This is a genomic window from Rhodanobacter soli, from assembly GCF_040548735.1.
GTDB lineage: Bacteria > Pseudomonadota > Gammaproteobacteria > Xanthomonadales > Rhodanobacteraceae > Rhodanobacter > Rhodanobacter soli_A.
In genome coordinates this window covers 507,033-620,672 of record NZ_JBEPSD010000001.1, presented here as the reverse complement: position 1 = coordinate 620,672, position 113,640 = coordinate 507,033, and the positions used below count along the sequence as shown (strand labels likewise).

Here is a 113,640-nt window from a genome sequence, read left to right as displayed (position 1 = left end):
CTCGTATCCATCCTTATGCAGAGTGAGTGAGCGATGAGCCAGATGCCTCCACAGCCCGTCGACCTGATGATCGAAGCCCGCTGGGTCGTGCCGGTCGAGCCGCATGCGGTGGTGCTGGAAAACCACGCGGTGGTGGTGCAGGACGAGCGCATCGTGGCGCTGCTGCCGATCGCCGACGCGCGGCTCGCCTATGCGCCGCGCGAGCGCGTCGAACTGGGCGAGCACGCGCTGATCCCCGGCCTGGTCAACAGCCACACGCACAACCCGATGACCCTGCTGCGCGGCCTCGCCGACGACCTGCCGCTGATGGTGTGGCTGCAGCAGCACATCTGGCCGGCCGAGGCGAAGGTGATGGGCGCCGAGTTCGTGCGCGACGGCGTCGAGCTGGCGGTGGCCGAGATGCTGCGCGGCGGTACCACCTGCGCCAACGAGAACTACTTCTTCCCCGACGTGATCGGCGCCACTTATCGCAAGCTGGGTTTCCGCGCGGTGGTCGGCCTGCCGGTGATCGAGTTCCCCACCGCGTGGGCGAAAAGCCAGGACGAATACTTCGAGCGCGCCAGCGAAGTGCATGACAGCTTCCGCAGCGACAACCTGGTCAGCACCGCGTTCGCGCCGCACGCGCCGTACACGGTGTCGGACGAGAGCTTCGAGCGCATCCGCGTGCTGTCCGACCAGCTCGACATCCCGGTGCACCTGCACACCCACGAGACCGCGCACGAGGTCGAGGACGAGAAGGCCAAGAGCGGCCTGCGCCCGTTCCAGCGCCTGCAGAAGCTGGGCCTGGTCAACGACCGCCTGATCGCCGTGCACATGACCCAGCTGACCGACGGCGAGATCGCCGCGTGCGCCGCCGCCGGCGTGTCGGTGGTGCATTGCCCGGAGTCCAACCTGAAGCTGGCCTCCGGCTTCTGCCCGGCGGAGAAGCTGCGCCTGGCCGGCGTCAACGTGGCGCTGGGCACCGACGGCTGCGCTTCGAACAACGACCTGGACATGTTCGGCGAGATGCGCACCGCCGCGCTGCTGGCCAAGGCGGTCGCCGGCGACGCCGCGGCGTTCGACGCCGCGTTCGCGCTGCGCGCGGCCACGCTCAACGGCGCGAAGGCGGTCGGACTGGAAGCGAAGATCGGCTCGATCGAGCTCGGCAAGCAGGCCGACTTCGCCGCCGTGCGATTGAGCGAGCTGGAGACCCAGCCGATGTTCCACGTCATCTCGCAGCTGGTCTACGCTACCGGCCGCCACCAGGTCAGCGACGTGTGGATCGCCGGCCGGCGCAAGCTGGCCGGGCGCGAGCTGGTCGGCATGGATGTCGCTGCGATCCTGGAGCGGACGCACGCCTGGCGCGAACGCATCGCCTCGGCCTGAACCGGAGTCTTCGATGAACCGTTACCTGATCCTGCTGATCCGCCGGCCGCACCTCGACCCGGCGGTAGTGCCGCTGCACCTGGCGTTCCTGGACGGCTTGCGTGAAGAAGGCCGGGTGGAATTGTCCGGCGGCTTCAGCGACAAGTCCGGCGGCGCCTACCTGCTGCGCGCGGCCGACCTCGCCGAGGCGACCGCGATCGTGCAAAACGACCCGGCCCACGTCAGCGGCGGCTGGGATATCACGGTATACGAGTGGCAAGCGTCTTAACTTTTTGTGTTCCTCCATGAACGCAAAGATCAAGAAGCGGCCATCCATGGCCGCACTTTTCAATAAACTCATGTACTCACCATGGACTCGAACATGATCGCCGCCAACGTCAGCCCCGAGGAAATCGCCCGTTTCGACAGCCTGGCGGCGCGCTGGTGGGATCCCGATGGCGAATCGCGCCCGCTGCACGACCTCAACCCGGTGCGCGCCGCCTATATCGCCGCGCGCACCGACCTGCGCGGGGCGAAGGTCGCCGACGTCGGCTGCGGCGGCGGCGTGCTCAGCGAGACGCTGGCGCGCGCCGGGGCGAAGGTTACCGGCATCGACCTGGGCGGCAAGGTGATCGATGTCGCGAAGCTGCACCTGCATGAATCCGGGCTCAGCGTCGACTATCGCGTGCAGTCCTCGGCCGCGTTGGCCGCCGCCGAGCCGGAAAGTTTCGACGCGGTGTGCTGCATGGAGCTGATCGAGCACGTGCCCGACCCGGAGGCGCTGGTGAACGACCTGGCCGCGATGCTGAAGCCGGGTGCGCGGCTGTTCATGTCCACCATCAACCGCACGCCGGCCGCGTTCGGCGCGGCGATCGTGGGCGCTGAATACGTGATGCGCATGCTGCCGCGCGGCACCCATCACTATGCGCAGTTCCTGAAGCCGTCCGAGCTGAGCCGCCTGCTGCGCCACGCCGGGCTGGAGCTGGAGGACGTCTCGGGGCTCGCCTACAACCCGCTCAACCGCAAGGCCTGGCTGAGCCGGATCACCGCGGTCAATTACGTGCTCAGCGCACGCAAGCCGGCATGAAGCCCTTGCCCGAAAACATCCAGGGCGTGCTGTTCGACCTGGACGGCACCTTGCTTGACAGCGCTCCCGATCTGTACGCCGCCTTGCTGGCGCAGTGCGCGGAACAGGGCGTGCCGCCGCCGCCGTACGCGCCGGTGCGCGAGGTAGTTTCGCGCGGCGCGCGTGCCGTGTTGCGCTGCGCGTTTGCCGATCGCGGCGAAGCTGCGCTGGAAGCGCTGGTGCCGCGCTACCTGCAGCTGTACCAGGACGTGATGGCACAGCAGACGCGCGCGTTCGATGGCGTCGACGAGCTGCTGGCGCGGATCGAAGCGCATGGTCTGCGTTGGGGCATCGTCACCAACAAGGCAGGCTTCCTCACCGACGAACTGGTCGCCCGCATCGGTTGGGCGCAGCGCGCCAGCGCGGTGGTTTCCGGCGATACGCTGGCGGTGAAGAAACCCGATCCGGCACCGGTGCTGCTGGCCTGCGAACGCGCCGGCGTGGCGCCCGCGCAAAGCCTGTTCGTCGGCGACGACCGCCGCGACGTACAGGCCGGCGCCGCCGCCGGCCTGTACACGGTGGCGGTGAGTTGGGGCTATCTCGATGGCGGCGATCCGCAGACGTGGGGCGCCGACAAGGTACTGGATCATCCGGCCGAACTGGCCGAACTGCTGCAGCTGCAGCCGGTCACGGCATGATCGAGCTGATCGAACAAAACGCCGCGCTGCAAGGCTTCATCGACAAGTGGCTGGCAGTGCAACCGCAGCAGCGCGTCGCACTGGTGTTCGTCGATGGCCGGCGCTATCCCGGCCACGTCGCGCTGGCCGCGCTGGAGCAGGAATTGCTCGGCGCCGCCTACGGCATCCGCGAACCGCAGGTGGCGGCGGCCAAGCTCAACTGGTGGGCCGAGGAACTGGCCGGTGCGCCGGCCAGCGGCGGCCGCCACCCGCTGACCCAGGTATTGTTCGACGACGAACGCGCGCATGCCATCGCCAGCAACCTGTGGCTGGCCCCGGTGCTGGCGGCCATGGCGCAGTTGGAACAGGGCACCGCCGCGGATTTCGCCGCCCAGATCGAGGCGGCGATGCCGCTGCATGGCGCGCTGGCCGCGCTGGAAACCGCCTGGTGGTATGGCGCCGAGGCGTCACCGGTGCGGGCGTCGCGGGTCGCCGTGCTGAATCACCTGCTGTATGCGCTGCTGCGGCTGGAGCAGGATGCCGAACGCGACCGCCTGCCGCTGCCGATGGCGCGGCTGGCGCGGCATGGCCTGAGCCGCGTGCAATTGCGCAGCCACGGCGCGGCGCGGCAGCAGGCGGTCAAGGCGCAACTGGACGACCTGCTGGCCAGCTGGGCGGAGTCGGCCACGCTGGCCGGGCCGCTCAGCGTGTTTCGCGCGCTGGAATCGCGCCACGCGAACAAGCTGGCGCAACGCGCGGCGCGGGCCGGCGATGCGCTGGCGGTATTGCAGGCCGGCCAGTCGCGCACCGGGCTGGCGACCTCGCTGCAGGCGTGGCAGGCCGCGCGTGCGTGGCGCCGGTACGTGGCGTAAAACGACCCAAGACGCAGTGTTTCCGTCACACCACTATTGCGCGGCGGCCTGCTTGCCCCAAGATTGCTTGCTTCGCGGCGACCTGTTCGCCGATGTCAGGACCCCCACCATGCCGAACCAGGAAAATACCGCCCGCCTGCTGCCCGATGTCGCCGTGCATGCGCAACCGCATCTTGCCGGCGCGCTGGACTGGGTCGGCATGGCCGACATCCAGGTGCCGGTGCTGTTCGATGCCGGCGACGGCCAGGTGCAGCGCGCCAGTGCCCGGGTCGGCGCCTTCGTCAACCTGAACCGGCCGGACAAGCGCGGCATCCACATGTCGCGGCTGTACCTGCAGGTCGAGCAGGCGCTGAGCACGCAGACGCTGAGTGCCGACATGCTGCACGCGCTGCTGCGCGGTTTCCTCGACTCGCACAAGGACCTGTCCGACCGCGCCTGCCTCAGCATCCAGTTCGAGCACCTGGTGCGCCGCCCGGCCCTGAAAAGCGCCAACAGCGGCTGGCGTGCGTACCCGGTATGCATCGAGGCCAGCCTCACCGGCGACGAGTTCCTGCTCGAGTTCGGCACCGAGGTGGTCTACTCCTCGACCTGCCCGGCCTCGGCCGCGCTGTCGCGCCAGTTGATCCAGGACCAGTTCGCCAGCGACTTCGACGCTACCGGGCCGCTCGACCACGCCGCGGTGCTGGCCTGGCTCGGCAGCGAGCGTGGCATCGTCGCTACCCCGCACGCCCAGCGCAGCGTGGCGCGCCTGCGCATCCGCACGGCGACCGGTGCGGGCTTCCACCTGATCGACCTGATCGATCGCGTCGAGCACGCGCTCGGCACGCCGGTGCAGACCGCGGTGAAGCGCGAGGACGAACAGGCCTTCGCGCTGGCCAACGGCGGCAACCTGATGTTCTGCGAGGATGCCGCCCGGCGCATCCAGAAGGCGCTCGACACCGACGCCGCACTGAGCGACTTCCACATCCGCGTCGAGCACCAGGAAAGCCTGCATCCGCATGATGCAGTGGCGTACGCGAGCAAGGGCGTGGAAGGCGGTTACGGTTCCACGCCGTGACGCCCGCTTCGTAGGGTGCGGACATCGTCCGCCACTGCCGTCTGTCGGAAGCCGGCGATCGCCTCGATGCCGTCGTGCTTCACGCGAAGTTGGCGTGGAGGCGAGGACCTTGCGTCGACGAGTTCGGCATTCCCGGACAGTCAGTGGACGTCAGGGGAATCTCCCCGGGAGCGGCAGCGGGAAAAATGGAAGTGCTCGGGCACCGGATCGTGGCCACCCGTGCACAATGGCTGGCAGCGTAGCAGCCGCCAACCGGTCAGCAGGCTGCCGCGCCACGGACCGAAGCGGGTGATCGCAATCCGTGCATAATCGGAGCAAGTGGGGTGGAAGCGGCAACGCGGGCCAAGCAGGGGACTGAGCCAGCGCTTGTACAAACGCAGCATCCACAGTATCAATCGGGTAAGGACATTCACGGTGCCGGAGCGGCTTGCGACAGGTAGTGGTACAAGTATTCCAGAAGCAAGCTTGCTGGTGTAGGACACTTGGGCTATAACACCCGGCCGCCAAGGCCAAAAACGGTGAAGGGATATGGCGAAAACAACGCGTAATTCGACCGCTGCCAAGGCGCAGAAGGGCAAGACTTCGGCTGACGTCAAGGCCGGCAAGTCGAAGACAGCTGGAGGCAAGGCGCGGACCGTGAAGAGCGCCAGCAAGGCACCTGCAAAGACCGGTCGTAGCGCGGCCAGCAAGACTGTGGCGAAGAAAGTCGCGGCCAAGCCGGCCGCTACCAGGAAACCGGTCGCCAAGCCTGCGGTCAAGAAAGTCGCCGCCAAATCGCCAGCGAAGAAGGCCAGCCCGGCGAAGAAGCCTGTCGCGAAGAAGGCGGCCGTGAAGAAAGTGGCGGTCAAGAAGGCCGTTGCGAAAAAGCCGGCGCCGAAAAAGGCCGCCGTCAAGAAGGTCGTCGCCAAGAACACCAAGCCCAAGGCTGCCGCAGCCCGGAAACCGGCAGCGAAACCGGTGAACAAGGTAGTCGCCAGGAAATCGCCGCCGGCCAAACCCGTGGCCAAGCATGCCGCGAAACCGGCGGCCAAGCCGGCCACCAAGCCGACCGCGAAACCCGTCGCCAAGCCGGCACCGGCGGCAGCGGTTGTCAAAAGCGTATCCCCGGCACCCGCCAGCACCCTGTTCAAGGGCAAGGTGGCGAGTGCAACCGCCATGGTGACACCGCGTGCAGCCCCAGCCGCCGCGCATCATGCCTCTTCCCACAAAAATCAGAAAAACTCGTCGTCCTCAATGAATAGACTTGCTTCAAAAAAACTCGATAACGGCATCACCCGCGAAGACGGGCGGTACGCGTTACCTTCCACCAGCAACATCACGTTGCCCAAGGGTTATCACCCCTCGCCGAACGAGGAATACATGAACCCCATGCATCTGGCCTACTTCCGCAACAAGCTGCGCGACTGGCGCGATCAGCTGGTGGAAGAATCGCGCCAGACCATGGACAACCTGCGCGAGGAAGTGCGTGACGTCGGTGACGAAGCCGAGCGTGCCACCCGCGAGACCGAAAACTCGCTGGAGCTTCGTACCCGCGACCGTTACCGCAAGCTGATCTCGAAGATCGACAAGGCGCTGCGCCGGATCGAGGAAGGCAGCTACGGCTTCTGCGAGGAGACCGACGAGGAGATCGGCATCGACCGCCTCGATGCGCGTCCGATTGCGACGCTGTCGCTGGATGCGCAGGAACGCCGCGAGCACCTGCAGAAGCAGATGGGGGATTAAGCCTCCGCTGCCCGCGTCACGAAAAAAAGCCCCGCTCGATGCGGGGCTTTTTTTCAGGAGTGAGGGAAGAGGAGTGAGCAGTGAGAGGAAAGCCGGACCGCAACATGCCGTTGCCTTCTCTCACTGCTCACTCCTCTCCACTCACTCCTCGTTCTTCGTTGCCTGCGCCGCGTAACCCTTCAGCTTCGCCAGCATCGCCGCCAGCCCGTTCGAGCGCGTGGGCGAGAGATGCTTGGCCAGGCCGATCGTGCCGATGAAGGTGGGCTCGGTGGCGACGATCTCCGCGGCCGGACGATCGGAATAGACGCGCAACACCAGGGCGATCAGGCCGGACACGATCGCCGAATCGCTGACCGCCTCGAAGTGCATCTTCGACGCATTGCCGCTGGGCACCAGCCACACCATCGACTGGCAACCGTGCACGCGATGCTCCTCCGTCTTCCACGCCTCGGGGAAGGCAGGCAGCTGCTTGCCGAGATCGATCAGGTACTGGTAGCGCTCGGTCCAGTCGCCGAAGAAGGCGAATTCCTCGGCGATCTCCTGCTGGGCCTGCTCGGCGCTGGTGGCGGCAATGGCGTTCATGCGGACATTATCGCGCGAACAAGCTGAATTCACGAATGTACGCAGGCGTCGCTCAGCCCTTCGCCACACTCCAGCGCGTGCCCTGGGCACTGTCCTCGATCGCGATGTTCATGGCCGCCAGCTCGTCGCGGATCGCGTCGGCACGCGCGAAATCGCGGGCGGCGCGGGCCGCCTGGCGCTGTTGCAGCAGATCCTCGATGTGCGCCGCGTCGACCGTGCTCTCGCCGCGCCTGAACCAGGCTTCCGCATCCTGCTGCAGCAGGCCGAGCAGGGCGCCGCCGCCGAGCAGGGCGGCTTTCGCCCCCGCGCTGCCGGACTGGCGCGCCGCATCGGCCAGCACGGACAGCTCGGCCAGCGCCTGCGGCGTGTTGAGGTCGTCGCACAGGGCCGCCTCGATGCGTTCCGGCACCGGCAGTTCGCCGGCCGGCAGTTTGACCCCGGCCAAGTCGCGCAGCACGCGATACCAGCCATCCAGCGTGCTGGTCGCCTGGGCGATGGCCGCCTCGGACCAGTCCAGCGGCTGCCGGTAGTGGCCGCTCAGCAGGCGCAGGCGCAATGCCTCCGGCGGGTGCAGTTGCAGCAACTCGTGCACCAGCAGCACGTTGCCCAGCGACTTGGACATCTTGCGGCCGTCGAAGGTGAGCATGCCGTTGTGCACCCACCAGCGCGCGAACACCTTGCCGCCGTGCGCGCAGGTGGACTGGGCGATTTCGTTCTCGTGATGCGGGAACAGCAGGTCGACGCCGCCGGCGTGGATGTCGATGGTGTCGCCCAGGTGCGCCGCGCTCATCGCCGAGCATTCGATGTGCCAGCCCGGGCGGCCAAGGCCCCACGGGCTGTCCCAGCCGGGCAGATCGGGCGTGGAGGGTTTCCACAGCACGAAATCGCCGGCGTGGCGCTTGTACGGGGCCACCTCGACGCGGGCGCCGGCGATCAGTTCCTCGGGATCGCGGCCGGACAGCTCGCCGTAGGCCGGGAACGAGCCGACGTCGAACAGCACGTGGCCTTCGGCGGCATAGGCATGGCCGCTGTCCAGCAGGCTCTCGATCATCGCGATGATCGGGCCGATGTGGGTGGTGGCGTGCGGTTCGACGTCCGGCGGCGCCACGCCGAGTCCGGCCATGTCCTCGCGATACGCCTGCGCGAAGCGGTCGGTGATCGTACCGATGGGCACGCCCTGCTGCTGCGCGGCGGTGTTGATCTTGTCGTCGACGTCGGTGATGTTGCGGGCGTACAGCACCTGCGGGTAATGCCGGCGCAGCAGGCGCACCAGCACGTCGAACACCACCGGTCCGCGCGCATTGCCGATATGCACGTAGTTGTAGACGGTGGGGCCGCACAGGTACATCGTCACGCGCTCGGGATCGAGCGGGGTGAATGGCTCGGTGCGGCGGGTCAGGCTGTTGTAGAGCGATATCGGCATCGGTGGAATCCGCAACGTGGGGCCACGCAGGGCGGGGCGCGGCCAGCCCGGCATCTTAACAAGGTGTAAGTAGCCGAGTCGCGCAAGCCCCGCCGGAAGCGGTTCTAAGCGTGTATTCAGCGTGAATTTGCTGGAATGCTGCCAGTACGCGTGCAAACGCGCCTGTGGTTCCGAGATTGGGAGGTCGTGATGACCAAGTTGTGGCTTTCCGCACTGGTACTTGCCGTGATGGCTACCGGCGTCCATGCGCAGGATGCGCGCTACGCCAATGCCGATGACAATGCCCACTACGGCTGGGCCGACGTGCTGCGCGCGGACCCGGTGCAAGGTGTCACCCGCACCGAAGTGCCGCGGCAGGAGTGCTACGAGCAGCCGGTGGTGCGCCGCGAGGGTGGCAACAGCACGGCCGGCACGGTGCTGGGCGCCGTGATCGGCGGCGTGCTGGGCAACACCGTGGGCAAGGGCGACGGGCGCAAGGCGGCGACCGTCGTCGGCGCCGTGGCAGGCGGCGCGGTGGGCAACCGGGCGGCCGGTCGCGGTGGCGAGTACGAAACCACCCAGACCCAGTGTCGCGAGGTCAGCTCGATCAGCGAGCAGCGCCGGATCATCGGCTACGACGTGGAATACCGCTATCGCGGCGAGGTCTACACGTCGCGCCTGAACTACGATCCGGGCGAGCGCCTGCGCGTACGCGTGCGGGTCGATCCCGCCGACTGATTCGCCCGCATGACCGTCGCCGCCACCCGTTGGCGGCGATCTTTTTCCGGGATCCGATTTTTTTGTTGCACGGCAGCGAAATTGCCGCCATCATGCGCACTCGTCACTTGGTATCCGCATGTCCACAGCCGTCTATACCGCCACCGTACTGACCAGCGCCCGCGCGGCTGCTGGCATGACGTCGCGTGCGCGCCGACCGCTGGATGGATATTCGGCCGGGTAGGCAGTCGCACGCGTTTCATGTGTATCGACGACAAAACCCGGCCATTGCGCCGGGTTTTTTGTGTTTTGGATTGGGAGTAGATCATGGCTCTACGGCATTTCATCACCACCCAGGATTACAGCCGCGCCGAGATCGACGCGCTGCTGGAGCAAGCCGCCGCGTTCAAGCGTTCGCCGCGCGGCCAGCAGCTGGCCGGCAAATCCATCGCGCTGCTGTTCTTCAACCCTTCGATGCGCACCCGCACCAGCTTCGAGCTGGGTGCGTTCCAACTGGGTGGCCACGCCATCGTGCTGGCGCCGGGCAAGGACGCGTGGCCGATCGAGTTCGAGGTGGGCAGCGTGATGGACGGCGATACCGAGGAGCACATCGCCGAGGTGGCGCGGGTGCTGTCGCGTTACGTCGACCTGATCGCGGTGCGCGCATTCCCGAAATTCCAGGACTGGGCGGTGGACCGGCAGGACACCGTGATCAAGGCGTTCGCGCAGTACGCCACGGTGCCGGTGATCAACATGGAGACGATCACCCATCCCTGCCAGGAACTGGCCCACGCGCTGGCGCTGAAGGAGCATCTGGGCGATCTGCAGAACAAGAAGTACGTGCTGACCTGGACCTATCACCCGAAGCCGCTGAACACCGCGGTGGCGAACTCCGCGCTGCTGATCGCGACGAAGCTGGGCATGGACGTGACCTTGCTGTGCCCCACGCCCGATTACGTGCTGGACGAGCGCTACATGGCATTTGGCCGTCTGAACGCCGAACAGAACGGCGGCTCGTTGAAGGTCAGCCACGACATCGAGGAGGCCTACGCCGGCGCCGACGTGGTCTACGCCAAGAGCTGGGGCGCGTTGCCGTTCTTCGGCAAGTGGGAGCAGGAGAAGCCGATCCGCGAGGCGCACAAACACTTCATCGTGGACGAGGCCAAGATGGCGTTGACCCATAACGGACTCTTCAGCCACTGCCTGCCGTTGCGCCGGAACATCAAGGCCACCGACGCGGTGATGGATTCGCCCGCGTGCATCGCCATCGACGAGGCCGAGAACCGCCTGCACGTGCAGAAGGCGGTGATGGCGTCGCTGATCGGCCAGGGTTGAGCAGGGTATGTATACGCCGAAGCATTTTGTGGAAACCCGCGTCGAGGCCCTGCACGGGCTGATCCGCGCGTACCCGTTCGCCACGCTGGTGACCCGCGCGGCCGATGGGTTGACGGCCAATCACCTGCCGTTCGAATTGGTCGGCGAGGTGCTGCACGGCCATGTCGCCCGCGGCAACGAGCTGGCGCAACTGGATGGCGCCGAGGTGCTGCTGGTGTTCCAGGGGCCGGATGGCTACATCAGCCCGAACTGGTACCCCAGCAAGCACGAGACCGGGCGCGAGGTGCCGACCTGGAACTACGCGGTGGTGCACGTGCACGGCCGGTTGCGCGTGATCGATGACGCGGCGTGGCTGCGTCGTCTGCTGGAAACCTTGACCGATCACCATGAAGCGGGTCAGCCGCAGCCGTGGAAGATCAGCGATGCGCCGGAAGACCACATCGAGAAGTCGCTGCGCGCGATCGTCGGCCTCGAAGTCGCGGTCGATCGCATCGAGGGCAAGTTCAAGCTGAGCCAGAACCATCCCGCGCGCAACCGCGCCGGCGTAGTCGCCGGGTTGCGCGAGCGCGACGGCGATGGCGACGTAGAACTGGCTGCGTTGATGACTCAACAAGAGGAACCGAAACCGTGAACCATCAGCACCACTATCGCGTCGACGTGGAATGGACCGGCAACCTCGGCAGCGGTACGGATGGCTACCGCAACTACAGCCGCGACCACCTCATCCGCATCGACGGCAAGCCGGCGATCGCCGGTTCCTCCGACCCCACGTTCCGCGGCGATGCTACGAAGCACAACCCCGAGGACATGCTGGTCACTGCCTTGTCGACCTGCCACATGCTGTCCTATCTGCACATGGCCACCGTGGCCGGCGTGGTGGTGACGGCCTATGCCGATGCCGCCGAAGGCACGATGGCCACCGAAGGCGATGGTGGGCGCTTCGTCGACGTGGTGTTGCGCCCCACGGTAACGATCAGCGCCGCGAGCGACCCGGCCAAGGCCAAAGCCGCGCACGAGGCGGCGCACCACGCCTGCTTCATCGCCAATTCCGTGAATTTCCCGGTGCGCTGCGAGCCGCGCATCGTCGTCGAATCCGCCTGACCCTCTCTTCTTTTCAGGATCTGCAAGCCATGAGCAAAGACATCGTCCTCGCCTTTTCCGGCGGCCTCGACACCAGCTTCTGCGTGCCCTATCTGCAGGAGCGCGGCTGGGCCGTGCACACCGTGTTTGCCGATACCGGCGGTGTCGACGCCGAAGAGCGCGCCTTCATCGAGAACCGCGCGAAGGAACTGGGCGTGGCCAGCCATGTCACGGTCGACGGCGGTCCGGCGATCTGGGCGGGCTTCGTCAAGCCGTTCGTGTGGGCCGGCGAAGGCTACCAGGGGCAGTACCCGCTGCTGGTGTCCGACCGCTACCTGATCGTCGAGGCCGCGCTGAAGCGCGCCGCCGAACTGGGCACGAAAGCGATCGCGCATGGCTGCACCGGCATGGGCAACGACCAGGTGCGCTTCGACCTGGCGGTCAAGGCGCTGGGCGACTACGAGATCGTGGCGCCGATCCGCGAGATCCAGAAGGAACACACGCAGACGCGCGCCTACGAGCAGAAGTACCTGGAAGACCGCGGCTTCGGCGTGCGCGCCAAGCAGCAGGCCTACACCATCAACGAGAACCTGCTCGGGCTGACCATGTCCGGCGGCGAGATCGACAAGTGGCAGGCGCCTGGCGCAGGCGCGGTGGGCTGGTGCAAGCCGCGTGCCGAATGGCCGTCCAAACCGCTGCAGGTGAAGATCGGCTTCGCGGGCGGCGAAGCGGTGACGCTGGACGGCGAGAAGATCGCCGGGCACACCATGCTGGCCAAGCTCAACAGCCTGTTCGCGCAGTACGGCGTGGGCCGCGGCCTCTACACCGGCGACACCACGATCGGCCTGAAGGGCCGCATCATTTTCGAGGCGCCGGGCCTGACCGCGCTGCTCGCCGCGCACCGCGCGCTGGAAGAGGCCGTGCTCAGCAAGCAGCAGAATCGCTTCAAGCCGGAAGTGGCGCGCAAGTGGGTGGAGCTGGTCTACGAGGGCTTCTTCCACGACCCGCTGAAGACCGACCTGGAAGCCTTCCTGGCGTCCAGCCAGTCCACTGTCAATGGCACGGTGACGCTGGAGACGAACGGCGGCAGCGTCGGTGCGGTGGCGGTGGAGTCGAAGCACATCCTCAACGCCAAGGGCGCCACCTATGCGCAGTCGGCCGACTGGGGCGTGGAAGAGGCCGAGGGTTTCATCAAGCTGTTCGGCATGAGCAGCACGTTGTGGGCCGAGGTCAATCGCGGATGAGTGCGCTGCTCGATGCCACGTTGAAACATCTGGCGGCGCTGGTCGGCTTCGACACGCGCAATCCGCCGCGCACGATCGATACCGGTGGCATCTTCGACTACCTGCGCGCGCAACTGCCCGGCTTCGCGGTGACGGTGACCGATTTCGGTGCCGGCGCGGTGGCCCTGCACGCGGTGCGCGGCCAACCGAAGGTCCTGTTCAACGTGCACCTGGACACCGTGCCGGACTCGCCGGCGTGGACGGCCGATCCGCACACGCTGCGGGTCACGGCCGATCGCGCAATCGGTCTGGGTGCGTGCGACATCAAGGGTGCGGCGGCGGCGTTGCTGGCGGCGGCGAATGCCAGCGACGGCGATCTGGCCTTGCTGTTCTCCACCGATGAGGAGGCGAACGATGCGCGCTGCATCGCGGGCTTCCTGCAGGCTTTTCCCCCTCTCCCCGCGGGAGAGGGCCGGGGTGAGGGTACGGTCGGAGCCGGATTTCCCGCTTCGGCCGTACCCTCACCCCAACCCCTCTCCCGAGGGGAGAGGGGCTACCAAGCCGTCATCGTGGCCGAACCCACGAAGGGCGAGGCGGTGCTGGCGCATCGCGGCATCCAGTCGGTGCTGATGCGCTTCGCCGGCCACGCCGGGCATGCCTCGGGGGAGCAGAAGCCCAGCGACAGCGCGCTGCACCAGTCGGTGCGCTGGGGTAACGCGGCGCTGGACTTCGTCGCGGCGCAGTCGCACGAGCGCTTCGGCGGGCTGACCGGCCTGCGCTTCAACATCGGCCGCATCGAGGGCGGCATCAAGGCGAACATGATCGCACCGAGTGCCGAGGTTCGCTTCGGCATGCGACCGCTGCCCACGATGGATCCGGACCGCTTGCTGATGCAGTTCAGCACGCTGGTCGAGCCGGCGCCGGTAGAGTTCACGGAGACCTTCCGCGGCGCCTCGCTGCCGGCCGGCGACACGGCGAACGCCGAGGCGAACCGGCTGGTCGCGCGCGACCTTGCCGACGAACTGGGCATTCCGGTCGGCAACGCAGTGGACTTCTGGACCGAGGCCGCGCTGTTCTCCGCCGCCGGTTACACCGCCTTCGTCTACGGCCCCGGCGACATCGCCCAGGCACACAGCGCCGACGAGTGGGTCGCGCTGGAGCAGCTCGAGCGCTATGCGCAAACGGTATGTCGGATCATCGGGAAGTCCGGCCAGGGACGGCCGGTTCTTGACTCTCGCCTTCACGGATGAACGCAAGGAATGAACATGGAAACGCATAAGCACACCAGAAAGACCATCGTGCGCCTGCTTTCGAGCATGGGCAGCGCGAAGGAAATCCAGCAGTACCTCAAGCGCTTCTCCGAACTGGACGCCAAGCGCTTCGCCGTGGTGAAGGTCGGCGGCGCGGTGCTGCGCGACGAGCTGGCCGACCTCGCATCGTCGCTGACCTTCCTGCAGCAGGTGGGGCTGACCCCGATCGTGCTGCACGGCGCCGGCCCGCAGCTGGACGAGGAGCTGGCTGCCGCCGGCATCGAGAAGCAGACCGTAGGCGGCCTGCGCGTGACCTCGCCGAAGGCGCTGGGCATCGTGCGGCGTGTGTTCATGCAGCAGAACCTGAAGCTGGTGGAAGCGCTGCAGTCGATGGACACCCGCGCCACCGCAGTGCCGTCGGGCGTGTTCATGGCCAGTTACCTCGACCGGGACACCTACGGTTTGGTCGGCAAGGTGGAGAACATCAACCTGGCGCCGATCGAGGCCAGCCTGCGCGCCAATTCGATCCCGGTGATCGCCAGCCTGGGCGAAACCGACGAGGGGCAGATCCTCAACGTCAACGCCGACGTCGCCGCCAACGAACTGGTGCGCGTGCTGCAGCCGTACAAGATCGTGTTCCTCACCGGCACCGGCGGCCTGCTCGACGGCGACGGCAAGGTGATCGACTCGATCAACCTCAGCACCGAGTTCGAGCACCTGATGGCGCAGCCGTGGATCAACGGCGGCATGCGCCTGAAGATCGAGCAGATCGCCGACCTGCTGGCCGACCTGCCGCTGACCTCGTCGGTGTCGATCACCCGGCCGGCCGAGCTGGCCAAGGAGCTGTTCACCCACAAGGGTTCCGGCACCCTGGTACGGCGCGGCGAGAAGGTGCTGCGTTTCGACTCCTGGGATGGCGTGGACCGCGCACGCATGCGCGAGCTGATCGAGTCCAGCTTCGGCCGCACTCTGGTGCCGGACTACTTCGAGCGCACCCGGCCGATGCGCATCTACGTCAGCGAGAACTACCGCGCGGCGATGATTCTCACCATCGAAGACGGCCTGCCGTACCTGGACAAGTTTGCCGTACTCGACGACGCGCAGGGCGAAGGCCTGGGCCGCGCGGTGTGGCAGGTGATGCGCGAGGAAAATCCGCGGCTGTTCTGGCGCTCGCGCCACGGCAACCCGGTCAACCCTTTCTACTACGCCGAATCGGACGGCTGCATCAAGCAGCCGCGCTGGAAGGTGTTCTGGTACGGCATCGACGACTTCGACACGATTTCCCGCTGCGTGGCGCATTGCGCGCAACGCCAGCCGACACTGGTGGATTGAAGCAAGACGAGCTCCCTCCCCTGCTTGCAGGGGAGGGCTGGGGTGGGGTGCTCTTGATCTTGAAGATCAAAAAACTTACCCCCTCCCAACCTCCCCCTGCAGGCAGGGGGAGGGGCAAAATACTGCAGGAATGAACAAATGGCACACGACAAAAAAACCATCGGCATCGTCGGCGCGCGCGGCCATACCGGCATGGAACTGATCCGCCTGATCGCGGCGCATCCGGTGCTGCAGCTGGCCTTCGTCTCCTCGCGCGAACTGGATGGTCAACGCGTGGCCGATCACGTCGACGGCTTTGCCGGCGAACTGCGCTATGCCAGCCTGGACCCGGCCGCGGTGGCGGCGCAGGGCGCCGACGTGGTGATCCTGGCGTTGCCGAACGGCAAGGCGACCCCTTATGTGGCGGCGATCGACGCGGCGAAGCCGGACACGCTGATCCTCGATCTTTCCGCCGACTACCGCTTCGATCCATCGTGGTACTACGGTCTGCCGGAACTCACCCGCGGTCAGTGGCGTGGCGAGAAACACATCAGCAATCCCGGCTGCTACGCCACCGCGATGCAGCTTTCCATCGCGCCGCTGAAGGATCTGCTGGCCGCGCCGCCGGTGTGTTTCGGCGTCTCCGGCTATTCCGGCGCCGGCACCACGCCGTCAGACAAGAACGATCCGGACAAGCTGCGCGACAACTTGATGCCGTATGCGCTCACCGGGCACATGCACGAGAAGGAAGCCTCGTTCCGGCTCGGCGTGCAGGTGGAGTTCATGCCGCACGTGGCGCCGCACTTCCGCGGACTCACCGTCACCAGCAACCTGTATCTCACCCGCCCGCTGAAGCGTGAGGAAGTGCTGCAGCGTTTCCATGCCGCGTACGACAGCGAGAAGCTGGCCGTCGTGACCGACGAGGCGCCCTGGGTCAGCCGCATCGCGCACCGCCACCACGCCGAGGTCGGCGGCTTCGCGGTGTCGGCCGACGGCAAGCGCGTGGTGATCGTGGCCACGCTGGACAACCTGCTCAAGGGCGCCGCCACCCAGGCGATGCAGAACATCAACCGCGCGATCGGCGTGGACGAATACACCGCGATTCCGCTCTAGCCGATTCAGGACACCACCATGACCCAACCCCTCTGGCAAAAATCCGGCATCCAGATCGACGCGAAGATCATGCAGTTCCTCGCCGGCGACGACGTGCTGCTGGATCGCGAGTTCTTCCTGCACGACGTCACCGCCAGCAAGGCGCACGTGGAAGGGCTGGCCAACATCGGCGTGGTCAGCGCCGACGAAGCCGCCGCGTTGAAGCGCGAGCTGGATGCGTTGGCCGACGATTTCCGCAGCGGCGCGTTCGTGCTGGACGAGCGCTACGAGGACGGCCACTCGGCGATCGAGGCGCGGCTCACCGAGCGCCTCGGCGACGCCGGCCGCCGCGTGCATACCGGGCGCAGCCGCAACGACCAGATCCTGGTCGCCACCCGACTATGGCTGAAGGACAAGCTGGCCGCACTGGAAGCGCATTGCTGCGCCATCGCCGGGGTCTGCCTCGATCGCGCCGCGCAGCCGTCCGTGCCGATGCCGGGCTATACCCATCTGCAGCGCGCGGTGGTCTCGTCCACCGCGATGTGGTTCGCCGGTTTCGCCGAGGGTTTCATCGACAGTGCGCTGCGCGCGCGGCAGACGATGACGCTGATCGACGCGAACCCGCTCGGCACCGCTGCCGGCTACGGCGTGAACATGAAACTCGATCGCGAGCACACCACCAAGGCGCTCGGTTTCGCGCGCATGCAGGTATCGCCGATCTACGCGCAGCTGTCGCGCGGCAAGTTCGAGATGGCCGTGCTGGAGGCGATAGGCGGTGCGCTGCTCGACCTGCGAAGGATGGCGTGGGACCTGTCGCTGTTCACCACCGCCGAATTCAACTTCGTCAAACTGCCGCCCGAATACACCACCGGCAGCTCGATCATGCCGAACAAGCGCAACCCCGACGTGATCGAACTGCTGCGCGCCAGCTATGCCAGCGTGGCCGCCGCGCGTACCGAGATCGAACAGCTGCTGTCGCTGCCGTCCGGCTACCAGCGCGACCTGCAGTTCTCCAAGGGCTCGATCTTCCATGGCGTGCGCCATGGCCTGATGGCGCTGGAACTGGTACCCGACCTGCTGGCGCGGTTTGAGTGGAATGAAGCCGCGATGCGTGCCGCGATCGAGCCGGCGATGTACGCCACCGACGTGGCGATGGAGCAGGCCGCCGCCGGCGTGCCGTTCCGCGACGCGTATCGCGCGGCGGCGGAAACCGCGGCATCCGCAGGGCAGGGGCGCACGCCGGAAAGCAGCCTCGCCGCGCGCGTCTCGCCGGGTGCCGGCAACGACCTGCGGCTGGATGAATTGCGGGCACGACTGGATCAACTCGATCGTTGAAGAGGGTGCGACATGGCGGCGGTCAGCACGGCGAACGCGCAGCACTACCACTGGGGTGACGCTTGCGACGGCTGGCACCTGCTGGCCGGCGACGACCTCAGCGTGATCGAGGAGCGCATGCCGCCGGGTACTGTCGAGCAGCGGCATCGGCATGCGCGGGCGCGCCAGTTCTTCTACGTGCTGGAAGGCATGGCCACGCTGGAAGTGGAAGGCGTGGCGCATCCGTTGCGGCGCGGCGAGGGCTTGCACGTGCCGCCCGGTGCCGCGCACCAGATGCGCAACGACAGTACGGCGGACGTCCGCTTTCTCGTGGTCTCCGCGCCGAAGAGCCACGGCGATCGCACTCCTGCACCGCGGGTGGACGGTGCCGCATGAACACGTTGCCCGGACAGGCCTTGCCGCGCTGGCGCCGCGCCGTGCTCAAGGTGGGCAGCAACCTGCTCGCCGCCGATGGCGGCGGCCTCACCCCGCGCCATGCCGAGGCGCTGGCCGCGTTCATCGCCGCCAGCCATGCGGAAGGCCGCGAGGTGGTGCTGGTGTCCTCCGGCGCGGTGGCGGCGGGGCGCGCGCTGCTGCGCCAGCATGCGAGCGACGGCGGCGGCCTCGCCGCGCGGCAGGCGCTGGCCGCGCTGGGCCAGGCGCCGATGATCGCGCTGTGGCAATCGCTGTCCGCGCGGCCGGTGGCGCAGGTGCTGCTGACCCACGACGACCTGCGCAACCGCCGCCGCTACCTCAACGCACGCGCCACCTTGCGCGAGTTGCTGCAGCTCGGCGTGCTGCCGGTGATCAACGAGAACGACACCGTCTCGGTGGATGAATTGAAGCTCGGCGACAACGACAACCTTGCCGCCATCGTGGCCGCACTGGTCGACGCCGACCTGCTGCTGATCGCCTCCGACGTCGATGCGCTGTACAGCGCCGACCCGCGGCGCGATCCCGCGGCCGTGCCGATCGCGCAGGTGGCCGCGCTCACCCCCGAGATCGTCGCGATGGCCGGCGACAGCGGCAGCGCGGCCGGCACCGGCGGCATGCGCACCAAGCTGCAGGCGGCGGCGAAGGCCGCCGCGGCCGGCATCCCCACGGCCTTGTTCAGCGGCCGCGAGGCGGCCACCGTGCAGGCGCTGCAACACGGGCAACTGCGCGGTACCCTGATCGCCGCGGGCTCCACGCGCCTGCAAGCACGCAAGTACTGGCTGCGCCACGCACCCGCCGCGCCGGGCCGCATCCGCATCGACGCCGGTGCGGCGAAGGCGCTGGCCGGCGGGCGCGTCTCGCTGCTGCCGGGCGGTGTACTCGGCGCCGACGGCGAGTTCCACCGCGGCGACCTGGTGGAGATCGTCGACGCGGATGGCGCTGCCGTCGCACGCGGGCTCAGCCAGTACGGCGCCGCCGAAGTGCGCCGTCTGGCCGGCCGGCACAGCCGCGAGATCGACGGCACGCTCGGCTACAGCTACGGCGACGAGGTGGTGCATCGCGACGACCTCGTCAGCATGAATCGCCCGGTCGCATCCGGGCAGGAGATCAGCACATGAGCACGATCCGCGAACAGGCACTGGCTTGCCGCGACGCCGCGCGGGTCGTGGCGGCGCTGGGCAGCGAGGCGAAGCGCGCGCTGCTGCGCGACATGGCCGCGGCACTCGAAGCGCAGTCCGCCGCGGTGCTGGCCGCCAACGCTGAAGACATGCGCCAGGCCGCGGCGAAAGGTGTGCAGGGCGCCATGCTCGACCGCCTGCGCCTGGACCAGTCCCGCGTGGCCGGCATCGCCAATGCGCTGCGCGAGGTAGCCGAACTGCCCGATCCGGTCGGCGTGACGACCCGCCGCGAGACGCGGCCGAACGGCCTGTCGGTGGAACGCGTGCGCATCCCGCTCGGCGTCATCGCGATGATCTACGAGGCGCGTCCCAACGTCACCGCCGACGCCGCGGCGCTGTGCCTGATGGCCGGCAACGCGGTGATCCTGCGCGGCGGCTCCGAGGCGATCCATTCCAACACCGCGATCGCCGCGGCGCTGAAGTTGGCACTGGAGGCGCACGGCGTGCCGACCGCCGCCGTGACCCTCGTCGAAGACCTGCGCCGCGAGACGATGGTCGAACTGCTGCAGCTCGTCGATATCGTCGACCTGGCCATCCCGCGCGGCGGCGAAGGCCTGATCCGTTTCGTCGCCGAACACGCGCGTGTGCCGGTGATCAAGCACTACAAGGGCGTCTGCCACCTGTACGTGGACCGCGCTGCCGATCCCGCGCTCGCCCTGGACCTGCTGATCGACGGCAAGACCTCGCGCCCCGGCGTGTGCAACGCGCTGGAGACGTTGCTGGTACATCGCGACGTGGCCGAAGCGTTCCTGCCGCAGGCGGCGCAGGCACTGCGCGAGCGCGGCGTCGAGCTGCGCGGCGACGAACGCAGCCGCGCCCTGGTGCCCGACATGCGCGCGGCGACCGACGACGACTACGCCGCCGAATTCCTCGACCTGATCCTCGCCGTGCACGTGGTCGACGACTTCGACGCCGCCATCGCCCACATCCACCGCTACGGCTCCGACCACACCGAAGTCATCGCCACCACCGACGAAGCCGCCGCGCAACGCTTCGTGCAGGCGATCCGCTCCGCCGTGGTGATGGTCAATGCCTCCTCCCGCTTCAGCGACGGCGGCGAACTCGGCCTCGGCGCCGAGATCGGCATCTCCACCACGCGGCTACACGCCTACGGCCCGATGGGCGCCGAAGCGCTCACGGTGGAGCGCTTTGTGGTGCGCGGGGAAGGGCAGGTGCGGCAGCCACAGAGCCGGGTGTGATGTCGGGCGTCTGCTCTCGGCCAGAAGCAGACGTTCAACGCCTGCGTTACGCCGCGCCACGAATTGGCGTCGACTTGAATGAATTGTTAGGTGTCTTCTCTGGGCACCTTCATGGGAACGATAACAATGTTTGGCCCGCCTGGGTGCGGCGATTTGAAGACAAGGTGTCCGGCCTTGGCATGGCGAAGTTCCTCTAGCTTTCCGGAATGTTCGTCTAGCTTTGCCCGATTATTCTTGAATAGAGTTCGGTAGCTCTTTTCATACGTCGCATCCAGCAGATCGAGCATGAACTCACAATGCCCCTTCACGCCTTCTCGGAGGTTATATGACGCGGACCCGTCGCCTCTATTTTCCGTGACCGTGCAATTGAAGCCGCCTAAGTCAATCCGTACCGGCACAAATGCGGATACAGAGTTGGTAGAAAAATCCCTGCAGTCGAGACTGTGGGACGCGAGTTGGTGCCGCAGAATGCGAATAGCAAGCTGATCTGCCCGTCGCTTGAAGTCTTTCTGCTTGGCGCCGTTCATCAGGTTATGAAGCTTGAGCGCGGCCTGCTGCTGAATGTATGCGGCGCTCAGGAGGCCGTAGAGTCTTAGATATTTTTCGCCCGTATCGTCGTACTTAGTGGGGCCGTCGATGCCAAACTCTAGGAAGTTGTGCAGCGCCAGCGATGCGTCACCGAGTATGTCCATGGCCACGCAGACGAAGCTCCAATCCTCGTCAGTGTTCAACCGCAACTTTCGCGCAGGCTCGCCCTTCCAGCTGACTCGGTCGTTCACTAAGTCGCGAAGGGCGTCAGAGTAGGACTCCACCGCACTTAATCTCGGGTCGCGTGAACGCATCGAAAGACACCTAACGCTGGAGTTAGGCGGCGCCGGAGGCGTCCGCCTTGAACGAAATGTTAGACCGCTGCCTAGCAACTACGCATGCAGGGGCCATTGCTTGAGGAGCTCGCTGATAACGGAAGGCACCATACGGCCCTTTAAGGACCATGGTATCCGCCTGTAACGAAACTTGGTCTATGCCCCAAATTTGCCGCCAGTGGATTGAGCTGGGTGCAACAACGATTCCCGTTGATGCATAAACAGTTCCATCGACAGCGACGCGGCATTGATAGGCCGACCCATCTTGGTCAATTTGAACCCAAACCGTGTTCCCTTCGAACTGCCATAACCCGGCAGCCGAAGCCAGCGCCGAGGGCGTCCGCGTATAGCCGAGGATCGAGAAGAAACCAAATATGAGAGCTAGCAGTGTGCGCATAGGTCTAACGCTGGAGTTAAGCGGCGGCGCAGCCGTCCGCCTTGAACGAACTGTTAGGCCTCATTTTGTGAGGCGGCAACGATCGAGCTCTGTGTTTCTGGGCCGACATTGCACCAAGAGGTATGTGGCGTGAGCTGCAGGTGGTAGCCGTACTCGTCCTGGACGGCCGCTAAGATCTGGCGAAACCAGTCACCGTACGACCATGCCCTTGGCACTGGAGAATGCAATGTGCCAGTTGCTTCACTCCACTGAACCTCCATAGCTGCGCGCCACACATAAGGGAACAACTCCGAGGCAGGGCGCACATGCAGGCGACCTGAAGTGTCGATTGATACCTCGGCTATCGAGTCTCGTTTCATTAGGCCTAACTACCTAATAGATCGACCTGGGTCGGGTTATACATCTCGCATCAAGCGATACCCGCAGGCGCCATCCCCTTGCACCACTTGACGTTGCCGACCCTGCGTCCGGTTATACATCCATCGCAAACCCCGATGAGGATCGTCCCACAATGAGCCTCATCGCGTCTTCGTGACCGGCAGCTTCGGGTCGAAAGCGGACATAAGCAGTCAGGGTATCGAATCGGTCAGCCGTGGCTCCATTCCCGCACCGCTTCCGCAAACGCCAGGCAATCCGCAAACCGGTTGTAGAGCGGTGCCGGCGAGATGCGGATCACGTCGGGTTCGCGCCAGTCGCCGATGATGCCGTGGGCCATCAGGTGTTCGAACAGGGCGCGGCCGCGTTCGCGGCCGCCGGTCACGCGGATCGACAGCTGGGCGCCGCGGCGTGTGGGTTCGGCGGGAGTCACTACCTGCAGCACGTCGGACAGTTGGGTCTGCACCAGCCATTCCAGGTAGCCGGTGAGCTGCAGCGATTTTTCGCGCAGGCGATCCATGCCGGCGCGGCGGAAAATCTGCAGCGACACGCGCAGCGGGGCGAGCGCCAGGATCGGCGGGTTGGACAGTTGCCAGCCGTCGGCGCCGGGGGTGGGCACGAACTCCGGACCCATCTGGAAGCGGGTGGTTTTGTCGTGGCCCCACCAGCCGGCAAAGCGCGGCAGCACGGCCTTGGCATGGCGCTCGTGCACGAACGCGCCGCCGACCGCGCCGGGGCCGCTGTTCAGGTATTTGTAGCTGCACCAGATCGCGAAGTCGGCGCCGCTGTCGTGCAGCTGCAGCGGCAGGTTGCCGACCGCATGGGCGAGGTCGAAGCCGACCGTGCAGCATTGCCTGTGTGCGAGCGCGGTGATGGCCTTGAGGTCGAACGCCTGGCCGGTGCGATATTGCACGCCGGGCAGCATCACCAGCGAGATGCGCTCGCCATGCTCGGTCAGCACGCGCTCGATCGCGGCGACGGAAACAAGGCCGTTCGGTTCGTCGGGTTGCAGTTCGATCAGCGATGTGGCCGGATCGAAACCATGGAAGCGGATTTGCGATTCCACCGCGTAGCGATCGGTGGGAAATGCGCCGGCCTCGATCAGGATGGCGTGCCGTTTTTTCGTCGGGCGGTAGAAGCTCACCATCATCAGGTGCAGGTTCACACCCAGGGTGTTCATCGCCACCACTTCAGAGGGAAGCGCACCGACCACGGCGGCGAGGTCGTCGCGCACGAACTCGTGGTAGTCCATCCACGGCAGGCGGCCCTTGAAGTGGCCTTCGACGCCCAGTTCACCCCAGTAATCCAGTTCCGCATTGACTGCTTCGCGCACCGCGCGCGGCTGCAGGCCGAGCGAGTTGCCGCAGAAGTACGTACTGTCGCGGCCTTCGTGCGGCGGGATCAGGAACTCGTCGCGGAACGCGCGCAGCGGGTCGGCAGCGTCCCGGGCGTTGGCCCAGTCGAGGGTGTCTTCATATGTTGCGTGCATCGTTCGATCCCTGAGAGCGGCTCCTCCCCCTGAATTCAGGGGGAGGTTGGGAGGGGGGTTGCCCGAGGGTGCGGGAAGATCAAGAGCGAACCCCTCCCCAACCCTCCCCTGCAAGCAGGGGAGGGAGCCAGGTGACTTACTTCAGTTGCGCAGCAATCGCTTCGCAGCCCTTGTCGAAGGCGGCCTTCCACTCGGCGCCGGCTTCGGTCTGGCTGGGGCGCACGCAGCGCAGCTGGATCGCGTGGCCGTTCTTGAACCAGTAGTGCTCGGTGTAGTTGAAGCCGGTGGCGTTTTCCTGCGCGGTATAGATGTTGCTGTTCGGGCTCGGCGGCACCGCGGCGGCCTTGTAGCCGGGCAGCGCCATGGCCTTCGCGGTGGCTTCGCTGCGGTACTGGTTGAAGCCGTTGACGTCGGCCACCTGCTTCACCGTGACGGTGACGCGGGCGAGGCTGTTCTTGCCGGTGGGCGAGGGATCAGGCACCTGGAACACGCGGGCTTCGGGGTCGCCCTGGGTTTCCATGATGCCGAGCCAGTTGTCCGGCGTGCTGAAGTGGACGCTGCCGTCGGCCATGCTGACGTCGGCGGCATGCGCGCCGCCGGCCAGCAGGGCGGTGGCGAAGGCGATCGCGAGGGTGGTGGTGCGCAGGAAGCTCATGCGGGTTCCTTCGGAAGGGGATCGGGGGCGAAGCGGTGGCGGGGCAGGCCCAGCCATTCCAGCGCCGTGCCGTGGAACAGCCGTGCGCGGTCGGCTTCGTCAAGGCCCAGCGCCTCGATGCCGCTGCCGGGTTCCTGCTCCCCCAGCGGGAAAGGATAGTCGGTGCCGAGCATCACCTGGTGGGCGCCCGTCACATCCAGCAGATAGCGCAGCGCCTGGTCGTCGTGCACGCAGGAGTCGAAGTAGAAGCGCTTGAGGTACTCGCGCGGGTTGCGCGGGTTATCGGTGGCGACCAGGTCCGGCCGCATGCGGAAGCCGTGTTCGATGCGGCCGATCGTCGAGGGGAAGCTGCCGCCGCCGTGCGCCAGCATCACGCGCAGCTTCGGCAGCCGCTCCATCACGCCGCCGAATACCAGGCAGCAGGCGGCGCGCGACTGTTCGGCGGGCATGCCGACCAGCCACGGCATCCAGTACTTCGGCATGCTGGCCATGCCCATCATGTCCCACGGGTGCACCAGCACCGCGGCGCCGAGATCGGCGGCGGCTTCGAAGAACGGGAACAGTTCCGGCGCATCCAGGTTCCAGTCGCCGCAGTGCGAGCCGATCTGCACGCCCTGCAGGCCCAGCTCGTCGATGCAGCGTTCCAGTTCGCGCACGGCCAGCTGCGGCGCCTGCAGCGGCACCGTACCGATGCCGGCGTAGTGGCGCGGGAAGTCGCGGCAGATGCCGGCCATGTGGTCGTTCAGATGGCGATGCAGCTCCAGTGCCTGGTGGCCCGGCGCCCAGTACGAGAACAGCACCGGCACGGTGGAGATCACCTGCACGTCGACGCCGAAGCGGGCGTAGTCGTCGATGCGCGTCTGCGGGTCGAACGCCGAATCCCACACTTCGCGGAAGAACCGGCTGTCCTTGTAGATGCGGTGGCGCCCGTCGGTATGGGTCATCACCGGGAAGCGGTCGTCGCCGTACTTGGCCGCCAGGTTCGGCCAGTCGCGGGGCAGGATGTGCGCGTGGGTATCGATCTTGAGCATCCGTGCAGTGTAAAACCTCCGCACGGTGGCGTCGCGTTGCGCCCGCACATGGTGCGGCGCGGCTTACGCCGGCGGCGGTTCCGCGGCGGCGGGCTCCGACAGGCCGCGTTTCGTCACGTGGGCCAGCGTGTCGACGTTGTCGACCAGCCGGTCGCTGATGCGTGCCAGCAGCTCGAGTGCGGCGCGGTCGCCGACCTCCTGCATCGAGGTGACCAGCTCGCGCTGCATGGCGCGCAGCTCGGGCAGGGCGCCCAGCGGCTGCCGTTCGCGCAACGCCGTGGCGATGGCCTGCACGGCGTCGGCGTTGTGCTCGACGAAACGGCCGATGGCGTCCGCCGCGGGCAGCGTGGCGAGATCGTCGAGGGTGGCTTCCAGGGCCATCGCGGTGCGCGCCAGGCGGTTGCCGTTGGCGAACAGCGCGCGGGCCAGCGCCAGCAGTTCCGGCGGCGTGGCCGGCTCGGTGCGCATGCGGTCGATCGAGGCTTGCGCATTGGTGCGGGCGGTGCGCGCCGCGGTGCGGGTGTCGTTGCGGTTGCCGCCTCGGTCGGGTTGCGCCAGGGCGCGCAGGTAACTGGCGTAGGCATCCAGCATCACCGCCAGTGCGGCGCGGGCGCGGCCGCGCTCCCAGGTCGGCCAGGCCACGTAGGCGAGCAGGGCCATGCCGCAGCCGAGCGCGGTGTTGAGCACCCGGTCCGACACCGCCAGGCCGGGGCTGACGCCTTCGAACGACAGCAGGATCACCACGGTGCCGGTCAGCGTCGCCACCGCGATGCCGTAATGCGCACCGGCCAGGTAGCGGAACGCCATGCACAGCACCGCCATCAGCGCCAGGTGCGCCCACGGTTCGTCCGGCGTGATGTGCAGCAGCACCGTGGTGAGCACCAGCCCCAGCACCGTGCCGAGCACGCGCAGCAGGCCGAAGTTGAAGGTGGCGGCGAAGTCCGGGCGCAGCACGATCGCCGCGGTCATCGGCAGCCAGTAGCCGTGCGGCAGGTGCAGCAGGCGCGAGATCCACAGCGCCGCGCTGAGGCAGACCGCCATGCGCACGGCGTGACGGAACGCCACCGAACGCGGCGTGAGGTTGGCGCGCAGGGTGGCCCAGGTGGAGCTGCTGCGCAGTGACGTCGGCAGCCGGGTTTCCGCCGCGCTGGCGCGCAGTTCGCCGCGGCTGCCGGCCCAGTCGGCGTTGCGCACCGCAGCGGCCAGCTGGCCGGCCAGCGCATGGATGTGCGCGGCCAGGCCGTCGGCGTCGCCGCCGCCGTCGAGCAGGGCGCGCTCGCTGGCGCGCAGGGTCTGCAGCGCGCGGTCGGCCCGCTCGGGCGGGTCGCCCTGCTGCAGTGCCTCGGCGATCGCCGCCAGCACGCGCGCGGCGTCGTCGCGGAACATCGCGTGGATGGCGGGGTTGGCATGCAGCTCGGTCATCGCGGTGAGCTCCAGCCTAATCCGCTCGGCCAGCTCCAGCAGTACGCCGAAGGCTTCCATCGCGCGGCCGTGCGCGCGATGGCGGCCCAGCAAGGTGCGCTGCAGGCTGGTCATCGCCTCGGTCAGCGCCGGCACCTCGGCATCGTCATGCGCCTGTTCGCGGGCCAGTGCGGCCAGCCCGGCGTACACCCGCGCCAGCTCGATGCGCTCCGGCCAGTAGCGCTGCAGCGGCCACGCCGCCAGCGAAAACGCGGTGAGCAGCATGCCGCCGGCGAAGATCAGCGCGGCGCCGCCGAGCGCATGGCCCAGCGACGTCGGCGTCGACGCGGTGATCACCAGCAGGATCATGCTGGTCATGCCGACCCGCGCGGTATCCGCGCCGAATACCACCAGCATGCCGCCGAAGAAACCGCAGGCGGCGGTAGCGAGAAGGATCGGCAGCAACTGGCCGCCGATCAGAAAACCCACCAGCGCGGCGAGACCGGCCGCCAGCGACGCCAGCAGCAGTTGCCGCATGCGCTGGCGATACGGCCCGGGCTGGTCGGAGAACATCGTGTCCAGCGCACCGGCCGCCACGCCCAGGCCGATCTGCGGATGGCCGGTCGCCATGCCCACGGCCAGCGGCAGGATCACCGCCGCGGTATTGCGCAGCACCACCCGCAGCGGCACGTCCGGCCGCTTGATGTCGGTCAGGCTCTCGATCGCATGGGCGCGTAGCGAATAACCGCTGGGGGGCATGGGGCTGGAAGTTGGTGTCGAGGAGTGAGAGTCGAGTATGACAAAACCACTCGTTTCTCACGCCTCTTCACTCACTCCTGCTCTCAGGCTCTGCCAGCGAACTCGCCGGTGAGCGTGTTCACCCACACCTTCTCGTCGTTGCTGATGTACTCGGGCACCTGGATTTCGATGCCGGTATCGAGCTTGGCCGGCTTGGTGCGCTTGGTGGCGCTGGAGCCCTTCATTTCCGGCGCGGTGTCGACCACCGTCAGCACCACGCTGGTCGGCACCTGCAGGCCGACCGGCGCGTCGTCGATCAGCTGCACGTAGTAGCCCTCGACGCCTTCGACGATGTAGCCGGCGTTGTCGCCCACCAGTTCCGGCGACAGCGGGTACTGGGTGTAATCCTCGGCGTCCATGAACACGAACGCGCCGTCGTCCATGTAGGAGAAGTTGGCGGCACGGCGCACCAGGTCCATCTCGCGCAGCTCGTCTTCGGCACGCAGGCTGAGGTCATACTTGCGCCCGCCGGGGATCGTGTACAGGGTGAAGCGGAAGGTGACGTTGCCGCCACGCGCACTCGGCGAACTGCGCTCGATGTCGCGTACCTGGTAGACGGTGCCGTCGTGCTCGACCACGTTGCCTTTCTTGACGTCGGAAGCTTTCATGCGATGGATTCGTATGGAGTGGGGTTGGAAACGGGAAGATTACTTCGGCTGCAGCCGCACCGCGCCGTCGAGGCGGATCGTCTCGCCGTTGATGTAGCGGTTGCCGAGGATGAAGGCGACCGTCGCGGCGAACTCGGCCGGCTGGCCCAGCCGCGAGGGGAACGGGATCGAGGCGCTCAGCGACTGCTGCACGGCCTCGGACATGCTGTCGACCATCGGAGTCCAGAAGATGCCCGGCGCGATCGTCGCCACGCGGATGCCGAAGCGTGCCAGCTCGCGCGCCATCGGCAGGGTCATGCCGACCACGCCGCCCTTGGAGGCGGAATACGCGGCCTGGCCGATCTGCCCTTCGTAGGCCGCGACGCTGGCGGTGTTGATGATCACGCCGCGCTCGCCGTCCTCGCCCGCCTCGTTGCCCTGCATCAGCGCCGCGCCGGCCTTGGCCACGTTGAAGCTGCCGACCAGGTTCACCATCACCGTGGTGGCGAAGTTGCCCAGCGGCATCGGGCCTTCCTTGCCCAGCACGCGGCCGGCGCCGAGGATGCCGGCGCAGTTCATCACCACGTTCAGGCCGCCCATCGCATGGTGTGCGGCGGCGACATTGGTGGCCACGCCTTCCTCGGAGGTGACGTCGGTGCGGAAGAAACGCGCGGCGTCGCCCAGTTCCTTCGCGGCGGCCTGGCCCTTGTCCTCGTTGACGTCGAACAGCGCGACCTGGCCGCCGTGGGCGACGATGTGCTGCGCCACCGCGTGGCCGAGACCGGAAGCGCCGCCGGTGACGATTGCCTTGACCTGATCGAGCTGCATGGGGAATCCTTGATAGCCAGTGCCGAAAAGCCGCCATGGTAGCCGACCGGCGCGCACGGCTGCAGGCTGAACGCGAAACCTGCCATGGCAGCGAATTCACGCCGCGTTGTGGTAACGGCGGCCATCGTGGCCTCGAACCGCCGGCGCGAGCCGGTCAGTACCGGGAGTGGCCCGGCGGAACCAATCCATCAACAGTGGGGAGCAATGCATGAAGAAGCTACTGAGTCTGTCTGCCGTGTTGGGTGCGATGCTGATGCTGGCCAGTGGCTCCGTGCTGGCGCAGGGCAACGGTCACGGCCGTGGACACGGTCACGACGACAAGGGGTATGGGCAGGACGACGGCGACCGTGGCAATGGCCATGACCGCGACCGCGACCGGCACCAGCGTGACGATGGTTACCGTGATGACCGCGGCCGCCGCTATGTGCGCGACGATGGTCCCCCGGGCCATGCCTATGGCCGCTACAAGAGCTGGCACGATCGCGGCCGTCACGAGGGCTGGTACAAGCGCGGCGGTTACCTGCCGGTGGAATACCGCACCCGCTACGTGGTGACCGACTGGCGCCGCGACCGCCTGCGCGAACCGCCACGTGGCTATCACTGGGTACGCAGCGACAACGGCGACTTCCTGCTGGTGGCGATCGCCACCGGCGTGATCGTCGACCTGCTGCTCAACCAGTAGCCGGCTGGCGCTTGATGCATGAAGGCGTGCCCGCAACAGCGGGCACGCCTTTTTTTTGCAAGGCAATCCGCCGCGTCCCTGGTAGGAGCGCGTAGGGCGGGCAGTGCCCGCCGCTCTTCGTTTCGACGCCGAAGAACCAGAGCCGGCGGGCAGTGCCCGCCCTACGCGCTCCGGTGTTTTTCCAGCAATTCCTGCAACGGCGCCGACGGCAAGTGCGGGAACGGCGTGACGGCCATGGGCGGATTCGCCGCAGCCTGCAGCTCCTTCTGCCACACCCCCACGTCCCACCATTGCCCCAATTTGTAGCCGCACTGGCGCCATACGCCGGCGGAAGTGAAGCCCATCGCCTCGTGCATCGCCACGCTGGCGCTGCCGGGCAGGGTGATCACGCCAACCGCTTGGGTGAGGCCTTGCAGCCGCATCACGTCCAGCAGCACACCGTAGAGCCGGCGCGCGATGCCGCGGCGCTGCGCATCGGCGTGCACATAGATCGAGGTTTCGGCGATCCAGTCGTACGCGGCGCGCTCGCGGAAGCGCCCGGCGTAGGCGTAGGCCAGCACCTCGCCGGCGTCTTCCCACACCAGCCACGGGTAGTGCTGCAGGCGCGTGTGGATGCGTCCGCGCATCGCGTCCACGCCGGGCAGTTCGGTCTCGAAGGTGGCCACGCCGGTGCTGACCGAGGGGGCGTAGATCGCATGGATGGCGGCGGCGTCTTCGTCGCGGGCGGTGCGGATCATGAACGGGCTCTCAGCATTTCTCGTACTTCCAGTTGCGCCGCTTGCCTTCGGCCAGCCATTCCAGGGTGGTGGCGAGGCGCTTCTGGCGGGTGGCGTCGGTTTTCGCCTCGGCGATCCACTCGACGTACTCGCGTTGTGCACCAGGTGGGAAGCTCTCCCATGCCTTGCGTGCGGCGGCATGTTTCTTCTGCGCGAGCAGGGCGGCCAGATCGTCCGGCAGCGTCGGTGCGGGTTTCGCGACGGCCTTCGGGCGCGCCTTCTTCACGCCGGCCTCGTTCAGCGCCATCGCCTTCTTCAGGTGGGCAGCCAGCTGCCTGTCCGGGGGCAGGTCCTTCAGCGAGGCGAGTTTGCCGAACTGCCCCATGCCATCCTCGTCACTGCCGCCGGTGACTTCCTTCGACAACCAGAAGCCGAAGCTGCAGTGCTGCTTGAACGCGGCCATCATGCACATCGGCGCGCCCTTGTAGCTGAAGAACGGCATGCCCCACTTCAGGCTTTCGTCCACCGTGGGGCAGGCCTCGTGCACCAGCGCGCGCAGGTGTTCCAGGATCGGCCGGGCGAAGCTGGCGGATTTCACGATGTAGGCGTCGACGCGGGGATCGTGGTTCGCCATCGCCTCACCTCACAGCTCGCGGATGAAGTAGCGGTCGCAGCCGTGGTGGCCGGTGCCGCCCATCGCGCTGCACAGCGCGGTGAAACCGCTGCGCTTGTACAGCGCCTGCGCCGCATCCATGCCGGTCAGCGTTTCCAGGTAGCAGCGCTTGAAGCCGTGTGCGCGCGCCGCGTCGAGGCAGCGCTGCATCATCGCCGTGCCGGCGCCGATGCCGCGCGCCGTGGGCAGGAAGTACATCTTGCGCAGCTCGCACACCTCCGGTTCGCCGCCTTCCAGCGGCGCGATGCCGCCGCCGCCGATCACCACGCCGTCGCGCTCGACCACGAAATAGCTGCAACGCGGTTGCGCGTAGGCCTGGTACATCGTGTCGACTTCGGTGTCGTGGATCGCGAAGCCGGGACCGTCGGCGCCGAACTCGGGCATCACGCTGCGGATGATCGCGGCCATGGCCGCGTTGTCGGATGGCTCGATCGGGCGGATAAGGAACGTATCGGTCATGGGGTCATGTCGGGAGTGCGATAGGGAACGCCGTCCTTCATCACGAAGACCGGTTTCTCCAGGGCGTCGATCTGCGTGCTGGGATCGCCGCTGAACGCGGCGAGGTCGGCCGCCATGCCGGGCGCGATGCGGCCGAAGTGTTGCGACTGGCGCAGGATCTTCGCCGCCACGTCGGTGGCCGCGTGCAGCGCCTGCGCCGGGGTCATGCCGTCGCGTACCATCGCCGCGGGCTCGCGCCAGTTGGTGCCGTGCGCGAACACGCCCACGTCGCTGCCGTTGCCGATGGTGACGCCGACTTTCAGCGCGGTGCGGAACGCGCGCTCGGCTTCCTTCATGGCAGGCGTGGGTTCGGACTTGCCCGGCACGTAGTGCTGGAAATACTCCGAGGTGGCGTCGACCGCGGTGAGCGTGGGTTCATAGGCCACACCCTTCTGCTTGAGCAGACGGAAGGTCGCCTCGCTGGCGCCGTAGCCGTGTTCGATGGTGTCCACGCCGGCCTCGACCGCCATCCGCACGCCGGCATCGCTGGCCGCGTGCGCTGCGACCGGGCGGCCGATCTGGTGCGCCGTGTCGACGATCGCCTTCAGTTCCGCCGGGTTGAGGGTGGGCGCGGTTTCGCCACCTGGGCCCACCCGATAGTCCGCGTACAGCTTGATCCAGTCGGCGCCGCGGGCGGCTTGCTCGCGCACGGCGGCGATGGCCGCATCCACGCCGCTGACCGGCTGCGCGCCTTGCGGCAGATCGAGATCCGGACGGAAGCCGCGCGGCCCCGGTCCATAGCTGGCGGTGGCGACGATGGCGCGCGTGGCGACGAACATCCGCGGTCCCGGGATCAACCCTTCGTTGATCGCACGCTGGATCGACACGTCGGCAAAGCCCGCACCCTCGGTGCCGAGGTCGCGCAGGGCGGTGAAGCCGGCCATCAGCGTGGCCTTCGCGTGGGCGGCGGCTTCCAGCGTGCGGTAATCCTGCGGCTCGGTCAGCACCTGGTCGTTCCACAACGTTTCGTTATACGGATGCAGGAACAGGTGCGAGTGCAGGTCGATCAGGCCGGGGGTGAGCGTGGCGCCGGGCAGCTCGACGCGCTGCGCGCCGGGCGGCGCCTGGATCGACGCGGCGGGGCCCACCGCGGCGATCGCACCGTCGTGCACCAGCACCGCCCAGCCGCTGTGCGCAGCGTCGCCGTTGCCGGTCCACACGCGCTCGGGCAGCAACAGCCAGTCGCCCTTCGGCGTGGCCGCGCTTGCGCTCAGGGCGCACAGCAGGAGCAGCAGGATCGCCGCCGTTTGCCACCAGGTCGTCAGGCTTGCGCGCATCGCTTCGTCCGGTCAGAGCTTGTGAAGAAAATCACTTCCTGTGATTTTCTTCTGTCGCGAGTCCGGCGCATGTCCGGACTCGCTCACGCGGATCAGGCACTGACGTGCCTGATCCGCGTCCGGCCGTCCATGGCCGGGCCTCGAGGTTGAAAAATTCACAACCTCGAGGTCGAAGCGCCGATGATAGCGAGCTTTCAGGCTGCGGCGGTACGCGCGCGGGTGACCCGGCTGGCGGTTTCCTTGTGCAGCTGCGCGGCCAGCCAGGCGCCGGTGGCGACGAGCAGATCGAGGTCGATGCCGGTCTCGATGCCCATGCCGTGCAGCATGTAGACCACGTCCTCGCTGGCCACGTTGCCGGTGGCGCCCTTCGCGTACGGGCAGCCGCCCGTGCCGGAGACGGCGCTGTCGACCACGCGTACGCCTTCCTCCAGGCAGGCCAGGATGTTCGCCAGCGCCTGGCCGTAGGTGTCGTGGAAGTGCACCGCCAGGGCGTCCATCGGCACTTCCTGCGCCACCGCGTGCAGCATCGCGCGCGCCTTCGCCGGCGTGCCCACGCCGATGGTGTCGCCCAGCGAGATCTCGTGACAGCCCAGTTCGTACATCCGGCGTGCCACGCGTACCACGTCACTGACCGGCACCTCGCCCTGGTACGGACAGCCGAGCACCGTGGAGACATAGCCACGCACCCGCGCGCCGTCGGCCCGGGCCTGTTCCATCACCGGGATGAAGCGTTCGATCGACTCGTCGATCGAGGCATTGATGTTCTTGCGGTTGAACGCTTCCGATGCGGCGGTGAACACCGCGATGTCCGTGGCGCCGACCTCGCGTGCGCGCTGGTAGCCCTGCAGGTTCGGCACCAGCACCGGGTAACCCACGCCGGGTACCTTGCGGATGCCGCGGAACACCTCGGCCGCGTCGGCCAGTTGCGGCACCCACTTCGGGCTGACGAAGCTGGTCGCCTCGATCGTCTTGAGGCCGGTGGAGGAGAGCCGGTCGATCAGCGCGATCTTCACTTCGGCCGGCAGCAGGGTCTTCTCGTTCTGCAGGCCGTCGCGGGCGCCGACTTCGACGATGCGGACGTGGTTGGAGGGATTCATGTCGTGCTCCGGTCAGTCGGCGAAACGCACCAGCACGGCGTCCGCTTCGACGAACTCGCCTTGCGTGGCGTTCATGCTTTCGATGGTGCCGGCGCGCGGCGCCTTCAAGGCCAGTTCCATCTTCATCGCCTCCATCACCAGCAGTTCCTGGCCCTGTTCGACCACGTCGCCGGCCTTTGTCTTGACCAGCACGATGCGGCCGGGCATCGGCGCGATGACCTGGTTGCCGCCGACGGCGTCCTTCGATTCCCAGGCGAACGCCGCGGCGCGGCTGAAGTTGTGGCGCTGGCCATGCGCGTCGTGCAGCAGCACGCGTTGGGCGTCGGCGCGCAGCGGCACGCGCAGCGATTCGCCGTCGAAGCGGGCGCTGAGGCTGTTGTCGGCCACGCGCGCGCCGCGCACTTCGCAGTGGGTCTCGCCGTGGCGCAGCCGGTAGTCGCCGCCGTGGCCGTGCGCCTCGACTTCGAAACGCCGTTCGCGGGAGGTCAGCGCCACGATGCGCTTGCCGGCGTGGCCGATGCGCCAGGCGTCGGCGCGCGCCCAGGGCGAATGCGGATCGGCCGGAGCGCTCTGGACGTGCAGCTCGTCATGCAGCAGCGCGGCGGTGGCGGCGGCGAACAGGGTGCCGTCGGAAGGCGTGACATCGCCGACCAGGAACTCGTCCAGATGGCGATCCAGGTAGCCGGTGTCGATGCGCCCCTCGACCACCGCCGGGTGCCGCGCCAGCCGTTCCAAGAAGCCGATGTTCGATTTCGGGCCGACGATCTCGCTGGCCGCCAGCGCCTCGCGCAGCCGCTGCAGGGCCTGCGGCCGGTCCTCGTCCCACACGATCAGCTTGGCGATCATGGGGTCGTAGAAGATCGTCACGCTGTCGCCTTCGATCACGCCGCCGTCGAGGCGCACGTGGCGTGATGGCGCAGGCAGGCGCAGGGTCTGCAGCTTGCCGGAGCCGGGCAGGAAGTTCTGGTCCGGGTCTTCCGCGTACAGGCGCACCTCGATCGCATGGCCGCGCGCATGCACGTCCTCCTGCTGCAACGGCAGTGGCTCGCCGGCGGCCACGCGCAACTGCCATTCGACCAGGTCCAGGCCCAACGTCATCTCGGTGACCGGGTGCTCGACCTGCAGCCGCGTGTTCATCTCCATGAAGAAGAATTCGCCGCTCTGCGCCACGATGAATTCCACCGTGCCGGCGCCGACGTAGTTCACCGCCCTGGCCGCGGCGACGGCGGCTGCGCCCATCGCCTGGCGGCGCGCGTCGTCGAGGAAAGGCGAGGGGGTTTCCTCCAGCACTTTCTGGTAACGGCGCTGGGCCGAGCATTCGCGCTCGTTGAGGTGGATCACGTTGCCGTGGGTGTCGCCGAACACCTGGAACTCGATGTGCCGCGGATGCTCGACGTAGCGCTCCAGGATCATCCGCGCATCACCGAACGAACTGGCCGCCTCGCGCTGCGCCGAAGCGAGGGCGTCGGCGAACTCGGCCGCGTCGCGCACGATGCGCATGCCCTTGCCGCCGCCGCCGGCCGCCGGCTTGATCATCAGCGGGAAGCCGGTCCTGGCGGCCTGTTCGGCGAGGTGGGCGGCGTCCTGGTTGGCGCCGTGGTAGCCCGGCACCAGCGGCACCGCGTGCTGTTCCATCAGCGCCTTGGCGGCGGCCTTGGAACCCATCGCGTCGATGCTTTCCGGGCGTGGCCCGATGAAGGCGATGCCGGCGTCGGTGCAGATGCGGGCGAAGTCGGTGTTCTCCGAGAGGAAGCCATAGCCGGGATGGATGGCCTGCGCGCCGGTCCGCTTCGCCACGTCGAGGATGGCATCGCCGCGCAGGTACGAATCCGCCGGACGCGGCCCGCCGATCGGCCACGCCTCGTCGGCCAGCCGCACGTGCTGCGCGTCGCGGTCGGCTTCCGAATACACCGCGATGGTGTGGATGCCGAGGCGGCGGCAGGTGCGGATCACGCGGCAGGCGATCTCGCCGCGGTTGGCTATCAGTACGCGTTCGAACATGCAGGATCCTGGAGCCGTTGGCTGTCGATGCAAATCGTCTAAAGCTAGCAGATAGCCCGGGTGCGCTCCTACGGCTGCCCGACCCACGCCGGTGCGCGCTTGTCGAGGAAGGCGCCCAGGCCGTGCTGGCCTTCCGGCGACACGCGGAGGCGGGCGATCAGTTCGGCGTTGGCGCTGTCGATGCGCTCGGCCTGCACCGGGTCGGCGCCGCCGATGCGCAAGGCCAGCTGTTTCGCTTCGCGCTGGGCCAGCGGGCCGGCCTTGGCCAGCAGGTACAACTGACGCTCGATCGCTTCGTCCAGCTCGCTGGCGGATACCACCGCATGCAGCAGGCCGATGCGTGCCGAGGTGGCGGCATCGAACACCTCGCCGGTGATGAACAACCGGCGCGCCTCGCGCAGCCCGATCGCGGCGATCACGTACGGCGAGATCACCGCCGGCACCAGGCCCAGCTTCACTTCCGACAGCGCGAACTTGGCGGTGTCCACGCCGATCGCGATGTCGCAGCAGGCGACCAGGCCCACGCCGCCACCATAGGCCGCGCCGTTGACCCGCGCGATGGTCGGCTTGGACAGGAACTGCAGGCTGCGCATCAGCCGCGCCAGGCGCAGCGAGTCCTCGCGGTTTTCCTGCTCGCTGGCGCCGGCCATGCCGCGCATCCAGTTGAGGTCGGCGCCGGCCGAGAAGCAGCTGCCGTTGCCGCTCAGCACCACGGCGCGCACGGCCGGGTCGGCGTCGGCGGCCGCCAGCGCGTCGGTGAGCGCGGCGATCAGCGCGTCGTCGAACGCGTTGTGGATCTGCGGACGGTTCAGGGTGAGCCAGGCGACCGTGCCGCGGCGCTCGCTCAGGATGGAATCGGTCATCGGTCGTCCCTGTGGCAAATAACGCGATGATAAACCGGGCGTGGTGCAGCGGGCCGAGTGTAGGTCTATAATGCGAACTATTCTTATTTGAGAATCCAGCCTGTGCGTCTGTCCGATTTGCCCAAGGGTGCCCCTGCCGTGGTCGACCGCGTCGACGATGCGCACGCGGCCGACCCGATCGCGCAGCGCCTGCGCGACCTGGGCTTCGTCGATGGCGAACCGGTGCGCGTGGTGGCGGTGGGGCCGATGGGCGGCGATCCGTTGCTGATCCAGATCGGTTTCACCCGCTTTGCCCTGCGTCGCGCCGAGGCGGCCCGGATCAGCGTGCGTACCGAGGTGGCGGCATGAGCGCTTCGACCCTGCGCATCGCCCTGGTGGGCAACCCGAACTGCGGCAAGACGGCGCTGTTCAACCTGCTCACCGGCGGCCGGCAGAAGGTGGCGAACTACGCCGGCGTCACAGTGGAGCGCAAGGAGGGCCGTTTCACCGCGCCGTCCGGCCGCGTACTGCAGATCCTCGACTTGCCGGGTGCCTACAGCCTCGACGCGAACAGCCCGGATGAACAGATCACCCACGATGTCTGTGCCGGCAACTACCCGGGCGAGGCGCCGCCGGACTTGATCGTCTGCGTCGCCGACGCGACCAACCTGCGCCTGCACCTGCGCTTCGTGCTGGAAGTGAAGCGGCTGGGCCGGCCGGTGGTGCTGGCGCTGAACATGATGGACACCGCGCGCCAGCGCGGCATCGTCATCGACGTGCCGGAGCTGCAACGGCGACTGGGCCTGCCGGTGGTGGAAACCGTTGCGGTGAAACGCGGCGGTGCGCGTGGCCTGATCGAGCGGGTCGACGGCGAAGTGCCGCCGGCGGCGCCGGCGCAGGTGGGCGACGCGGCCGGCCGCGCCGACCTGCATGCACAGGTGCGTGAATTGCTGACGGCGACGGTGACGATGCCGCGCGCCACCGCGGAACTCGACGATGCGCTGGATCGCTGGACCCTGCATCCGGTGTTCGGCCTGCTGATTCTCGCGGTGGTGATGTTCCTGGTATTCCAGGCGGTGTACTCGATCGGCAAGCCGATGACCGACGCGATCGGCGACGGTTTCGGCTGGCTGGGCGGGCACGTCGCCGCGTGGATGCCGGCCGGGCCGTTGCAGAGCCTGGTCAACGACGGCCTGTTCGGCGGCCTCGGCACGGTGCTGGGCTTCCTGCCGGAAATCCTGGTGCTGTTCCTGTTCATCATCGTGCTGGAGGAGTCGGGCTACCTGCCGCGCGCGGCGTTCCTGCTCGATCGGCTGATGCTGTCGGTGGGGCTGACCGGGCGCTCGTTCATCCCGCTGCTGTCGAGTTTCGCCTGTGCGATTCCCGGCATCATGGGCACGCGCAGCATCACCGACCCGCGCGACCGGCTGACCACGATCCTGATCGCGCCGTTGATGACCTGCTCGGCGCGGCTGCCGGTGTATGCGCTGCTGATCGGTGCCTTCATTCCGATCCGCTACGTGTTCGGCGTGTTCAACCTGCAGGGCGTGGTGCTGTTCGCGCTGTATCTGGCCGGCATCCTCGGCGCGATGCTGGTGGGCTGGGTGATGAAACACATCCGCCGCGACAAGAGCGAGCACGCGCTGATGATGGAGTTGCCGTCGTACCGCATGCCCAAGCCGCGCGATGTGGCGATCGGCCTGTACGAGCGCGGCATGATCTTCCTGAAGCGGCTGACCGGCGTGATCCTCGGCCTGACCGTGCTGATGTGGTTCCTCTCCACCTTCCCGGGCGCACCGGAGGGCGCGACCCAGCCGGCGATCGAGTACAGCTTCGCCGGCTACATTGGCCGGGCGCTGCAGTATGTCTTCGCGCCGATCGGCTTCAACTGGCAGATCAGCCTGGCGCTGATCCCGGCGTTTGCCGCGCGCGAGACCGCCGTGGCCGCACTGGCCACCGTCTATCTGGTCGGTGGCGAAGCGGCCGGTGGCCTGGGCCATGCGCTGGTCGGGCAGATCCCGCTGGCCAGCGCGTTGTCGCTGCTGGTGTGGTTTGCGTACGCGCCGCAATGCATGTCCACCCTGGCGATCATCAAGCGCGAGACCGATTCCTGGCGCAACGTGGCGATCTCGTTCGGCTACATGTTCGTGATGGCCTACGCCGCGTCGTTCCTCGTCTACCAGGTGACGAGGGCGCTGACATGAGTACCGGCCTGCTGGTGCAGTACGTGGTGGTCGGCCTGATCGTGCTGATCAGTGTGCTGATCGTGTTCCGCAAGCTCGCGCCGAAACTCACCAACCGCTGGCTGGCGGCCACATCGATACGCTACAGCCGCCCCGGGCGTGCCGCGTGGGTGCGCGCGCTGGGGCGCCGCCTGCAGCCGAAAGAGGCGACCGGCGACTGCAGCGACGGCTGCAGCACCTGCGGCGCCTGCGGCCCGAAACCGCCGGCCGCGGCGCGGCAGGGCGAGCCGATGCCGCTGGAATTCCGCCCGCGGAGGTGACGCCCTCGTTTGGCTCCTCCCCTGCGAGCAGGGGAGGGAGCGAAGCTGAAGACACGAAAAAGCCGGCTTGCGCCGGCTTTTTCATGCAACCCGAATCGCGCCCCGGCTTACGCCAGTTCGCGGATCTTCGCGTTGAGGCGGCTCTTGTGGCGGGCGGCCTTGTTCTTGTGGATCAGGCCGCGGGCGGCGTAACGATCCATCACCGGCTGGGCGGCGGTGAACGCGGCGACGGCGGCAGCCTTGTCCTTGGCCTCGATGGCCTTGACGACCTTCTTCAGGGCGGTGCGGACCATGGAGCGGGCGCTGATGTTGCGCAGACGGCGCTGTTCGGACTGGCGCGCGCGCTTCTTCGCGGACTTGATGTTGGCCAAGGTAGAACTCCGGAATGCAGGGTTGAGGGTGGAAAAAGACGCCAATTATGCGGTCGATTCGCCGGTGCGTCAATCATTTAGGCGGCCGCGCCGAGGGCCGGCATGGGCGCGCGGCCGTGATCGTGCCGGTATTCTGCCATATCCGCGCTGTCATCCTGCCCGCGCGGACTGTCAAACTACGCGTCCCGCGTGATCGACGCCGAAGGTAACGAACAGCCACATGAAGTCCCCCAGCATGCTCCGCGGGCTGCTCTCGTTCAGCAGCATGACGATGGTTTCGCGGGTGCTCGGCCTGGTGCGCGACATGTCGATCAACGCCGCGTTCGGCGCCAACGGCGCCACCGACGCGTTCTGGGTGGCGTTCCGCATTCCCAACTTCATGCGCCGGCTGTTTGCCGAGGGCTCGTTCTCCACCGCCTTCGTGCCGGTTTTCACGGAAGTGAAGGAGAAGGGCACGCATGCGCAGCTGAAGGACCTGATGTCGCGGGTGTCGGGCACGCTGGGTGGCGTGCTGCTGCTGATCACCGCGCTGGGAATCATCTTCGCGCCGCAGGTGACCGTGCTGTTCTCGCCCGGCGCGATCGACGAGCCGCACAAGTTCGAACTGACCGTCGAGCTGCTGCGGCTGACCTTTCCGTTCCTGCTGTTCGTGTCGCTGACCGCGCTGTCCGGCGGTGCGCTGAACAGTTTCCATCGTTTCGGCTTGCCGGCGCTGACCCCGGTGATCCTCAACCTGTGCATGATCGCCGGCGCGCTGTGGCTGTCGAAGCGGCTGCAGACGCCGATCATGGCGATGGGCTGGGCGATCCTGGCGGCCGGCATCCTGCAACTGCTGTTCCAGCTGCCGGCGCTGCGCGGGCTCGACCTGCTGACCCTGCCGCGCTGGGGCTGGAGTCACCCGGAGGTGCGCCGGATCATGCGGCTGATGGTGCCGACCCTGTTCGGTTCGTCGGTGGCGCAGATCAACCTGCTGTTCGACACGGTGATCGCCTCGCTGCTGGTGGTCGGTTCGCAGAGCTGGCTGTCGCAGGCGGACCGTTTCCTGGAACTGCCGCTGGGCGTGTTCGGCGTGGCGCTGGGCACGGTAATCCTGCCGTCGCTGTCGCGCCACCACGTCACCACCGACAAGGCCGGCTTTTCGCGCGCGCTGGACTGGGGCCTGCGCGTCACCCTGCTGATCGCGGTGCCGGCGATGTTCGCCTTGATGCTGCTGGCCGGGCCGCTGGTAGCCACGCTGTTCCAGCACGGTCACTGGACCGCGCACGACACCGCCATGGCGACGCTGTCGATCACCGCGCTGAGCTTCGGCCTGCCCGCATTCGCGCTGGTGAAGGTGTTGCTGCCGGCGTTCTACGCGCGCCAGGACACGCGCACGCCGGTGCGTGCGGCGGTGGCTTCGCTGCTCACCAACATGCTGTTGAACGTGGTGTTCCTGGCGCTGCTGTTCGAACTGTGGGCGCCGGCCGAGCTGAAGCAGCTGGCGTGGCTGGACGGCCTGGCCCGGTTGCCCGGCCTGCACATGGCGCTGGGCATGGCCAGCGCGGTGGCCGCTTACGTGAACCTGTGGCTGCTGTGGCACTGGCTGAAGAAGGCCGGTGTCTACCAGCGCCAGCCGGGCTGGTCGCGGCATCTGCTGCGGCTGGCTGCGGCCTGCGCGGTGATGCTGGCGGTGCTGTTGCTGGGCCGCTGGCTGTGGCCGAACTGGACCCACGGGGTGCCGGTGCTGACCCGGCTGTGGCATCTGACCGTGCTGGTGCTGGCCGGCGGGGCCAGTTATGTCGCCGTGCTGTTTGCCGGCGGCTTCCGTCTGCGCGACCTGCGCGGTGCGTGAACCCGCCCGAGGCTCTTATCGCGGGCAGCCGGGCCGTTATACTCACGCGATGATGAGACTTTCCAGGGATGTCGCAGGCCCCTGCCTGGCGCCGCGCGGCAGCGTTATCGCGGTCGGCGCGTTCGACGGCCTGCACCGCGGCCACCAGGCCTTGCTGGCCCAGGTGCGCGAGCGCGCGCAGGCGCTCGGCTGCAGCCCGGTGGTGGTGAGCTTCGAGCCGCTGCCGCGCGCGTTCTTCTCGCCCGAGCCGGTGCCGCGGCTGTCCAGCGTGCGCGAGAAGCTGCGCGGTTTCGCCGCCGCCGGCATGGAACACACCTTGCTGCTGCGCTTCAACCGGGCGCTGACCGCGATGTCGGCCGAGGCGTTCGTGCAGCGCGTGCTGGTCGAACGGCTGGCCGCGCGCGAAGTGTGGGTGGGCGGCGATTTCCGCTTCGGCCACAAGCGCGGCGGCGACATGGCGCTGCTGGAGCGGATGGGCGCGCAGCTCGGCTTCACCGCCTGCAGCATGCCGATGGTGCAGCTTGACGGCACCCGCGTCTCGGCCAGCCGGGTGAGGGCCCTGCTCGCGGCGGGCGAGTTCGCCGGGGCCGAGTCGCTGCTGGGCCGGCCGTTCGTGATCGAAGGCAAGGTGGAGTACGGCAACCAGCTCGGCCGCACGCTGGGCTATCCCACCGCCAACATCCACCTGTCGCAGCGGGTCAGCCCGATCCAGGGCATCTTCGCGGTGCGCGTGGGACTGGGCGAGGGCGAGTGCAGCTGGCCGGGCGTGGCCAGCCTCGGCGTGCGCCCCACCGTGAACGAGGTCGCCGAACCGCTGCTGGAAGTGCACCTGTTCGATTTCGAGGGCGACCTGTACGGCCAGCGCATGGCGGTGCAGTTCGTCGCCAAGCTGCGCGACGAGCAGAAATTCGACGGGCTGGAACCGCTCAAGGCGCAGATGGCGCTGGACTCGCGCCGGGCGCGCGAGCTGCTGGGCATGAACCCGCGACTGGCCGAGGCGTGAGGACGCGGCATTACGGCACGGGTCGAAATCGACTAACTTTCCTTTCTTTGCCTGCCATCTGGCGGGCGGCAACACCTCAGTGACGGCATCCACGCAATGACCCACGATTACAAAAGCACGATCAACCTGCCGCAGACGGCGTTCCCCATGCGCGGCGACTTGCCGAAGCGCGAGCCGGGCTGGCTGGCGGAGTGGGAGCGGGTCGATCGCTATGCGCAGATCCAGCAGAAGACCGCCGATCGCGACAGCGTGTTCGTGCTGCACGACGGCCCGCCGTACGCGAACGGCCCGATCCACATCGGCCACGCGGTCAACAAGATCCTCAAGGACATGGTGGTCAAGTCCAAGCTGCTGGCCGGCTACCGCGCGCCGTACGTGCCGGGCTGGGATTGCCACGGCCTGCCGATCGAGATCGCGGTGGAGAAGAAGTTCGGCAAGCCGGGCGACAAGCTCGACGCCGCCGCGTTCCGGCAGAAGTGCCGCGAGTACGCGACCGAGCAGGTCGATACCCAGCGCGCCGACTTCAAGCGGCTCGGCGTGCTCGGCGACTGGGACCACCCGTATCGCTCGATGGATTTCCGCTTCGAGGCCGACATGCTGCGCGCACTGGCGCGCATCGTTTCCAACGGCCACGTGGTGCGCGGCGCCAAGCCGGTGTACTGGTGCTTCGACTGCGCCTCGGCGCTGGCCGAGGCGGAGATCGAGTACGGCGACAAGGTTTCGCCGGCGGTCGACGTGGCGTATGACGCGGTCGAGCCGAAAGCGCTGCTGGCGAAGTTCGGCGTCGATGCCGGCGATGCCATCGCCGCCATCCCGATCTGGACCACCACGCCGTGGACCTTGCCGGAAAGCCAGGCGGTGTCGCTCGGCGCCGGGCTGGAATACGCGCTGATCGAAGGCCCGTCGCGCGACGGCAAGCGCGTGCTGCTGGTCGTCGCCAGCGCGCTGGCCGACAAGGCGGCGCAGCGTTACGGCATCGGGCAGGCGACCGTGTTGGGTCATGCCGAGGGCAAGGCGCTGGAAGGCCTGCAACTGCACCATCCGTTCTACCCGCGCGAGGTGCCGGTGATCCTCGGCGAGCACGTCAGCGCCGAGGACGGCACCGGCGCGGTGCACACCTCGCCCGATCACGGTGTCGAGGATTTCGTGGTGGCGCGCGAGTACGGCATCGGCCTGCTCAACTACATCGAGCCGCGCGGCACCTATCGCATCGACACCCCCGCTGCCGACGGCCTCGGCCTCGGCGGCATGCATATCTGGAAGGCCAACGACGCCATCGTCGACCTGCTGCGCCAGCGCGGCGTGCTGCTGGCGTTCGCGAAGATCGAGCACAGCTACCCGAACTGCTGGCGGCACAAGACGCCGGTGATCTACCGCACCACGCCGCAGTGGTTCATCTCGATGGAGCAGGCGCAGCTGCGCGAGACCGCGCTGACCTCGATCAAGAACGTGCGCTGGGTGCCGGGCTGGGGTGAGGAACGCATCGCCGGCATGGTCGCCGGACGCCCGGACTGGTGCATCTCGCGCCAGCGCACTTGGGGCGTGCCGATCGCGCTGTTCGTGCACAAGGCCACGCAGGAGCCGCACCCGGATTCCGTGGCGCTGCTGGAGCAGGTCGCGAAAAAGGTGGAGCAGGGCGGCATCGACGCGTGGTTCACGCTGGATGCGGCCGAGCTGCTCGGCGCCGACGCGAACGACTACGAGAAAGTCACCGACGTGCTCGACGTCTGGTTCGATTCCGGCGTGACGCATTTCGCGGTGATCGGCCAGCGCCCGGAACTGCAGCAGGGCACGGCGTCGCATTACAAGGTGATGTACCTGGAAGGCTCCGACCAGCATCGCGGCTGGTTCCAGTCGTCGCTGCTGACCTCGTCGGCGATCCACGGCCGCGCGCCCTACGACGAAGTGCTCACCCACGGTTTCGCGGTGGACGCGAACGGCCGCAAGATGTCCAAATCGCTGGGCAACGTGGTGGCGCCGCAGAAGGTGATGGATACGCTGGGCGCGGACGTGCTGCGGTTGTGGGTGGCCTCGGCCGACTACCGCAACGAGATGACCGTCTCCGACGAGATCCTCAAGCGCGTCTCCGACACTTACCGGCGCATCCGCAATACCGCGAAGTTCCTGCTCGGCAACCTGGACGGCTTCGATCCGGCAAAACATCTGATCCCGGTGGAAGACAGCCTGCTGCTGGACCAGTGGGCCGTGCAGCAGGCGTACGACGTGCAGCAGGCGGTCACCGCCGCGTACGAGCGTTACGACTATCCCGAAGTGGTGGCGCGCATCCAGAACTTCTGCACCAACGAACTGGGCGCGCTGTACCTGGACATCACCAAGGACCGGCTCTACACCATGCCGACCGACAGCCGCGGCCGGCGCAGCGCGCAGGGTGCGATGTACCGCATCACCGAGGCGCTGGTGCGCTGGCTGGCGCCGATCCTCAGCTTCACCGCCGAGGAAATCTGGCAGGCCATGCCGGGCGGGCGTGGCGACAGCGTGCTGTTCGAAACCTGGTACGACGGCCTGGCCGCCACCCAGAACTCGCCGGAACAGCGGCGCTACTGGGCCGATCTGCTGACGATCCGCGACAGCGCTTCGCGCGTGCTCGAAGGCATGCGCAAGGCCGAGCGGATCGGCGCGGCGCTGGAAGCGAAGCTGGTGGTCCATGCCGACGCCGCGCTCCAGTCGCGCTACGCCGATGTCGCCGACGAGCTGCGCTTCTTCTTCATCACCTCCGACTTCACCCTGGCGCCGTCGACGCCGCGCGCGGAAGACGCGGTGAAGGTGGAACTGGACGGCGCCGAAGCCTGGGTTTCCGCCGACGTCAGCAGCGCCGCCAAGTGCGTGCGTTGCTGGCACCGCCGCGACGACGTGGGCAGCCACGCCGAGCATCCCGAGCTGTGCAGCCGCTGCGTCAGCAACGTCGAAGGTCCCGGCGAGGACCGCCGCTGGTTCTGACCCGCGAAGCCCCGCTTGTCTCCCTCCCCTGCAAAGCAGGGGAGGGCTGGGGAGGGGTAGGCTCTTGATCTGATCTCTCAAGATCAAAAGCGACCCTCGCCCGACCGCCCCCTCCGTTGCAGGAGGAGGAATCAAAACCTGCCACGACCGAGTCCCGCACTCCATGACGCCGAAACCCAACGCACTCCCCTGGCTCTGGCTCTCCGCCGCCGTCATCGTGCTCGACCAGCTCAGCAAGTGGTGGGCGGTGCATGCGCTGCAGCCGATGGGCGTGCCGCATCCGGTGATCCCCGGTTTCCTGAACTGGACGCTGGCGTTCAACAGTGGCGCCGCGTTCAGTTTCCTGGCCAGCGGTGCCGGCTGGCAGCGCTGGTTCTTCGTGCTGCTGGCGCTGGCGATCAGCGCGGTGCTGGTGACGTGGCTGGCGCGCACACCACGGCGCGACTGGCGCACCAGCCTGCCGCTGGCATTGATCGTGGGCGGCGCGATCGGCAACCTGATCGACCGCCTGCACGCGGCCCAGGTTACCGATTTCATCCACGTGTACTTCCGCCAGTGGAACTACCCGGTGTTCAACATCGCCGACTGCGGCATCACCGTCGGCGCCGTGATGCTGATCGTGTTCGGCCTGTTCGCCGGCAAGCCCGGGGATGGCGTGCGATAATCGGGAATGAGAAAAGTAGGGAGTGAAGAACGAGTGGCTGCCTTTGCTCATTTCTCACTCCTCTCCACGCACTCCTGAGACGTCAATGGACATCCTGCTCGCCAACCCCCGAGGCTTCTGCGCCGGCGTCGATCGCGCCATCGCCATCGTCGAGCGTGCGCTGGAATCGTGGGGCGCGCCGATCTACGTGCGGCACGAGGTGGTGCACAACCGCTACGTGGTCGACAAGCTGCGTGCCGACGGCGCGGTGTTCGTCGAGGAACTGCACGAGGTGCCCGATGGCGCCACCGTGATCTTCAGCGCCCACGGCGTGTCGCAGGCGGTGCGCGAGGAAGCCGAGCAGCGTCATCTCAAGGTCTTCGACGCCACCTGTCCGCTGGTCACCAAGGTGCATATGGAAGTGGCACGGCTGGGCCGCATCGGCCGCAGCGTGGTGTTGATCGGCCACGCCGGCCATCCGGAAGTCGAGGGCACGATGGGGCAGTGGAATCCGGCCAACAGTGGCGAGATCCTGCTGGTCGAATCGCTGGAGGACGTCGCCACGCTGGCACCGGCTTTCCCGCACGAGCTGTCCTACGTCACCCAGACCACGCTGTCGGTGGATGACACCAAGGCGATCATCGAGGCGTTGCGCGTGAAGTTCCCCGACATCGAGGGGCCGCGCAAGGACGACATCTGCTACGCCACGCAGAACCGCCAGGACGCCGTGCGCCGGCTCGCCGGTGCGGTGGACCTGATGCTGGTGGTCGGCTCGGTCAACAGCTCCAACTCCAACCGCCTGCGCGAACTGGCCGAGAAGCAGGGCGTGCGCTCGTTCCTGATCGACAGTGCCGAACACATCGAGCGCAGCTGGCTCGATGGCGTCAACCGCATCGGCCTCACCGCCGGCGCCTCCGCGCCGGAGAAACTGGTACGCGACGTGATCGCCCGCCTGCAGTCATGGGGTGCCGGCAACGTGCGCGAACTGGACGGCGAACCGGAAAACATCACCTTCGCCCTGCCGAAGGAACTGCGCGTGGTCGGCGGCAGCAGCTCCGCCAGTCTGTAACCTGATTCATCGGGCAGACAGTGCCCGCCCTGCGAAGCTGCGTCATCGGCGCAGCAAAAAGCCCCGGAGAGCATGGCATTCCGGGGCTTCGGGTCTTGCATGAACTGGTGCCGGAAATAGGAATCGAACCTACGACCTACGCATTACGAATGCGCCGCTCTACCAACTGAGCTATTCCGGCAAAGAGCCGATGATTTTACGGGCCGCACCGCGATGGCGCAAGCGCGATTGCGGCGTCGGCGGGCCGGACAACGTGAAATGGCAGGGCCGGCGCTTCGCTCGGCGGCTGTCGGGCCGCGGTCTCGCCGGCGGGCCAAGCATCCTTCAGGTTTTTCGCGACCCGGCCGATAACGAGACGACGGCCTGCGCCGTGCGGACATGGAGGGTCTGAATCGACTTTCTCGGGGGCGTGTTGTCCGGACTATTTCGTGGTTTACCTGGTGTGCTGGTGTTGCTGTTGGCGACGGCGTTGTGCGCGCATGCCGAACCGGCGGCGCAGGCATCGGTGCGCGACACGGTGGCGTTCGACCAGCTCATCCGGCGACTGGACAACGGTGAGGTGGCTCTCAACAGCCAGGCGTCCGTCGACCACACCCTCGATCGCCTGCGTGCCCTGCTGCCGTCCAACGATGCCTACCGGCGGCGCCGGTACGAATACATGTACTGCTTCCTGGCGTTCGACAACGACGCCAACGGCGGCTACGCCTATGCAGGCGGTGGCATCGAGCAGGCCCGCCAGGCGGGCGACCTGGAAGCGGAGGCCAACTTCCAGATTTGCCGCGGCCTTTACCAGGGCCGGGTCACCACGGAGCGCGACGCGCTGCCAGCTTACGAGGAGGGCATCCGGATTGCGCGGCGTCTGGAGAACGGCCGCCTGATCGCCGACGGACTGACCTGGCGCGGCAGCGCCCAGTCGTTGCTGGGCGAGCAGGCGAAAGCCCTGTTCGATTTTCTGGAGGCGCAGCGTCTCTATGAAGTGGCGGGCAATACGACGGCCGCGCAGTCCAATCTCATCAGCATCGCCACCATCTACCGGCGATTGGGGGAGTACGACAAGGCCGGCGACTACCTGCGGCAGTCGATGGTCTTCGCGCAACGCAAGCAGGACAAGCAGGAACAGATGGTGGTCAACCTGCAGCTGGGGTTTTTGGCAACCGAGCGGGGCGATGCCGCCGCTGCGGTTGTGCCCCTGCAGCGGGCTCTGGCGTTGGCGCGTGAAACCGGTTCGCGGCAAAGCGTGGGGGCCGCTCTGCTGGCATTGGCGGAGAGCAGCAATGCCCGGCAGCAGTACGCCGAGGCGCTGCAGTACCTGGAGCACGCCGCCAGGGAATTCCAGGACGTCTCGGACAAGTCCAATACCGGCATGCTGGCCCTGCAGTCGGCCGAGGCCCATGCGGGTCTGGGCCAGCGCGAGCTGGCCGCGCGCGAGTTCGATGTTGCCGAGGCGAACGTCAGGCACAGCAACAACATGCGTTACCTGGCCGAACTGTACGAGGAGCGCTCGAAGAACCAGGAGGCGTTGGGCAAGCCATCCGCTGCGCTGGCGGATCTCAAGCTCAAGATGAAGGCCGATGCTGCGCTGGCGCGCATGGCCAAGACCCAGATCACCACTCTGATGAGCTACCAGTTCGATACCGAACGGCGTGAGTTGGAGAACCGCAAGCTGGCCGCCGACAAGATGCTCAAGGAGCAGCAACTGGCTGCGCTGGAGCGCGTTCGCAGCTGGCAGCGCCTGGCCATCCTGCTTGCCGGCGTGCTGCTGGTGCTGATGCTCTGGCTGGCATGGCGGCAATGGCGCCAGAGCCGCCGCCTGCACCGGCTGGCCCTCACCGACCCGCTGACCGGCATCTCCAACCGCCGTCATATCGAACACATGCTGCACGTGGCCGTCGACGAGGCACGCCGTACCCATCGCTGGCTGACCGTGATCATGCTCGACATCGACCACTTCAAGCGCGTCAACGACAGGCATGGTCATCCGGTCGGCGACCAGGTGCTGGAGCAGATCGTCCAGGCTTGCCAAGGAGCGCTGCGCCAGTTCGATCGGCTTGGCCGCATGGGCGGCGAGGAGTTTCTGGTCATGCTGCCCGATACCGATCTCGAGGGCGGCCTGCAGGTGGCCGAGCGCCTGCGCGCCAACGTGGCTGCCGCGCGGCCGACAGTCGCCGGCATCGAACTGCAGCTCTCGATCAGCCTCGGCGTCGCCCAGTTGAGGCACGCCGATACGGGGGCCGCTTCCCTGGTGCGGCGCGCGGACGCTGCGCTGTACCACGCCAAGGACAACGGCAGGAACCGAATCGAGGCCGCTCCGTAGCGATTGGAATGGCTGCGATGCGATCGCCGCCGCCGCCCTGGCCGACTGCGCGTGAACCCGATCACCTTTTCTGCGCCGCCATCAGCCGCTTGTCGGGCAATTGCTACCGCCTGTCGGCTGGAGGCTGGCCGGAGCGGGACCGATAGGTACAGTGGCTGCAGGGGTATCAGGGAGAATTCCATGCAAGTCTTGTCGCGTCAGCGAGGCGTCTCGCTGATCGAAACGCGTAAGCCGAAGAATCTCGGCGGTCGCTCGCTGGAGTGCGGATCGGTACGGGTCGCGGCGCGGCGGCGCGAGCGCGGCTTCACCCTGGTCGAGCTGCTGATCACCATGGCCGTGGCCCTGGTGCTGATCATGATCGCGGTGCCGAGTTTCAAGTCACTGACGCTTTCCAACAAGCTCAACACCACCGCCAACGACATCATCAATGCGGTCCACGTGGCGCGGATGGAAGCGGTCAAGCGCAACGCGAATACCCAGTTGTGCAGCAACTCGGCCAGTGCCAACACCACGACCGATGCGTTGGGCACCAAGTGTGGCACTGAGGTCGGCGCGGTCTACGCCATGGCGGGCACGACACCCTCTCAGGTACTGGCTGGCACAGTCGGCATCACCGGGGCCGTGCAGCTGAAGGGCGACGTGAAGGCGATCCGTTTCGGAGGGCAGGGGCTGGGGCAGGCCGTCGGTACCACGAGCCCCTACAGCGGTACGGTGGCCGACATTTGCACCAGCCAGATGAGCACCAACAACCATCGCGTGATCACGATGACGGCCGGCTCGATCCTCGTGTCCACCCCCAGTTCGGGAGCCTGCCCGTGAGCCTCCGCCCTGTTCCAGCCATGCCGCGTATCGTGGCGCAGTCCGGCGTCGGCCTGATCGAGGTGCTGATCGCCGTGCTGGTGCTGTCCATCGCCTTCCTCGGCATCGCCGCGCTGCAGGCCATGTCGCTCTCCACCAACAACAGCGCGATGGCGCGCAGCATGGTCACGGTCGCCAGCTATTCGATCCTGGATGCGATGCGTGCGGACATCGGTGGTGCCCGCAACGGCGACTACAACACGTCCACGCCGATTGCAGCCAACGCCTGCCCGGCGGCAAGCGGTTCCCTGGCCAGCGTCCAGCTCAACCAGTGGTGCAGCCAGGGGCTCGGCAACAAGAGCCTGGGCGCAGTCGCCAGCACCACCGGCAGCATCGCCTGCACGGCCGTCGGTACGGCCAGCGCCGACTGCACCGTCACCATCACGTTCGACGACAGCAGGGCGGGCGTAGGCGGCACCAACCAACAGCAAGTCGTCACCAGGGCCATGCTATGAGCAGTCATTCCATGATCCGCCGTGGCGCGGCCCGTCACATGCCCAAGTCGATGAAGCCGCTTGCCGGTTTCACCCTGATCGAACTGATGGTCGCGATGCTGCTTGGCCTGATCGTCATCGCCGGCGTGACCAGCGTGTTCCTGGCCAACCAGCGCACCTACCGCACCAATCAGGCGCTCGGCGACGTGCAGGACGGTTCGCGCATCGCATTCGAGCTGATGGCGCGCGACATCCGCAATGCTGGGCTCAACCCGTGCAACAACGGCGACCGCATGGCCAACGTGCTCAACAACAGCGGTACCGACTGGTGGGCGAACTGGGCCAATGCCCTGCGTGGCTACAGCGGCAACCAGGGTGACCCGGCGACGGGAGGCGTGTTCGGCACCGCCGCGGGCCAGCGGGTCGCCGGCACCGATTCCGTGCAGGTCCTCGGCGCGATCGACGACGGCATGAGCGTGGCGGAAGACAAGGAGCCGGCGGCGAACTTCAAGCTCAACGACAAGACCACCAACCTGCAGTCCGGCGACATCGTCATCGTGTGCGATCCCGACCATGCGGTGATGGTGCAGATCAGCAACTACAACAACAACACCGTCACCTTCGTGCACAACACCGGCAACACGGTCAACCCCGGCAACTGCTCGAAGGGCCTGGGCTACCCCAGCGACTGCAGCAGCACCAACGGCAACCTCTACCAGTTCGGCAACAACTCGCAGATCGCCAAGCTGGGCGCCGCCGACTGGTACATCGGCAACAATCCAGTCCAGGGACGCTCCCTGTACCGGGTTGCGCTGTCCGCCCCTGACGCGAAGGAAAACGTGTTTCTCGGCACGCCGCAGGAAATGGTGCGTGACGTCACTGACATGACCATCCGCTACCACGCGAAGGGCGATGCCGCGTTCGTGGCCGCCAGCTCGATCGCCAATTGGGCCGTGGTCGATGCCGTGCAGGTCAAGCTAACGCTGCAAAGCGCCGACCAGCGCGCCGGCACCGACGTCAAGCCGCTGACGCGCACCTTCACCGCCACCACCACCGTGCGCAACCGGGTGAACTGACATGAACCGTGTTCCCGCACCCTCATCCATGTTCGCGACGCAACCATGCTGCCGTGGCGGCTTTTCGCCGTCGCGTCGCGCCGACCAGCGCGGAGCGGCGCTGGTGGTGGCGCTGATCCTGCTGGTGGTGATCACCCTGGTCGGGCTGGCCGCGGTACGCGGCACCGTCATGCAGCAGAAGATGGCGAACAACCTGTACGACCGCCAGGTCGCCTTCCAGAATGCCGAGGCGGCCATGCGTGCAGCGGCCGCCCTGGTTCCCACCAATCCCGGCATCATCGCGCGCAACTGCCAGGCCGCCAGCGTGGTGTGCCTGGGCAATCCGTTCACCGATCCCCAGTTCCCGACCGGCAAGATCCAGACGGTAGCCGCCGGCACCGCGGCGGGGCAGTTCACGGTCGGCAGCGTCGCCGCCGGCCAGCCGCAGTACGTGGTGGAGAACATGGGCAACTGGGTCGATACCACCTCCAGCACCGGTTTCAACCAGAGCGCCAACTCGCAGAATTACGGCGCGCAGGGAACATCCACCACGGCGGTGTACTACCGCATCACTGCGCGCAGCGGCGACCCCGCCGTGGTCGGCGACCGTGCCGTGGTGATGTTGCAGGCGACGATCAAGCAGCGCTGATCGTCAAGGCACAGACAAAAGACAAGATCGCATGGGCCGACCCATGCCGCACCACCCAGGAGCGGAATCGCCATGAACATCACCTTCCATCCGCATCGCGGGCCCGGCTGTTTCTTCGGCAGGGTGCTGTCGGCCGGCCTGTCCGTGTGGGTGCTGGGCGTCGCCTTCTCGCCCGCGCTGGCCACCGTCCCCGTCGAGCAGGCGCCACTGATCATCCAGAAGCCGCTGCCGCCGAATGTCGTGCTGATGCTGGACGATTCGGGGTCGATGGATAACGACTACATGCCGGATGATCTGAGCGATACGAGCCTTGGCGGCAAACGCAATTCAGGCATAAACGGCGTGTATTACAACCCGACCGTGACTTATACCCCGCCGCCAAAAGCCGACGGCACGCTGTATCCAAATTCGCCGAGTATCACGGGTGCTTACAAGGATGGCTTCCGCGATACGAGCACGACCGATGTGACTCAGTTCAAGGGAAGTTTCAACTACTTCACGAGGTTCACCATCGCCAGCACGAGCACGTATGCGGCTACGCTCAGTTGCAACTCGGGCGATACATTGATGACTTCCGGCACCTATAAGGGGCAGTGCCGGCATAGCAGTTGGAACGGCTACACCTACTACGCCCCCCAATATGCGTGTAACTATGGCGACAGTGGTCCTGACGGCAGCAACACCTGCACGGCCACCACGTATAGCTACAAGTACTTTTTCACCTACACCACAGGCACCAGCAACACGTCCCACTATGTAGGACAGAGCGGTGACTGCGCGTCGCTGCCTTCGGCGAGCCAGGCTGTCTGCGATGACAGCAGTGCGGCGCAGCAGAATGTCGCGAATTGGTTTTCGTATTACCGCACGCGCATGCTGATGGCCAAGAGCGGCGTCATGAGCGCGTTTTCCGGAGTGGACTCGAATTTTCGCGTGGGCTTCGGGTCGATCGGCGGAAGCAATGCGAGCTCAAGCTCCTTGGGGGACGACTATTATGCTTTCACCACTTCCGCGCATGGGGACACGTACCAGACGGGTATCGCGCTGGTAAAGCCATTTGGCGATGGCACCGTCGGTACGCAAAAAAGCAAGCTGTGGAATTGGCTGGCAGGCACGAAACCCACGAGCTGGACGCCACTGCGTGGCGCATTGAATGCCGTGGGCAAATATTACGGTACCCAGCAGCCTTGGTTGACTCTGGATGGTGAGTCCGGGTACGTCAGCGGCACCGACACCGAGCTTGCCTGCCGACAGTCATACAGCATCTTGACCACCGATGGCTTCTGGAATGGCAGTACGCCCAGCAATATCGGCAATGTGGACAACACCAAGGCGACGCTGAGCGGCAGCAATAACCAGACCTATACCTACACGCCTGCCGCACCGTATTCGGACAGCACATCGGACACACTTGCCGACGTGGCGATGAAGTACTGGGTGACCGACTTGCGCGGCAGTACGCCCAACGAAGTGCCGACCAGCACGGAAGACCCGGCGTTCTGGCAGCACATGACCACGTTCACTCTGGGTATGGGCTTCTCGCCGACCGGCATCTCGCCAGCGGGCACGACGGTCAAGCAGATCTTCGACTGGGCGAATGGTGGCGCGGCCATTCCCAATTTCAGCTGGCCGACCCCCAGCTCCGATAGCCAGAACAACATCGCCGACCTTGCGCACGCCGCCGTCGACGGCCATGGCGGCTTCTATTCCGCCACCAGCCCCGAGGCGTTCGCCAGCGGCCTGAAGGATGCGTTGAAACGTGCCTCCGAACGCGTGGGCACCGGCGCCAGCCTGGCGGCCAACTCCACCCAGCTGAAGACCGGTACGGTGGCGTACCAGGCCAATTACTACACGGCCAAGTGGAAGGGCGACCTGAAGGCGCTGGCAGTGGATCCCAACACCGGAACGATCGCCGCCACCCCGACCTGGACCGCGGCGAATTCGCTGCCGGCGGCAGCCAGTCGGAACATCTGGACGTACAACTCCGCGGCAACAGGGAATACCTCGCCGTACGTGGTGTTCAAGAACGGCACGGGCAGCACGCCGCCCGCGTTATCCCCCACGCAACTCAGTGCGCTGGGCGGTACCGCGGCCGCCCAGGCGAACATGGTCAACTACCTGCGCGGCGACGCCACGCTGGAGCAGAAGAATACCGGCGGCACCTACCGCAACCGCGACACGCCGCTGGGCGACATCGTCGACTCGCAGCCGATCTACGTAGGTTCACCTGATCCGAACCTGTTCGCCAACCAGACCTTCACGGGCTCGACAACGTACCTGGCGTTCGCCAGCGGCACGACAGACAACAAGGGAAATTTCACGCCCAGCACCGCCGCCTCGCGCGCCGAGCTGCTCTATGTCGCCGCCAATGACGGCATGCTGCACGGTTTCGACGCCACCACCGGCGCGGAAAAATTTGCCTACATTCCGGGCGCCGTGCTCACCACGGGCAGCGCCGGCGTGCTGGTTGGCCTCAGCCAACTGTCCAGTCCCGACTACGGCACCACGACGAGCGCGCCGCATCAGTATTTCAACGACGGCGAGCTAACGGTGGCGGATGTCTACATGGGCAGCGCATGGAAGACGGTGCTGGTAGGCACCACCGGTCGCGGCCTGGCCAAGGCAGTCTACGCTTTCGACATCACCGATCCGACCGCGATCAAGTTCCTGTGGGAGCGTTCCGCCGGAGACGGCAAGACCAACAGCAACTACATCGGCCAGATGTCCGGCAAGCCGGTGATTGCGCAGACCGCGGACAGCATTTGGTCGGTATTGATAGGCAATGGCTACAACAGCACGGCCGGCGTGTCGGCCTTGCTGCAGTTCGATCTCGCCACGGGGGCGCTCAACGTGCACGCGACCACCGACACCACTGCCGACAACGGCCTGGCCGCCCCGGGCGTGTGGATGGATCCGGCGGGCACCGGCGTCAGCACGGTGGCCTATGCCGGCGACCTGCACGGCAATGTGTGGTCGTTCACACTCAACACCGGCAGCGGCACGACTACCAGCACGCCGAACAGCACCGGTAGCCTGCTGTTCGTTGCCAAGGACAGCTCCGCCAACTTGCAGCCGATTACGGGTGGCATGCTGGTAGGCAAGGACCCGGCAAGTGGCAATACCTGGGTGTTCTTCGGTACTGGCCAGTATCTGAGCACGGCCGACCTCACCAATACGGCCACCCAGAGCTGGTACGGCCTGATCGTGCAGACCACCGACGCCACCAACAGCCCGATGATCGCTTCCACCATGACCCGTGCCGACAACCTCGTGCAGCGCGCCATCGTGGCGGAGACGGCAGGCGACTCCAAGGCGACGCCGCCGGTATCGCCGGCGCGGGCGGTGACGCCCGCGCCGACCTCGTCCGACATGACGGGCAAGTCGGGCTGGTACATGGATCTGCTCTCGCCGACCGGCACTGGCGGCGCCCTCGTGTCCGAAGGTGAGCGGATCGTGACCTCCAACCAGTTCCAGGGCAACCTGTTGTTGGGCACCACGCGGATTCCGCAAGCCGCCGACGTGTGCAATCCGTCCGGTGGCGGCTGGATCATGGCGATCAATCCGTTCACTGGCACCAATCCGTCCGACAACTTCTTCGACGTCAACGGCGATGGCATGGTGAACGCGTCCGACACGGTTACCGTGGGCGACAAGAGCTACCCGGCCGCCGGCATCGGCTTCAGCTCGCTGCCCAACAACCCTATCTTCGTAGGCGGCAGCATGCTGGTGAGTTTCGACAACGGCTCGAACAGCAGCATCACCACGTCAGGCTCGACCGGAAGCATCCAGCGGGTTTCGTGGCGCGAACTGATCAACCAGTAAAGGATTGCAGCGATGAAACGATTCTCACCGGATGGAAATGGCGCGGCGGCCATGCGCATGCGCCGCAGCGCCGGTTTCACCCTGATCGAGCTGATGATCGTGGTGGCGATCATCGCGATCCTTGCCGCGATCGCCTTGCCCACGTACACCAACTACATCACCAAGACCAAGCGGGTGGCGGCGGAAGGCTGCCTGTCGGAGCACGCCAACTACATGGAGCGCTACTACACCACCAATCTCAGCTACAAGAGCGCGGCGCTGCCGGGGCTGGATTGCGCCAGTGTCCAGCGCACCGGCGCCGATTACGACTACGACCTGCCGTCCACCTCGTTGAGCGTATCGGCCTACAAGATCACGGCCACGCCGAAGGGTGCGCAGCTGAGCCGCGATGCCAAGTGCGGCACGCTCTCGCTCGATCAGACTGGCAAGCGCGATGTCACCGGCTCCGCTGGTGTGGCTGGATGCTGGTGATGCCGTAAGCTCTTCCGCGCTGGATTTTGGCGGAAGATCAAGAGCGTGCGGATACCCGTGAATGCCGCGGCTTTGCGGCGTTTATGGTGACCGTAGCCGTTCGCGCAGACCGCCCTGGCGGCGGATCGGGCGCGCCAGTGCGGCGCGCAGCGAGTCGTCGGTGGTCCAGATTTCGGCGTGGGTCCGGGCACGCGAGATGGCGGTGTAGACCAGTTCGCGGGTGAGCACGCGGTTGTCCGGGTCGGGCGGCAGCAGCACGGCCACGTCGTGGTATTCCGAGCCCTGGCTGCGGTGGATGGTGATCGCCCAGGCACTTTCGTGGGCGGGCAGGGCGCGTGGCGAGTAGCTGCGCAGGCCGGCATTGCCGTCGCGGTCGCTGAGCTCGAACCACACGCGCAGTCCTTCCGCACCTTCCAGCGCGATGCCGACGTCGCCGTTGAACAGGCCGCGGGCATAGTCGTTGCGGGTGATGATGACGGGGCGGCCGTGGTACCAGGCGCGGCTGCCGTCGATGCCGAAACGGATGGCGAGCCGACGCGCGATCAGGTCGTTGAGACCTTGTGCGCCGAACGGGCCGTCGCGCAGCGCGCACAGGATCTGCAGCTGGCGCAGTCGCTGCAGCGCCTCGCCCGCGTCGGTGGCTGGCGTCAGCAGCGATTGCAGCAGATCGGCGTGGCGTTCGATCCAGCCGTCGACACAGGCGCGCAGGGCATGCGGGTTGGGGCAGTGGCGCAGGTGCAGGTCGCCGTCCGCCCGCTCGCGCAGCAAGGTGTCCAGCCAGGCCGGGTCGGGCGTGTCGCGCAACGCCTCGATGCCGCGCTGCAGACCGCTGCCTGCGCGCCAGGTATGGGTGAGGGTGAGTACCTGCCCGGCCAGCGCGGCGTTGGCCGTGGTGATGGGTGGAGCGTGTTGCAGCAGCGGTGCGAGCAGGCCGGCCAGTGACGGCGGCAATGGGTTCGATGGCGCACTGGCGACGATGTCGGCCAGCACCGAGCCGGCATCGACCGAGGCGAGCTGGCCCGGATCGCCGAGCAGGATCAGCACCGCGTCGGGGCGCAGCGCTTCCAGCAGCTGGCGCATCATGGCCAGATCCACCATCGAGGCCTCGTCGACCACCACGATGTCCTCGGCCAGCGGGTTGCGCGGGCCGCGGCTGAAGCTATTGTCCATCGGCCGGTAGCCGAGCAGGCGATGCAGCGTGCGCGCGTCGGCGTGCGGGATCTGCTGCAGCAGGTTCGACAGGTTGGGTCGGAGCGGGTTCGCGGAACGGGCATTGCCCGCCGGCTGTCGGTCTTCGCCCAACGCCACCTGCAGCTCGGCCTTGCCCTTGGCGATGGCCTGCACCAGGCGCTGCGCGGCCTTGCCGGTGGGTGCGGCCAGCGCGATGGACGGCTGCGCCGGCAGGCCGCAGGCTTGCGCATGCTGCAGCAGCATCAGCAGCATGCGTACGACGGTGGTGGTCTTGCCGGTACCGGGGCCGCCGGTAAGCACGAAGAAGCGCGCACCGGGCACGGCAGCCGCGGCGGCGCGCTGCCAGTCGGTGGGGCCGTGCGGCATGCCGGCGAACAGCGCGTCCAGGTCTTCGGCCAGGGTGGCGGCGGGAATCGGCAGCGTGCGTTGTGCGCTGCGTTGCAGGATCGCGGCGGCGAGCTTCGATTCATGCTGCCAGTTGCGCCACAGGTAGAAGCGATCCTGCGCGTCGAGCACGAACGGGGTGAAGTGCGAGCCATCGCCGACCCATGCGTGCTGGCGCAAGGCCTGCAGCGCATCGGTGTCGAAGTGGGCATCGGCCTGCGGGTCGTCCAGCCACGCGCAGGAATGGCCGTGGCCTTCGGCGTTGCTGGCCGCCCGCGTGGCGGCGGCGAGCAGGGCGGAGCCGCTGCGTCGGAGCACCCATTGCGTCAGGGTCTGGTCGATCGCGCGCTCGTCGGTTTCGGCGACGTGGTCAGGCGGACGGTTCATGCGGCAGCCTCCTGCGTGCCGGCGAAGGCGTCGTCCAGCGCCTCGATCAGCGCCACGGGCCAACGGTGGCGCCATACGCCATGCCCCGGTGCGAGGCCGAGCGCACGCACGAACAGGTACCAGCTTTCGCCGAGCTGGCGTTCGGCCGTATAGCCGTCCATGCGCTGGCGCAGATAGCGGTGCAGGGCCACCGTGTAGAGCAACGCCTGCAGCGGGTAATGATGCTCGGCCATCGCGGCGTCGAGCGAGTTGCCCTGGTAGTCGCGCAGCCGTGCGCCGAGCCAGTTGGTCTTGTAGTCGAGCACGTGGAAGCGGCCATCCCATTCGACGATCAGGTCGGCGAAGCCGGTGAGCATGCCGTTGAGCGTGCCGGCGTCGAGGCTGGCCGGCACGACGTCGGCCCGCCCGTGCGCGGCGCACAGCCGGCGTAGCCGCGCCAGCGGAACCTGATGCACGGGGAACTGGAATTCGAACTCGACGATGCGTTGCTCGGGGGCGATGTCGCACAGGCGCAGGCCGCTGCCGAGGTCGGCCTGGCGCGCGCGGTCGATCATCCGGCCCACCCGTTCCAGCGCTTCGTCCGGCGTCACGTTGTGGGCCTTGATCGCCTGTGCGGCCAGTTGCCGGTGCAACAGCTGGCGCTGCCCGGGCCATACCGGGCCGGGCTGGGCCAGTTCGAACACCTGATGCACGGCGTCGCCGAAACGCGGGCCGCGCAGCGGGTACAGGCTCAGCAGGCGGCCGTCCTCGGCAGACTCATCGACGCCGGCCGCGGGTTCCTCCTGGCCGGCTTCGTCGCTGGCGTCGCGGTCGTCGATCACCACGGCGGCGGCCGCGTACCGGGTCAGGCCGCTGAAGCTGTGCAGCCACTGGTAGGGACGCAGGCGCGGCAGCGGTGCTTGCGTGGCCCGCGGCGAGGCTGTCTCGGCCGGCGGTTGATAGCCGACGAAGACGTCGGCGAACGGCGCGGACAATTGCATGCCGCCGAGCGTTGCGGCCATCGCCTCCAGCGAGGCTTCGCCCTCGGCCAGCGCCAGGCGTTGCTGCGCCTGCCGGATCAGCAGGTCGATCGCTGCCCACTCCCAGGCATGCGCATCGCCAGCCGGCAGCGGGCCGCGGTCGACCCAGTACACGTGCACCGCGTGCACGGCGCGGGTCAGGGCGACGTAGAGCAGGCGCAGGCGTTCCTCCAGTTCCTCGCGGAAGTGCCGGCCGCGATGCTCGATGAAGTCGGCCGAGCCCAGGTCCACACAGCGCCGGCCGCTGGCGTCGTGATAGCGCAACAGCTTCGGCGCGTAGATGCCGCTGCGGCTGCCGATGCGCCATACCAGCGGCAGGAACACGATCGGGAATTCCAGCCCCTTGCTGGCGTGGATGGTGAGCAGCTGCACCCGGCGCGCATCGCTCTCGATGCGCAGCTGGCGTTCGTCGGCGGCTTCGGCATCGCCGTCGGCGCCCTCCTGGCGCATCTCCAGCAACCACGTATAGAGGCCATCCAGACCCTGTCGTGTGCTCTCCTCGGCGGCCAGCAATTCGCCCAGGTGGCGCAGGTCGGTGAGCACGCGCTCGCCTTCGGGCAGCGCGAGCAAGGCGGTGGCGCGAATGGCCAGCAAGGCCTCGATCAGTGCCAGCACGCCGCGACTGCGTACCAGTGCGCGCCACGCCTCGAAACGCTCCAGCTCGCGTTCGAACGCGGCGGGCTGATCCTGCCAGGCGCGGAATTGTTCCAGCGTGGCGCCGAGCAGGCGGGTGGCGAGCGCGCCGCGCACGGCCTGGTCGTCGTCGGGGTGCAGTACGGCGTGCAGGATCAGCTCCAGCTCGCGCGCGACCTCGCCGGCGAAGACGTTGCCGCGGCCGCCGCCCACGCAGGGCACGCCGCGCGCGACCAGTCGCGAGCGCAGCGCCACGATCTGGTTGTTGGTGGACAGCAGCACGGCGATGTCTCCCGGCGTCACCCGCTGGCCGCCGATCCGCTGTCGTGGATCGTTGAGCAGCTCGGCGATGCGGTTGGCGCAGTCGTCCAGCGCCAGCGCTTCGAGTTCGCCGAGCGCCTTCAGCGGGTTGCCTTTCCTGTCGACCGCGTCGCCGCGAAACGGATGGATCACCAGCGGTTGCGCCACGGTTTCATCGTTGACGGCATACGGCTTCTCGTCCGCCTTGCCGGCCGGCGCGACCTGCTGGTAGCGGATCTGCGGCTGGCCGAAGCCGCCTTCGGTGTGGCCGTACCAGGCGTTCAGGGCCTCGACCAGGGCACGGCTGGAACGGTGATTGGTCCCTAGCGAAAAGCGCTGGCCCGCCTGTTCGCTGGCGCGCAGGTAGGCGGCGATGTCGCCGCCGCGGAAACTGTAGATGGCCTGCTTGGGGTCGCCGATCATCACCAGCGTGCCGCGTCCGCGGTAAATCCGCTCGAAGATCGCGAACTGGCGTTGGTCGGTGTCCTGGAACTCGTCGATCAGGGCGACCGGGAACGCGTCGTACAAACGGTCCGCCAGTACCTCGTCGGCCTGTTCGCCGCAGAGCCGCTGGTATACCGCGTCGATCAGCATCGAGAACGTCATGACGTGACGCTGGCGTGCGCGCCGCGGCATCTCTTCGCGGCAGGCTTGCGCCGCTTCGGCCAGCACGGCGCCGCGGGTGAAGGTGGTGCGCAACTGCAGCAGTGGACGCAGCGCCTGCAGGGCCTCGATCAAGGGATGGGCGTTGAGCGTGCCGGCGCTGGCGGGTGCTTCCTGTGCGAGCACCTGGTCGGGGTCGAACGCGTCGTCGAGTGCGGTGGCCAGCTGTTCTTCATCGTCGTCCTGCAGCGCGCGGGCGATCTTGTCGAGCCGGTTCGACAGCGCGCTCTTGCGCGGCGCGTAGAGGGTCCTGTCACCGGCCAGCCGCTGCAGTTCGGTGATGCTGTCCGGCGTGCGCAGCGTGGCCAGCCGGCGTTCGAGCTCGGCCAGGCCACCGGCCTCGATCCGCGCGTCGGCGTTGTTCGCCAGCCCGCCGAGATCGCGCAGCAGGCCTTCGGGACCGTCCTTCAGCAGCAGCTCGGCTTCGCGCGGGTCGACGCCGCCGACGAGATAGCGGCGGCGCCAGAAATCCTCCACGCATTCGCGCATCAGCTGCTGTTCGTCGAACAGCTTGTCGTTGGCGAAGGCGGCGCCGCTTTCCAGCGGGTAGTCGCGCTGGATGCGCTGGCACAGCGCGTGGATGGTCGACACCGGTGCGCGGTCGAGGTCGGTGCGGGCGAGCTGGATCCGGCGCAGCGCGTGGCGGGTGCGGTCTTCGTCGGGGCACAGTGCGGCCAGCCAGCTTTCCAGGGGATCGTCGCTGGCCGCGTCGATGGAGGCGGATGCGAGCAGCCGCTCGGCCTCGACCAGGCGTCGGCGCAGGCGCTCGCGCAACTCCTGCGCGGCGGCATCGGTGAAGGTGGTCACCAGGATCTGCTCCACGCGCAGCTCGCGTTCGAGCAGCAGGCGCAGGTAGATCACGCCGATGTTCCAGGTCTTGCCGGTGCCGGCGCTGGCCTCGATCAGCACGCGCCCGTGCAGCGGCATGGCACGCCAGTCGAGCGGGGGCAGGGCTTCGGCGGCGGTCATGGTTGGATGTCCTGCGCAGCTTTCATCAATGCCGTATGTCCCGGGTCGAGCACATCGCAGACCAGTTCGGTCGCGGCGACGAAGGCACGGTGTGCGGGGCCGGCTTCGTCGAAAAGATCCAGGCCGCGACTCAGCAAGGCTGCGTAGCCGGGCGCGTAATCGCGTTCGCCGCTGTTGAAATCGTCGCCTTCCCAGGCGGCGGCGGCCTTGGCGAGGCGGTCCTGCGGCGCGCTGGCGGCGTAGGCTTGCGCGGTGCGCGGGAAGAACAGCAGCGGTTGTCGTTCGGCGGACAAATAGGCTTCGGCCAGGCAGCGCAGCCCGCGGCGCAGTTGCGCGGCATCCTGCGCCAGCACGGGCGCGAGCAGCCCCGCGCTGCGCGACTTCCGGTTGTTGGACGTGGGCTCCAGGTACTCGCCGTGCACGGCGTCGGCGCGGCTCAGCCGCAGGGCGGCCCAGTCGATGTAGAAGGCGAGGATGTCCCTCAGTCCCGCGGCACGCGAGGGTTGCGCGTCGAACAGCAGGGGGCCGTCGACACCGCGGAATACCCGGTCGACCGCGCCGGTCAGGCGCAGGCCGCCGCCGAGATCCAGGTCGATCGCCTGTGCCTGCGATTGCGCGCTGCCGTCGGCGAATAGCGGTCGCGCGCCCTCGAGCAGTGGATGCAACGCGTCGCGCAACTGCGCGTAGGCCTGCGCGCCGATCGCTCCGCCGGCCAGCATGCCGGAATGTGCCAGCCATGCCGGCGGTTCGACGGGCAGTGCGTCGCGGCCGGCGGTGAGCGCTTCGAACAGCAGCCGGTGATCGACCCGTTCGAGTTTCTCCAGCTTCGTCTCCAGCGGCTCGCGATCCGGCCAGCCGCCGTCGTCCAGCGCCTGCAGGCTGATGCCCTGGCCGCGCAGCAGGGCGTCGCGTGCGGGATCACGCCAGTAGCGCTTGAGTGCGCCGAGGGCGATTTCACCGCGGGTCACGGTTTCCGGTGCAGTTCCTGGCGCATCGAGAAAGGGCGGCATGCCGGTGCTGGTCGCGGCGGCGAGGAACGCCGGATCGTACGAAAACAGTCGCGGATCTTTCAGCGGTTGGCCGTGCGCGTCGCGTTCGTAGTAGCGCGCGTCGAACGGTTGCAGCGGATGGCGGATGCGCCATGGCCGCTCGGCCTTGTCGTCGTCGGCCATGGCGTGCTGTTCGTCGAGGAACTGCAGCAGCTCGGCCAGCGGCGCGGCGGGATTGCGCGGCTTGCCGTCGCGCACGCCTTCGCCGACGTAGCTGATGTGCAGCGCGTCGCGCGCCGACATCAGCGCCTCCAGGAACAGGTAGCGGTCTTCGCTGCGGGTGTCGCGGTCGCCGCGGCGCGGCTGGCTGAGGATCTTGTTGAGGCCGGCGTCGTTGCCGGGGCGCGGGAACTCGCCCTCGTTCATGCCGAGCAGGCAGACCACGCGGAACGGGATCGAGCGTTGCGGCACCAGCCCGCAGAAGGTCACCCCGCCGAGCAGGAAGGCCTGGCGCTCCGGCACCGCGTCGAGCGCACCGCGCAGCGCTTCGCGCACCACGCTCCATGGCAACGCCGCGTGGACGTCGGCCTCGGCGGCCTGGCTGGCGAGGCCGGCGGCGAGCCGGCGCAGTGCGTCGAGCGCGTTCTGCTCGGCGTCGTCGCGCGGGTCGGCGAGAAACAGCGCGTCGATCCGCTCCAGCAACCACTCGCTCCACGCGGCCAGCGGGCGCGCGCTGGCAAAGGCGTGGCGCGCCTGGCGCAGTTCGCCGAGCAGGCGGTCGAACTGGCCCAGCGCCTCCACCGCGCTGCCGACGACGCCCTGCAGCGGCAGGATGTCGTCGAGCAGTTCGCCATCCGCATCCTGACCCACGATCAGCCCGGCGTACATGCGGTCGAAGCCGAACTGCCACGAATTCGTGTCGACCGCTGCCGCGCCGGCCTCGGCCTTCATCGCGGCATCCAGGCCCCACGCCACGCGGGCGCGGCGCAGCCAGCGCTCCAGCGCGTCGCGGCCGCCGGCGTCGATCGCGAAGCGCCGCGCCACCGCCGGCACGTCGAGAAAATCCAGCACTTCGCTGACCGTGAAGCGGCTCTCGGCCAGGTCCAGCACCTGCGCGAACGCGCTCATCAGCGGGTGCGCCCGCGCCAGCCCGACGTCGGCGAGGTGCCAGGGAATGTGCAGCGGATCGCTGCGGTACTGCGCCGGCTCGCCGAACACCGCCGCGAGGTACGGTGCGTAGGCGCCGATGTCCGGCGCCATCACCACGATGTCGCGATGCTGCAGCGTGGGGGCGTCGGCCAGGCAGCGCAGCAAGGCGTTCTTCAGCACTTCCAGTTCGCGCAGGCGCGTGTGGCAGGCGTGCACGCGCAGGCTGGCGTCGTGGCGCAACGCGGGCAGGATGTCGCCCAGGCTGGCACCGTCGGCCTGTTGTTCGCGGATCGGCGCGCCGACCAGTTCCGGCTGCAGGCAGCGGATGCTGGACTGCAGCCGGGCAAGCAGCGCGGTGGCCTCGTCCAGCGGCTCGGCCTCGTCGAGCGGATCACGCTCGTCGATCGCGTCGCACTCGTCCAGGGTGAGACAGAAATCCTGCGCGATGCGACCGAGCGCCACCAGCAGCGGATGGCCGACCTCGTAATACAGCGCTTCGGGATCGTCCGCATGGGCGAGCAGGAAGCGCTGCTTGCGCAGATACACCCAGTGTTCGCGGCAGGGGTCGGGAAAATACAGATGCACCGGCATGTGCAGCGCGGTCGCCTGCAGCGCCGCCAGCACGTCGGGCGGCAGATGGCTGACGCCGAACACATGCAGCGGTGGATCGTTGGCCAGGTCGTTGCCGGCACGCAGCGCGTCGAGCAGGGCGGCGCTGCGCTGCGCGCGGTGCGGGCGCTGGATGGAGGTTCGCAGCCGATGCCACAGCGTTGCCTGCCAGTCGCCGTCGTGGCGGGCCGGATGCTGTTCCCAGTCGAGGATCCAGTCCGGCCGGTAGATCAGGTACTGGGTGTACAAGCCGGCGAGGTGCTCGGCCAGCTGGAAACCGCGCCGCGCGGCATCGTCGCCGGCCAGATAGGCGCGGACTTCCGCTGCGTTCGACGTGGACAGCACTTGCAGCAGGCGCCAGCGCAGCACTTCATGCCGATACGCGCCGCCGATCAGCGCCTCGTCGCCCAGCATGCGGCGCGCGCAGCGCTCGAACCACTGCCACGGCAGGATCATCTCGACGTTGGCGGCGATGCCGTGCCCGCCTTGCGGGCCACGGCGCTGCGCCAGGCGACCGAGCAGCCAGCGCTGCAACCCCGGGTGCGCCACCACCACGGTCTGCGCGGCCAGCGGATTGGCCGGCCGCTGCGCTTCCAGCTGCAGCGCCAGCGCGTCGGCCAGCCGTTCGGTGCGGCTGCCGCGATGGACGATCAGTCCGCCTGGGTTTTCCTTCATCCCTTCCTGCCCTGGTGACGCAATGCGCACAGCATACCGAGCCGCGGCTCATCGTTTGCGATTGTGGTTTCAGCTGCCTGCAGGCGGCCATGTCGATTTGCCGGTTCGCCGTTCGTCGTCCGGATAGAGCTGGGGTTTGCATGCCTGGCTCCCGGCTCATTCGAAGGAGACACGACGATGCGATTCATGGTGATAGTGAAGGCGACCCCGGACTCCGAAGCGGGCGTGATGCCCAGCAAACAGCTGCTGACCGAGATGGGCAAGTTCAACGAGGAACTGGTGAAGGCCGGCGTCATGCTGGCGGGCGAGGGCCTGCATCCCAGTTCGAAGGGCGTGCGGGTGAGGTTCTCCGGCAACCGGCGCACGGTGATCGACGGGCCGTTCGCGGAGACCAAGGAGCTGATCGCCGGCTTCTGGCTGTGGCAGGTGCAGTCGCTGGAGGAGGCGGTCGAGTGGCTCAAGCGCGCGCCGTTCGACGGCGACACCGAGATCGAGGTGCGCCAGGTGTTCGAGGCGGACGATTTCGGCGCCGAGTTCACGCCCGAGTTGCGCGAGCAGGAGGAACGGCTGCGCGCGCAGGTCGCCGCCAAGTCATGAGCCGGGCCCCGCACCGGCTTCCACGCGAATGCGGGAAGGAACAGCAACCATGCGCTTCATGATGTTGATGATCCCCGGCAACGGCGAGAGCGTGGCGCCGGGGAACCTGCCGGACGTCGACGGCGTGATCGCGATGATGAAGTACAACCAGGCGCTGTGGCAGGCCGGCGTGCTGCTTGCGCTGGACGGGTTGCACCCGCCGTCGATGGGCGCGCGCGTGTCCTTTGCCGATGGCCGGCCCATGGTCGCCGAGGGTCCGTTTGCCGGGGCGAAGGACGTGCCCAGCGGCTACTGGATGATCGATGTCGCGTCGCGGGACGAGGCCATCGCCTGGGCGTCGCGTTGTCCGGCGTCGGCCGGCGAAGCCATCGAGGTGCGCCAGGTGCAGGAGTTCACCGACTTTCCCGTCGATGTGCAGCAGGCGTTGACCGGGCATGCCGACATGCAGGTGCAGGATGCGCAGCAGGACGGTCCGCGGCGCCGCTTCATCGCCACTTCCTGACGGGGACAACATGTCAAGTTCATCGTCATCATTGAAACCGGCCCGGCGAGCCTGAAGGCGGCGGCCGAAAACCAGGCGCGAATAGTGCTTACGGCCTTGCGCCGGCGGGGTGGGAATGGTGTGATCGGTCACCATGAGCGTGACCGATACCCATCGCACCATCGACGCCGTCTGGCGGATCGAATCAGCCCGGCTGATCGCCGGCCTCGCCCGCATGCTGCGCGACGTCGGCCTGGCCGAGGAACTGGCGCAGGACGCGCTGGTGGTGGCGCTGGAGCAGTGGCCGAATACCGGCGTGCCGGACAATCCCGGCGCCTGGCTGATGACCACCGCGAAGCACCGCGCAATCGACCGGCTGCGCCGCAGCAAGCTGCTCGAACGCAAGCACCTCGAATTGATGCACGAGCTGGAGGCGGAACAGGAGCAGCAGGTGTCGGTGGTCGAAGCTGCGCTCGACGATCACATCGGCGACGACCTGCTGCGGCTGATGTTCACCGCCTGCCATCCGGTGCTGCCGATCGACGCGCGGGTGGCGTTGACCCTGCGCCTGCTCGGCGGCCTGACCACCGGCGAGATCGCGCGGGCCTTCCTGGTGCCGGAGCCGACGATCGCCCAGCGCATCGTGCGCGCCAAACGCAGCCTGACGAAAGCCCAGGTGCCGTTCGAGGTGCCGCGGGGCGAGGAGCTGGCTGCAAGACTGTCGTCGGTGCTCGGCGTGATCTACCTGATCTTCAACGAGGGCTACTCGGCCACCGCCGGCGACGACTGGATGCGGCCGGCCTTGTGCGAGGAAGCGCTGCGCCTGGGCCGCGTGCTGGCCGGACTGGTGCCGCAGGAAGCGGAGGTGCTCGGGCTGGTGGCCTTGATGGAGATCCAGGCCTCGCGCACGCGCGCGCGCACCGGTCCCGGCGGTGAACCGGTGCTGCTGCTGGAACAGAACCGCGCGCACTGGGATCGCCTGCTGATCGGCCGTGGCCTCGCTGCGCTCGAGCGCGCCGAGAAGCTGGGCGGCACACTGGGGCCGTATGCCTTGCAGGCCGCGATCGCCGCCTGTCATGCGCGGGCGCTGACCGCCGAGGCGACCGACTGGCCGCGCATCGCGGCGCTGTATGCCACGCTGGCCCAACTGGCGCCGTCGCCGGTGATCGAGCTGAACCGCGCGGTGGCCCTGTCGATGGCGTTCGGCCCCGCGGCCGGCCTCGAACTGGTCGACACGCTGCTCGACGAACCCGCATTGGCGAACTACCACCTGCTGCCGACCGTGCGCGGCGACCTGCTGGCCAGGCTCGACCGTCTCGACGAGGCCCGCACGGAATTCGAACGCGCCGCCACGCTGACCCAGAACCTGCGCGAGCGCGAGTTGCTGCTGGAGCGCGCCCGTACCTGCGCCGCCACGGCGCGCGACAAGTCGTGACAGGAAGTCCAAACGAAAGGCCACCCGTCGGGTGGCCTTTCGTTGAATCTGTTGATGAACGTACAAGGATCGAACGTGTGGCACCTGCCGTGTGAAGTGCCCGTTGCTACACGCTCCTTCAAAGATGTGCTGGACTCCATTCATGGCCAACCGCCCACAGTTGGGGGATTGGACTCCAAGCCACGGTGCTACTCAAAACCGAGGGGACGTCGGTCATTACCGTTGACGACGAGGAAGTGTTTGAGGTCGTTGCGTTGAGCGACATCAGCATTGTCGAAGACTGTGAGGATTCGCTCGCTCGGATGACATTCCACGCCAAGCTCGCGCCACGCAGACCCAACCCCAGGGGGTGATAATGTTCGCTCCCTTTGGTGGCGAACAACGCGCGCCACGTCTTTTTCGCAGATTGGAGGATTGGCGTAGCACGATGTTTCCAACGTGGGCGTCATCGCCGAGCGAACCAGTCACGAGCACCGAGTGAATGCAGGTGCACGTGGCCTATTAGGGCTTACGAAATGAGCGCTTTGAATTGCTTGTAGAGGATATTTTCTCCATCCCCCTGATTCACCGCTCCACGTTGCCCAATTAGTTCCTGAAGATCGGAATCCTCCAGTACTAGAATATATCCGCGTCGATCGTTAGTTGTGTCCTTGCATCGCTTCAAGAGGAGTTCCTTATTCTGGATGGAGCGAACGACGAGGATGCCTACCTGACCGCGTGATGGTGAAAACCGTCCTGCAAGTTGATCTACCTCTGGATTGCCAACCTCTTTGCCGTAATTCTTACACTCAACAAATATATGTGAGGCTGGATAGTGCATCGAAACCCAGTTAAAAAATCCGACCTTCGCGTCATTGACGTAGGTAATGTCAATGCGCTTTCTCCCGTCATGAATTTTGTCCTGCTTTACAGGAAATGCCAGGGATGGATAAAGGAGAGCGGACAGGAGCTTTTCTATGGCGTTTTCATAGGCTGCGGCACCGTCACGTCCAACCTTTATCTGCATCACGTTGTCTAGAAGGCCCGAGAAGTCTGGAGGTGCGACGTTCTCCAATTTGGCTAGTGCAATGTGGTCAAGGGGGTAAGATGGCGTAGCTTTTTTTGTCTCTCTGTAATTTGTCAGTGCTCCAGGATGGTCGCTTGTCAACCTGGCTGACGCTAGCTTGTCCACACCATAAAGGTTGTATAGGCTAGTTTTGTAGACTTTCTTCACGCCTTTGTTTTTCTTGCCCTTAAGTACATGGACCAGAGACGAATTTATATCTTTATGATGCTGCTGCAAAACGGGCATGAGGAAATGGCGATAGTATTCATCAGCCCCATAGGTTTGCTTGACGCGAGCAATGATTTTTGGAATTAGAATTACGGGGCCGTGCCTTGTCATTGGCAATTCAATAAGACCGTTCTCCCATTTTTCGTCCCGAGGATTCCAAATTGGGCCTGAGTTCACACCCTTCGTTAGTGGTATGCCATAGTAATTACACGCCTGCTGCGTATATTCAATGAGCGGGCCGCGAATAATATTGCATACAGCGTCCGACAACATATCCGGACCAAGTCCATCCACAAACAGAATCGTGTCTTCAAGGTCTTGCAGCAAACCGGTTGTCGCGGCCTTGCTCTTTATAAGGGAAGTCCATATTTTCTCAGCCGATACTGGGCCTAGTGCATGCCCTTGTGACTTTCCTTTTGAGAATCCTAGGTGAAACTCGTTGCGCTCGCTTAAGCTTGCCAATAGCTCTTTCGCTCTAACATGCTGGCCATTTCTAATCGCTTCCAGCACAGTGTCAAAGTAGCTTTGGAGTAATGACACACAGTGATGCCCCCACTCGGTTTTCAACGCTCTGACGGCACCCGGGTCAACAAATACTGCGATGTCTTTGTCAATGTGAACGTCTAGAAAATCGAGCGTAGCCTGATTACGTCCCAACTTGAAATACTTTGATACGAGCATCCCTTTCTCTCCCCTGTGTTTGATGCAGCTTACTCTTCCTATCGTGAGTCTCAACCTATGAGACTGGAAGCGATGACGCTATGGCATCATCAACTCCAGCGCAAGTTCATGCCTAAATACCGCACCATTGCATGCGACCATTGCGGTCACTTGTTGCTCAAGCGCCATTCCGAGTGTGAGGCTTGTGGTTGCATGACACGACGGGGAAAGCGTCTTTTTGTCGCAAAGGCGATTCAGATTTGTATTTTTCTGGCCGCCTCGGCGTGGGCATTCTTGACGATACAAGGACTGGGGCCGCACTAGGGTGTTGAAGGCTACGACCCATGGACTTCCATGACTATCCCACCTCTCAGTGCGCGCACTGCTTCAGCTATGCAAAGAATGTCTTGCAACTTTGTGACGCTTTCTTCAAGTGCGCCGAGAAAAGCTCGAATTGTTGCTATGTGATGTCGTCGCTACTGGCTATAGCACGCGCATCCTGAGCTTCTGCATGACGCTCTTTTCGCTGAAGGTAAAGCGGAACGCCGATAGCGATTATCAGAGCCAAAATTGATCCGATGGTTCGCACCCACGCGGCATGTGTTTGGCTCTGTGCGGCCACAATGGCCGGACCGACGTTCATTGACTTTCCCCTTAGATCAGACGTGATGGTGAGAGCTATGGCTACAACTGGCAAGGCGCTGCTGTCTTCAGGCGCAAGCGACCATGGACGGACCACCGTACCGATGCCTGGGGTGGCGCGATGCCGTGATCCTGTCCAGCACGCGCCAAGGCGCCGGCATCTTCGGCGCCTTTTTCATGCTTGCCGCGTGGCGTGCTGGCGTCCTTGCGTACCGCCTCTGCAAAAGCGCAACGCAGGCCTTGTGGCCACAGGGGCGGGGTGGGTCTTGGGCGCGGAAGGTGGCGCGCAGCGCGCGTGGGGGCTCGCACGGTGCCTTGCTGCTGCGGCTGTGCGTGTCTGTTCGCACGCTTCCGGGCACGGTCAACGCGCGCGGCAAAATCAATGTCCGTACGGTGGTCCGTACAACAACAAAGGCCACCCGTTGGGTGGCCTAAGTCCTCGAATCTATTGGTGGGCGGTACAAGGATCGAACTTGTGACACCTGCCGTGTGAAGGCAGTGCTCTACCGCTGAGCTAACCGCCCACTGCGAGCGCGCAATTTTAGGGGCAGTCGCCGGGCGGGTCAATGCCTCGGAAGGGTCGGGATGCGGCAAGGGAAGGAGCGCGGGTTGCTAGACTTGCCTCCCCCCACGTCAAAAGCGCACCACCATGGAACTCTTCAGCATTCACCTGGCCAGCATCCTTCGCGCCTTGCAGCAGTTCGAGCTGACGCCCTGGAAGGCCGTCGGCCTGCTCGGTTCGGTGATGTTCACCAGTCGCTGGTTCGTGCAGCTGTACTACACGCGCAAGCTGAAACGGGTGGTGATGCCGCTGGCGTTCTGGTGGCTGTCGGTCTGCGGCAGCGTCCTGTTGCTGGCGTATTTCATCATCGGCAAGAACGATTCGGTGGGCATCATCTCGAACTTCTTCCCCGCATTCGTCTCGGTGTACAACCTGGTCGTGCACCTGCGCCACCGCAAGAACAGCATCACCGGTGACGCCACCGTGTGATGGCGTCACCGGGGATCCAGGGCTATTCCGGCTCGTAATCCAGGTTCGAGGCGAGCCAGCGTTCCGCTTCGGCGAGGGTCCAGCCCTTGCGCCTGGCGTAATCCTCGACCTGGTCCTTGCCGAGCCGCCCGACCACGAAGTACTGGCTGTCCGGGTGCGAGTAGTACCAGCCGGAGACGGCGGCGGCGGGGTACATCGAGAAGCCTTCGGTGAGTTCGATGCCGGTGTTTTTGGTGACGTCCAGCAGCTTGAACAGGGTGGCTTTCTCGGTGTGCTCGGGGCAGGCGGGATAGCCGGGGGCCGGGCGGATGCCGCGGTATTTCTCGGCGATCAGCGCGTCGTTGTCGAGCGCCTCGTCCGGCACGAAGCCCCAGAATTCCTTGCGCATGCGCTCGTGCATGTGTTCGGCGAACGCTTCGGCGAGGCGGTCGGCCAGCGCCTTGAGAATGATCGAGGAGTAGTCGTCGTAGTCGGCCTGGAAGCGGGCCAGGTGTTCCTCGATGCCGAGGCCGGCGGTGACGGCGAAGCCGCCGATCCAGTCGGGCTTGTCGAATTCCTTCGGCGTGATGAAGTCGGCGAGGCAGAGGTTGGGGCGCTCGGGCGGCTTGTCGGCCTGCTGGCGCAGGCTGTGCAGCGTAGCCAGGAGTTTCCCCTCTCCCCTTGGGAGAGGGTGCCCCGAAGGGGTGGGTGAGGGTACGGGCGGAGCTGGATGCCGTGCTTCGGCCGTACCCTCATCCGCCCTTCGGGCACCTTCTCCCGGAGGGAGAAGGGAGGCATGTTCATAGACCTCAACGTCGTCGCCGACATTGGCGGCGGGCCACAGGCCGATCACGGCGCGGGCGGTCAGCCACTTCTCGGCGATGATCTTGTCCATCATCGCCTGCGCATCCTTGAACAGCTCGCTGGCCTGCGGGCCGACCACTTCGTCGGTAAGGATGGCCGGGTAGTGGCCGGCCAGTTCCCAGGCCTGGAAGAACGGGGTCCAGTCGATGTAGCGGCGGATGGTGGAGAGGTCGTAGTCGTCGAACACGGTGACGCCGGGCTGGTTCGGCTGCGGCGGTTCGTAGCTGGCCCAGTCGCAGCGGTAGCGCTGGTCGCGGGCTTTTTCCAGGGACACCAGTTTCTTGCCGGGGCCGCGGTTGCGGTGACGTTCGCGCACGTCGGCGTATTCGAGCCGGATCTTTTCGAGGAACGCTTCGACCAGATCCTTGCTGACCAGCGACTGCGCCACGCCGACCGCGCGCGAGGCGTCCTTCACCCAGACGCACCCCGCCTTGTAGTGCGGCTCGATCTTCAGCGCGGTGTGCGCGCGCGAGGTGGTGGCGCCGCCGATCAGCAGCGGAATGTGGAAATCCTGTCGCTGCATCTCGCGAGCGACCTGGCTCATTTCCTCCAGTGATGGCGTGATCAGGCCGGACAGGCCGATCATGTCGGCCTTCTCGGCGATCGCGGTCTCCAGGATCTTCTGTGCGGGCACCATCACGCCCAGGTCGATCACCTCGAAGTTGTTGCAGCGGAGCACCACCGCGACGATGTTCTTGCCGATGTCGTGCACGTCGCCCTTGACCGTGGCCATCACGATCTTGCCGTTGTTCTTGCCGGTATCGCCGGTGCGCAGCTTTTCCGCCTCGATGTAGGGCAGCAGGTAGGCGACGGCCTTCTTCATCACGCGGGCGGATTTCACCACTTGCGGCAGGAACATCTTGCCGGCGCCGAACAGGTCGCCGACCACGTTCATGCCGTCCATCAGCGGGCCTTCGATCACGTCGAGCGGGCGCGTGGACATCTGGCGCGCCTCTTCGGTGTCCTCGACCACGTACTGGTCGATGCCATGCACCAGCGCATGGCTGAGCCGTTCGCGCACGTCCTTCTCGCGCCAGGCCAGCGTCTCGACCTCGGCCGCACCGCGCTTGCCCTTGTAGTTGTCGGCGATCTCAAGCAGGCGCTCGGTGGCGTCTTCGCGGCGGTTCAGCACCACGTCCTCGACGCGCTCGCGCAGCGGCGGGTCGATGTCGTCCATGATCGTCAGCGCACCGGCGTTGACGATGCCCATGTCCATGCCGGCCCTGATCGCGTGGTACAGGAACACCGAATGGATCGCCTCGCGCACGGTGTTGTTGCCGCGGAACGAGAACGACACGTTGGAGACGCCGCCGGAGATGTGGCAGTCGGGGAAGCGCTTCTTCAGCTCGCGCGTGGCGTTGATGAAATCCACCGCGTAGTTGTTGTGTTCTTCGATGCCGGTGGCGATGGCGAAGATGTTCGGGTCGAAGATGATGTCTTCGGGCAGGAAGTCGAGTTCCTTCGTCAGCAGTTCGTAGGCGCGTGCGCAGATTTCCACCTTGCGCTCGCAGGTGTCGGCCTGGCCCTGTTCGTCGAACGCCATCACCACGGCGGCGGCGCCGTACTGCTGCACCTTGCGCGCGTGTTCGAGGAACTGCGCCTCGCCTTCCTTCATGGAGATCGAGTTGACGATGCCCTTGCCCTGCAGGCAGCGCAGGCCGGCCTCGATCACCGTCCACTTGGACGAGTCGATCATGAAGGGCACGCGGGCGATGTCGGGCTCGGACGAGATCAGGTTGACGAAGCGGGTCATCGCCGCCTCGGAGTCGATCAGGCCCTCGTCCATGTTGATGTCGATCACCTGCGCGCCGTTGGCGACCTGCTGGCGGGCGACTTCGACGGCCTCGTCGTAGCGGTCTTCCTTGATCAGCTTCTTGAACTGCGCCGAGCCGGTGACGTTGGTGCGCTCGCCGACGTTGATGAACAGCAGGTCGGGCGTGATGACCAGCGGTTCGAGGCCGGACAGGCGGGTGTGACGTGCCATGTTATGCGGCCTCCGCTTGATCGGCGGAAGGCAGCACGCGCGGTGCGACGTTGCGCACCACCTCGGCGATCGCCCTGATATGCGCCGGCGTGGTGCCGCAGCAGCCGCCGACCAGGTTCAGCAGGCCGTCGCGGGCGAAGCCGCCGATCACGCTGGCCATGTGTTCGGGGGTTTCGTCGTATTCGCCAAAGGCGTTCGGCAGGCCGGCGTTCGGATGCGTGCTGACGTAGGTCTCGGCGAGATTGGCCAGGGTCTGCACGTGCGGGCGCAGGTCCTCGGCGCCGAGCGCGCAGTTGAAGCCGACGGACAACGGCCGCGCATGGCGCACCGAGTAGTAGAACGCCTCGGCGGTCTGGCCGGACAGGGTGCGTCCGGAACGGTCGGTGATGGTGCCGGAGATCATCACGGGGACGCGTGCGCCGCGCTGATGGAACAGTTCGCTCAATGCGAACAGCGCAGCCTTCGCGTTCAGCGTGTCGAAGATCGTTTCGACCATGATGACGTCGGCGCCGCCGTCGATCAGGCCGTTGGCGGATTCGGTGTAGTTCTGCGCCAGTTCCTCGAACGTGACGTTGCGGAATCCCGGATCGTTGACGTCCGGCGACAGCGAGGCGGTGCGGCTGGTGGGGCCGAGCACGCCGATCACGAAGCGCGGCTTTTCCGGTGTTTTCGCGGTCATCGCATCGCACGCGGCGCGGGCGAGTTTCGCGCCTTCGCGGTTCAATTCCTGTGCCAGGTGCTGCAGCTTGTAATCGGCCTGGCTGATGCGGGTGGAGTTGAAGGTGTTGGTTTCGACCAGATCGGCGCCGGCTTCCAGGTAGGCGTCGTGCACGCCGCGGATGATCTGCGGCTGGGTCAGCGTGAGCAGATCGTTGTTGCCCCTGAGGTCGCAGCCAGGATGATCGTGGGCGTGCGCGTGGCCGTCGTGGCCATGTTCGAAGCGTTCGCCGCGGAAGCCGCCTTCATCCAGCTCGTGTGCCTGCAGCATGGTGCCCATGCCGCCGTCGAGGATCAGGATGCGTTGGCGCAACGCCTGCTCCAGCAGGGCGACGCGATCGGGGTGAAGCCAGGGCAGGGTACTCATCGAACTTCCTTTGGTTAAGCGGTGCAACAGTTATTCAAGCGGGCTTGCGCGCCAGCAGGCTGATCACTTCGAAATGCGGCGCCTTGCGCTCGCGGCTGAGCCGGTTGCAGCTCAACACGTCGAGGCTGGCGGCGCGCGCGTAGCCGTCGAGCTGCTGGTTGCTGAAGCCGAGATTGCGGTGGTCGAACGGTTCGACCGCGGCGCGGTGATCGTGCTGGCCCAGCGTCACGGCGAGTAGACGGCCGCCGGGGCGCAGCAGCCGCGCCGCTTCGGCCACGGCCCGGGCGGGATGCTCGGCATAGGTCAGCGCGTGCAGCATCAGCACCAGGTCGAAGCGTTGTTCGCCCAGTTCCAGCGCATGCATGTCGCCCTGGATCACGCGCACGTTGGCGAACGCCTTCAGCCGCTTCGCGGCGGCTTCGACCACGCGCTCGCTGGAATCCACGCAGACGATCGAATGCGCGTGCGGCGCCAGCAGCTCGGCGGTGATGCCGTCGCCGGAGGCGATGTCGAGCACGTCGCCGGTCTCCAGCAACTGCAGCAGCGAGCGCGCCAGGGTTTCCCAGGTGCGGCCGGGTGAGTAGTGGCGCTCCATGTCGCCGGCCACGGTGTCGGCCCAGCCTTCCTCGCGGGCACGGTTCGCGAGCACGCCGGGCAGGCGCGCCGAGTCCTCGCGCAGCAGCGCGTCGTCGATGCTGGCGCGCAGCGAAGCGAGCAGGTTGTGCTGGGCCTCGTCGCCTTCGTTGTTGGCGCGGTAGTAGGCCGACACGCCGGCGCGGCGGTCGCGCACCAGGCCGGCTTCCTTGAGCTTGGCCAGGTGGGTGGACACGCGCGGCTGCGCCAGGTGCAGCACCGCGGCCAGTTCGGCCACGGTGAGCTCCTCGTGTTCGAGCAGGGCTAGCAGGCGCACGCGGGTGGGGTCGGCCAGCAGGCGCAGCACGCTGGAAGCGGTGGCCAGATCCATCGGTTATCCCTGTATCGCGATAGAAAGATGTATAGGCTAGGCCGGCCTTTGCGACGCGTCAAGCGCGCACCGGCAAGCCTGCGTGCCATTTCCCGCTAAAATTGCCGGCTTGATTGCCTTCAGGAGCAGCCCGTGGATTTCCGTTTTACCGAAGACCAGTTGTCGATCCAGGCGATCGCCCGCGACTTTGCGCAGAAGCGCATTGCGCCGGTGGCGGCCGAACTGGATGCCAAGGGCGAGTTTCCGCTGGAGAACATCCGCGAGATGGGCCAGCTCGGCCTGATGGGCATCGAGGTGCCGGAGGAGTATGGCGGCGCGGGCATGGATCCGATCGCCTACGTGCTGGCGATGATCGAGATCGCCGCGGCCGACGCAGCCACCGCGACCGTGATGTCGGTGAACAATTCGCTGTTCTGCAACGGCATCCTCAAGCATGGCAACGAGGAGCAGAAGCAGAAGTTCGTGCGCGCGATCGCCACCGGCGAGGCGATCGGCGCCTACGCGCTGACCGAGCCGCAGTCCGGCTCCGACGCTTCGGCCATGCACACCCGCGCCACCAAGAACGCGAACGGCGACTGGGTGATCAACGGCAAGAAGAGCTGGATCACGTCCGGTCCGGTGGCGCGCTACATCGTGCTGTTCGCCATCAGCACGCCGGGCATCGGCGCGAAAGGCGTGTCGGCCTTCATCGTCGACACGCAGCTGCCGGGCTTCCACGCCGGCAAGACCGAGCCGAAGCTGGGCATCCGTGCTTCGGCCACTTGCGAGATCGAGTTCACCGATTACGTGCTGCCGAAGGAAAACCTGCTCGGTGAAGAGGGCAAGGGCTTCTCGATCGCGATGGGCGTGCTCGACGCCGGCCGCATCGGCATCGCCTCGCAGGCGGTAGGCATCGCCCGCGCCGCGTATGAGGCCACGCTGCAGTGGTCGCGCGACCGCAAGGCGTTCGGCCAGCCGATCGGCACGTTCCAGATGACCCAGTCGAAGATCGCCGACATGAAGTGCAAGCTCGATGCAGCGACCCTGCTGACCCTGCGTGCGGCCTGGACCAAGGGCGAGACCGAGAAGAACGGCGGGCGCTTCGGTACCGAGGCGGCGGTGGCCAAGCTCACCGCCTCCGAGGCGGCGATGTGGATCAGCCACCAGGCCGTGCAGATCCACGGCGGCATGGGCTACTCGAAGGAGATGCCGCTGGAGCGCTACTTCCGCGACGCCAAGATCACCGAGATCTACGAGGGCACCAGCGAGATCCAGCGGTTGGTGATCGCGCGGGCGGAGACGGGTCTGCGCTGAGTCGTGCCGCGTTCCAGCACACCGCCTTTGGCGGTGTCCGCTGGAGCGCTCAACCGCGACGCCAAGATCACCGAGATCTACGAAGGCACCAGCGAGATCCAGCGGTTGGTGATCGCGCGCGCGGAAACCGGCCTGCGTTGACGGTAGCGCAAGAGGCCGTCCCGCCAGCGATCTTCTGCATTCGTTACGCTTGAAACGAAGAGCCCGGCAGGGGCACTGCCGGGCTCTTCGTTTTCTGCTTCGGATGGATCACGCGCCGCGGCGCGGATCCGAATCGAACGACTGCATGCCGCCGTGGCTCGTCGCCGGTGGCGCTGGCGTATCGCCGTCCAGCTTGTCGCCGAGCAGGCGGCGCACCACCACGTAGAACACCGGGATCAGCAGCACGCCGAGGAAGGTGGCGAAGATCATGCCACCGATCACGCCGGTGCCGATCGCGTGGCGCGCGTTGGCGCCGGCGCCGCTGGAGATGAACAGCGGGAGCACGCCCAGGATGAACGCCAGCGAGGTCATCAGGATCGGCCGCAGTCGCAGTCGCGCCGCCTCGATCACGCCGGCGCGCAGCGTCTGTCCGTGCGCCTGCTGCTCCACCGCGAACTCCACGATCAGGATCGCGTTCTTCGCCGCCAGGCCGATCACCGTGATCAGGCCGATCTTGAAGTAGATGTCGTCGGGCAGGCCGCGCAACAGGGTGAACACCACCGCGCCGAGCATGCCCAGCGGCACCACCAGCAGCACCGAGACCGGGATCGACCAGCTTTCATACAGCGCGGCCAGCGCCAGGAACACGATCACGATCGACAGCACCATCAGCAGCGTGGCGGCGTTGCCGGAGAGGATCTCCTGGTACGACTGGCCGGTCCAGTCGAAGCCGAAGCCCTTGGGCAGGTCGTTGGTGACGAGCTTCTCCATCTCGTTCATCGCCTCGCCCGAAGCATGCCCCGGCGCCGGCGAGCCGACGATCTCCACCGCCGCGTAGCCGTTGTAGCGGGTCAGCGAGGGCGAGCCCACCTCCCACTTCGCGTGCACCACATTGGACAGCGGGATCATTGACGGCGTGCCGGCGGCGGTGGTCTGCGTGCTGGGGGTGAAGAAGTGCTGCAGCGCATCCGGGCTCATGCGGTAGGGCGCGTCGGCCTGCATGATCACGCGCTTCACGCGGCCGCCGTAGGTGAAGTCGTTCACGTACACCGGCGCCAGCATCAGGCCGATCGCGTTGTAGATGTCACCCACCGACAGGCCCATCGACTGCGCCTGTACGCGGTCCACGTCCAGGTGCAGCTGCGGGGAATCCTCCAGCGCGTTGGGACGCACGCCGGTCAGCCCGCTGTTCTGGGCCGCCTTGCCCAGCAGCGTGTTGCGCGCCTGGGTGAGCGCTTCGCGCCCGGCGCCGCTGCGATCCTGCAGATACATGTCGAAGCCGCCGAACTGGCCCAGGCCCTGCACCGTGGGAATGTTCGCCACGAAGATGCGCGCGTCGCGGATGCCGTGCAGTTCCATGTTCGCGCGCTGGATGAACTCGGCGGCGGTGACATCGCGCTTGTCCCAGTCCTTGAGCTTGATGAAGGCCATGCCGGCGTTCTCGCCGGAGCCGATGAAGCTGAAGCCGGTCACCTGGAGTACGCCTTCCACGGCGGAGTCCTTGTCGAGGATGGCGCGCATCTGCGCCATCACCTCGCTGGTGCGCTGCTTGCTGGCGCCCGGTGGCAGCTGGATCACGGACAGCGCGTAGCCCTGGTCCTCTTCCGGCAGGAAGCTGCCGGGCAGACGGGTGTACAGGAAGCCGCCGAGCACCGCGATCAATACGAAGGCCAGCATCCAGCGCGGCGCATGGCGCACCGCACCGCCGATGTGGCCGGTGTAGGTGTGCGTGGTCCAGGTGAAGAACTCGTTGAACTTGCGGAATACGACGTTCTTCTTCTTGTGGTGCTCCGGTTGCAGGAAGCTGGCGCATAGCGCCGGCGTGAACGACAGCGCGAGGAGCGCGGAGAACCCCATCGACACCGCGATGGTCAGCGCGAACTGCTTGTAGATGATGCCCGAGGCGCCCGGCTGCAGCGCCGAGGGGATGAATACCGCCGCCAGCACCACGGTGATCGCCACGATCGCGCCGGTGATCTGGCCCATCGCCTTGCGCGTGGCATCCTTCGGCGACAGCCCCTCCTCGGTCATGATGCGCTCGACGTTCTCGATCACCACGATCGCGTCGTCGACCACGATGCCGATGGCCAGCACCATGCCGAACAGGGTCAGCTGGTTGATGGTGAAGCCGAGCGGCAGCATGCCGAGGAAGGTGCCCAGCAGGGCCACCGGGATCACCAGGGTGGGAATGATGGTAGCGCGGATGTTCTGCAGGAACAGCAGCATCACCAGGAACACCAGGATGATCGCCTCGACCAGGGTGTGCACCACCTCGTTGATCGAGATGTTCACGAACGTGGTGCTGTCGTACGGGCTGAACCAGCTCACGCCCTGCGGGAAGCTGGGTGCGATCTCGTCCATCTTGCCGCGCACGGCGGTGGCCACGTTCAGCGCGTTGGCGCCGGGCAGCAGCTGGATCGCGAAGGCGCCGATCGGCTTGCCGTTCCAGGTGGTGTCGAAGCCGTAGCTGCCGGGGCCGAAGCTGATCCTAGCCACGTCACCGAGGGTGACCGTGGTGCCGTCGGGGTTCGCGCGCAGGATGATGCCGGCGAACTGCTCGGGCGTGGTGAAGCGGCCTTCAGTCGAGACGGTGGCGGTGAAGCCCTGGCCGGGCAGCGCCGGGTCGGAGCCGATCGAGCCGGCGGCGAACTGCACGTTCTGCGCCTGGATCGCCGCCAGCACCTGCGAAGACGACAGGCCGTAGCCCTGCAGCTTGTCGGGGTTCAGCCAGATGCGCATGGCGTATTCGGAGCCGAACTGCTGGGTGCTGCCGACGCCGGGCACGCGCGAGATCTGGTCGAGCACGCGCGAACCGACGATGTCGTTGAGGCGGTTGCGATCGATGCTCGGGTTGTCCGACTGCAGCGCCACCACCATCAGGAAGCCGGCATTGGCCTTGGCCACCACCACGCCCTGCTGGGTCACTTCGGAAGGCAGGCGCGGCGTGGCCAACGCCACCTTGTTCTGCACCTGCACCTGGGCGATGTCCGGGTCGGTGCCGCTCTCGAACGTCAGCGTGATGCTGGCACGGCCGCTGGCGCTGGACGACGAGCTGAAGTACAGCAGGTGGTCGATGCCGGTGAGCTGCTGCTCGATCACCTGGGTGACCGTTTTCTCGGTGGTGTCGGCGCTGGCGCCGGGATAGGTGGCGTTGACCACGACCTGCGGCGGCGCGATCGACGGATACGATTCCACGCCCAGGTTGAGGATCGCCAGGACGCCACCCAGGGAAATCAGGATGGCGACCACCCAGGCGAAGATCGGGCGGTCGATGAAGAAACTCGGCATGTCCGGACTCCCTTACTTGCCGCGCGCCGGCGCGCTGGCGGCCGCGGCGGGGCCGCGGCTGCCCGCGGTGCTGGGTTGCCATGGCGAGGCCTTGGCCGGTGCGCCTTCCTTCACGTTCTGCACGCCCGAAACGATCACCTGCTCGCCCGCGGCGAGGCCGGCGGTGACCACCCAGTTGCCGCCGCTCGCGGCGCTGGTGGTGACGTCGCGGCGCGCGACCTTGCCGTCCTTGCCCACGGTGAACACATAGGCGCCCACCGTGTCGCGCAGCACGGCTTCCTGCGGCACCAGGAACACCTTGTGCTGTTCGCCCAGCTGCGCTTTCAGCGTCACGTACATGCCCGGCAGCAGGTTGTGCTTCGGATTGGGAATCTGCGCGCGCAGGTTCACCGCACCGGTGGCGGGGTCGACCGTGGTGGAGGAGAAGTCGAGCGTGCCCGCTTCGGTATAGGCGCTGCCGTCGGGCAGGGCGATCTGCACGCTGGCCTTGTTCGGTTCGGCCAGGGTGACGTTGCCGTTGCTCTGCGCGCGGCGCATCTGCTCCATGTCGGCCACGCTCATGGTGAAGTTCACATAGAGCGGGTCGATCTGGTCGACCGTGGTAAGCAGGGTGGCGTCGCCGCCGTTGCCGACCAGCGCACCTTCGGTCACCTGCTGCTGGCCGGCGCGGCCCTCGATCGGCGAGGTCACACTGGCATAGCCGAGGCTGATGCGCGCGGTCTGCACGTTGGCGCGCGCCGCCTGCACGGCGGCGGCTGCGCTGCGCTCGCTGGCCTGCGCGTTGTCCAGGTCGGATTTGGAGATGTAGCCCTTCGGCGCCAGCTCGCGTGCGCGCTGCGCGTTGACCTTGGTGTTGGTGTACGTGGCCTGGGCCTGCGCCAGCGAAGCCTCGGCGGCGTCCAGCGCGGCCTTCAACGGGGCCGGATCGATCTGGAACAGCAACTGGCCCTGCTTGACGTCGGTGCCTTCGGTATAGGTGCGCTTGAGCAGCACGCCGGCCACGCGGGCGCGTACGTCGGCGCTGCGGTAAGGCGACAGGCGACCCACCAGGTCCTTGGTCAGCGGTGAGCTTTGCGGTTGTGTCCGGATCACGCCGACTTCCGGTGGCGGCATCTGCGGCGGGCCTTGTTCCTTGCCCTTGCCGCAGGCGGCCAGCGCCAGCAGGCTCAGGCACAACAAGGTCATGCTCGGTGATGAAGGCTTCATGGGAGCTCCAGGACTTGCTTGAACGGGGATGGGGGGCTTGCCGGGGTTCGCTGCAGATTGCCGTGGACGGGATACTGCATCGCGCTCCGTATGTCTTGTGTCATAGGTTGGCCTGGCCGCGAATGACCGCTGCTCGAATCGCGTCGCCGTTCGGCGAGGCGCGATGCCAAGCGGTTCGCTGCCAGACTATACTGGCCAGTTTACATTTTATGGCTGTCGTGAATCCAGTCATTGACAAGCGGGGCGATGATCTGGGCACCTCGGTTGCGGGGCGAGCGGCAGAGGTTCGTCCGGCATGCGTCGCGGAGGTTGCGTGCCCCGGGGTGTCTCGCGGTGCGTTGCGTGTCGAGGAGCGATCCGCGCGTCTTGCGCGGGACTCGGCGCGACAAGCCGGAACATGCGCACGGGCATGGTTTTGGCAAGCTACGCGGCTGGATTCGCCCTGCCGCGCAGCGTATCCTTTCAAGGCTTTTTACCTGCCTTCCCGACCATCGTCTCCACTAACCAGAAGATGCCATGAATGCGACTCTTGCGGCGAACGACCCTTCCCTTCCGTCAGTAGTGTTTGCAGAGCTGAAAAAGGGCGGTTTTTCGCCCGAGCGCCTGAACGAGGCGCAGGTTTTCTGCGAAGCTTTCTTTGCACGTATCGGGGGCGGCGACGCGCATCTGCACACACCGGTGCAGTGGGCGGCGCTGGTCGGCAGCCTGCTGGAGTTCATGCAGCAGCGCCGCGCCGGTTGCGCCAGCGTGCGCGTGCTCAGCCCGGCGGATGTGCAGGCCGGGCGCAGCCTGCTGCAGATCGTCACCGATGACATGCCGTTCCTGGTCGACACGGTTAGCATGATCGTCTCGGCGAAGCTGCAGATCCATGCGGTGATCCACCCGGTGCTGAAGGTGGCGCGCGACGCTTCCGGCAAGCTGCTGAGCCTCGGCGGCGACGCCGGCAACGCCGAATCCCTGATGCATTTCGAGATCGACCGGCTCGCCGATACTGCCGAGCAGGCGCAGCTGGAGGCGCATGTCGAGGCAGCGCTGGACGACGTGCGCGCGGCAGTGAGCGACTGGTCGGCGATGCGCGACAAGGCGCTGGCGGTCGCCAACGAACTGCCGCAGCGCAAGCTGCCGCTGGATGCCGCCTCGGTGCAGGAGGCCAGCGAGTTCATGCGCTGGATCGCCGCCGACAACTTCACCTTCCTCGGCTATCGTGAATACGAAGTCGCCGATGCCGACGGCGATCGCGTATTGCGTGCGATCGAGTCGTCCGGCCTGGGCATCCTGCGCAGCAACGAGCGCTCGATGGCGCCGCGCTCGCTGCGCACGCTGGCCGCCAGCGAGCTGCCGCAATCCGGCGCCACCGATGCGATCATCCTGACCAAGACCAACGCGCGTTCGCACGTGCACCGCACCGGCTACATGGATTACATCGGCGTGCTGCAGTTCGGCGCCGACGGCCGTGCCGTGGCGGAGCAGCGTTTCCTCGGCCTGTTCTCCTCCAACGCCTACATGGCCCGTCCGCAGGACGTGCCGCTGATGCGGCACAAGGTGGAGACCGTGCTGGCGCGCTCGGGCCTGAAGCGCGATTCGTATTCCGGCAAGTCGCTGCGGCACATCCTGGAAACCTTGCCGCGGGAGGAACTGTTCCAGAGTACCGAGGACGAGCTGTTCGCCACCGCGATGGGCATCCTCGAGTTGCGCCAGCGCGCACGCACGCGACTGTTCATTCGCCGCGACCGTTACGGCCGCTTCTTCACCTGCATGGTGTTCGTGCCGCGCGACCGTTTCAACACCTCGGTGCGCGAACGCATCGAGGCGTTGCTGGGTTCGGCGCTGCACGTCGAGCAGAGCGATTCCTCGGTGCAGATGGGCGAGGCCGCGCTGGCGCGGCTGACCATCGTGCTGCGGCCGAAGATCGGCGACCAGCCCGTGTACGACCTCGCCGAACTGGAGCGGGGCGTCGCCGGCATCGTGCGCAACTGGCACGACGAGGTGCGCGATGCGCTGGTGCAGCTGCGCGGCGAACATGAAGGCGTGGTGCTGGCCAACCGCTACGCGCGTTCGCTGCCGGCCGGCTACGTCGAGGACGTGAACCCGGCGGTGGCCGCCGAGGACGTCCACCAGCTGTCGCAGCTGGCCGGCGACAACGCGTTGCGGATGTCGTTCTACCACCCGCCGAAGGAGCCGGAGACGCTGCGTTTCAAGGTCTACCGTTCGGGCGGCGACATCGCGCTGTCCGAGGTGCTGCCGCAGCTGGAGAATCTCGGCCTGCGCGTGCTCACCGAGCATGTCTACGACATCTCCGGCGATGCGCCGCTGTCGATCCAGGATTTCGAGGTGCAGCCGGTCGGCAAGCTCACCTTCAGCGTGGAGCAGGTTGGTGCGCTGTTCGAGGATGCGTTCGAGAAGATCTGGCGTGGCAACGCCGAGAACGACGGCTTCAACCGGCTGGTGCTGGGCGCCAAGCTGAGCTGGCGCCAGGTGGCGATGCTGCGCGGCTACTGCAAGTACCTGCTGCAGACCGGCGCGACCTTCTCGCAGTCGTACATGGAGGAAACCCTCAACCGCTATCCGGCAATCGCCGGCCTGCTGGTGGAATTGTTCCTGGCCAAGTTCGATCCGCGCCGCGAGGCGCTTTCCGCCGACGAGCTGAAGGCCGCGGGCGCCACCCTGGCCACCGAGATGCACGCGCTGATTCCGGCCAACGTGCAGGCCGCGCAGCCCGCGTTGATCGACGGCCTCGGTGCCATGCTGGCGAAGCCGCGCGACGAGCAGATCCAGGCTGTCGAACACGCGATCGGGATCCTGCTGGAGAACGTGGCCAGTCTCGACGAGGACCGCATCCTGCGCAGCTTCGTGAAGCTGATCCGCGCCACCTTGCGTACCAGCTTCTTCCAGCAGTGGGGCGGCGCGTACCGCGATTACATCAGCTACAAGTTCGACTCGCACATGCTGCCCGACCTGCCCAAGCCGGTGCCGTACCGCGAGATCTGGGTGTGCGCCCCGCGCGTCGAGGGCATCCACCTGCGCTTCGGCGCGGTGGCGCGCGGCGGCCTGCGCTGGTCCGACCGGCGCGAGGATTTCCGCACCGAGGTGCTCGGCCTGGTCAAGGCGCAGATGGTCAAGAACACGGTCATCGTGCCGGTCGGTTCCAAGGGCGGCTTCTTCGTCAAGAAGGCTCCCGCCGGCGGCGACCGTGACGCGCAGCTGGCCGAGGGCATCGCCTGCTACCGCCTGTTCATCAACGGCCTGCTCGACATCACCGACAACCTGGTCGACGGCAAGGTGGTGAACCCGCACGACGTGGTGCGCCACGACGCGGACGACCCCTACCTGGTGGTGGCAGCCGACAAGGGCACCGCCACGTTCTCCGACATCGCCAACGCGATCTCGATCGAGCACAACTACTGGCTCGGCGATGCGTTTGCCTCCGGCGGCTCGCACGGCTACGACCACAAGGGCATGGGCATCACCGCCAAGGGTGCGTGGGAATCGGTCAAGCGCCACTTCCGCGCGCTGGGCCGCGACTGCCAGAGCCAGGACTTCACCTGCGTGGGCATCGGCGACATGTCCGGCGACGTCTTCGGCAACGGCATGCTGCTGTCCGAGCACATCCGGCTGGTGGCCGCGTTCGACCATCGCCACGTGTTCCTCGACCCCAATCCCGACGCGGCGCGCACGTTCGTCGAGCGCCAGCGCCTGTTCAAGGTGCCGCGTTCGAGCTGGGACGACTACGACAAGTCGCTGATCTCCGCCGGCGGCGGCGTCTATCCGCGCAGCGCCAAGTCGATCCCGATCTCGCCGGAAGTACGCGTGGCGCTGGGGCTCAAGCCCGACGTCGAGCACCTGGCGCCGACCGACCTGCTCAGTGCGATCCTGAAGGCGCCGGTCGACCTGCTGTGGAACGGCGGCATCGGTACCTACATCAAGTCGTCCGGTGAAACGCATGCCGAGGTGAGCGATCGCGCCAACAACGGGCTGCGCATCAACGGCGCCGACGTCCGCGCGAAGATCATCGGCGAGGGCGGCAACCTGGGCATGACCCAGAAAGGCCGTATCGAGGCGGCGCAGAAGGGTGTGCTGCTGAATACCGACTTCATCGACAACTCTGCCGGCGTGGACACCTCCGACCACGAGGTGAACATCAAGATCCTGCTGAACGACGCCGTGCAGCGTGGCGAGCTGGGTTTCGATGCGCGCAACGTGCAGCTCGCCGCGATGACCGACGAAGTGGGTCAGCTGGTGCTGTGGGACAACTACCGGCAGAACCAGGCGATCACCCTGATGGAGCACCAGTCGGTGCATCGCATCGGTTCGATGGCGCACTTCATCCGCACGCTGGAGGCCGAGGGTACGCTCGATCGCCAGGTCGAGAACCTGCCCAGCGAAGCCGAGCTGGCCGAGCGCAAGAGCCGCGGGCTGGGTCTGACCCGGCCGGAGCTGGCGGTGCTGCTGTCGTACGACAAGATGCGCCTGTTCCAGCAATTGCTGGACTCGGACGTGCCGGAAGACCCGTACCTGTCGAAGGAACTGGTGCGCTACTTCCCGACGCCGCTGCACGAGAAGTACGCCGCGCACATGCAGCGCCACCGGCTGAAGCGCGAGATCATCGCCACCGCGGTGACCAACTCGACGATCAATCGCATGGGCGCCACCTTCATGATGCGCATGCAGGAAGACACCGGGCAGGGTCCGGCGGCGATCGCCAAGGCCTATACCGCGGCACGCGAGATCCTCGAAGCGCGCGAGCTGTGGGCGGAGATCGAGGCGCTGGACGCCAAGGTCGCCGAGAACACCCAGATCGACGCGATCAAGCAGATCTGGTCGCTGCTGCGCCACATGACCCGCTGGCTGCTGAACCGCCCGGGTGGTTCGCTGGACATCGCCGCCAACGTCGAGCGTTACCAGGCCGGCGTGTCGGCCTTGCGCAAGGCGTTGCCGGGCGTGCTGACGCCGACCGGCAAGGGCGATTTCTCCTCCAGCCAGGAAAAGTGGGAAGGCCTGGGCCTGCCGGCGGAACTGGCGCTGCGGATGGCCCGCATGCCGGAGCTGCGCGCGGCGCTGGACATGGTTGAGGTGAGCCAGCAGAGCGGCCAGCCGATCGAGAAGGTGGCCGGCGTGTTCTACGAACTGGGCGAGGCGCTGGACCTGGAGTGGCTGCGCGACCAGATCGAGGCGCTGCCGGTGGAAGGCCACTGGCACGCGCAGGCTCGCGGTTCGCTGCTGGATGAACTCAACCACCAGCACCGGGCGCTGTCGCTGCAGGTGTTGAACCTCGGCGGCGGCAGCAAGGATGTTTCGCCGGTACAGGCGTGGCTGCAGCGCGACGACGCCACGCTGCAATACACTCGCGGCATGCTGGCGGAAATCCTCACCCAGAACGCGGACTATCCGATCGCCTCGGTCGCGGTTCGTCGCCTGGCGCAGCTGGCACAGGTGCCGGTGGGCTGAGGAACCTCCCGCTGCAATGCGGTACGGAACGCCCGGTGCCCGCAAGGTCGCCCGGGCGTTCCGCTTTGCGGCATCGCCCGCGAGCCGGCTCCTACGGTAAGCTCGGCTGACCTCCGCAACGGATTCCCGCGCATGCGCTTTGCCTTCGTCGCCAGTGACATCAGCGTCGCCCAGCAGGCGCGGCGCAAGCTGGCGGAGCGCTATGGCGACGTGCCGCCGGAGCAGGCCGAGCTGATCGTGGCGCTGGGCGGCGACGGCTTCATGCTGCGCACCCTGCATGCGTATCGCGCGCTGGAAGTGCCGGTCTACGGCATGAAGCTGGGCCGGGTCGGCTTCCTGATGAACAAGCACAGGCTCGACGGCCTGCCGGAGCGGATCGCGCGTGCGCACACGGCGTCGCTGTTCCCGCTGCAGATGGAGGTCACCGATGCGGCCGGCAACGAGCACACGGCGCTGGCGTTCAACGAAGTCTCGCTGCTGCGCCAGAGCAACCAGGCCGCGCACCTGGAGGTGCAACTCAACGGCACCGTGAAGCTGCCGAACCTGACCTGCGACGGCATCATGGTGGCCACCCCGGCCGGTTCCACCGCCTACAACCTGTCCGCGCACGGCCCGATCCTGCCGCTGGATGCGAACGTGCTGGCGCTCACCCCGATCAGTCCGTTCCGCCCACGCCGCTGGCGCGGCGCGATCCTGCCACACCGCACCGAAGTGATCCTGCGCGTGCTCGACCCCGGCAAGCGCCCGGTCAGCGCCACCGCCGATTTCCACGAAGTGCGCGACGTGCGCACGGTGGCGATCCGCCAGTCCGGCGGGCAGGGCGTGCGGCTGTTGTTCGATCCCGAGCACAACCTGGAGCAGCGCATCCTCGACGAGCAGTTCGCGGCGGAATGAGTCAGGCTGCGTGCTAGATTGACCGGCAACGACCTTTGGTCGATCAACTTCCGTCCTGTCCCGTGAACACGCCCGTTTCGTCTCCCGATGTCCATGATCCCGCCGCCGTCGGCGACAACCGGCTGGTGGTCGCGATTTCCTCGCGCGCGTTGTTCGACCTCGGCGACAGCCATGCGCTGTTCGAACGCGAAGGCCTCGACGCCTACCGCTCGTTCCAGATCGAGCACGAGGATGAAATCCTGCAGCCCGGCGTGGCCTTCCCGCTGGTGCAGAAGCTGCTGGGGCTGAACAAGCTGGCCGGCGACGTGCCACCGGTCGAGGTGATCCTGCTGTCGCGCAACTCCGGCGACACCGGCCTGCGCATCTTCAACGCGATCCAGCACTACGGCCTGGAGATCAGCCGCGCCGCGTTCACCAGCGGCGCGCCGACTTCCGACTACATCGCGCCGTTCAAGGCCGACCTGTTCCTCTCGGCCAACGCCGAGGACGTCGGCCGCGCGCTCGCCGCCGGCGTGGCCGCGGCGACCATCCTGCCCAGCACCGCGCCACCGCGCGCCGGCGAGCAGTTGCGCATCGCGTTCGACGGCGACGCGGTGATCTTCGGCGACGAGGGCGAACGCGTGTCGCGCGAGGAAGGCCTGGAAGCCTTCCATCGCAGCGAGACCGAGCACGCCGCCGAGCCGTTGTCGGTCGGTCCGTTCCGCGGCTTCCTCACCGCGCTGCATCACCTGCAGACCGCGTTCCCCGCCGAGGATTCGCCGATCCGCACCGCCCTGGTTACCGCCCGTTCCGCGCCCGCGCACAAGCGGGTGATCCTCACCCTGCGCAAGTGGGGCGTGCGCATCGACGAGGCGCTGTTCCTCGGCGGCCGCGACAAGGGGCCGTTCCTCGACGCGTTCGGCGCGGACATTTTCTTCGACGATTCACCGGCGAACGTGGAGTCCGCGCGCAAGCACGTGGCGACCGGGCACGTGCCGCACGGGGTCAGCAACCGCTGAGCGCGGTGCCGGCAGGGAATGGAGCACAGGGCTACGCCCCGCGCCATCCCTCGACGCCGGTGAACATGGCTGCCGCGATCAGCAAGGCGCCCACGCAACGGGTCGCCAGCATCCCGGCTTCCGGCTTGCCTTGCAGCCATGCGCGGGCGCGGTCGGCCATCAAGGCCAGCCCGCCGTAAACGCATAACTGGTTGAGCGCGATGATCAGCCACAGGACCAGCGCCTGCGCCGCGATCGGGCCGTACTCCGGGCGCAGGAACTGCGGAAAGATGGCCAGCATGAACAGACAGGCCTTGGGGTTGAGCAGGCAGGTCAGCATGCCCTGGCGGAACGTCGCCGCGTGCGAGCGCCGTGGGGCATCCGGCCGCATCGCCGGCGCAGCGTCGCTGCGCATCAGCGAGAGGCCGATCCAGGCGATGTACAGCGCGCCGGCCAGCAGCAGCGCGTTGAATGCGCCGGGGATCCACTTCAGCAGCACGCTGATGCCCAGCGCGGTCATCACGACATGGCATACGCCGCCGGCGACGATGCCGGCCAGCGCGGCGAAGCCGCGGCGGCGTCCCCCGGCCAGCGTGCTGCCCAGCACGAAGGCCATGTCCAGGCCGGGCAGCACCACGATGCCGAAGACCAGCGCGAAGAACAGCCACAGTTGCTCGACGTGGTTCATGGTGAAACCCCGGCGCCCGCACCGGCAAGCCAGCGCAGGCGCGAGCGCGGAGTCGGGTCCATCACCACGCGCTCTGGCGCACCGCGCAGGAGGCCACCCGTCACCAGCGATCGTTCGGCGGACGCCAGGATCGGCGCGAGCCGGCGGTCCAGCGTGGCCTCGTCCCTGACCACGCCCAGCCAGACCAGGAACGGTCCGTCGGTGCGGATCGGCAACTGCGGGAAGTTGTTCGGCACATCCAGCGACACCAGCACGCCGGCCGGGTGCACGCCCTCGATGCGGTAGGCGTCGAACGCGGCCTCGGCCTGTTTCGCGAAGTCCTCCTCGCTGCCTTTCTTCACCGCGAAGATCTGCGCGACCACGATGCCCTGCGCGCCGCGTTCCTCGGTCACCGGGTCCACCGCCGGCAGCACGCTGATGCCGTGTTCCGGATGCAGCGGGCGCAGCAGCATCACGTTGTCGCTGTCCGGCAGGATCGCGTTGACCTTGATCCGGTGTTCCTTCCACAGCGGCCCGTAATAGAACGCCGCGTTGACGATCGGGCGCGCATTGATGTCGTGGAAGCCGCGCAGCCAGGTGAAGCGGTTGGGGCGACCGCGCTCGGTGAACTGGCCGAACACCATCGCGCCGAGTTGTTCGAAGGCTTCCGGGAAATACGCGTCGAAGTATTTGACGAAGTGCGCCAGCTCGCCGCCGGCCGTGACGTAGCGGCGGAATTCGACGACCTGGTAGTCCTTGAGGTGCTGCACGCTTTCCATCATGGGGGCCTCGTTCGTGGGTCTGCCGTGTGCCGACATGACTGCAGCGAGCGCGATGCCCGCGACGATGCCGGGTAACAGTCGTTTGAAGTGGTTCATGGGTATCCCTGGCCTGGGCGCCGGGTGGCGCGGGGCCTACGCTAAAACCTATACAGGGCAAATTTCGCCCTGATTTTTCGCTACCATGGCCGCCATGGCGAAACCCACCACCCGCGTGCTGGCGGTGCTGGACCTGCTGCAGAGCCACGGCCGCATGAGCGGCCCCGAACTGGCGCGCCGGGTCGGCGTCGACGTGCGCACGCTGCGGCGCTACATCGTGATGCTGGAGGACCTCGGCATCCCGCTCACCACCGAGCGCGGCCGCCACGGTGCCTACATGCTGGTCGCCGGCTTCAGGCTGCCGCCGATGATGTTCACCAACGACGAGGCGGTGGCGCTGTCGGTGGGCATGGTGGCGGCGCGCGGACTGGGCCTGGCCGAGGCGGCGCCGGCGGTGGAAAGCGTGCAGGCGAAACTGGCGCGGGTCATGCCCGATGGCCTGAAGCGCCACGTGCGCGCGATCGCCGATACGGTCAAGGTCGATTTGCTGCCGGCTTCGGGCACGCCCGGCAGCAATGCCGCGTTGATCACGTTGACCGGTGCGGCGCAGGCGCAGCGGCGCGTGTCCATGGGCTACGACTCCGCCGCGGGCGCCCACACCGAGCGCGAGTTCGACCCGTACGGCCTGGCCTGGCGGGCGGGCGCCTGGTACGCGGTGGGCATGTGCCACTTGCGCCACGGCCTGCGTTCGTTCCGGCTGGACCGGGTCGGCGAGGTGCGCCTGCTCGATCGACCGTTCCGTCGGCCGTCCGGTTTCGACGCACTGGACCAGCTGCAGCGGAGCATCGCCACGATACCGCACGCCCACGCGATCGAGGTGCTGCTGCACGCGGATCTGCCGACGGCGCGCAAGGCGTTCTCGTTGGCGTTCGGCCTGCTCGAACCGGTGCCCGGCGGCGTCCTGCTGCGCACCGGCGCCGACGATCTGGCTTGGTTCGCGCGCCAGCTCGCCGGCCTGCCGTTCGGCTTCGAGATACACGCGCCGGCGGCGTTGCGCACCGAGCTCGCGCGCTGCGCCACGCGCCTGCGCGAACTGGCGCATGCGCGTCGACGCTGACGGCGGCTTCAGGCGTGGAACGCGCGGCTGTCCGCGGGTGCCTGTTCGCGCTCACGCATGCCGTAGTCGCGGTCGACGCAGGCCACGCGCAGCCGATAGTCGCTGAAGATGCCGGCGCGGCCCTGGCCCTGGGCGATGCGGTGCGCTTCGGTCCGGCGCCAGCTCGCCACCGCTTCCTCGTCGCGCCAGAACGACAGCGAGAGGATTTTCCCCGGGGTCGAGAGGCTCCGGAAGCGCTCGATCGAGAGGAAACCGTCGATGCCATCGAGCAGCGGGCGCAGGTCGGCGGCGATGTCCAGGTAGTCCTGGCCGCGTCCTTCGGCTGGCACGAGTTCGAAGATCACCGCAATCATGGCTGCATGTCCTGCGCCGCGTGGATAAATGCGTCCACGCTCCGGTACAGGGAGTGGCGGTTGCGCTCCAGGTGCATCACGTGGCTGCCGTGGCCGATGCGCATGCGCCACGTGAGCGGGCTGGCGCTGAACTTCGCCAGGAACGCCGTGGCGCCCGCGTCGTCCGTCACCGTGTCGTAGTCGCCGTACACCACGAAGACCGGAACCCTGACGGCCGCCGGGTCGTACGGATAGCTTCCGCCGGATGCCACGGCGTCGATGTCCGCCGCGGGGCCGGCGGGAATGCGCAGCTCGCCCGGCGGGTCGCCTGTCACGTGCGGCGCCGACGCGTCGAATTCGCTGGCCCAGCGTCGCGCGACGGCCGGTTCCAGCAGGGTCAGTTCCGGCGGCAGGACATGCTTGAAGCGCAGTTGTTGATAGCGTGCCTCGGCACTGATCGTCCACCACGCTTCGTGCACGGGGTCGGCCGGCTCGCCCGGCTTCGGCACGACCGGGCCGAACAGGGTGAGCGAGGCCAGCGCGCCGGAATGTTTCGCGGCGAACGTGGCGGCCGGAACGGTGCCCCAGGAATGCGCGACCAAGTGGACGCGGCCCATCCCGCGCGTCTTGCGCAGGTAGTCGATGGCCAAGGCGATTTCCCGCGCGGCTTCCGCGGCGCGGGTCACCGGTGCGGCGTCTGCGGCCGCGTGTGTCATGGCCACCGGGCGGCTGGATGCGCCAAAGCCGACGAAGTCCAGGCCACAGGCGAGAAAACCCTGCCGCGCCATGAAGTCCATCCATGAATCCCCCGGCGCGAATTCGAAACCGAACGCCAGCATGGTCGGGAAGCTGGCGCCGTGCACGAACAGCACACCTTGGCCGTTCGCCTGCGCCGGAGTCACGCAGTGCAGCGCGAGCTGCTGCCCGGGGTCGTGCGCGACGGGCAGGTGGATGGTGCTTGCGGAAAGGGCGGAGACCAGTCCGAGTGCCAGTAATGCCGACATGCCTGCTGCCTTCGTGGGTGGGCGATGCAGCCATGATGGGCCTGGTCCGCCGGCACATGTTTCGGCGGGCGGCGAAACATGCGCGTGTCCCGTTGTGGCAGCGGATCGCGCCGGCCGGGTCGTGCCGGCTTGCCGTCAGAGCATGCGCATGCGTTTCCACCATTGCGTGACCTGCTCCTCGCGCACGAAGGTGAACAGGCCGGCGCCGAGGATGATCGCGATGCCGATCGCCATCGGCCAGTCCAGGCGGTCGTGGAACAGCACGTAGCCGAGCAGGACGGCCCACAGCATCTGACTGTACTGGGTGGGCGCGACGTGGTTGGCGGGCGCCTTCTGGGTGGCCAGCATCAGCAGCACCGAGGCGAGCGCGGCCAGCAGGCCGTAGCCGAGCAGGAGCAGCCATTGGTGCAGGGACGGCCAGACGAAGGCCGGCAGCATCAGCACGCCGGTGAGCAGGATCGAGCCGACCACGCCGGCGCCGTACAGGGTGACGCGCTTTTCGTGCGAGCCGGACAGGCGCAGGGCGATCATCGAGACGGCGCCGGAAAGGCCGCAGACGATCGCCGCCAGATGGCCGACGCCAAGCGCCCGGAAGCCCGGCCGCAGCACCACCAGCACGCCGATGAAACCGGCCACCACCGCCGACCAGCGGCGCCAGCCCACGTGCTCCCCGAGCACCAGCACCGACAGGATGGTGACGAAGATCGGCAGCAGGAAGATCAACGCGAACGCCTCGGCCATCGGCAGCGCGGTGAAGGCGACCACCGCCGCCGTGCTGCCCACCGCACTGGCGAGCGCGCGCACCAGCCACAGCCCCTGGCGCTGCGCGACCAGCACATCGCGCCAGCGGTCGTCGCGCTTGCGGATGAAGGGCAGGGCGCTCAGGCCCAGCACGGCGCCGAAGAATACCGCCTCGTAGGCCGGCAGCGAGCCGCGCAGCGATTTCACGAACGCGTCGCTGATGGCGTAGGCGGCAAATGCCGCGAAACCGAGCAGTACACCTTTGAACATGGGTTTTCGTCAGGGAACGTGGCGTGGGGGCGGGAGTCGTAGGGTCATCGTGGGCCGCGCTACAATACCGGTTTTTACGCGCCCCCCCCTCCGGAGCTCCCATGGCTGTCAGTCTGAATCCGCTCGATCTGTACGATGTCCGTTCGCTGCTCACCGACGAGGAACGCATGGTGCAGGACACCGTCGGCCGCTTCGTCGACGAGCGCGTGCTGCCGATCATCGGCGACTGTTTCGACCAGGCGCGTTTCCCGAAGGAGCTGATCCCGGAGATCGCCGCGCTCGGCCTGCTCGGCGCCACGATTCCCGAGACCTATGGCGGCGCCGGCATGAACGGCGTGAGCTACGGCCTGATCTGCCAGGAGCTGGAGCGCGGCGACTCGGGCCTGCGCAGCTTCGCCTCGGTGCAGAGCTCGCTGTGCATGTACCCGATCTACGCCTACGGCAGCGAGGAGCAGAAGAAGCATTACCTGCCGCAGATGTCGGCCGGCGAGGTGATCGGCTGCTTCGGCCTGACCGAGCCGCACGGCGGCTCCGATCCGGCCAACATGAAGACGCATGCGAAGAAGGACGGCGGCGACTGGGTCATCAACGGCGCCAAGATGTGGATCACCAACGGCAACCTCGCGCACATCGCGATCGTGTGGGCGCAGACCGAGGACGGCATCCAGGGCTTCGTGGTGCCGACCGACACGGCCGGCTTCAAGGCGCAGGAAATCCACAAGAAGATGAGCCTGCGCGCTTCGGTCACCAGCGCGCTGTTCTTCGACAACGTGCGCGTGCCGGACAGCGCGCGGCTGCCGAACGTGAAGGGCCTGAAGGGCCCGCTGGGCTGCCTGACCCAGGCGCGCTACGGCATCACCTGGGGGCCGATCGGCGCGGCGCAGGCCTGCCTCAAGGAAGTGCTCGACTACACGAAGGAGCGCATCCTGTTCGGCCGCCCGCTCGCCTCCAACCAGGCGGTGCAGCTGAAGATGGCCGATATGGCCCGCCGCATCACCACCGCGCAGCTACTCTCGCTGCAGCTCGGCCGGCTGAAGGATGCGGGCAAGATGCAGCCGACCCAGGTCTCGCTGGCGAAGTGGAACAACTGCCGCATGGCGATCGACATTGCGCGCCAGTGTCGCGACATCCTCGGCGGCGCCGGCATCACCACCGAACACGGTGCGATCCGGCATGCGCTGAACCTGGAATCGGTGATCACCTATGAAGGCACCGAGACGGTGCACGAACTGGTTGTCGGCCGCGAGCTGACCGGCATCAACGCATTCTGAGCGGAGTGTGGCGCGCATGGACTTCGATTCGCTGCGCATCGAAACCGATCGACTGATCCTGCGTCCGCCGCGGGCGGAGGATTTCGATGCCTATGCGGAGATGATGGCCGATGCCGAAGCCGCGCGGTTCATCGGCGGCCGGCAGGTGCGCGCGGTGGCCTGGCGCAGCTTTTTGGCTTCCGCGGGCGCCTGGATGATCCAGGGCTTCTCGATGTTCTCGGTGATCGAGAGAAGCAGCGGTCGCTGGATCGGCCGGCTCGGCCCCTGGCGTCCCGAGGGGTGGCCGGGTACCGAGATCGGCTGGGGTCTGGCACGCGGCGCCTGGGGCAAGGGCTATGCGCGGGAAGGCTGTGTTGCGGCGATCGACTGGACCTTCGACCAGTTGGGCTGGAGCGAGATGATCCATTCGATCCATCCCGACAACCACGCTTCGCAGGCGCTGGCGCAGCGACTCGGTTCGAGCTGCCGTGGTCCGGGCAAGCTGCCCGCACCGTACGAGGACGATCCGATCGAAATCTGGGGCCAGACCCGCGAGCAATGGCGCCGATGCCGCACGCCAGCATGAACGCGAGCGTCCATGCCATTCCGGAGACCGCATTGCGCGAGGTACTCGCCTCGGCGGTGCCGGAGCTGCACCGCCACTGCCGCGATCCGTGGATGGTGATCGGCAGCGCCGCGGCACGCCTGGCGGGCGCCGAGGTGGTGGTGGCCGATCTCGATGTGCTGACCAGCGTGCGCGATGCGGAGGCCCTGATCCGGCATTGGCAGGCACGGCGCGATGACACCTATGTGCCGCGCGGCGAAGAGCGCTTCCGCTCGTGTTTCGCCCGCTTCCGTTTCCCCGGGTTGCCGGTGGAAGTCATGGGTGGCCTCGAACTCTGCGGCGAGCGCGGCTGGGAACCGGTGCGGGTCGACCGGGTGGTCACGCTGGACGCAGGCGGTCTCGCGGTCCCGATTCCCGCGGCGGCTGAGCAGATCCGCGTGCTGGAAAGTTTCGGGCGCCCCAAGGACCTGCAGCGTGCGGCACTGTTGAGGCGCTTGAGCGAGGAACGGCAATGATCACGATCTACGGCATGCGTGCCTCCGGCAACTGCTACAAGCTGCAACTGCTGCTGGACCAGTTGGGTCGCGACTACCGCTGGGTCGACGTGGACAGCGCGCATGGCGAGACACGCACGCCGGATTACCTGGCGAAGAACCCGAACGGCAAGGTGCCGCTGCTGGAGCTGGACGACGGCCGCCGGCTGGCCGAATCCGACGCGATTCTCTGTTACCTCGCCGAAGGTACGCCGTTGCTGCCGGACGATCGCTGGCTGCGCGCGCAGACGCTGCAGTGGCTGTTCTTCGAGCAGTACAGCCACGAGCCGTGCATCGCGGTGGCGCGCTTCATCCGCGGCTGGCTGCCGGTCGATCATCCACGCCAGGCCGAGGTGCCCGCGCTGCTGCAGAAAGGCGCGCAGGTGCTGACGGTGATGGAGCAACACCTGGCCGGGCGCGAGTGGTTCGTGGGCGACAGCTATGGCATCGCCGACATCGCGCTGTACGCGTATACCCACTGCGCCGGCGACGGCGGGTTCGATCTGTCCGTGTTCCCGAACATCCGCGCCTGGCTCCATCGCGTACAGGCACAGCCGGGCCACAGCCCGATGCACTCCTGACCTCCTGCATAAAACATCCCCCTACCTTGCCGATAACCGCCATGTCCCTACCGTTCACCATCAGCGCTCGCCACAAAGGCTTCAACCGTGCCGAGGTCGTCGACCAGAACTTCATCGAGTTCGTGCAGCTCTGGCAAGGTGAGGCGTGCGCTGCGCCGCGCGACGACGAGGCCGTGTTGCCGGGCAGTGCGCTGGATGCACGCGGTTTCCGCGAGCTGCTGGAATCGCAGCTGATCTCGCGCCACCTCGACCTGATGGCGCGCGTGCTGCGCGTGCAGAACAAGGTGTTCTACACGATCGGTTCCAGCGGCCACGAGGGCAATGCGATGGTGGCGCGGCTGGCCCGGCATACCGATCCGGCGTTCCTGCACTACCGCTCCGGCGGCTTCATGGCCGAGCGCTTCCGCAAGATCCCGGGCATGGACCCGGTGATGGATTCGGCGCTGAGCTTCGCCGCCAGCAAGGACGACCCGGCTTCCGGCGGCCGCCACAAGGTGTGGGGCAGCAAGCCGTTGTGGGTGCTGCCGCAGACCTCGACGATCGCCTCGCACCTGCCCAAGGCGCTGGGCACCGCCGTGGCGATCGAGCAGGCGCGCCGCATCGGCCACCAGCTGCCGATTCCCGACGACAGCATCACGATCTGCTCGTTCGGCGACGCCTCCAGCAACCACGCCACCGCACAGACCGCGTTCAACACCGCGGCGTGGACGGCGTACCAGAAGCTGCCGGCGCCGGTGCTGTTCGTGTGCGAGGACAACGGCATCGGCATCTCGGTGAAGACGCCGAGCGGCTGGATCGCGAACAACTACCAGCATCGTTCCAACCTGGATTATTTCTTCGCCGACGGCCTCGACCTGGCCGAAGGCTATGCTCAGGTGCAGCGCGCGGTGGAACATTGCCGCAGCACGCGCCGGCCGACCTTCCTGCACCTCAAGACCACCCGCGTGATGGGCCACGCCGGCACCGACTTCGAGATCGAGTGGCGCTCGATCGAGGAGCTGTTCGCGGTGGAGGCGTCCGATCCGCTGCTGCGCTCGGCCGGCATCGCGCTGGAGTCCGGCTTGTACTCGAAGGATGCGTTGCTGAACCTGTACGAGACCACCCGCAAGCGTTGCTTCGCCGCCGCCGAGGATGCGGACTCGCGCCATCGGCTGACCTCGCTGGAAGACGTGATGAAGCCGCTGGCGCCGTACACGCCGACTGCGGTGAAAGCCGAGGCCACGCGTGCCGACTATGCGGAGAAGCGCCTGGCCGTGTTCGGCGGCGAGGCGAAGCTGCCGGAGAAACTGCCGCCGCGGCACCTGGCGATCCAGATCGGGCAGGCCCTGCACGACCTGCTGGCGAAGTATCCCGAGGCGCTGCTGTTCGGCGAGGACGTGGCGCAGAAGGGCGGCGTGTACACCGTCACCAAGGGCCTCAACAAGACCTTCAAGGGCAGCCGCGTGTTCAACACGCTGCTGGACGAAACGATGATCCTGGGCCTTGCCCAGGGCTACGCGAACATGGGCATGCTGCCGCTGCCGGAGATCCAGTACCTGGCGTACTTCCACAATGCCTGCGACCAGATCCGCGGCGAGGCGGCCTCGCTGCAGTTCTTCTCCAACGGGCAGTACCGCAACCCGATGGTGATGCGGGTGGCCTCGCTGGGTTACCAGAAGGGCTTCGGCGGCCATTTCCACAACGACAACTCGATCACCGCGCTGCGCGACATCCCCGGCCTGGTGGTGGGTTGCCCCAGCCGTGGCGACGACGCCGCGATGATGCTGCGCACGCTGATGGCGCTGGCGAAAGTGGACGGCCGCGTCTGCGCATTCCTCGAGCCGATCGCGCTGTACATGACCAAGGACCTGTACGAAGCCGGCGACGGCCAGTGGCAGTTCGACTATCCGGCGCCGGACCAGGCGATGACGCTGGGCGAGGGCCGCATCTACAACGAAGCGGCGAACGACCTCGTGGTTTTCACCTTTGGCAACGGCGTGCCGATGGCGCTGCGCGCCGCGCGCACGATCGAGAAGGAACTGGGCTGGCAGGTGCGCGTGGTCGACCTGCGCTGGCTGGCGCCGCTCAACGATGCCTTCATCGCGGCGCAGGCGAAGAGCGCCAAACGCATCCTGGTGCTGGACGAGGGCCGCAAGAGCGCCGGCGTGGGCGAGGGCGTGATCACCGCGATCGTCGAAGGCGGCTGCGGCGCCACGCCGATGCAGCGGGTGGTCGGCGCCGACACCTTCACCCCGCTGGCCGGGGCGGCGCTGCTGGTGCTGCCGGGCGAGGCCGAGGTCGTGGCGGCGGCGCAGGCACTGGCGAAGCGCTGACGGCGGCGCTCAACGCTCGCGCGTTTCCACCACGTGCAGGCGCGGACCAGCCGGCGCCTGCACGCTGCCGACGTGCAGCGAGACCCGGTTGCGGCCGCCCAGCTTGGCGTCGTACATGGCCTGGTCGGCGCGGTCGACCAGTGACTCCACGTCGTCGCCTTCCCGGCGTGCGGCGACGCCGATGCTGACGCTGAGCAGCAGCGAATCCTCGCTGACGGGTATTTCCAGCCGATGCACGCGCCGGCACAGGCGGGTCGCCACCTGCAAGGCCTGCTGCGCCGGGATGCCGTCGAGCAGGGCGACGAACTCCTCGCCGCCGTAGCGGCCGAGCAGGTCGGCGGGTCGCAGCTCGGTGGCCAGCGCCTTGGCCACGGCGACCAGTGCGCGGTCGCCGGCGTTGTGGCCCTGGCGATCGTTCAGCAGCTTGAAATGATCCAGGTCGAGGAACAGCAGCGCGATCGGCCGCGGCGGCCCGCTGGACAGCAGGGCGCTGGCGCGCTCGGTCCAGGCGCGGCGGTTGAGCACGTTGGTGAGCGCGTCGTGGTCGGCCAGCACCCGCACGATGTCGCGGTCGTGGCGCAGCCTGAGCGCACGATCGGCCAGGCCGATCGACAGCACGACCGCCTCGAACGCACCGCCGGCCAGGCTGGCGTCGTTGAGCCAGTCCAACTGCGGCAGTGCGCCGCCGACCTGGGCGCTGGTCAGCGCCGTAAGCAGCAGCAGCGGCGTCCATCCGGCCAGGAAGAACCATGCCTGGCGCGAACCGCGCGCCGCGGCGACGATGGCCGCTACCAGCAGCAAGGCAGCGCCGATCATCAGCAAGGGGTTGAGCAGGATCTGCGCCACCTCGACCAGCAACGGGATCCGGCTGCTGCGCATCAGCACCAGCTGGATCATGCCCACCGCCAGCGCCATGATCGGCACCCGCAGCAGCGGCGCGTAACTCTGCAGTTCGCAGAACCGCATCATGAACAGCGAGGCGAACGCGACCGACAGCGCCACGGCGGCGGAGCCGGCCAGCAAGGCCGTGCCCGACAGCAACTCCCACTCCATCGGATGGAACACGAAGCCGGTCTGGATGCCCTGGATCAGCGCGTAGCAGAGGATGTAGCCGGCATACCAGGCGTAGGTGACGTCGCGCAGCATCAGTGCAAAGCACAGCGCCATCAGCACCATCGCCAGCATCACCGCGAAGCAGGCGCTGGCGAAGACCAGCCACTGCGCGTCGGCGCGGATGTACTCGTTCCAGGATTCCAGGTGGAAGCGTACCGGTGCGCTCAGCGTCTGCGACGGTTCGAACTTCAGCAGGATCGGCGCCGAGGCGGCCATGCTGGCGGGCAGTTGCCAGGCCAGCCGGCCGTGGCCGTGGGTCGATGCACTGAAGTCGTCCAGCGCCAGCGTCTCCGGCTGGTCGCCGCCGAACACGGTGACCGTGCCCAGTGTGGGCGGGTAGATCGTCAGCACCCGCGCCGTATTGTCCCAGGGCGGCTGCGGCGTGATCACCACCCAGCTGCCGGTGCTGTTCTGCGGGAAGCGCTGCAGCAGGGATGGATCGAAGCTCTTCAGCAGGCCGGCATGGTATTCGTGCAGCACGGATTGCGGCGTGTCGCCGGCGTGCGCCTCGCGCCAGGCGCCGTTCAGCGGCGTGGCGGCGTGGGCCACGCCCAGCCCGAACCAGAACAGGCCCAGCACGAAGCCGCACCATGATCGCCTTGAGCGGATCGATGTCGGCATGGTGACCAGCCTCTCCATTTGCCTCTCCCCGCTGTGCGAGCATCGTGCAGGACTGCAGGTAGATGGTGCGTGTACCGACCGCTCCGCGGCATCACGCCCGGGATGTTCCAGGGCGCCGCCTGTCTCCTTGCCCGCCGGATTCCCACTCCGTGACCTGCCATGGAGCGGGCGACAACACCCGAACGTGCATCATCTTTTGTCCCTGTGTCAAGCACGGGTCGTGCCAGTGCCACGGCGCACGCCGCACAGCCAGGTCACGCGCCGTTGGCGGGCACCCCAGGCGGCCGGCATCCGGCATGGGGCGGCCGAAGTGGTTCAATCCGGACGCGGCGGGTCATCCGTGGCGGTATCGGGGCGCATGGTGCGGAGCAGGGGTATCGACGGCCGGTGACGATCGTCCTGCCGGTGCGAAGCCGCTCAGCCGACCAGCCAGCCCGCAAAAGCCATCCAGGCCGGGGTGCCGGCCAGCCACAGGCGCAGCGGTTGCGACACGATGATCACGGCGGCTCCCCAGCCGAACGCCGGATGCAGGCGGCGCTGCCGGATCGTGTCGATGGCGATGCAGGCGAGGATGAGCAGGTCGGCAAGGCCGAAGAACACGAGCGGTCCTCCGTGGCGGATGAAGTCCAGCGGCAGCCGGGCGATCGCTGCCGTGAGGATGCCGAGCGTGGCCAGCAGCATCAGCCGCCGATGGAAGTCGCTGCGCCGGCGCAGCAGCAGCCCGCTGCCGGCGATGCCGGCGAATACCAGGATGTCGAAGATAGGCACGCTGAGGAAGATCAGCGGCGGAATCCCCGGCGGCCCGGCATGGCGCCGCGCTCCTTCGATCGCGGTGGCGATGCCGAGGATCGGGATCAGCACCACCAGCGCGGCGCCGAACAGGCCGAGCCGCCGGTGCAGGCGGATGCGATGCGATTCGACCAGCCAGACCTGGGTCGCGAACACGACGAACCACGTGCTCATCACCAGGCCGTGCACATGCACCAGCGTGGGCAGCGTGGGCGTGCCGAACCAGGCCTTCAGATAATAGGTTTGCGCGAAGCCGGCGAACACCACCAGCGCGGCGACGATGGCCGCCCACCGGTACAGGCGTTGCAGGGCACCGGGACGACGGCTTTCAGGAACGGCGACCATGGCATCACTCTCCAGCCGGGCAAGGGATGGCCGGCATCGACGGACCGATTCAGGATGGATGCGCGCCCCCGTCGCACGGCCGCGATGCTAGGCCGATTGCCGGGGGCAGGCAAGCCGCGGGAGCGGCGGTGCCGAAGTCACGCAGGCCGGCGTGCGCCCAGTGTCACCAGCAGTTCCTGCGCGCTGCGGATGCGCTCGCTGGCGCCGGGCAGGTCGAGGATCACCTTCAGCTTGTCCTGGCCATCCAGCTTGTACACGCGCGGCTGGCGCTGGATCAGCTGGATGATGGTCATCGGGTTCACCTCGGGCTTCTCGCGGAACACGATGCGGCCGCCGTTCGCGCCGAAGTCGAGCTTGCGGATGCCGAGCGGGGTGGCCATCAGTTTCAGGCTGGCCACGGCGAACAGTTGCTTGGTGGGACCGGGCAGCAGGCCGAAGCGGTCGATCATCTCCACCTGCAGGTCGCGCAGATCGTCCTCGTGGCGGGCGCTGGCGATGCGCTTGTACAAGGTGAGGCGGTGGTGCACGTCGGGCAGGTAGTCGTCGGGGATCAGCGCAGGCAGGTGCAGCTCGACCTCGGTTTCGTGCTCGGAGCTCAAGTCGAAGTCCGGCACCTTGCCCGACTTCAGCGCGCGCACCGCGCGATCGAGCAGCTCGGTGTACAAGCCGAAACCGATTTCCTGGATCTGGCCGGACTGCTCGTCGCCGAGCAGCTCGCCGGCGCCGCGGATTTCCAGGTCGTGCGTGGCCAGGGTGAAACCGGCGCCGAGTTCTTCCAGCGAAGCCAGCGCCTCCAGCCGCTTCTGCGCATCGGCGGTGATCGAACGGCGGTCGGGCACCACCAGGTACGCATACGCGCGGTGGTGCGAACGCCCGACGCGGCCGCGCAACTGGTGCAGCTGGGCCAGGCCGAAGCGGTCGGCGCGGTCGATGATGATGGTGTTGGCGGTGGGGATGTCGATGCCGGTTTCGATGATGGTGGTGCACACCAGCACGTTGAAGCGCTGGCGGTGGAAGTCCGCCATCACGCCTTCCAGTTCGCGCTCGGGCATCTGGCCGTGGGCGATGCGGATGCGCGCGTCGGGCACCAGCTCTTCGAGTTCGCGCACGGTGCGCTCGATGCTCTGCACCTCGTTGTGCAGGAAGTACACCTGGCCGCCGCGCGACAGCTCGCGCTGCAGCGCCTCGCGGATCGTCGCCGGGTCCCACGCCGAGATGAAGGTGCGCACGGCGGTGCGGTGCGCCGGCGGCGTGGCGATCAGCGACAGGTCGCGCAGGCCGGCCATCGCCATGTTCAGCGTGCGCGGGATCGGTGTGGCGGTCATCGTCAGCAGGTCGACCTCGGCGCGCAGCTTCTTCAGCTGCTCCTTCTGGCGCACGCCGAAGCGCTGCTCCTCGTCGACGATGACCAGGCCGAGATTCTTGAACTTGATGTCCGGCTGCAGCAGCTTGTGGGTGCCCACGATCACGTCGATCTGGCCGTCGGCCAGGCGCTTCAGCGCGTCGTTCACTTCCTTGGTGGACTTGAAGCGCGACAGCACGTCCACGCGTACCGGCCAATCGGCGAAGCGGTCGGCGAAGTTGCGGTAGTGCTGCTGGGCGAGCAGGGTGGTCGGCACCAGCACGGCGACCTGCTTGCCGGCGGTGGCGGTGGCGAACGCGGCGCGCAGCGCGACTTCGGTCTTGCCGAAGCCGACGTCGCCGCAGATCACCCGGTCCATCGCGCGCGGCGCGGCAAGGTCGTTCAGCACCGCCTCGATCGCGCTTTCCTGATCGGGAGTTTCCTCGAACGGGAAGGTGCTGCCGAATTCCTCCACCAATTGGCGGTCGATCGGCAGCGATTCGCCGCCACGGGCCTGGCGCTGCGCGTAGATCGCCAGCAGCTCGGCGGCGACGTCGCGCACTTTCTCGGCGGCCTTGCGGCGCGCGCGTTCCCACGCATCGCCGCCCAGCGAATGCAGCGGCGCCAGTTCCGGCGCGGTGCCGGAGTAGCGGCTGACCAGGCCGAGCTGCGCCACCGGCACGTACAGCTTGTCGCCCTTGGCGTACTCGATGGTGAGGAACTCGCCGTCCATGCCGCCCACGTCCATCGAGACCAGGCCCTGGTAGCGGCCCACGCCGTGATCGACGTGCACGATCGGCGCACCGGGAGTGAGCTCGGTGAGGTCGCGGATGATCGCTTCGGGGTCGCGCGCGGTGCCGCGGCGGCGCTTGCGGTCGCGCTCGCTGCGCACCCGCTCGCCGTACAGCTCGCGCTCGGTGAGCACGGTGAGCGCGGGCGTGGTCAGCGCGAAGCCCTGCTCCAGCCCGGCGATGGTGATCGCGAAACGTTGTGCCTCTTCAGCAAGGAAGGACGTCCAGCCGTCCACGTTGTCCGGTTTCATTCCGGCGCCGGCCAGCGTCTCGATCAGCGCCTCGCGCCGCCCCGCCGAATCCGCGGCGATCAACACCCGGCCCGGGTAACTGACCAGGAAATGCCGCAGCGACGTGCCCGGTTCCTCGCCCTTGCGGTTCAGTGGCAGCTCCGGCGCCGGCTGGGTGCCGGTGTCGACGGCGTGCTCGTGGCCAGGATCGACCACTTCCACGCGCAGCCGCTTGTTGAGCCGCTCGCGCAACTGTTCCGGCGGCAGATAGAGTTCGGCCGGTGGCAACACCGGGCGCTCGATGTCGTGCGCGCGCTGGTCGTAGCGTTCGGCGGTCTGCGCCCAGAACTGGTCGGCCGCTTCGCTGGCGCCTTCGCCGAGCACGAACAGCGCATCGTCGGCGAGGTAGTCGAACAGCGTGGCGGTTTGCTGGAAAAAAAGTGGCAGGTAGTACTCGATGCCGCCGGGCGTGACGCCTTCCTTCATGTCCTGGTACAGCGGGCAGCGGCGCACGTCGATCGGGAAGCGCTCGCGCAGGTTGCCGCGGAACTCCTTCGCTGCTTCGTCGGTGAGCGGAAACTCGCGCGCGGGCAGCAGTTCGACCCGGTCCACCTGTTGCTGCGAGCGCTGGGTTTCCGGATCGAAGCTGCGGATCGACTCCACTTCGTCGTCGAACAGCTCGATGCGGTACGGCTCGGCCGTACCCATCGGGAAGATATCGAGCAGTGCGCCGCGCACGGCGAAGTCGCCCGGCTCGGCCACCTGCGGCACGTGGCGGTAGCCGGACGCTTCCAGCCGGCGCTGTTCGCCGGCGAGGTCGAGCTTCTGGCCCTTCGCCAGCACCAGCCCGGAGCCGGTGATGTGCGAGCGCGGGGCGATCCGCTGCATCAGCGTGGCCACCGGCACCACCAGCACGCCGCGCTTCACGTTCGGCAGCTGGTACAGCGTGGCGATGCGCTGCGAGACGATCTCCGGGTGCGGGCTGAATGCGTCGTAGGGCAGGGTTTCCCAGTCCGGGAAATGCAGCACCGGCAGGCCGCCGGCGAAGATCTTCAACTCGGACTCCAGCGCCTGCGCGCGCTGGGTGTCGCGCGCCACCACCACCAGCAGGCCCTCGTGCGTGCGCGCCGCTTCGGCAAGCAGCAGCGCCCGGGCGGAACCGTGTGGCGGCGTCCAGTAGCGGCGTTGCTTGGAAGTGGTCGGCAGGGGCGGGTGCTTGATCGGACTGGTCATGGGGACGCATGTTCAAGGCGCCGCCATCGAGCCGCGCCGGGGAAAGCGGGCAAGTGTAACGCGATGGCTCCGACAGGCCCCACCCGCCGTTGCGGTCTTACAGCTTCAACGTGATCTGTGCCGTGCCCGGTTCGTCCGGCATCGCCCGCTGAGTGAAGCCCAGTTCCTTGCACAGCTGCAGCATCGGCCGGTTCTCCTGCAGTACATAGCCCCACAGTTCGGCGAGGCCGCGGCGGCGGCAGTCGTCGACCAGCCGTTGCATCAGCAGCGCGCCGAGGCCGAGCCGGCTCCAGTCCTGCTCGACCAGTACCGAAAATTCGGCGCTGTCGGTGGCCTCGTCGACGAAGATCCGGCCCACGCCGCGCATCTCGATCGGCTTGATGGATTCGTCCATCAGCACATAGGCGGTCTCCAGCGCGGGGTCGATGCGGCACAACCGCTGCGCCATCGGCGCGGGCAGCTCGGACATCGCATGCAGGAAGCGGCGGCGGATGTCCTCCGGCGACAGCCGGGTGAAGCAGCGCTGCATCGCGGCCACATCGCCCGGCTCGATCGCGCGCAACACCAGCTCGCGGCCGTCCTGGGTACGCACCTGCTCGCCGTGCGACGACGGCGCCACCTTGGGGCGCGCAAAGCGCTCGCTGCTGCGTGGCGGCAACGAGGCGTAACGGGACGGGGCAGAGAAATCGATGGCAGGAATCATGGCAGTTCCATACTTTTGCGTATTGTGTGCAACGCAACATGAATTTGCAATGACGGGCCCTGCGGTGAGCTGCCGCATAGGCATGGAGCCATCGCTGTGATCGGTCGGCCCATGTTGCGGCACGGGGTAATACGGGCATGGCAGACAGGAAAGACACCACCCCGCACAATGCGAGGCTGGACTTCCTCGGAGCACGGCATGACCCGCAAACCGGCAAACGGTCTCACCGCGGCGCAACTGGACGCGCTGTGCGGCCACTGGTCCGGCGTCACCCGTGATACCAAATGGGGCGTCGACATGGTGTTCAGCGTCGGCGGCAAGATGTTCGCGGTGATGCCGTCGGACGGCAGTGAAGGCGGGCGGTTGTCGTTCAAGGTGGCCGACGACCGCTTCCTCGAACTCACCGACCAGCCCGGCATCATCCCTGCGCCGTATCTGGCGCGCGCGCACTGGATCTCGATCACCGAACCGCAGCGTTTCGCCACCACGGAACTGGAGGCGTTCATCCTCGACGCGTACACGCTGATCCGCGCGAAGCTGACGAAAAAACTGCAGGCCGAACTGGGCCCGCTGCCGACGCTCAAGGCAGGAAAGAAATGAAACAGCACCTCGGCGCCCTGGCGCTCCTGGTCGCCGACTACGACGAGGCGATCGCCTGGTACACCCGCGCGCTCGGTTTCGATCTAATCGAAGACACCGACCTGGGCGGCGGCAAGCGCTGGGTGCTGCTGGCGCCGCCCGGCTCACGCGAAACCCGTTTGCTGCTGGCCAAGGCGAAAGGCGACGAGCAGGCTTCGCGCATCGGCAACCAGACCGGCGGTCGCGTGTTCCTGCTGCTCCACACCGACGACTTCCAGCGCGACTGGCAGCGCATGCGCGCCGAAGGCGTGCGCTTCCGCGAGGAGCCGCGCCACGAGGCCTACGGCACGGTGGCGGTGTTCGAGGACCTGTACGGCAATGGCTGGGATCTTCTGGAACTGAAGCGCTGACGCGTTACCAGACCAGGTCGTCCGGCACCTGGAACTGCTTGTAGTACTCATCGTCCGCGTCGTTGCCGCTGCCGGCTTCGGCGCGGCCGTGGTCGAGCACGATCATCGCCGCGTCGCGCTCGTACACCTTGTCGGCCGCGACCCGCGGCAGCAGCTCGTAGCCCTGGTCGTGACGCACGATCACCAGCGTGCCGCTGGCCAGCTGCGCACGCAGCGCCTCGTTCACCAGCACGTCCCTGATCTTGTCGCCGTCGGTAAAGCGATAGGCGATCTCGCCCTCGCGCTTCACCTTGTGCGCCTCGACGATCTGCCGCACCTGCGCGCGCGCCTCGTGGGTCCGCGCCTGCGCATTGCGCTCGGCGGCCAGCGCGCGATCGCGCTCGGCCTTCTCCGCCTGCAGGCGCTGTGCCTCCACCTGCTCGGCACTCGGCGCCGCCGGTCCCTTGCCCTTGTGTTTCTTCGCCTGCTCGCGCACGACCTGCGCGGCCTTGGTCTTGTTGACCAGGCCGGCCTTGAGCAGCTGTTCTTGCAGGGGATTGCGCATGGGATGAACGAGAGAGCCAGGCGGGATGGAGGTGGGAATTGTAGCGTGGGCTCGCGCGTTCAACCGTTACCGGTCAATCCGCATTGTCCGGCTCGAAAAAGCTCCAGCGCACGTCGCCGAACTCGGCTTTCATGGCGGCCTCGACGGTGTTGATCGCTTCGATCAGATGGTGGTTGCCGGCGGTGGGCTGCATGCGCGCCTTCACCGCCACCATCACGTCCGGGCCCATCTGCAGGGTGATCAGGTTGAGCACTTCGGCGACTTCGGGGCGGTTGTCGAGGAAGGCCAGCAGCTCCTCGCGGCGGCGCGGTTCGACACCCTGACCGATCAGCAGGGCCTTTACCTCGATCGCCACCAGCACCGCTACCACGATCAGCAGCACGCCGATCGCGATGGTGCCGGCGGCGTCGAACATCAGGTTGCCGGTGAGCATGGTGGCGCCCACGGCGATCGCGGCCAGGCACAGGCCGACGAGGGCGGCCAGGTCTTCGCCGAAGATCACCAGCAGTTCGCTGGAGCGGGTCTGGCGGAACCATGTCCACAGGTTCTGGTCGCCGCGGGCCTTGTTCACTTCCTGCAGGCAGCCGCGCATCGAGATGCCTTCGACGACGATGCCGAAAATGAGCACGCCCATCGCCAGCCATGGCCACTTGAGCGGTTCGGGATGGGTGAGCTTGTGCACGCCCTCGTAGATCGAGAACATGCCGCCCACGCTGAACAGCAGGATGGCGACGAGGAACGACCAGAAGTACAGCGCGCGGCCCCAGCCCAGCGGGAATTCGTCGGACGGCGGGCGCTTGGCCTGGCGGATGCCGAGCAGCAGCAGGCCCTGGTTGCCGCAGTCGGCCAGCGAGTGCACGGCCTCGGCCATCATCGCGCCGGAACCGGTGACGAAGGCGGCGAACAGCTTGGCCACGAAGATGGCGAAGTTGGCGCCCAGCGCGAGCAGGATGGCCTTGATCGGGTTGGCGTGACCGGATGACATGCGGCTTCAGTCCCTGAGAATGAGGTCGGGGAGTTTAGCGGTCACGCAGGATATTGCGCACGCCGGTCAGCGGATGCCGACGCCCAGGCCCACGCCGAAGCGGACGTTGTTGCGGCCCTTATTCATCTCGTCTGCGGTCCACACGTGCGACTGCGCCACCGTCACCAGCGGGAACACGTAGTCGGCTTCGCCGACCTTGCCGGCGCGGCTGCCGTTGAGCTTGCCGTCGACCGTCATCAGCGCGCCGGACGGGTAGTCCAGCGGTTCCACGTAGCCGGGCATCACGGCGATGAAGCGGCCGTTGCCGCTGTCGTTCGCCTTCGGCCGCTGCGAGGCATCCAGCGGATAGGCCAGCAGTTCGATCTCGCTGTGGTCGCTGAACACCTTGACCTGCACGATGCGTCCGCCCCAGATCACCTCGCTGTTGCTGAAGTTCTCCGGTGATTGCGCCACCTGGAACGGCGCGGCGGTGACCGCGGCACCGGTGGTCTTGTAGATCGGTGCCGGTGCGCAGGCAGCCAGCATCAACAGGGCGGCCGGCACGGCGAGGCGGGTCAGCATGAAGGCGAGGCGGATGCGCATGGTCGTGCTCCTGGAGGAACGCTGGCTGGTGCGTCGAGCTTAGCGGCGACCCGGCGGCCGCGGTAGTCGCGAGGCGGGTAGCGGGCTGGGCGTGTTCAGCTGGCTGCCGGCTTCGTCCAGCAGCCAGTCCAGCTTCCATTCGGCCGGGCGATCCTGCGACAGCAGGCTGGCCAGCACGCGCAGCGGTTCGCGCAGGGTGTCGTCGAGGTTCCACGGCGCGTTGAGGATCACCATGCCCGAGCCGTTGAGGCGCAGCGGCGAATCGTCCGGATGCACCAGCAGCTCGGCGCGCAGGATGCGCTTCACCCCGCTGTGCTGCAGCTTGCGCAGGAACGGCTGCACCTGGCTGCGCAGCTTGATCGGATACCACACGGCATAGACGCCGGTGGGCCAGCGCAGCAGGGCCGACTTCAGCGCCTGCTCGATCAACTTGTACTCGGCGTCCTGTGCCTCGTACGGCGGGTCGATCAGCACCAGGCCGCGCTTCTCCTTCGGCGGAAGCAGCGCCTTCAGCGCCTCGTAGCCGTCGCGCTGATGCACGTGCACCTGCGGATTGCCACGGAACAGGTCGCGCAGTTTGGATGCTTCCTCGGTGTGCAGTTCGCACAACTGCGCGCTGTCGTCCGGACGCAGCAGGCGGGCCACCTGCAGCGGCGAGCCGGGATAGTGCTTCAGGCCCTGCTCGTTGTCTTCGCTCTTGAGGATGCCGGTGCGCCAGCGTTGCAGCAGCGGCGGCACTTTCTCGGCCGGATGCAGGCGCGCGATGCCGTCCTTGTGCTCGCCGGTCTTGCGCGCTTCGAAGCCGTCCAGCGGATAGTTGCCGCTGCCGGCGTGGGTGTCGATGTAGCAGAACGGCGTGGGCTTGGCCTGCATCGCCTCGATCAGCGCGAGCAGTACGGTGTGTTTCAGGACATCGGCGAAATTGCCGGCGTGATAGGCGTGGCGGTAATTCATGGCGGTCACGGCGGGCGGGGTGCCCAGTATAAAGGCCGCGCGGCACCCCCACGCCGCACTGCGTAACCTTTCCTGCACATCGACCGGTGCAGGCTCCGCCTGTTGCAGCGTTGCAACCGGCCGGACATGCGGCTCCGGCCGTCCCCCAGTGCGGAGAATTACCATGACGTTCTCGCCGAAAATCATCATCGCAACGGCCGCGTTCGGCCTTTGCATGGCCGCCACTGCAGCCAGCGCCCAGGATACCGGCAGCATGACGCCGGCTCCGGCCTCCAGCAGCATGGGCCACATGGGAACGATGCAACACAAGATGCATCGCGAAAGCAACGGCAGCATGCACAAGATGCCGGCTACCGTGAGTTCGGTCGATACCAAGACCGGCATGGTCGAGGTGAACTCGGAAGGCATGTCGCTGCGCGTGCACTTCCCGCCGGCTTCGGTGGCGAATCTGAAGGCCGGCGACAAGATCACGCTGCACATGGGCTACAGCAAGTAGCTCGCCGGGGCGTCGGACGAACCGTGGTGGCCACCCGCCACGACACCGATGGACCCCCGTCCAGAGTTGAGGCTCGCCGGCACGGACTTTATGCTGTGCCGGTGAACCGCTCTCTACGCCATGTCGCACGCATGCCATCCTTTCGGGCGATGGCATGGTTGGCGTGGCTGATTCTTGCAATGGCACCGGTGCACGGCATGCCCGGTGGAATGATGGGCGACGCGCATCAGGGTGCGCCCGTGTCATCCGTCGCCCATCCTGCCGATCATGGCCAGCACGCCATGCCGGCCCAGCCCGATTGCTGTGGCGACCAGGGCCATGGTCTGCGTGGTTCGATGGGGGCCGCGCACTGTGCGGCGATGTGCGGCAGCGTCTTGCCGGCAGTCGCCATGACCGAACTTGTCCCGGTGGCTCCGGAGCGTTTGCGTATCTCTCCACTCTTCGCGCCCACGCCCAGTGTCGTTTACGCGGCGCCGCTGCGTCCTCCGGCGGGCTGATCCCCGCTCACTGCGATAGCGCTTTCACGCCCGCTCGACGGCAGCGTGAACGCAACCCGTGACCGGCATCGACGGCTGATGCCCCGAAGGAGACAAACGTGGATCCATTTCCCCCGTCGCCCGCGACCGATCTGTCGCGGCGGCGTTTCGTGCAGGGCCTGGCCCTGGGTGGCGCGGTGGCCGGCCTCGGCCTGCTGCGCCCTTCGAACGCCTGGGCGCTGACCAGCCCGGGCCAGCCCACGGCACTGAGCGGCACCGATTTCGCGCTGGACATCGTCGAGACCGCCGTCAATTTCACCGGCGTGGCACGGCCCGCGACCACGGTCAACGGCGGCGTGCCCGGCCCGCTGCTGCGCTGGCGGCAGGGCACCACGGTGAACCTGCGCGTGACCAACCGCTTGCGCGTGCCGACCTCGATCCACTGGCACGGCATCATCCTGCCGTTCCAGATGGATGGCGTGCCCGGCCTCAGTTTCGACGGCATCGCGCCGGGCGAAAGCTTTCTCTACCGGTTCCAGGTGCGCCAGAGCGGCACCTACTGGTATCACTCGCACTCGGGGTTCCAGGAACAGAACGCGCTGTACGGCCCGTTGGTGATCGAACCGGCCGGCCCCGACCGCTACCCCACGGATCGCGACTACGTGGTGATGCTCAACGACTGGACCGACGAGGATCCCGAGCGCATCTACGCCAAGCTCAAGAAGCAGAGCGATTACTACAACTTCGCCCAGCCGACCGTGCCGGACTTCCTTCGCGACGTGCGCGGGCAGGGGCTGGGCCGGGCGCTGGCGATGCGCAGGATGTGGAACGCCATGCGCATGAACCCGACCGACCTGAGCGACGTCTCCGGCCACACCTATACCTACCTGATGAACGGCGCCGCGCCGGCGGGCAACTGGACCGGCATCTTCAGGCCTGGCGAGAAGATCCGGCTGCGCTTCATCAACGGTTCGTCGTCCACCATCTTCGACGTGCGCGTTCCCGGCCTGAAGATGACGGTGATCGCCGCCGACGGCCAGGACGTGC

At 67.1% G+C, this 113,640-nt stretch carries 95 protein-coding genes and 2 tRNA genes (1 of these 97 cut by a window edge); 54 read left to right on the top strand and 43 right to left on the bottom strand.

Annotation, left to right across the window (positions count from 1 at the left end):
• The first annotated feature begins 33 nt into the window (after positions 1-33).
• The 6 genes from ABIE04_RS02870 (at position 34) to folE2 (ending at position 5,016) form a co-directional block, all read left to right on the top strand.
• Positions 34-1,365 carry a TRZ/ATZ family hydrolase gene (locus ABIE04_RS02870; protein WP_354547071.1) on the top strand — a complete coding sequence of 444 codons (1,332 nt, stop codon included), beginning with the start codon at positions 34-36 and terminating at the stop codon, positions 1,363-1,365.
• Positions 1,366-1,378: 13 nt separating this feature from the next.
• On the top strand, positions 1,379-1,633 hold the full coding sequence (locus ABIE04_RS02865) for a YciI family protein (protein WP_354547070.1): 255 nt from the start codon (positions 1,379-1,381) through the stop codon (positions 1,631-1,633).
• A 93-nt stretch (positions 1,634-1,726) separates the two neighbouring features.
• On the top strand, positions 1,727-2,431 hold the full coding sequence (gene ubiG / locus ABIE04_RS02860; RefSeq protein ID WP_354547069.1) for a bifunctional 2-polyprenyl-6-hydroxyphenol methylase/3-demethylubiquinol 3-O-methyltransferase UbiG: 705 nt from the start codon (positions 1,727-1,729) through the stop codon (positions 2,429-2,431).
• Entirely contained in the window at positions 2,428-3,108 is a 681-nt protein-coding gene (gph, locus tag ABIE04_RS02855) for a phosphoglycolate phosphatase (RefSeq protein WP_354547068.1), read from the top strand. Before ubiG ends, gph begins: the two co-directional genes overlap by 4 nt.
• Positions 3,105-3,959, top strand: a complete 855-nt coding sequence (locus ABIE04_RS02850) for a phytoene synthase (RefSeq protein ID WP_354547067.1) — start codon at positions 3,105-3,107, stop codon at positions 3,957-3,959. Before gph ends, ABIE04_RS02850 begins: the two co-directional genes overlap by 4 nt.
• 109 nt (positions 3,960-4,068) lie before the next feature.
• The gene (folE2, locus tag ABIE04_RS02845; protein WP_354547066.1) at positions 4,069-5,016 is read left to right on the top strand and encodes a GTP cyclohydrolase FolE2; all 948 of its coding nucleotides are present in this window, start codon (positions 4,069-4,071) and stop codon (positions 5,014-5,016) included.
• A gap of 140 nt (positions 5,017-5,156) precedes the next feature.
• Here the strand turns inward: folE2 and yidD are convergent, their stop codons facing one another.
• The gene (gene yidD / locus ABIE04_RS02840) at positions 5,157-5,399 is read right to left on the bottom strand and encodes a membrane protein insertion efficiency factor YidD (protein WP_354547065.1); all 243 of its coding nucleotides are present in this window, start codon (positions 5,397-5,399) and stop codon (positions 5,157-5,159) included.
• Positions 5,400-5,544: 145 nt separating this feature from the next.
• Between yidD and dksA the strand changes: the two genes are divergently transcribed.
• Complete coding sequence (gene dksA / locus ABIE04_RS02835; RefSeq protein ID WP_354547064.1) at positions 5,545-6,738, top strand: RNA polymerase-binding protein DksA; 1,194 nt, start codon at positions 5,545-5,547, stop codon at positions 6,736-6,738.
• A gap of 141 nt (positions 6,739-6,879) precedes the next feature.
• Here dksA and ABIE04_RS02830 read toward each other — a convergent pair whose 3' ends face one another.
• Complete coding sequence (locus tag ABIE04_RS02830) at positions 6,880-7,320, bottom strand: SufE family protein (protein ID WP_354547063.1); 441 nt, start codon at positions 7,318-7,320, stop codon at positions 6,880-6,882.
• 52 nt (positions 7,321-7,372) lie between these two features.
• On the bottom strand, positions 7,373-8,743 hold the full coding sequence (gene cysS, locus ABIE04_RS02825; RefSeq protein ID WP_354547062.1) for a cysteine--tRNA ligase: 1,371 nt from the start codon (positions 8,741-8,743) through the stop codon (positions 7,373-7,375).
• A gap of 189 nt (positions 8,744-8,932) precedes the next feature.
• Here cysS and ABIE04_RS02820 point away from each other — a divergent pair, with 189 nt between their 5' ends.
• From ABIE04_RS02820 to ABIE04_RS02765, 12 genes are all read left to right on the top strand, one after another.
• Positions 8,933-9,460 carry a glycine zipper 2TM domain-containing protein gene (locus ABIE04_RS02820; RefSeq protein ID WP_354547061.1) on the top strand — a complete coding sequence of 176 codons (528 nt, stop codon included), beginning with the start codon at positions 8,933-8,935 and terminating at the stop codon, positions 9,458-9,460.
• A 306-nt stretch (positions 9,461-9,766) separates the two neighbouring features.
• Positions 9,767-10,774 (top strand): N-acetylornithine carbamoyltransferase, encoded by a 1,008-nt coding sequence (locus ABIE04_RS02815; protein ID WP_354547060.1) that lies wholly within the window; start codon positions 9,767-9,769, stop codon positions 10,772-10,774.
• Between the two features lie 7 nt (positions 10,775-10,781).
• Positions 10,782-11,405 (top strand): FMN-binding negative transcriptional regulator, encoded by a 624-nt coding sequence (locus ABIE04_RS02810; RefSeq protein WP_354547059.1) that lies wholly within the window; start codon positions 10,782-10,784, stop codon positions 11,403-11,405.
• Positions 11,402-11,875 (top strand): OsmC family protein, encoded by a 474-nt coding sequence (locus ABIE04_RS02805; protein WP_354547058.1) that lies wholly within the window; start codon positions 11,402-11,404, stop codon positions 11,873-11,875. Before ABIE04_RS02810 ends, ABIE04_RS02805 begins: the two co-directional genes overlap by 4 nt.
• A gap of 29 nt (positions 11,876-11,904) precedes the next feature.
• Complete coding sequence (locus tag ABIE04_RS02800; RefSeq protein ID WP_354547057.1) at positions 11,905-13,098, top strand: argininosuccinate synthase; 1,194 nt, start codon at positions 11,905-11,907, stop codon at positions 13,096-13,098.
• Positions 13,095-14,327: an acetylornithine deacetylase gene (locus tag ABIE04_RS02795; RefSeq protein ID WP_354547056.1), complete on the top strand. Its 1,233-nt coding sequence runs from the start codon at positions 13,095-13,097 to the stop codon at positions 14,325-14,327. The genes ABIE04_RS02800 and ABIE04_RS02795 overlap by 4 nt, the downstream gene beginning before the upstream one ends.
• Before the next feature lie 15 nt (positions 14,328-14,342).
• Complete coding sequence (locus tag ABIE04_RS02790; protein WP_354547055.1) at positions 14,343-15,659, top strand: acetylglutamate kinase; 1,317 nt, start codon at positions 14,343-14,345, stop codon at positions 15,657-15,659.
• Between the two features lie 138 nt (positions 15,660-15,797).
• Positions 15,798-16,751 (top strand): N-acetyl-gamma-glutamyl-phosphate reductase, encoded by a 954-nt coding sequence (gene argC / locus ABIE04_RS02785; protein ID WP_354547054.1) that lies wholly within the window; start codon positions 15,798-15,800, stop codon positions 16,749-16,751.
• Positions 16,752-16,769: 18 nt separating this feature from the next.
• Entirely contained in the window at positions 16,770-18,065 is a 1,296-nt protein-coding gene (gene argH, locus ABIE04_RS02780; RefSeq protein ID WP_354547053.1) for an argininosuccinate lyase, read from the top strand.
• 12 nt (positions 18,066-18,077) lie between these two features.
• The gene (locus ABIE04_RS02775) at positions 18,078-18,440 is read left to right on the top strand and encodes a cupin domain-containing protein (RefSeq protein ID WP_354547052.1); all 363 of its coding nucleotides are present in this window, start codon (positions 18,078-18,080) and stop codon (positions 18,438-18,440) included.
• Positions 18,437-19,597, top strand: a complete 1,161-nt coding sequence (gene proB / locus ABIE04_RS02770) for a glutamate 5-kinase (protein ID WP_354547051.1) — start codon at positions 18,437-18,439, stop codon at positions 19,595-19,597. Before ABIE04_RS02775 ends, proB begins: the two co-directional genes overlap by 4 nt.
• Positions 19,594-20,856 carry a glutamate-5-semialdehyde dehydrogenase gene (locus tag ABIE04_RS02765; protein WP_354547050.1) on the top strand — a complete coding sequence of 421 codons (1,263 nt, stop codon included), beginning with the start codon at positions 19,594-19,596 and terminating at the stop codon, positions 20,854-20,856. The genes proB and ABIE04_RS02765 overlap by 4 nt, the downstream gene beginning before the upstream one ends.
• 86 nt (positions 20,857-20,942) lie before the next feature.
• Here the strand turns inward: ABIE04_RS02765 and ABIE04_RS02760 are convergent, their stop codons facing one another.
• The 8 genes from ABIE04_RS02760 to ABIE04_RS02725 all read right to left on the bottom strand — a co-directional run bounded on the left by ABIE04_RS02760 (position 20,943) and on the right by ABIE04_RS02725 (position 29,280).
• Positions 20,943-21,698 carry a hypothetical protein gene (locus ABIE04_RS02760; RefSeq protein WP_354547049.1) on the bottom strand — a complete coding sequence of 252 codons (756 nt, stop codon included), beginning with the start codon at positions 21,696-21,698 and terminating at the stop codon, positions 20,943-20,945.
• A 471-nt stretch (positions 21,699-22,169) separates the two neighbouring features.
• Positions 22,170-22,475, bottom strand: coding sequence for a hypothetical protein (locus tag ABIE04_RS02755; RefSeq protein WP_354547048.1), 306 nt, complete (start codon positions 22,473-22,475; stop codon positions 22,170-22,172).
• A 227-nt stretch (positions 22,476-22,702) separates the two neighbouring features.
• The gene (gene kynU / locus ABIE04_RS02750; RefSeq protein WP_354547047.1) at positions 22,703-23,980 is read right to left on the bottom strand and encodes a kynureninase; all 1,278 of its coding nucleotides are present in this window, start codon (positions 23,978-23,980) and stop codon (positions 22,703-22,705) included.
• Positions 23,981-24,116: 136 nt separating this feature from the next.
• Positions 24,117-24,635 (bottom strand): hypothetical protein, encoded by a 519-nt coding sequence (locus ABIE04_RS02745; protein ID WP_354547046.1) that lies wholly within the window; start codon positions 24,633-24,635, stop codon positions 24,117-24,119.
• Positions 24,632-25,666 (bottom strand): amidohydrolase family protein, encoded by a 1,035-nt coding sequence (locus tag ABIE04_RS02740; protein ID WP_354547045.1) that lies wholly within the window; start codon positions 25,664-25,666, stop codon positions 24,632-24,634. The genes ABIE04_RS02745 and ABIE04_RS02740 overlap by 4 nt, the downstream gene beginning before the upstream one ends.
• A 63-nt stretch (positions 25,667-25,729) precedes the next feature.
• Entirely contained in the window at positions 25,730-27,826 is a 2,097-nt protein-coding gene (locus ABIE04_RS02735) for an FUSC family protein (RefSeq protein ID WP_354547044.1), read from the bottom strand.
• A gap of 83 nt (positions 27,827-27,909) precedes the next feature.
• The gene (gene efpL / locus ABIE04_RS02730; RefSeq protein WP_343850599.1) at positions 27,910-28,473 is read right to left on the bottom strand and encodes an elongation factor P-like protein EfpL; all 564 of its coding nucleotides are present in this window, start codon (positions 28,471-28,473) and stop codon (positions 27,910-27,912) included.
• Between the two features lie 39 nt (positions 28,474-28,512).
• Positions 28,513-29,280 (bottom strand): SDR family NAD(P)-dependent oxidoreductase, encoded by a 768-nt coding sequence (locus tag ABIE04_RS02725; RefSeq protein WP_354547043.1) that lies wholly within the window; start codon positions 29,278-29,280, stop codon positions 28,513-28,515.
• Between the two features lie 208 nt (positions 29,281-29,488).
• Here ABIE04_RS02725 and ABIE04_RS02720 point away from each other — a divergent pair, with 208 nt between their 5' ends.
• Entirely contained in the window at positions 29,489-29,962 is a 474-nt protein-coding gene (locus tag ABIE04_RS02720; protein ID WP_354547042.1) for an RcnB family protein, read from the top strand.
• A 161-nt stretch (positions 29,963-30,123) separates the two neighbouring features.
• Here ABIE04_RS02720 and ABIE04_RS02715 read toward each other — a convergent pair whose 3' ends face one another.
• The 7 genes from ABIE04_RS02715 to ABIE04_RS02685 form a co-directional block, all read right to left on the bottom strand.
• Positions 30,124-30,699: a GNAT family N-acetyltransferase gene (locus ABIE04_RS02715; RefSeq protein ID WP_354547041.1), complete on the bottom strand. Its 576-nt coding sequence runs from the start codon at positions 30,697-30,699 to the stop codon at positions 30,124-30,126.
• A gap of 10 nt (positions 30,700-30,709) precedes the next feature.
• A complete protein-coding gene (locus ABIE04_RS02710) occupies positions 30,710-31,312 on the bottom strand; it encodes a YdeI/OmpD-associated family protein (RefSeq protein WP_354547040.1) in 603 nt (200 codons plus the stop codon).
• A 9-nt stretch (positions 31,313-31,321) separates the two neighbouring features.
• A complete protein-coding gene (locus tag ABIE04_RS02705) occupies positions 31,322-31,810 on the bottom strand; it encodes a GNAT family N-acetyltransferase (RefSeq protein ID WP_354547039.1) in 489 nt (162 codons plus the stop codon).
• On the bottom strand, positions 31,807-33,126 hold the full coding sequence (locus tag ABIE04_RS02700; RefSeq protein WP_354547038.1) for a metal-dependent hydrolase family protein: 1,320 nt from the start codon (positions 33,124-33,126) through the stop codon (positions 31,807-31,809). The genes ABIE04_RS02705 and ABIE04_RS02700 overlap by 4 nt, the downstream gene beginning before the upstream one ends.
• 194 nt (positions 33,127-33,320) lie before the next feature.
• Positions 33,321-34,223: a hydroxymethylglutaryl-CoA lyase gene (locus tag ABIE04_RS02695; RefSeq protein ID WP_354547037.1), complete on the bottom strand. Its 903-nt coding sequence runs from the start codon at positions 34,221-34,223 to the stop codon at positions 33,321-33,323.
• 12 nt (positions 34,224-34,235) lie between these two features.
• Positions 34,236-36,224, bottom strand: coding sequence for an acetyl/propionyl/methylcrotonyl-CoA carboxylase subunit alpha (locus tag ABIE04_RS02690; RefSeq protein WP_354547036.1), 1,989 nt, complete (start codon positions 36,222-36,224; stop codon positions 34,236-34,238).
• A 68-nt stretch (positions 36,225-36,292) separates the two neighbouring features.
• A complete protein-coding gene (locus ABIE04_RS02685) occupies positions 36,293-37,087 on the bottom strand; it encodes an enoyl-CoA hydratase-related protein (RefSeq protein ID WP_354547035.1) in 795 nt (264 codons plus the stop codon).
• A gap of 102 nt (positions 37,088-37,189) precedes the next feature.
• Between ABIE04_RS02685 and ABIE04_RS02680 the strand changes: the two genes are divergently transcribed.
• Genes ABIE04_RS02680 through ABIE04_RS02670 form a run of 3 tightly spaced genes read left to right on the top strand, consistent with a single transcriptional unit; the run spans position 37,190 to position 39,569 of the window.
• On the top strand, positions 37,190-37,435 hold the full coding sequence (locus tag ABIE04_RS02680) for a FeoA family protein (RefSeq protein WP_354547034.1): 246 nt from the start codon (positions 37,190-37,192) through the stop codon (positions 37,433-37,435).
• Entirely contained in the window at positions 37,432-39,270 is a 1,839-nt protein-coding gene (feoB, locus tag ABIE04_RS02675) for a ferrous iron transporter B (RefSeq protein WP_354547033.1), read from the top strand. Before ABIE04_RS02680 ends, feoB begins: the two co-directional genes overlap by 4 nt.
• Positions 39,267-39,569, top strand: coding sequence for a DUF6587 family protein (locus ABIE04_RS02670; RefSeq protein ID WP_354547032.1), 303 nt, complete (start codon positions 39,267-39,269; stop codon positions 39,567-39,569). Before feoB ends, ABIE04_RS02670 begins: the two co-directional genes overlap by 4 nt.
• Positions 39,570-39,676: 107 nt before the next feature.
• On the opposite strand, the gene rpsT is transcribed toward ABIE04_RS02670, so the two are convergent.
• Entirely contained in the window at positions 39,677-39,940 is a 264-nt protein-coding gene (gene rpsT, locus ABIE04_RS02665; RefSeq protein WP_007804840.1) for a 30S ribosomal protein S20, read from the bottom strand.
• A 220-nt stretch (positions 39,941-40,160) separates the two neighbouring features.
• Here rpsT and murJ point away from each other — a divergent pair, with 220 nt between their 5' ends.
• The 5 genes from murJ (at position 40,161) to ispH (ending at position 47,444) form a co-directional block, all read left to right on the top strand.
• Positions 40,161-41,771, top strand: coding sequence for a murein biosynthesis integral membrane protein MurJ (gene murJ / locus ABIE04_RS02660; RefSeq protein ID WP_354547031.1), 1,611 nt, complete (start codon positions 40,161-40,163; stop codon positions 41,769-41,771).
• A 49-nt stretch (positions 41,772-41,820) separates the two neighbouring features.
• A complete protein-coding gene (locus ABIE04_RS02655) occupies positions 41,821-42,774 on the top strand; it encodes a bifunctional riboflavin kinase/FAD synthetase (RefSeq protein WP_354547030.1) in 954 nt (317 codons plus the stop codon).
• A gap of 96 nt (positions 42,775-42,870) precedes the next feature.
• A complete protein-coding gene (gene ileS, locus ABIE04_RS02650; RefSeq protein WP_354547029.1) occupies positions 42,871-45,732 on the top strand; it encodes an isoleucine--tRNA ligase in 2,862 nt (953 codons plus the stop codon).
• A 163-nt stretch (positions 45,733-45,895) separates the two neighbouring features.
• Positions 45,896-46,396, top strand: a complete 501-nt coding sequence (gene lspA, locus ABIE04_RS02645) for a signal peptidase II (protein ID WP_354547028.1) — start codon at positions 45,896-45,898, stop codon at positions 46,394-46,396.
• An 85-nt stretch (positions 46,397-46,481) separates the two neighbouring features.
• Entirely contained in the window at positions 46,482-47,444 is a 963-nt protein-coding gene (gene ispH, locus ABIE04_RS02640; protein WP_354547027.1) for a 4-hydroxy-3-methylbut-2-enyl diphosphate reductase, read from the top strand.
• A 105-nt stretch (positions 47,445-47,549) separates the two neighbouring features.
• On the opposite strand, the gene ABIE04_RS02635 is transcribed toward ispH, so the two are convergent.
• Positions 47,550-47,625: transfer RNA gene (locus tag ABIE04_RS02635), tRNA-Thr, on the bottom strand.
• A gap of 267 nt (positions 47,626-47,892) precedes the next feature.
• Between ABIE04_RS02635 and ABIE04_RS02630 the strand changes: the two genes are divergently transcribed.
• The 7 genes from ABIE04_RS02630 to ABIE04_RS02600 all read left to right on the top strand — a co-directional run bounded on the left by ABIE04_RS02630 (position 47,893) and on the right by ABIE04_RS02600 (position 57,044).
• Entirely contained in the window at positions 47,893-49,758 is a 1,866-nt protein-coding gene (locus ABIE04_RS02630) for a sensor domain-containing diguanylate cyclase (protein WP_354547026.1), read from the top strand.
• Positions 49,759-49,938: 180 nt separating this feature from the next.
• A complete protein-coding gene (locus tag ABIE04_RS02625; RefSeq protein ID WP_354547025.1) occupies positions 49,939-50,577 on the top strand; it encodes a GspH/FimT family pseudopilin in 639 nt (212 codons plus the stop codon).
• 20 nt (positions 50,578-50,597) lie between these two features.
• Positions 50,598-51,071, top strand: coding sequence for a type IV pilus modification protein PilV (pilV, locus tag ABIE04_RS02620; RefSeq protein ID WP_354549759.1), 474 nt, complete (start codon positions 50,598-50,600; stop codon positions 51,069-51,071).
• 11 nt (positions 51,072-51,082) lie between these two features.
• Positions 51,083-52,126 carry a PilW family protein gene (locus ABIE04_RS02615; RefSeq protein WP_354547024.1) on the top strand — a complete coding sequence of 348 codons (1,044 nt, stop codon included), beginning with the start codon at positions 51,083-51,085 and terminating at the stop codon, positions 52,124-52,126.
• A 1-nt stretch (position 52,127) separates the two neighbouring features.
• Positions 52,128-52,754: a pilus assembly PilX family protein gene (locus ABIE04_RS02610; RefSeq protein WP_354547023.1), complete on the top strand. Its 627-nt coding sequence runs from the start codon at positions 52,128-52,130 to the stop codon at positions 52,752-52,754.
• A gap of 144 nt (positions 52,755-52,898) precedes the next feature.
• Positions 52,899-56,573, top strand: coding sequence for a pilus assembly protein (locus ABIE04_RS02605; RefSeq protein ID WP_354547022.1), 3,675 nt, complete (start codon positions 52,899-52,901; stop codon positions 56,571-56,573).
• Between the two features lie 12 nt (positions 56,574-56,585).
• On the top strand, positions 56,586-57,044 hold the full coding sequence (locus tag ABIE04_RS02600) for a type IV pilin protein (protein WP_354547021.1): 459 nt from the start codon (positions 56,586-56,588) through the stop codon (positions 57,042-57,044).
• Positions 57,045-57,125: 81 nt separating this feature from the next.
• Here ABIE04_RS02600 and recD read toward each other — a convergent pair whose 3' ends face one another.
• The 3 genes from recD to recC are packed head-to-tail and all read right to left on the bottom strand — an operon-like array spanning position 57,126 to position 66,012.
• On the bottom strand, positions 57,126-59,006 hold the full coding sequence (recD, locus tag ABIE04_RS02595) for an exodeoxyribonuclease V subunit alpha (protein WP_354547020.1): 1,881 nt from the start codon (positions 59,004-59,006) through the stop codon (positions 57,126-57,128).
• Positions 59,003-62,590 (bottom strand): UvrD-helicase domain-containing protein, encoded by a 3,588-nt coding sequence (locus ABIE04_RS02590; RefSeq protein WP_354547019.1) that lies wholly within the window; start codon positions 62,588-62,590, stop codon positions 59,003-59,005. Before ABIE04_RS02590 ends, recD begins: the two co-directional genes overlap by 4 nt.
• Positions 62,587-66,012: an exodeoxyribonuclease V subunit gamma gene (gene recC / locus ABIE04_RS02585; RefSeq protein ID WP_354547018.1), complete on the bottom strand. Its 3,426-nt coding sequence runs from the start codon at positions 66,010-66,012 to the stop codon at positions 62,587-62,589. Before recC ends, ABIE04_RS02590 begins: the two co-directional genes overlap by 4 nt.
• Before the next feature lie 177 nt (positions 66,013-66,189).
• Here recC and ABIE04_RS02580 point away from each other — a divergent pair, with 177 nt between their 5' ends.
• The 3 genes from ABIE04_RS02580 to ABIE04_RS02570 all read left to right on the top strand — a co-directional run bounded on the left by ABIE04_RS02580 (position 66,190) and on the right by ABIE04_RS02570 (position 68,525).
• Positions 66,190-66,609: a YciI family protein gene (locus ABIE04_RS02580; RefSeq protein WP_354547017.1), complete on the top strand. Its 420-nt coding sequence runs from the start codon at positions 66,190-66,192 to the stop codon at positions 66,607-66,609.
• Between the two features lie 49 nt (positions 66,610-66,658).
• Positions 66,659-67,111, top strand: coding sequence for a YciI family protein (locus ABIE04_RS02575; RefSeq protein WP_354547016.1), 453 nt, complete (start codon positions 66,659-66,661; stop codon positions 67,109-67,111).
• A gap of 133 nt (positions 67,112-67,244) precedes the next feature.
• Positions 67,245-68,525 carry an RNA polymerase sigma factor gene (locus ABIE04_RS02570; RefSeq protein WP_354547015.1) on the top strand — a complete coding sequence of 427 codons (1,281 nt, stop codon included), beginning with the start codon at positions 67,245-67,247 and terminating at the stop codon, positions 68,523-68,525.
• 508 nt (positions 68,526-69,033) lie between these two features.
• Here ABIE04_RS02570 and ABIE04_RS02565 read toward each other — a convergent pair.
• Positions 69,034-70,479, bottom strand: a complete 1,446-nt coding sequence (locus ABIE04_RS02565) for a hypothetical protein (RefSeq protein ID WP_354547014.1) — start codon at positions 70,477-70,479, stop codon at positions 69,034-69,036.
• A gap of 1,070 nt (positions 70,480-71,549) precedes the next feature.
• A tRNA-Val gene (locus tag ABIE04_RS02560) sits at positions 71,550-71,624 on the bottom strand.
• Positions 71,625-71,749: 125 nt separating this feature from the next.
• Here ABIE04_RS02560 and ABIE04_RS02555 point away from each other — a divergent pair.
• Positions 71,750-72,091, top strand: coding sequence for a lipid-A-disaccharide synthase N-terminal domain-containing protein (locus tag ABIE04_RS02555; protein WP_354547013.1), 342 nt, complete (start codon positions 71,750-71,752; stop codon positions 72,089-72,091).
• A gap of 22 nt (positions 72,092-72,113) precedes the next feature.
• Here the strand turns inward: ABIE04_RS02555 and metH are convergent, their stop codons facing one another.
• The 3 genes from metH to ABIE04_RS02540 are packed head-to-tail and all read right to left on the bottom strand — an operon-like array spanning position 72,114 to position 76,966.
• Positions 72,114-74,918 carry a methionine synthase gene (gene metH, locus ABIE04_RS02550; protein ID WP_354547012.1) on the bottom strand — a complete coding sequence of 935 codons (2,805 nt, stop codon included), beginning with the start codon at positions 74,916-74,918 and terminating at the stop codon, positions 72,114-72,116.
• 1 nt (position 74,919) lies between these two features.
• Positions 74,920-76,002, bottom strand: a complete 1,083-nt coding sequence (locus ABIE04_RS02545; RefSeq protein WP_354547011.1) for a homocysteine S-methyltransferase family protein — start codon at positions 76,000-76,002, stop codon at positions 74,920-74,922.
• A gap of 34 nt (positions 76,003-76,036) precedes the next feature.
• On the bottom strand, positions 76,037-76,966 hold the full coding sequence (locus ABIE04_RS02540; protein WP_354547010.1) for an ArsR/SmtB family transcription factor: 930 nt from the start codon (positions 76,964-76,966) through the stop codon (positions 76,037-76,039).
• 132 nt (positions 76,967-77,098) lie between these two features.
• Between ABIE04_RS02540 and ABIE04_RS02535 the strand changes: the two genes are divergently transcribed.
• Complete coding sequence (locus ABIE04_RS02535) at positions 77,099-78,259, top strand: acyl-CoA dehydrogenase family protein (RefSeq protein WP_354547009.1); 1,161 nt, start codon at positions 77,099-77,101, stop codon at positions 78,257-78,259.
• Between the two features lie 33 nt (positions 78,260-78,292).
• Complete coding sequence (locus ABIE04_RS02530) at positions 78,293-78,400, top strand: acyl-CoA dehydrogenase family protein (RefSeq protein WP_354547008.1); 108 nt, start codon at positions 78,293-78,295, stop codon at positions 78,398-78,400.
• A 108-nt stretch (positions 78,401-78,508) separates the two neighbouring features.
• Here ABIE04_RS02530 and ABIE04_RS02525 read toward each other — a convergent pair whose 3' ends face one another.
• On the bottom strand, positions 78,509-81,688 hold the full coding sequence (locus ABIE04_RS02525; RefSeq protein WP_354547007.1) for a multidrug efflux RND transporter permease subunit: 3,180 nt from the start codon (positions 81,686-81,688) through the stop codon (positions 78,509-78,511).
• A gap of 12 nt (positions 81,689-81,700) precedes the next feature.
• Positions 81,701-82,894 carry an efflux RND transporter periplasmic adaptor subunit gene (locus ABIE04_RS02520; protein WP_354547006.1) on the bottom strand — a complete coding sequence of 398 codons (1,194 nt, stop codon included), beginning with the start codon at positions 82,892-82,894 and terminating at the stop codon, positions 81,701-81,703.
• A 516-nt stretch (positions 82,895-83,410) separates the two neighbouring features.
• On the opposite strand from ABIE04_RS02520, the gene ABIE04_RS02515 reads away from it, so the two are divergent.
• From ABIE04_RS02515 to ABIE04_RS02505, 3 genes are all read left to right on the top strand, one after another.
• On the top strand, positions 83,411-88,339 hold the full coding sequence (locus ABIE04_RS02515) for an NAD-glutamate dehydrogenase (RefSeq protein WP_354547005.1): 4,929 nt from the start codon (positions 83,411-83,413) through the stop codon (positions 88,337-88,339).
• 132 nt (positions 88,340-88,471) lie between these two features.
• Entirely contained in the window at positions 88,472-89,233 is a 762-nt protein-coding gene (locus ABIE04_RS02510) for an NAD kinase (protein WP_354547004.1), read from the top strand.
• A gap of 62 nt (positions 89,234-89,295) precedes the next feature.
• Positions 89,296-90,231 (top strand): 5'-nucleotidase, encoded by a 936-nt coding sequence (locus ABIE04_RS02505; RefSeq protein ID WP_354547003.1) that lies wholly within the window; start codon positions 89,296-89,298, stop codon positions 90,229-90,231.
• A gap of 31 nt (positions 90,232-90,262) precedes the next feature.
• On the opposite strand, the gene ABIE04_RS02500 is transcribed toward ABIE04_RS02505, so the two are convergent.
• Together ABIE04_RS02500 and ABIE04_RS02495 are read right to left on the bottom strand one after the other, a co-directional pair.
• Positions 90,263-90,898, bottom strand: coding sequence for a LysE family translocator (locus ABIE04_RS02500; protein ID WP_354547002.1), 636 nt, complete (start codon positions 90,896-90,898; stop codon positions 90,263-90,265).
• Positions 90,895-91,659 carry an NIPSNAP family protein gene (locus ABIE04_RS02495; RefSeq protein ID WP_354547001.1) on the bottom strand — a complete coding sequence of 255 codons (765 nt, stop codon included), beginning with the start codon at positions 91,657-91,659 and terminating at the stop codon, positions 90,895-90,897. Before ABIE04_RS02495 ends, ABIE04_RS02500 begins: the two co-directional genes overlap by 4 nt.
• A 190-nt stretch (positions 91,660-91,849) precedes the next feature.
• Between ABIE04_RS02495 and ABIE04_RS02490 the strand changes: the two genes are divergently transcribed.
• Entirely contained in the window at positions 91,850-92,812 is a 963-nt protein-coding gene (locus tag ABIE04_RS02490) for a helix-turn-helix transcriptional regulator (RefSeq protein ID WP_354547000.1), read from the top strand.
• 8 nt (positions 92,813-92,820) lie between these two features.
• Here the strand turns inward: ABIE04_RS02490 and ABIE04_RS02485 are convergent, their stop codons facing one another.
• From ABIE04_RS02485 to ABIE04_RS02475, 3 genes are all read right to left on the bottom strand, one after another.
• On the bottom strand, positions 92,821-93,165 hold the full coding sequence (locus ABIE04_RS02485) for an antibiotic biosynthesis monooxygenase family protein (RefSeq protein WP_354546999.1): 345 nt from the start codon (positions 93,163-93,165) through the stop codon (positions 92,821-92,823).
• Complete coding sequence (locus ABIE04_RS02480) at positions 93,162-94,148, bottom strand: alpha/beta hydrolase (protein WP_354546998.1); 987 nt, start codon at positions 94,146-94,148, stop codon at positions 93,162-93,164. Before ABIE04_RS02480 ends, ABIE04_RS02485 begins: the two co-directional genes overlap by 4 nt.
• Before the next feature lie 135 nt (positions 94,149-94,283).
• Positions 94,284-95,159 (bottom strand): DMT family transporter, encoded by an 876-nt coding sequence (locus tag ABIE04_RS02475; RefSeq protein ID WP_354546997.1) that lies wholly within the window; start codon positions 95,157-95,159, stop codon positions 94,284-94,286.
• Positions 95,160-95,260: 101 nt separating this feature from the next.
• On the opposite strand from ABIE04_RS02475, the gene ABIE04_RS02470 reads away from it, so the two are divergent.
• From ABIE04_RS02470 to ABIE04_RS02450, 5 genes are read left to right on the top strand one after another with little or no spacing between them, the layout of a single operon-like run.
• The gene (locus tag ABIE04_RS02470) at positions 95,261-96,430 is read left to right on the top strand and encodes an acyl-CoA dehydrogenase family protein (RefSeq protein WP_354546996.1); all 1,170 of its coding nucleotides are present in this window, start codon (positions 95,261-95,263) and stop codon (positions 96,428-96,430) included.
• 16 nt (positions 96,431-96,446) lie between these two features.
• Positions 96,447-96,995, top strand: a complete 549-nt coding sequence (locus tag ABIE04_RS02465) for a GNAT family N-acetyltransferase (RefSeq protein ID WP_354546995.1) — start codon at positions 96,447-96,449, stop codon at positions 96,993-96,995.
• Positions 96,992-97,489 (top strand): hypothetical protein, encoded by a 498-nt coding sequence (locus ABIE04_RS02460; RefSeq protein ID WP_354546994.1) that lies wholly within the window; start codon positions 96,992-96,994, stop codon positions 97,487-97,489. Before ABIE04_RS02465 ends, ABIE04_RS02460 begins: the two co-directional genes overlap by 4 nt.
• A complete protein-coding gene (locus ABIE04_RS02455; RefSeq protein WP_354546993.1) occupies positions 97,486-98,088 on the top strand; it encodes a glutathione S-transferase family protein in 603 nt (200 codons plus the stop codon). Before ABIE04_RS02460 ends, ABIE04_RS02455 begins: the two co-directional genes overlap by 4 nt.
• Before the next feature lie 41 nt (positions 98,089-98,129).
• Positions 98,130-100,400, top strand: coding sequence for a thiamine pyrophosphate-dependent enzyme (locus ABIE04_RS02450; RefSeq protein WP_354546992.1), 2,271 nt, complete (start codon positions 98,130-98,132; stop codon positions 100,398-100,400).
• A 9-nt stretch (positions 100,401-100,409) separates the two neighbouring features.
• On the opposite strand, the gene ABIE04_RS02445 is transcribed toward ABIE04_RS02450, so the two are convergent.
• From ABIE04_RS02445 to ABIE04_RS02430, 4 genes are all read right to left on the bottom strand, one after another.
• Entirely contained in the window at positions 100,410-102,152 is a 1,743-nt protein-coding gene (locus ABIE04_RS02445) for a sensor domain-containing diguanylate cyclase (RefSeq protein ID WP_354546991.1), read from the bottom strand.
• Positions 102,153-102,551: 399 nt separating this feature from the next.
• The gene (locus ABIE04_RS02440; protein ID WP_354546990.1) at positions 102,552-103,268 is read right to left on the bottom strand and encodes a hypothetical protein; all 717 of its coding nucleotides are present in this window, start codon (positions 103,266-103,268) and stop codon (positions 102,552-102,554) included.
• A gap of 137 nt (positions 103,269-103,405) precedes the next feature.
• Positions 103,406-106,864, bottom strand: coding sequence for a transcription-repair coupling factor (gene mfd, locus ABIE04_RS02435; RefSeq protein WP_354546989.1), 3,459 nt, complete (start codon positions 106,862-106,864; stop codon positions 103,406-103,408).
• 97 nt (positions 106,865-106,961) lie between these two features.
• Positions 106,962-107,567 carry a GNAT family N-acetyltransferase gene (locus ABIE04_RS02430; protein ID WP_354546988.1) on the bottom strand — a complete coding sequence of 202 codons (606 nt, stop codon included), beginning with the start codon at positions 107,565-107,567 and terminating at the stop codon, positions 106,962-106,964.
• A 198-nt stretch (positions 107,568-107,765) separates the two neighbouring features.
• Between ABIE04_RS02430 and ABIE04_RS02425 the strand changes: the two genes are divergently transcribed.
• Together ABIE04_RS02425 and ABIE04_RS02420 are read left to right on the top strand one after the other, a co-directional pair.
• On the top strand, positions 107,766-108,167 hold the full coding sequence (locus ABIE04_RS02425) for an MmcQ/YjbR family DNA-binding protein (RefSeq protein WP_354546987.1): 402 nt from the start codon (positions 107,766-107,768) through the stop codon (positions 108,165-108,167).
• Entirely contained in the window at positions 108,164-108,556 is a 393-nt protein-coding gene (locus ABIE04_RS02420; protein ID WP_354546986.1) for a VOC family protein, read from the top strand. The genes ABIE04_RS02425 and ABIE04_RS02420 overlap by 4 nt, the downstream gene beginning before the upstream one ends.
• A 4-nt stretch (positions 108,557-108,560) precedes the next feature.
• On the opposite strand, the gene ABIE04_RS02415 is transcribed toward ABIE04_RS02420, so the two are convergent.
• The 4 genes from ABIE04_RS02415 to ABIE04_RS02400 all read right to left on the bottom strand — a co-directional run bounded on the left by ABIE04_RS02415 (position 108,561) and on the right by ABIE04_RS02400 (position 111,621).
• Positions 108,561-109,100, bottom strand: a complete 540-nt coding sequence (locus ABIE04_RS02415) for a DUF2058 domain-containing protein (protein ID WP_354546985.1) — start codon at positions 109,098-109,100, stop codon at positions 108,561-108,563.
• Positions 109,101-109,173: 73 nt separating this feature from the next.
• Complete coding sequence (locus tag ABIE04_RS02410; protein WP_354546984.1) at positions 109,174-110,085, bottom strand: cation diffusion facilitator family transporter; 912 nt, start codon at positions 110,083-110,085, stop codon at positions 109,174-109,176.
• Between the two features lie 66 nt (positions 110,086-110,151).
• On the bottom strand, positions 110,152-110,667 hold the full coding sequence (locus ABIE04_RS02405; protein ID WP_354546983.1) for a Slp family lipoprotein: 516 nt from the start codon (positions 110,665-110,667) through the stop codon (positions 110,152-110,154).
• Positions 110,668-110,706: 39 nt separating this feature from the next.
• The gene (locus tag ABIE04_RS02400; RefSeq protein WP_354546982.1) at positions 110,707-111,621 is read right to left on the bottom strand and encodes a 23S rRNA (adenine(2030)-N(6))-methyltransferase RlmJ; all 915 of its coding nucleotides are present in this window, start codon (positions 111,619-111,621) and stop codon (positions 110,707-110,709) included.
• A gap of 163 nt (positions 111,622-111,784) precedes the next feature.
• Here ABIE04_RS02400 and ABIE04_RS02395 point away from each other — a divergent pair, with 163 nt between their 5' ends.
• Both ABIE04_RS02395 and ABIE04_RS02390 read left to right on the top strand, forming a co-directional pair.
• Positions 111,785-112,117 (top strand): hypothetical protein, encoded by a 333-nt coding sequence (locus ABIE04_RS02395; RefSeq protein WP_354546981.1) that lies wholly within the window; start codon positions 111,785-111,787, stop codon positions 112,115-112,117.
• Positions 112,118-112,712: 595 nt separating this feature from the next.
• A protein-coding gene (locus ABIE04_RS02390; protein ID WP_354546980.1) for a copper resistance system multicopper oxidase crosses the window boundary here: on the top strand, positions 112,713-113,640 show its 5' portion. It continues 824 nt past the right edge of the window; only the first 928 of its 1,752 coding nucleotides appear in the window; it begins with the start codon at positions 112,713-112,715; the stop codon falls past the right edge of the window.

Excerpts from the sequence above, each read along its gene's own strand:
- ABIE04_RS02870 (WP_354547071.1), top strand. The coding sequence starts at position 34 with ATGAGCCAGATGCCTCCACAGCCCGTCGACCTGATGATCGAAGCCCGC.
- ABIE04_RS02865 (WP_354547070.1), top strand. The coding sequence starts at position 1,379 with ATGAACCGTTACCTGATCCTGCTGATCCGCCGGCCGCACCTCGACCCG.
- ubiG (WP_354547069.1), top strand. The coding sequence starts at position 1,727 with ATGATCGCCGCCAACGTCAGCCCCGAGGAAATCGCCCGTTTCGACAGC.
- gph (WP_354547068.1), top strand. The coding sequence starts at position 2,428 with ATGAAGCCCTTGCCCGAAAACATCCAGGGCGTGCTGTTCGACCTGGAC.
- ABIE04_RS02850 (WP_354547067.1), top strand. The coding sequence starts at position 3,105 with ATGATCGAGCTGATCGAACAAAACGCCGCGCTGCAAGGCTTCATCGAC.
- folE2 (WP_354547066.1), top strand. The coding sequence starts at position 4,069 with ATGCCGAACCAGGAAAATACCGCCCGCCTGCTGCCCGATGTCGCCGTG.
- yidD (WP_354547065.1), bottom strand. The coding sequence starts at position 5,399 with ATGCTGCGTTTGTACAAGCGCTGGCTCAGTCCCCTGCTTGGCCCGCGT.
- dksA (WP_354547064.1), top strand. The coding sequence starts at position 5,545 with ATGGCGAAAACAACGCGTAATTCGACCGCTGCCAAGGCGCAGAAGGGC.
- ABIE04_RS02830 (WP_354547063.1), bottom strand. The coding sequence starts at position 7,320 with ATGAACGCCATTGCCGCCACCAGCGCCGAGCAGGCCCAGCAGGAGATC.
- cysS (WP_354547062.1), bottom strand. The coding sequence starts at position 8,743 with ATGCCGATATCGCTCTACAACAGCCTGACCCGCCGCACCGAGCCATTC.
- ABIE04_RS02820 (WP_354547061.1), top strand. The coding sequence starts at position 8,933 with ATGACCAAGTTGTGGCTTTCCGCACTGGTACTTGCCGTGATGGCTACC.
- ABIE04_RS02815 (WP_354547060.1), top strand. The coding sequence starts at position 9,767 with ATGGCTCTACGGCATTTCATCACCACCCAGGATTACAGCCGCGCCGAG.
- ABIE04_RS02810 (WP_354547059.1), top strand. The coding sequence starts at position 10,782 with ATGTATACGCCGAAGCATTTTGTGGAAACCCGCGTCGAGGCCCTGCAC.
- ABIE04_RS02800 (WP_354547057.1), top strand. The coding sequence starts at position 11,905 with ATGAGCAAAGACATCGTCCTCGCCTTTTCCGGCGGCCTCGACACCAGC.
- ABIE04_RS02795 (WP_354547056.1), top strand. The coding sequence starts at position 13,095 with ATGAGTGCGCTGCTCGATGCCACGTTGAAACATCTGGCGGCGCTGGTC.
- ABIE04_RS02790 (WP_354547055.1), top strand. The coding sequence starts at position 14,343 with ATGGAAACGCATAAGCACACCAGAAAGACCATCGTGCGCCTGCTTTCG.
- argC (WP_354547054.1), top strand. The coding sequence starts at position 15,798 with ATGGCACACGACAAAAAAACCATCGGCATCGTCGGCGCGCGCGGCCAT.
- argH (WP_354547053.1), top strand. The coding sequence starts at position 16,770 with ATGACCCAACCCCTCTGGCAAAAATCCGGCATCCAGATCGACGCGAAG.
- ABIE04_RS02775 (WP_354547052.1), top strand. The coding sequence starts at position 18,078 with ATGGCGGCGGTCAGCACGGCGAACGCGCAGCACTACCACTGGGGTGAC.
- proB (WP_354547051.1), top strand. The coding sequence starts at position 18,437 with ATGAACACGTTGCCCGGACAGGCCTTGCCGCGCTGGCGCCGCGCCGTG.
- ABIE04_RS02765 (WP_354547050.1), top strand. The coding sequence starts at position 19,594 with ATGAGCACGATCCGCGAACAGGCACTGGCTTGCCGCGACGCCGCGCGG.
- ABIE04_RS02760 (WP_354547049.1), bottom strand. The coding sequence starts at position 21,698 with ATGCGTTCACGCGACCCGAGATTAAGTGCGGTGGAGTCCTACTCTGAC.
- ABIE04_RS02755 (WP_354547048.1), bottom strand. The coding sequence starts at position 22,475 with ATGAAACGAGACTCGATAGCCGAGGTATCAATCGACACTTCAGGTCGC.
- kynU (WP_354547047.1), bottom strand. The coding sequence starts at position 23,980 with ATGCACGCAACATATGAAGACACCCTCGACTGGGCCAACGCCCGGGAC.
- ABIE04_RS02745 (WP_354547046.1), bottom strand. The coding sequence starts at position 24,635 with ATGAGCTTCCTGCGCACCACCACCCTCGCGATCGCCTTCGCCACCGCC.
- ABIE04_RS02740 (WP_354547045.1), bottom strand. The coding sequence starts at position 25,666 with ATGCTCAAGATCGATACCCACGCGCACATCCTGCCCCGCGACTGGCCG.
- ABIE04_RS02735 (WP_354547044.1), bottom strand. The coding sequence starts at position 27,826 with ATGCCCCCCAGCGGTTATTCGCTACGCGCCCATGCGATCGAGAGCCTG.
- efpL (WP_343850599.1), bottom strand. The coding sequence starts at position 28,473 with ATGAAAGCTTCCGACGTCAAGAAAGGCAACGTGGTCGAGCACGACGGC.
- ABIE04_RS02725 (WP_354547043.1), bottom strand. The coding sequence starts at position 29,280 with ATGCAGCTCGATCAGGTCAAGGCAATCGTCACCGGCGGCGCTTCCGGT.
- ABIE04_RS02720 (WP_354547042.1), top strand. The coding sequence starts at position 29,489 with ATGAAGAAGCTACTGAGTCTGTCTGCCGTGTTGGGTGCGATGCTGATG.
- ABIE04_RS02715 (WP_354547041.1), bottom strand. The coding sequence starts at position 30,699 with ATGATCCGCACCGCCCGCGACGAAGACGCCGCCGCCATCCATGCGATC.
- ABIE04_RS02710 (WP_354547040.1), bottom strand. The coding sequence starts at position 31,312 with ATGGCGAACCACGATCCCCGCGTCGACGCCTACATCGTGAAATCCGCC.
- ABIE04_RS02705 (WP_354547039.1), bottom strand. The coding sequence starts at position 31,810 with ATGACCGATACGTTCCTTATCCGCCCGATCGAGCCATCCGACAACGCG.
- ABIE04_RS02700 (WP_354547038.1), bottom strand. The coding sequence starts at position 33,126 with ATGCGCGCAAGCCTGACGACCTGGTGGCAAACGGCGGCGATCCTGCTG.
- ABIE04_RS02695 (WP_354547037.1), bottom strand. The coding sequence starts at position 34,223 with ATGAATCCCTCCAACCACGTCCGCATCGTCGAAGTCGGCGCCCGCGAC.
- ABIE04_RS02690 (WP_354547036.1), bottom strand. The coding sequence starts at position 36,224 with ATGTTCGAACGCGTACTGATAGCCAACCGCGGCGAGATCGCCTGCCGC.
- ABIE04_RS02685 (WP_354547035.1), bottom strand. The coding sequence starts at position 37,087 with ATGACCGATTCCATCCTGAGCGAGCGCCGCGGCACGGTCGCCTGGCTC.
- feoB (WP_354547033.1), top strand. The coding sequence starts at position 37,432 with ATGAGCGCTTCGACCCTGCGCATCGCCCTGGTGGGCAACCCGAACTGC.
- ABIE04_RS02670 (WP_354547032.1), top strand. The coding sequence starts at position 39,267 with ATGAGTACCGGCCTGCTGGTGCAGTACGTGGTGGTCGGCCTGATCGTG.
- murJ (WP_354547031.1), top strand. The coding sequence starts at position 40,161 with ATGAAGTCCCCCAGCATGCTCCGCGGGCTGCTCTCGTTCAGCAGCATG.
- ABIE04_RS02655 (WP_354547030.1), top strand. The coding sequence starts at position 41,821 with ATGATGAGACTTTCCAGGGATGTCGCAGGCCCCTGCCTGGCGCCGCGC.
- ileS (WP_354547029.1), top strand. The coding sequence starts at position 42,871 with ATGACCCACGATTACAAAAGCACGATCAACCTGCCGCAGACGGCGTTC.
- lspA (WP_354547028.1), top strand. The coding sequence starts at position 45,896 with ATGACGCCGAAACCCAACGCACTCCCCTGGCTCTGGCTCTCCGCCGCC.
- ispH (WP_354547027.1), top strand. The coding sequence starts at position 46,482 with ATGGACATCCTGCTCGCCAACCCCCGAGGCTTCTGCGCCGGCGTCGAT.
- ABIE04_RS02625 (WP_354547025.1), top strand. The coding sequence starts at position 49,939 with ATGCAAGTCTTGTCGCGTCAGCGAGGCGTCTCGCTGATCGAAACGCGT.
- pilV (WP_354549759.1), top strand. The coding sequence starts at position 50,598 with ATGCCGCGTATCGTGGCGCAGTCCGGCGTCGGCCTGATCGAGGTGCTG.
- ABIE04_RS02615 (WP_354547024.1), top strand. The coding sequence starts at position 51,083 with ATGATCCGCCGTGGCGCGGCCCGTCACATGCCCAAGTCGATGAAGCCG.
- ABIE04_RS02610 (WP_354547023.1), top strand. The coding sequence starts at position 52,128 with ATGAACCGTGTTCCCGCACCCTCATCCATGTTCGCGACGCAACCATGC.
- ABIE04_RS02600 (WP_354547021.1), top strand. The coding sequence starts at position 56,586 with ATGAAACGATTCTCACCGGATGGAAATGGCGCGGCGGCCATGCGCATG.
- recD (WP_354547020.1), bottom strand. The coding sequence starts at position 59,006 with ATGAACCGTCCGCCTGACCACGTCGCCGAAACCGACGAGCGCGCGATC.
- ABIE04_RS02590 (WP_354547019.1), bottom strand. The coding sequence starts at position 62,590 with ATGACCGCCGCCGAAGCCCTGCCCCCGCTCGACTGGCGTGCCATGCCG.
- recC (WP_354547018.1), bottom strand. The coding sequence starts at position 66,012 with ATGAAGGAAAACCCAGGCGGACTGATCGTCCATCGCGGCAGCCGCACC.
- ABIE04_RS02580 (WP_354547017.1), top strand. The coding sequence starts at position 66,190 with ATGCGATTCATGGTGATAGTGAAGGCGACCCCGGACTCCGAAGCGGGC.
- ABIE04_RS02575 (WP_354547016.1), top strand. The coding sequence starts at position 66,659 with ATGCGCTTCATGATGTTGATGATCCCCGGCAACGGCGAGAGCGTGGCG.
- ABIE04_RS02570 (WP_354547015.1), top strand. The coding sequence starts at position 67,245 with ATGAGCGTGACCGATACCCATCGCACCATCGACGCCGTCTGGCGGATC.
- ABIE04_RS02565 (WP_354547014.1), bottom strand. The coding sequence starts at position 70,479 with ATGCTCGTATCAAAGTATTTCAAGTTGGGACGTAATCAGGCTACGCTC.
- ABIE04_RS02555 (WP_354547013.1), top strand. The coding sequence starts at position 71,750 with ATGGAACTCTTCAGCATTCACCTGGCCAGCATCCTTCGCGCCTTGCAG.
- metH (WP_354547012.1), bottom strand. The coding sequence starts at position 74,918 with ATGGCACGTCACACCCGCCTGTCCGGCCTCGAACCGCTGGTCATCACG.
- ABIE04_RS02545 (WP_354547011.1), bottom strand. The coding sequence starts at position 76,002 with ATGAGTACCCTGCCCTGGCTTCACCCCGATCGCGTCGCCCTGCTGGAG.
- ABIE04_RS02540 (WP_354547010.1), bottom strand. The coding sequence starts at position 76,966 with ATGGATCTGGCCACCGCTTCCAGCGTGCTGCGCCTGCTGGCCGACCCC.
- ABIE04_RS02525 (WP_354547007.1), bottom strand. The coding sequence starts at position 81,688 with ATGCCGAGTTTCTTCATCGACCGCCCGATCTTCGCCTGGGTGGTCGCC.
- ABIE04_RS02520 (WP_354547006.1), bottom strand. The coding sequence starts at position 82,894 with ATGAAGCCTTCATCACCGAGCATGACCTTGTTGTGCCTGAGCCTGCTG.
- ABIE04_RS02515 (WP_354547005.1), top strand. The coding sequence starts at position 83,411 with ATGAATGCGACTCTTGCGGCGAACGACCCTTCCCTTCCGTCAGTAGTG.
- ABIE04_RS02510 (WP_354547004.1), top strand. The coding sequence starts at position 88,472 with ATGCGCTTTGCCTTCGTCGCCAGTGACATCAGCGTCGCCCAGCAGGCG.
- ABIE04_RS02500 (WP_354547002.1), bottom strand. The coding sequence starts at position 90,898 with ATGAACCACGTCGAGCAACTGTGGCTGTTCTTCGCGCTGGTCTTCGGC.
- ABIE04_RS02495 (WP_354547001.1), bottom strand. The coding sequence starts at position 91,659 with ATGATGGAAAGCGTGCAGCACCTCAAGGACTACCAGGTCGTCGAATTC.
- ABIE04_RS02490 (WP_354547000.1), top strand. The coding sequence starts at position 91,850 with ATGGCGAAACCCACCACCCGCGTGCTGGCGGTGCTGGACCTGCTGCAG.
- ABIE04_RS02485 (WP_354546999.1), bottom strand. The coding sequence starts at position 93,165 with ATGATTGCGGTGATCTTCGAACTCGTGCCAGCCGAAGGACGCGGCCAG.
- ABIE04_RS02480 (WP_354546998.1), bottom strand. The coding sequence starts at position 94,148 with ATGTCGGCATTACTGGCACTCGGACTGGTCTCCGCCCTTTCCGCAAGC.
- ABIE04_RS02475 (WP_354546997.1), bottom strand. The coding sequence starts at position 95,159 with ATGTTCAAAGGTGTACTGCTCGGTTTCGCGGCATTTGCCGCCTACGCC.
- ABIE04_RS02470 (WP_354546996.1), top strand. The coding sequence starts at position 95,261 with ATGGCTGTCAGTCTGAATCCGCTCGATCTGTACGATGTCCGTTCGCTG.
- ABIE04_RS02465 (WP_354546995.1), top strand. The coding sequence starts at position 96,447 with ATGGACTTCGATTCGCTGCGCATCGAAACCGATCGACTGATCCTGCGT.
- ABIE04_RS02460 (WP_354546994.1), top strand. The coding sequence starts at position 96,992 with ATGAACGCGAGCGTCCATGCCATTCCGGAGACCGCATTGCGCGAGGTA.
- ABIE04_RS02455 (WP_354546993.1), top strand. The coding sequence starts at position 97,486 with ATGATCACGATCTACGGCATGCGTGCCTCCGGCAACTGCTACAAGCTG.
- ABIE04_RS02450 (WP_354546992.1), top strand. The coding sequence starts at position 98,130 with ATGTCCCTACCGTTCACCATCAGCGCTCGCCACAAAGGCTTCAACCGT.
- ABIE04_RS02445 (WP_354546991.1), bottom strand. The coding sequence starts at position 102,152 with ATGGAGAGGCTGGTCACCATGCCGACATCGATCCGCTCAAGGCGATCA.
- ABIE04_RS02440 (WP_354546990.1), bottom strand. The coding sequence starts at position 103,268 with ATGGTCGCCGTTCCTGAAAGCCGTCGTCCCGGTGCCCTGCAACGCCTG.
- mfd (WP_354546989.1), bottom strand. The coding sequence starts at position 106,864 with ATGACCAGTCCGATCAAGCACCCGCCCCTGCCGACCACTTCCAAGCAA.
- ABIE04_RS02430 (WP_354546988.1), bottom strand. The coding sequence starts at position 107,567 with ATGATTCCTGCCATCGATTTCTCTGCCCCGTCCCGTTACGCCTCGTTG.
- ABIE04_RS02425 (WP_354546987.1), top strand. The coding sequence starts at position 107,766 with ATGACCCGCAAACCGGCAAACGGTCTCACCGCGGCGCAACTGGACGCG.
- ABIE04_RS02420 (WP_354546986.1), top strand. The coding sequence starts at position 108,164 with ATGAAACAGCACCTCGGCGCCCTGGCGCTCCTGGTCGCCGACTACGAC.
- ABIE04_RS02415 (WP_354546985.1), bottom strand. The coding sequence starts at position 109,100 with ATGCGCAATCCCCTGCAAGAACAGCTGCTCAAGGCCGGCCTGGTCAAC.
- ABIE04_RS02410 (WP_354546984.1), bottom strand. The coding sequence starts at position 110,085 with ATGTCATCCGGTCACGCCAACCCGATCAAGGCCATCCTGCTCGCGCTG.
- ABIE04_RS02405 (WP_354546983.1), bottom strand. The coding sequence starts at position 110,667 with ATGCGCATCCGCCTCGCCTTCATGCTGACCCGCCTCGCCGTGCCGGCC.
- ABIE04_RS02400 (WP_354546982.1), bottom strand. The coding sequence starts at position 111,621 with ATGAATTACCGCCACGCCTATCACGCCGGCAATTTCGCCGATGTCCTG.
- ABIE04_RS02395 (WP_354546981.1), top strand. The coding sequence starts at position 111,785 with ATGACGTTCTCGCCGAAAATCATCATCGCAACGGCCGCGTTCGGCCTT.